Origin of the sequence: Sulfitobacter sabulilitoris (genome assembly GCF_005887615.1) — a bacterium.
Taxonomy (GTDB): Bacteria; Pseudomonadota; Alphaproteobacteria; order Rhodobacterales; family Rhodobacteraceae; genus Sulfitobacter_E; species Sulfitobacter_E sabulilitoris.
In genome coordinates, this window is sequence record NZ_VANS01000001.1 from 113911 (window position 1) to 229253 (window position 115343).

Below are 115343 nucleotides of genomic sequence, written 5' to 3' on the forward strand. Positions count from 1 at the left end.
TACGAACCGGTTTATGCTGCGCTCGAACTTGCCGCGCAGCCCGGCGAGGAGCGTCAGTCCGGCGATGCGATCCTGGAGGCGGAGCCGCCGAACTATGCCGACGTGATCGAAAAGGCGACCGCGGTTCTGGTGCAGAGCCACGATTTGCGCGCGGCGGTTCACCTGGCCCTGGCCGAGGTGAATGTGAACGGTTTTGCCGGTCTGGCCCGCGCCACGACATATATCCGCGGGTGCCTGGAACAGTATTGGGAAACCTGCCATCCGCAGCTTGATGAAGAGGATGACGACGACCCCACGATGCGCGTGAACGCGGTTTTGGGGCTGTCCGACGATGCGACGATCGTGCGCAGCTTGCGCCAGACGCCGCTGACGCAAAGCAATGCGTTCGGTCGCGTGTCGCTGCGCGATATCGATGTCGCCAACGGCGAGGCGACGGCCCGCGAGGGGGATGACCGGGTGTTGGATCAAAGCGCGATCGCCGCCGCGTTCAAGGACACGCCCGACGATGTGCTTCAGGGCATTTTTACCTCGGCGCAGACCGCGCTGGAGGACGTGAAGGCCATCGACGCGATCTTTAACGACAAGACGCCCGGTCAGGGCCCTGACCTCAGTCAGATCCAGAAAATGCTGCACCGCGCCGTCACCCGCCTGGCCGAGGAAACCGGAAGCGACGTAGAAGAGGCCGCGCCGTCGCAGGAGGAGCATGCCGAGGCCGGCGCGCCCGCGGTGGCGGCCGCCGTGCCCTCGGGCGCGATCAGCAGCCCGCGCGACGTGGAGGCGGCGCTGGACCGGATTCTCGCGTATTATGCCACCTACGAGCCGTCCAGCCCTTTGCCGATCATCCTCAAGCGGGCCAAGCGACTGGTGGGGGCCGATTTCATGACAATCATTAACGATATGGCGCCAAGCGGGATGGACAGTGTCAGGCTGGTTGGCGGTCTGACGGACGGCGCCGACGAATAACTTGAACCCGTATCCGGCCGGATACGGGTTTTTTTATGGGCCGGCTGCCGGTCTGAAACGATAGCAAAACGGAGAGAGTGATGTCGAGTTCACAGAAATTCATTGCGCGAAATCGCGCGCCGAGAGTGCAGATCGAATACGATGTCGAACTGTATGGTGCCGAAAAGAAGGTGCAATTGCCCTTCGTGATGGGCGTCATGTCCGACCTGGCGGGGAAATCCGAAGTGGCCCAGCCGGGCATCGCGGATCGCAAGTTCCTTGAGATCGATGTCGACAACTTTGACAGCCGCATGAAGGCGATGAAACCCCGCGCGGCGTTTTCGGTGCCCAATGCGCTGACCGGCGAGGGCAACATGTCCGTCGATCTGACCTTTGAGAGCATGGAGGATTTTTCGCCCGGTGCGATTGCCGCCAAGGTCGAGCCGCTGAAGAAGCTGTTGGATGCGCGCAACGAACTCAGCAACCTGATGACCTACATGGATGGCAAGCCGGGCGCCGAGGAACTGATCTCGGACGCGATGAACAACCCTGAATTGCTGAAATCCCTGGCCGCGACCCCTGCCGCCCAGGACGATGCGGAAACGGAGGAGTAAGCAATGGCCGAAGAAGCGAAAACCGCCGAAGCCGGTGCCGTCGAAACCCAGGAAGTGGATTTCTCCGCGCTGCTGAACAAAGAGTTCAAGCCGCGCACCGACACCGCGAAATCGGCCGTCGAATCCGCCGTCAAGACCCTGGCCCAGCAGGCTCTGGAAAACACCGGACTGATCTCCGACGATGTGCTCCATTCGATCGAGGCGATGGTCGCCGAGATTGACAAGAAGCTCAGCGAGCAGATCAACCTGATCATTCATAACGAGGAATATCAGCAACTCGAGAGCGCGTGGCGCGGACTGCACCACCTGGTGAACAATTCCGAAACCGACGAGATGCTGAAAATCCGGGTGATGAACATCTCCAAGAAGGATCTCGGCAAGACGCTGCGCAAATTCAAGGGCGCGGCCTGGGACCAGTCGCCGATCTTCAAGAAACTCTACGAGGAGGAATTCGGCCAGTTCGGCGGAGAGCCTTATGGCTGTCTGGTGGGCGATTACCACTTCAACCATTCGGCACCGGATGTCGAATTGCTGGGTGAAATGGCCAAGGTCGCCGCGGCGGCGCATGCGCCCTTCATCACCGGCGCGGATCCGTCGCTGATGCAGTTCGACAGCTGGCAGGAGCTGGCCAACCCGCGCGATCTGACCAAGATCGTGAACACCCCCGAATACGCCGCATGGAATTCGCTGCGCAATTCCGAGGACAGCAAATACCTTGGCCTGACGATGCCGCGGTTTCTGGGGCGGCAGCCCTATGGCGCGAATTCCAATCCGGTCGAGGAGTTCGCCTTTGAAGAGAATGTCGGAAATGCGGAATCGGAAAACTTCGCATGGGTCAACGCGGCCTACGGCATGGCCACGAACATCAACCGGTCGTTCAAGGAATTCGGTTGGTGCAGCCGGATCCGGGGTGTTGAATCGGGCGGTACGGTGGACAATCTGCCGACGCATACCTTCCCCACCGACGATGGCGGCGTGGACATGAAATGCCCGACCGAAATCGGCATTTCCGACCGGCGCGAGGCGGAATTGGCGAAGAACGGGCTGATGCCCCTCATTCACCGCAAGAACACCGATATGGCGGCCTTCATCGGGGCGCAGTCGCTGCACCGTCCGGCCGAATACGACGATGCCGATGCCACGGCGAACGCCAATCTGGCCGCGCGTCTGCCGTATCTCTTCGCGACCTGCCGTTTTGCGCATTACCTCAAATGCATGGTCCGCGACAAGATCGGCTCCTACAAGAGCCGCGATGACATGCAGCGATACCTGAAGAAGTGGATAGACCAGTACGTCGATTACTCCGCCGCCCATTCCAGCGAAGCCGAAAAGGCCCGCAAACCATTGGCGGCAGCGGATGTGATCATCGAGGAGGTCGAGGGAAACCCAGGTTATTACACGTCAAAATTTTTCCTCAGACCGCATTACCAGTTGGAGGGCCTGTCGGTCTCGCTCCGGCTCGTCTCGAAACTTCCGTCGGAAAAGACATAAAAATGGCCCGGCGCGCCCAAGTGCGCCGGGATTTTCAGGCCGAGAGGCGCCACGTCCAACTAACTTGAGAAAAAGGGAAATAAAATATGGCACTTGATATGTTCCTCATCATTGAGGGTGAGATTTCGGGCGAAACCCAGGACGATAAATATTCAAAGGAAGGCGGCATTGACGTTCTGGCCTGGTCCTGGGGGCTGAGCCAGGCGGGGTCGTTCCACGTCGGCGGCGGCGGTGGCGCCGGCAAAGCCAACTTCCAGGATATCTCGGTCACCAAATGGATCGACAAGTCGTCTCCCGTTCTCATGCTCTATACTGCGAACGGCGATCATTTCCCCTCTGCCAAGCTCGTTGTGCGCAAGGCCGGCAAGACCCCGCTGGAGTATCTGACCATCACGATGAAAAAGGTCATGATCACATCGGTCAGCACCGGCGGTTCGGGCGGTGAGGACAGGCTGACTGAAAACATCACTTTGAATTTCGCCGAGGTCAATATCGACTATATCGAACAGACCGCGGAAGGTGCGGAAGGCGATAAGCCGAGCTTCAAGTGGGACATCGCGAAAAACGTGCCCGCCTGATCGGACCCCAACCCTTGCAGGACGGCGCCACCCCGACCGGTGCCGTCCCGACCCTCGTGAACCGATCCGCTGTCCGGGAGAATTCGTTTGTCACAATCGCCACAAGAGCTGTTGAAATCCGGCGATCTTGCGGGTGCCCTTGGCGCGCTGCAGGCGCAGGTGCGGGCCGATGCCTCTGATCCCAAGCTGCGGATTTTCCTGTTTCAGCTCTTGTGCGTGCTGGGCGACTGGAACCGCGCGATCACGCAACTCAAGCTCAGCGCCGAGTTGGAACCGCTGGCGATCCCGATGGCGCAGACATACCGCGAAGCGATCATTTGCGAAGTGTACCGCGGCAAGGTGTTTGCCGGCGAAAAGGATCCGTTGATATTCGGCGAGCCGCTGGAATGGGTCGCGCTGATGATCGAGGCAAACCGGGCGCTCGCGCAGGGCAATGCCGCCCATGCCGCCGATCTGCGCGCGCGGGCCTTTGACCAAGTGCCCGATCAGGGTGGCGCGATCAACGGCGACCGGTTCGACTGGATCGCCGATGCCGACATGCGGCTTGGACCGCTTTTGGAAATTATCGTGAACGGTCGTTATTTCTGGATGCCGTTCAGCGCCATCGACACGTTGACGGCCGACCCGCCCGAGGACCTGCGCGATGCGGTCTGGACGGCGGCCAACCTCAAGCTGCGCAATGGCGGCGAATGCGTGGCCCTGATCCCGACCCGATATGTGGGCACCGACACCTCGCTCGATCACGCGGCGATGCTGTCGCGGACGACCACATGGGCGGATGCCGGCGCGGACACCCACGTCGGCACCGGACAGCGCCTGCTGACCACCGGCGATGCGGACGTGGCGATCATGGATCTGCGGTCGCTTCAGATGGATCCGGTGGCCGCCGATGGCTGACCGGACGATCACGGAACGCCTGCAACCGTCGCTGCTTGACCGGCTCACCGACCACGAGCCCGAGAAAAAGACCGAAGGCCGCGACAGCCGGGTGATCGACCTGAACCGGTTGCGCGACATCGTGCGGCGCGATCTGGCCTGGCTTTTGAACAGCAACAACCAGGATTCGATCCTCGATGCGCAGGCATATCCCTACGTGGCGACCTCGGTTCTGAATTACGGCGTCCGCGACACCGCGGGCGATTTCAGCACGGAAAACCGCGCGGAGACCATTCGCCGGTCGATCGAACAGGCCATCGCCCGGTTCGAGCCGCGGATCCGCGAAGGCACGCTCGAGGTGACGGCGCGCGAGAGCAAGGACAAAAGGCAGTCCGTCATAGACTTCGACATTCATGCGGAGATGTGGGCGCAGCCGCTGCCGATGGAGCTGTATCTGCGCAGCCAGGTCGACCTGACCACGGGCGAGTTGTCGCTGGACAGCAGGGCGTAGGCCGGGATGGATACGAGGCTCCTCAAGCATTACGAGGCCGAACTGGCCTACCTGCGCGAGATGGGGGCGGAGTTCGCCGAGTCCTTTCCCAAGATTGCATCGCGCCTTGGCATGGACGGGGTCGAAGTGCTCGACCCCTACGTGGAACGCCTGCTGGAAGGCAGCGCGTTTTTGTCGGCGCGCGTGCAGCTTGAACTGGAAATGCAGTATCCGGCGTTCACCAATCATCTGCTGGAAATCATCTATCCGCATTACCTTGGCCCGACGCCGTCGACGTTAATCGCCCAGCTTCACCCCGATATGACCAACGCGGGCCTGGTCGACGGATTTGTCCTGCCGCGCGAGACCACGCTGCGGTCGCGGCTTGTCGAGGGCGCGCAAAAGGGCTGCGTGTACCGCACCGCAGCCGACCTGACGCTGTGGCCGATTGAATTGACGGAGGCGGAGTACATCGACGGCCGGGGCGAGTTGGTGGCCGCAGGTGTCGCCGGCGAGGCCGAGGCCCGGGCCGCGATACGCCTGCGTCTCAAACGCCCCGGCGGCGCCCCGATCGGCGAACTGCCGCTGGATCGTCTGACGCTGTTCCTGGGCGGTCGCGGCGTGCGCGGCTGGCAGGTGCACCAGCTTTTGTGCACTGAGGCGACGGCGCTCGTGGCGCGATCCGTCGACCGGCGGGCCGACTGGACGCTGCGGCTGAAGGGGGGGGTGGTGCCGCGCGGCTTCGAACGCGACGAAGCGCTGCTGCCCACGCCGCGCCAAAGCTTTGACGGCTACCGGTTGTTGCAGGAATATTTCGCGATGCCCGAGCGGTTTCACTTCGTCGATCTGACCGGGCTGTCGGCGGGGCTGGCGCGCACGACCGGTGACGCGGTGGATCTCTATGTCCTGCTGCGCGACGGCTTGCCCGACATCGCTTCAGGGATCACGCCGGACGCCTTTTCGCTCAATTGCGTGCCGGCGATCAACCTGTTCGAAAAACGCAGCGACCGTGTGCATGTCACCACGCGCGAGGTCTCGCATCACGTCGTGCCGGACCGCACCAGCCCGCTCGATTTCGAAGTGTTCTCGGTCCTGTCGGTGCTGGGCATCAACGGCGAGGGACAGGACGATATCACCTTTCGCCCCTTCTATTCGGCCGACGATATGTCGCCTGCGGGCGACGGGCACGAATGCTATTACACCGTGACCCGCAAGATGCGTCAGCGCACCGAAAAAGAGCGCCTCAAGGGCGCGCGCACCAGCTATCTGGGATCTGAAGTGTACCTGACCCTCGTGGACCGCGAAGAAGCGCCTTACCCCGCCGACATGAACCAGTTGTCGGTGCGCGCGCTGGTGACGAACCGCGATCTGCCGATGCTGCTGCCCACCGGCGAGGCGGATCTGTTCCATCTGCCCGATGGCGGCCCGGTGCGGTCGATCACAACGCCGGTCAGCCAGACCCGCCCGCGGCCGACGCTGGCGCAAGGCGACGCGGCTTGGCGGCTGATCAGCCACCTGAGCCTGAATTACCTGTCCATCGCCGACAGCGACAACGGCGAAGGCGCGCAGGCGCTGCGCGAACTGGTCGGGCTTTACGCCCCCAAGGGCGACCGCGGCATCACGCTGCAATTGGAAGGCATCACATCGGTGTCGAGCCGGCCCATCGTGCGCCGGATGAGCGACGGCGTGCTCTCAACGGCGGTACGCGGGCTCGAAATCACGCTGGTCTTCGACGAAAGCTTCTTCGAGGGCACCAGCGTCTATCTGCTGGGGGCCGTGCTGGAACGGTTCTTTCGCAAATACGTCACGATCAACAGTTTCACCGAAACTGTCCTGAGAACGCAACAAAACGGAGAAATCGCGCGATGGCGACCAGAGACGGGCCTGGGTCGGATCATCTGACGCATTTCCAGCGCCTGATTGACGACCCGCAAAGCCATCATATCTTTCTTGCGCTGCGCATCATCGAGGCGCGGTTCGCCGAGATGCCGCGCCTTGGCCGGTCGCGTCGCCCGCGCGAGGATGCCGTGCGCCTGGGGCAAGAGGCCCGCATGGCGTTTTCGCCCACCACGATCGCGCAGTTCAAACCGCCGGGGGCGCAGCCGGGCAGGCTGACGAACCGTTTTTTCGGTTTTTTCGGGCCGCACGGGCCGCTGCCGATCCACCTGACCGAATATGCGCGCGAACGCCAGATCAATCACCGCGACCGGTCGTTCGTGGCCTTTGCCGACATGCTGACACACCGGATGATGTCGCTGCTCTATCGCGCCTGGGTCACCGGGCAGCCCGCGGTGGATTTCGACCGTGGCGCCGATACCGGATTCGAGCGGATCGTGGCGGCCTTTGCGGGGCATCGCGGGGTGGCGCTGCGCGACCGCGACGCGATGCCCGAACTGGCAAAGCGCCGGTACGCCGGACTGCTGGGCGCGGGGGTCAAGAACGCCGAAGGGCTGGTGGCGCTGATCGCGGGCTTTTTCGACGTGCGCGTGCGGTTGCAGGAATTCATCGGCACTTGGCTTGAGCTGGAACCCGACGACCAGTGGCAGCTCGGTGCCGGCGGGGCACTGGGCCAGACCACGAGCATCGGCAATCGCGTCTGGACCCGCAACGCCAAGTTCCGCCTGGTCATCGGACCGGTGTCGCTGGCCGAATACCAACGCCTTCTGCCGGGCCAGCCGTCGATGGACAGGCTGGCGGCGGTGGTGCGCAACTACGTGGGCGACGCGCTGGAGTACGACGTGAACATCGTGCTGCGTGCCGCCGAGGTGCCGCAGGCCGTTCTGGGGCAGGGCACCCGGCTGGGCCAGACCAGTTGGCTGGGCGCGCGGCGCGCGAAAAGCGATGCGAACGACCTGTATCTTGAACCGCAACAGACTTTGACAAGGGCGGCGTGACATGATCGCGCCACCGTCACCTGAGAGGATAATCCAATGACAGAGATCAGCCGCGTCGCTCTTTTCGGCAAGCTAAATTCGGTGGGGTACAAGGCCGTCGAAGGGGCCACGGTCTTTTGCAAGATGCGCGGCAACCCCTATGTCGAGATCGTGCATTGGCTGGCGCAGATCGTCCAATTGCCCGACAGCGATTTCAAACGCATCTGCGACCATTACAAGGTCGATCCCGCGCGGCTGGCGGCCGACATGACGGCGGCGCTCGATGCGCTGCCGCGCGGGGCCAGCACGATTTCCGATCTGTCGCAGCACCTCGAGGACGCGATGGAGCGCGCCTGGGTCTATGGCTCGTTGCTCTATTCCTCAAGCCAGGTGCGCACAGGGCACCTTGTGCTGGGGATGATGAAGACCAAGAATTTGCGCAACATCTTTCTGGGCATTTCGCGCGAATTCGCCCGTATCCTGCCGGACGATCTGGCGGATAATTTCAACGGCATCACCGATGGGTCGCCCGAGGAAAGCCTGGTGCCGCAGGATGGCTCCAGCACCGGCGGCGGGGCCGTTCCGGGCGAGGCGTCGGGCGCCATGTCGCCTGCGTCCATGGGCAAGGAAGAGGCGCTCAAGCAGTTTTGCACCGACATGACCCAGCAGGCCAAGGACGGCAAGATCGACCCGATCGTGGGCCGCGACGAGGAAATCCGCCAGATCGTCGATGTCCTGATGCGCCGCCGTCAGAACAATCCGATCCTCACCGGAGAGGCGGGCGTGGGCAAGACGGCGGTGGTCGAGGGCTTTGCCCTGCGCATCGCGCGGGGCGATGTGCCGCCCTCGTTGCAGGGCACCCGGCTGTTGGTGCTCGACGTCGGCCTGTTGCAGGCGGGCGCGTCGATGAAGGGCGAATTCGAGAACCGCCTGAAATCGGTGATCGAGGAGGTTCAGGCCTCGACCACGCCGATCATCATGTTCATCGACGAGACGCACACGCTGGTCGGGGCGGGCGGGGCCGCGGGCACCGGCGACGCGGCCAACCTGCTGAAGCCCGCGCTGGCGCGCGGCACCCTGCGCACCATCGGCGCGACCACCTGGGCCGAATACAAGAAACACATCGAAAAGGATCCCGCGCTGACCCGCCGCTTCCAGGTCGTCGCGGTAGAGGAGCCGAGCATATCCAAGGCCGTGATGATGATGCGCGGTATCGCGTCGATGCTGGAAAAACACCACAAGGTGCAGGTGCTGGACGAAGCGATCGAAGCGGCGGTGGAACTGTCGGCGCGCTATATCCCTGCGCGCCAGTTGCCCGACAAATCGGTGAGCGTTCTGGATACCACCTGCGCGCGCGTCGCCGTCAGCCAGCACGCCGTGCCCGCCGAGGTGGACGACGCGCGCAAGCGCATCGACGCGCTGACCACGGAGCTTGAGATCATCGCGCGTGACGAAACCGCGGGCTATGACGTGACCGAGCGGCGCAACGTGGTCACCGCGCTCAAGACCGCCGAGCAGGAGCGGCTGGCGGGGCTCGATGCGCGCTGGGAGGCCGAGAAGGCGGTGGTGAAGGATATCCTCGATCTGCGGGCCAGGCTGCGCGAGGGCGGGGCGCCCGTGGACAGCGAGAGCGACGCGGCTGCCGTCGGGGGCGATGCGGCCGTCGACGCGCCGCAAGGCGCCGCCGGCACCGAGGAGCGCGCCGATCTGATGGCGCAACTCAAGGCCAAGAACGAGGAGCTCCAGGCGTTGCAGGGCGAGAACGCGCTGATCCTGCCCATCGTGGATCAGCAGGCAGTCGCTTCCGTGATCGGCGACTGGACGGGTATTCCGGTGGGCCGCATGGTCCGCGACGAGCTCGAGACGGTCCTGAACCTGGAGACGCATCTGGCCAAGCGCGTCATCGGTCAGGATCATGCGATGCAGATGATCGCCAAGCGCATCCAGACCAGTCGCGCGGGCCTCGACAACCCCAACAAGCCGATCGGGGTGTTCTTGCTGGCGGGCACGTCGGGCGTCGGCAAGACCGAAACGGCCCTTGCGCTGGCGGAGGTTCTTTACGGCGGCGAACAGAACGTCATCACCATCAACATGAGCGAATACCAGGAGGCCCATACCGTCAGTTCGCTCAAGGGCGCGCCGCCGGGATACGTCGGCTATGGCGAGGGCGGCGTGCTGACCGAAGCGGTGCGGCGCAAACCCTATTCGGTCGTGCTGTTGGATGAGGTCGAAAAGGCCCACCCGGACGTGCACGAGGTGTTTTTTCAGGTCTTCGACAAGGGCGTGATGGAGGATGGCGAGGGCCGGGTGATCGACTTCAAGAACACGCTCATTCTGCTGACGTCGAACGCGGGGTCCGACCTGATCATGGATCTGTGCGCCGATCCCGACCTGATGCCGGACATCGACGGCATCACCAAGGCGATGCGCGATCCGCTGCTCAAGGTGTTCCCGGCGGCCTTGCTGGGGCGGATGGTCACCATTCCCTATTACCCGTTGTCACCCGACATGATCGGCAAGATCACCGAATTGCAGCTCGGCCGCATCCAGAAGCGGGTCAGCGAAAGCCACAAGGTGCCGTTCGAATACTCGCCCGGCGTCGTGCAGGAGATCGTCAACCGCTGCCAGGAGCTTGAATCCGGCGGCCGCATGATCGACGCTATCGTGACCAACACCATGCTGCCCGACATCTCTGCCGAGTTCCTGAACCGGATGATGGAAGGCAAGACGGTCAGCAGGGTCGCGATTGATGTCAAGGACAACGATTTCACGTATAGTTTTGACTGAGCGCACGATTGTGACGCGCGCAAAAGCGAAAAGAGGATGCCATGGCCACGACGTATGACTCCGCCATCGTACTCAAGGGCGAAAGAAACCCCAAGGGCGTCACGCTTTTGGCGGCGGCGATCGAAGGTGGGATCAACGACATACCCGTCGCGCATATCGAATTCGCGTCGCGTGACAAGAAGCTCGATCTGGGCAGTGTCGTCGGCACCAATGCCGGGTTTTCCTACACGGGCGCCAACGGCGCGGTGCAGCGGTTCTGGGGCACCTGCATCAGCGCCGAAACCAAGGGGGTCGTGGACGCCGAAGGGCGCTACGTCGCCGAATTGCGTCCCTGGCTGTGGTTCCTGACCCGCGCGCGCAACAACCGCATCTATCAGCAAAAGACGACCACTGACATCATCAAGGACATCCTGGGCGACTACGGCTTCAGCGGCGATCTTGAAATCAAGCATTCGAAATCCGATGTGGCGCGCGCGTATTGCACCCAATACCGCGAAACGGATTTCGATTTCATCAAACGCCTGCTGGAGGACGAGGGCTTTTATTTCTATTTCGCCTATTCCGATGGGAAAGCGAAGATGATCCTTGCCGATCAGGTCGATACGCATGACGCCAAGAGCGCGTTCGATACCATTCCATATCTCCCGGCAGAGGGGGGCGGCCATATCGAAAAGATCGACAGCTGGGGCGCGACGGAACGGGCGGTGACGGGATGCGTCACGCTGCGCGACTACGACTTTGAAAACCCTTCGGCCGAACTGACGGTCAATTCGACCGTCAAGAGCGGTGCGCACACACATAACGAATACGAGGTCTACAGCTACCCCGGGGGCTATACCTCCGCCGGCCACGGCGAGAGCAAGGCCGCCGCGCTCATCGAGGCGGAGGCGGCGGCGCACCAGACCTGGACCGCGACCGGCAACGTGCTGCACCTGACCCCCGGCCGCATCTTCGAACTGACGGACCATCCGCGCCACACCAAACCACAGGACAGCAGTTTCATGGTGACACGCATCCGCCAGTTTCTGCGCATCGAGACCCTGGAGGGCAAACCGGTCAATTCGGTGCTGGAACCGCTTTTCGGCGCGGGCATGGCAGAGGGCGAAACAACCGCCGTGTCGTTCGAGGCGGTGCTCAAGTCCAAGCCGTTCCGGATGCCTGCGCTGACGCCACGACCGCAAATCGCGGGTATCCAGACCGCCATGGTGACCGGCAAGGCCGGAGAGGACATCTGGGTCGACAAATATGGCCGCATCAAGGTTCAGTTTCACTGGGACCGCGCCGGCAAGAAGGACGAAAGAACGACCTGCTGGGTCCGCACGATGATGCCCTGGACCGGCAAGGGCTGGGGCATGGTGTCATGGCCGCGCATCGGCCAGGAGGTCGTCATTCAATTCGAGGAGGGCGACCCCGACCGCCCGCTCTGCGTGGGCATGTTGTACAATGCCGACACCATGCCACCCTACGAACTGCCCGCAAATGCCACTCGCAGCGGGATCAAGACCGAAAGCTCAAAGGGTGGCGGCGGCTACAACGAGCTGATGTTCGAGGACAAGAAAGGCAGTGAGCTGGTCCGCTTCGGGGCCGAAAAGGACTATGTCCAGACGGTGCAGAACGCGGCGCATGTGCGCGTGGGATATGGCCAGCAAGCCGACACCAAGGCCGCCGAAGCGCAGGACGAGCGCAGCATGATGCTCGAGGTCGAAAACCATCTCGACGAGATTGTCGAGAAGGGCAACCACAGTTTCGAGGTCAAGACGGGCAAGCAGGACATCAAGATCAAGACCGACAAGACCGAGGTGATCGAGGGCAAGTCCACGCTGACCGTCACCGACAACGTCACCGAGACGATCAAGCAGGGCAACGTGACCCGCACGGTGTCGCAGGGCAACCAGACGGTGACGGTCAAGGCGGGGAATTATTCGGTCAAGGCCTCGGCCGGCAAGATCACCATGGAGGCGGCGCAATCCATCACCCTGAAGGTGGGCGGCAACTCCATCGTGATCGATCAAAAGGGGGTGACGATCAAGGGAACGCTCGTCACGGTTCAGGCCAACGCAAAGCTGGAGGCGAAAGCGCCGATGACGCAGGTCAAGGGGGATGCGACGCTCATCCTCAAGGGCGGCATGACGATGATCAACTAGACGGGGGCGCAGACGATGACACAGCGGTTCGACGATCTCAGGAAGGTGCCCGACCAGCCGGCGGTGCGCCTGTTGGCGCTTGCCAATGCCAAGCTGATGGCCACGCTCGGCACGCCGGCCAGCGCCTCCGTCTCCGAGGTGATGACCGCGCTGGACGCGCAGGGTGCGTACGTCGATATGCTGCGGCTGATGTCGGTGGCCCTGCCGCCGCGCGAACGCACCTGGTGGGCCTGCCTTGCCGCGCGCGATCTGATCGGACCGGTGGACAAACTGCCACGCCCACTGGAATTGTCCGAGGATTGGGTGCGCAAGCCCAGCGACGCCACGCGCGCCGCGGCGCGGGACGCCATTGACCTTGCGGACATGGATGACGACACCGTGCTGTGCGCGACCTCCGTGATCTTTTGCGACGACACGCTGGGCCCCGGCGATCTGGCGCAATACGCGGCCCCGCCCGGGGCTGCTTCGGCGGCCGTGTTCGCGATGAATGTGACCGCGCTGGATCTGGGCGACGACGTGGCGCAGACCGCCGCTGTCCTGATCGACCGTGCGCTGGATATTGCGCGCGGCGGCAATGGCCAGTTGCCGCTGCCTGTCGCCACCCAAGCCGAGGAGACCGCCCCATGATGCCCTGTGCCCGTGTCGGAGACATGCATATCTGCCCGATGGTCACGCCGGCGGTGCCGCCGATTCCGCATGTCGGCGGACCGGTCATGCCGCCGGGCGTGCCGACCGTGCTTGTCGGGTCGCTGCCCGCGGCGCCGATGGGCAACATGGCAACCTGCGTCGGGCCGCCCGACGTTCTGGCCAAGGGCTCGGCGACCGTTCTGGTGGGCAAACGGCCCTGCGTGCGGATCGTGATTGACACCACCGCGCATGGCGGCATGGTGGCCCCGCCGGGATGCCCGACCGTGATCGTAGGTGGTTAAGTTTACGACATGAGTGTGATCCTGCATTTCCAATCGACCGGTGCCGTGCCGGGCAACGCCAAGCCATTTCGCATGCTTGGCGGATCGCTCACCATCGGGCGGTCGGATCAGAACGATATGGTCCTTCCGGATCCGGACAAGATGATTTCGGGACGCCATTGCGCGATCGAGGATCTGGACGGCAATGTCACGGTGATCGATTTCTCGACCAACGGCACATTTCTGAACTATGGCAAGATGCCGCTGGGCAAGACACCGACGCCGCTCAACGATGGCGACATCCTGTCGATCGGCGCCTACGAATTGCTGGTTGAAATCGCGCCCGTGCAGCAGGCGCCGCTGGCCGACCCGCTGCAAGACCTGCCCGTGCCCGGCAAGGCCGACGACATGGCCGACTTCCTCGATCCGCTGGACAGCGGCAGCGCCGGGATCGGCGGCGGCAGCGACGACGATTTCCTGGACGACCTGCTGGGCGGACCGACGGCCGGGCCCTCGGGGGTCAAGCGCGATCAGTTGGGCGACGACGGGTTGCTGCCGCCCCTGGGCGAGGAAGACGACGATGATTTCCTGCGCCCGGCGCGACCCGAGCCGGACCGTCCGGCGCAATCCTCGCATTCCTCGGCGTTGTCGGACATGATCCCGACCCCGGCGCCCGCAACCAGCACGATCCCTGACGACTGGGATCTGGACCTGCCGGCGGCAGGGCAGGGCGCCGACGACCAGGACGACGACCCCTTTGCCCAGCCGCAAGAGGCACCGCCCGTCGATCCGCCGATGCCGCAGACCGTGCCGCCACGCGCCGCCGGTATCACGCCGGACGGCCCGCAGCCCGCACCGGGCGGCCCGGACGCCGCGTCGCGCGCCTTTCTCGATGCTCTGGGCGCGGGCGATCTGAAGATTTTGGACGACGATCTGGTCGAGACGATGACGCGTCTGGGCGGTGTGTTGAACACGATGATCGGCGGTGTGCGCGAAATCCTGATGACGCGGCAATCGATCAAATCGGAATTCCGGATGCAGCAGACGGTGATTTCCGCCGGCGCCAACAACCCGTTGAAATTTTCGGTCAGTGTCGATCAGGCGATCGAGGCGATGACCCGTCCGGCGGTCAAGGGATACCTGCCCGCCGCCACCGCCGCCGAAGAGGCGCTGGATGACATCAAGGCCCACGAGGTCGCGATGATGACGGGAATGGAGGCCGCGCTGAAGGGCGTGCTGGCGCGGCTTGAGCCGCGGAAACTTGCCGAACGGATCGCTGCCGACAGCAGCTTGCGCTCGGTGCTCACCAACAAGAAGGCCCGCTACTGGGACGTCTTCGAGGCGCAATACGGCGAAATTTCAGATCAGGCCGAGAATGATTTTCACGACCTCTTCAGCAAGGAATTCTCCCGCGCCTACCAGGCCCAGTTGGACAGGCTCAAACCAAAATGATGGAAAGATCGAGGGGCGCATATGTCGTGGGATAGCAAGGTTCTGTGGACCGAAGGGCTGTTTTTGCAGCCTCACCATTTTCAGCAGGCCGACCGCTATACCGAAAGCCTGGTCGCGGGGCTGGCGCGGCGCATCGCCCCCTATGCCTGGGGCGTGTCGGCGCTGGACATCGACAGCGACGTGCTCAAGGTCGGGCAATTCGCGATCAAGGCCTGCACCGGGCTGACGCAGGATGGAACGGTGTTTCGCGTGCCCGACACCGAAGACCATCCGCCCGCCCTAGAGGTGCCATCGGACACCAAGGATTGCGTCGTCTACCTGAGCGTGCCGCAGCGCAGGCAGGGCGCCGCCGAAGCCGACCGGACCGGGGCCGAATTGTCGAACACGCGGTTCCGCATGGCCGAGATCGAGGTGACGGACACCGCGGGGTCGGGCAAGAAGGCGACGATGCTGACAGTGGGCAAGCTGCGGCTGCAATTCGCGCTGGATGTGGATGACCTGGCCGACAGGCTGGTCATCCCCATCGCCCGCATCATCGAGGTGCGCCCCGACCAGGAGGTCATCCTCGACACCGGCTTCATTCCCTCGTGCCTCGACATACGCGCGGCCGCGCCGCTGACCGGCTTCGTGCAGGAACTCGAAGGGCTGCTGGCGCACCGCATGACCGCGTTGTCGGGGCGCATGGCGCAAAGCGGATCGGCCAAGGGTGCGGCCGAGATCCAGGATTTTCTGCTCCTGCAGACGATCAACCGCCTGCTGCCCGTCGTGCGCCATGTCAACACCATGCAAAACGTGCACCCGGTGCAACTCTACCGTGATTGCGTCGCCCTGGCGGGGGAGTTGTCGACCTTCATGGCGCCGCAGAAACATCCGCCGGAATTTCCGCCCTACCAGCACCATGACCTGACCACGACCTTTGTCACCGTGATCCGGCTGTTGCGGCAATACCTGTCGTCGGTGCTGGAACAGACCGCCGTGTCGATCCCGCTGGAGCCGCGCAAATACGGTATCTCGGTGGGGGTGATCGCGGACCGCAAACTGATCAGCACGGCGGGCTTTGTCCTGGCCGTCAGCGCGGATGTGCCCGCCGAGAACCTGCGCAGGCATTTCGCCGGGCAGGCCAAGATCGGATCGGTCGAGGAAATCCGCCAACTGGTCAACTCGGCGCTGCCCGGCATCCCGATGCGGCCCCTGCCGGTGGCGCCGCGCCAGATCCCCTACAGCGCGAACGTGGTGTACTTCGAACTCGACAGCGACACGCCGATCTGGGGCAAGATGACGACCTCGGGCGGGATCGCGGTGCATGTGTCCGGCGAATATCCGGGCCTGACGATGGAGCTTTGGGCAATCCGGCACGGGTAGTAAGGTGGGACCATGACAATGTCAGACGATGATCCTTTTGCAGAGCCGAGCGACACCGATCGCACCGTGATCCGCCCCAATCCGGGCGGGCGCCGCCCTGCCGTCGCCGCCGCCGCGCCGGCCCCTGCCGCGCCCGCGCCGCAGACCCAGGAGCAGCCGCGGCAACCCGGCGCCGATGCCGCGTCTGGCGGGCCCGCGCTGACCGGTATGAACCCGCTCAACGCCGCGGCCGCGACGCTGTTCGCGCTGGTCAGCCGGATCCGCAACCGCGCGCAGCACCCCGACCCCGACGCCCTGCGCCGGTCCGTGGTGGCCGAGGTCCGCGCCTTCGAGGCCCGCGCCCTGCAAGAGCGCATCGATCCGGCGGCGATCAAGGTCGCACGCTACGCGATCTGCGCCACGCTGGACGATGTGGTGCTGAACACGCCCTGGGGCGGGGCATCGCAATGGGCGCAGCAGTCGATGGTGGCCACCTTTCACCGCGAGACCGTGGGCGGCGACCGGTTCTACGACCTGCTGGCGCGGCTGGAACAGGATCCGGGCCGCAACATAGACATGCTGGAATTCCTGTTCATGTGCCTGTCGCTCGGCTTCGAAGGTCGCCTGCGGGTGGAAGACGGCGGCGCCGACAAGCACGTCGAGATCCGTCGCGGCCTGGCGCGGATCATCCGCACGCAGCGCGGCGAGGCAGAGCGCACCCTGTCGCCGCATTGGATGGGCCTTGATATTCCGCATCGCGTCCTGTCGGCCTGGAAGCCCTTCTGGCTGTCGGTTGCGGCGGTTGCCGCCGTGCTGGGCGCGGGCTTCATGGTGCTGTCCTATCTGCTCAACGCGCAGTCGCAAAACCTGATCGGCCAGTTGTCCGTGCTTGACCCCGGCGGCATCGCCACGCTGGAACGGCGGGCGCCGCCCGTGGTCGTTCCGGCGGCACCCGCCGATGACGCGGCCCTGAAACGGGTGACGGAGTTCCTCCAGCCCGAGATCGACGAGGGGCTTGTCAAGGTCCTGCACGACGCGACCACGATCACCATCCGCATCGCCGGCAACGGCATGTTCCGCTCCGCCTCCGACGCATTGGTCCCCAGCTTCCAGGCCCCGCTGACGCGGGTTGCGGACGCCTTGAAGGACACCAGCGGCCCGATCATCATCGCGGGCCATTCGGATGCATCGCCGATCAATACCGCGCGGTTCAAATCCAACATGGAACTGTCGCTGGCCCGCGCCGAGACGGTACTGAAAACGGTTTCGGGCCGGTTTCCGGACATATCGCGACTGCAGGCCGAAGGGCGATCGGACCGCGAACCCATCGCCACCAACGACACCCGCGAAGGCCGCGCCGCCAACCGCCGCATCGAGATCGTGCTTATCAAGGAGCAGCAGTCATGAGTTTCCTGCGGTTTCTGGGCTCGGGCATCGGCATCACGCTGATCGTCTCGGCCATCCTGTCGGCCTGCCTGTGGTTCCTTGGCGGATACCTCGGCATTGGCGATGCGCATCCCTTCGATAGCGTCGTGGGGCGGCTGGTGGGGCTGGCCGTGCTGTGGATCGTGGCGCTTTTGATCATTCTGGTGCTGGTGCTGCGCGCGTCGAAGAAAGACGACGCGCTGACCGAAGACATGGTGACGATGGCCGAGCCCGTCGCGGTGGAGGACGAGGCCGTCACCGCCGAGTTGGGCGAGATGCGCGACAAGCTGAAGGCCGCGATGACGGGCCTGCGCCGCTCAAGGAAAGGGCGCGCGCATCTGTACCAACTGCCCTGGTACATCATGATCGGGCCCCCCGGCGCGGGCAAGACCACGGCCATCGTCAACTCCGGCCTGCAATTTCCGCTGTCCGACGAAGGCGAGGTCGCGGCCATCGGCGGGGTGGGCGGCACGCGCAACTGCGACTGGTGGTTCACCGACAACGCGGTTCTGGTGGATACCGCGGGCCGTTACACAACACAAGAAAGCGACGCCGAGGCCGACAATGCCGCCTGGCTGGGGTTTCTGGGGCTGCTGAAAAAGCACCGCAAGCGCCAACCGATCAACGGCGCGATCATCGCGATCAGCCTGTCGGATCTGTCGATGCAGGACGAGATCACCCAAAAGGGCCATGCCCAGGCGATCCGCCGCCGTCTGCACGAGTTGCGCGAAAGGCTGGGCGTGCATTTCCCGGTCTATATCCTCTTTACCAAGGCCGACCTCATCGCGGGCTTTGCCGAATATTTCGACGGGCTGGGCAAGCAGGAGCGCGAACAGGTCTGGGGCTTTACCCTGCCGCTGGCGAAAAAAGGCGCCAAGGCCGCACCGACAGAGGCGTTCGACGCGGAGTTCGATCTGCTGGTCGATCAACTCAATACCCTGTCGCTCGAGCGGATCCAGAACGAGGCCGACCCGCAACGCCGCAGCATGATCGCAAGTTTCCCCGCGCAGGTGGCCTCGGTGCGCGGCGTCGCGCGCGATTTTCTCGCGGCGCTGTTCCAGGACAACAAATACGAACACCGCCAGATGCTGCGCGGCGTCTATTTCACCTCCGGCACGCAGGAAGGCACGCCCATCGACCGTCTTATGATGGGCATGGCGCGCACCTTTGGCATCGGCCGGCAGGCTATCGGATCGGGGCGTGGCACGGGCCGGTCCTACTTTCTGACGCAGCTTTTCGACACCGTGATCTTTCGCGAGGCGGGACTGGTGTCGGCGGATGACCGGGTCGAGCGCCGCTACCGCTGGACCAAGCGCGCCTCGTTTGCCGCCGTCGCCGCCGCGGCGATCGGGATGGGTCTGCTGTGGGGCCGCAGTTACCTCGGCAATGCCGAGATGATCGCGACCACCCAGGCGCAGATTTCGACCTATCGCGAACAGGCCGCGCTGATCCCGCCCAGCCCGGTGGGCGACACCGACATGATCTCGATCCTGCCCGCGCTCAATACCCTGCGCGATCTGCCCAACAACCCGACGGGCGGCCCGGCGCCGCGCCCCGACGGTCTGGGTTGGGGGCTGTACCAGGGCCGCGTGATCGGCAACGAGGAACGCCTGACCTACCGGTCCGCGCTCAACACGCATTTCCTGCCGCGGCTGCTGCTCAGGCTTGAAAACCAGATGCAGGCCAGCATCAATGACCCCGATCTGCTGTATGAAACGCTCAAGGTCTATCTGACGCTGGGCCGGGTCGGGCCGCTCAATCCCGATCTGGTGAAAAAGTGGATGGCCGAGGACTGGGCCACCGCCTTTCCCGACATCGGGCGAGACCAGCAGCGCACCGATCTGGCCGGGCACCTTGATGTGTTGATGTCCGCCCCGATGCAGCCCATCGCGCTCAACAACGATCTGGTGGGCGCGGTGCAAAAGGTGCTGACCCAGATGCCGCAGTCGCAGCGGGTCTATAACGGGATCATCAATTCCCCGGTGGCCACCGCGCTGCCGGACTGGCGCCTGACCGATATCGGCGGCCCCGCCGTCGCACGCGCGTTCAGCCGGTCGTCGGGCAAACAGCTCAATGACGGGATCCCCGGCATCTATACCTACGCCGGCTTCAACGAAGTGTTCCTGGAAGAGGCGCTGACCGTCGCCGCGCGCCTGCAAAGCGAAAGTTGGGTGCTGGGCGAAGCGGGGCGCCAGGAACAGAGCGAAGCCGCCCTGATGACCATGAGCCGTGATGTGCTTGGGCTTTATTACGACGATTTCATCCTGCACTACGACCGCTTGCTGGGCGATATCGACATCATCCCGATGAACGATCTGCCCAACGCGGTCGAGGTCACCAATGTCCTGTCGGGCAGCACGTCGCCCATCGCGAACGTGCTGACGGCGGTGGCGCGCGAAACCAGGCTGACGGAGGAACCGGGCGGTGTCGATGCCGCGGCGGCGGCACCGGCCGGCACGCGGCTCTTTGCGCGCAAGCTATCGCCCAAAAGCCGGCTTTTCCTTCAGGCGATGATGCAGGTGCAGGCAAGCCAGAGCGGGCAGGAGCCCCCCGCGCCCGGTCAGCCGGTTGAGGATCATTTCGAATGGCTGCATCTGCTGACCGCGCAGAACGAAGGTCAGCCATCGGAACTCGATGCGCTGATCGACATCCTCAAGGACGTCTATCAGGATCTCAGCAACCTGAACTTCGCGGGCGGCGTCGGCAACCCGCAAGACAGCAGCACGGCCCTGCCGAGGTTTCAGGCGGCGGTGGGGCGGATCGAGGACGGCCCGCTCAAACGCTGGGCCTCGCAGATCACGGTGGGGTCCAAGGGCATCGCGACCGAGGGCACCCGCGCGGGCATCAACGCGCAATGGCAGCAATCCGTTCTGCCGTTATGCCAGCGTGTGACGACAAACACCTATCCCTTCAAGCGCCGCGCCAATGCCGATGCGGGCCTGGCGGAGTTTTCCGAACTGTTCCGCCCCGGCGGTCAGATGGATGCATTTTTCACCAGCAACCTGGGCAAATTCGTGGACACGTCGAAACGTCCCTGGACATTCAAACCCGGTGGCGGCACGGATCTGGGGATTTCACAGGCGGTGTTGGGTCAGTTCGAGAATGCCGCGCTGATCCGCGATGCCTTTTTTGCGGGCGGCCCGGTTCTGAACCTGTCGTTTCAGGTCACACCCGAGGCGCTGGACCCCAAGGCCAAGGGGATCCTGCTTGAGATCGACGGCCAGGCCGTCAGCTTTCAGCACCGCGACGGCACCCCGCGCCCCTTTGCGATCCGCTGGCCGGGGCCGGTGGGGGCGGCACGCGTCACCTTTACGCCCGAGCAGCGCAATTCCGAAAGCGTGATCCTGCGCAATGGCCCCTGGTCATGGTTTCGCATGCTGGACGCGGCCGAGGTGCGCAACACCAACGCGCCCGACCGCAAGCGCGTGATCTTCAACCTGGGGGGGCGCATCGCGATCTTCCAGATGCAGTCGGGCACCGCGATCAACCCCTTCACCCTCAGAGCTCTGGGGGAGTTCAGCTGCCCCAAGTCGTTCTGACCGTGACGGGGTTTTCCGCCTACGGCAAGATGCCGAGCACCGGGGATTTCCTGCGCATCGGCGCGCCGCCGTCCTTCGTCACGCCTTGGGACGCCTGGCTGCAATCGGTGCTGGGCACATGCCGGCAGGCGCTGGGGGCAGGGTGGCAGGACCTGTACCTGTCAGCCCCGATCTGGCGCTTCACGCTTGCGCCGCGGCTCGCGGGGCCCGCGCCGGTGCTCGGGGTCCTGATGCCATCGGTTGACCGCGTGGGGCGGATGTTTCCGCTGACGCTGTTCGCCAAGATCGCCGGCGATCCGGTCGCGGCACACCGGGCCGGGGCCGCAACCTTTGCCAGGCTGGAGGACATCGCGCTTGACGCGTTGGATGAGGGGGCCAGCCGCGACCGCCTTGCCACGGTGCTTAGGGCGGTCGATCCGCCCGCCTGTCCGTCCGCGGTGGTGCCACGAGGCTCCCTCGGGCGGCAGACCGCGAAGGGCCTGAGCCTGTGGTCGGCCCTGGTGGGCGACACGCTGCGGACACAGGCCTTTGAAGGTCTGCCACGGCCCGAGGACGCCATCGGCTTTTTCGATCTGTCGCAGCCCTTTCGCCCCTCGGCCATGCCGCTGGATCTGTCTGCATGACCCGGCTGCGGCACAACGCGACAACCCATGTGGGCCTTGTCCGCAAGGTCAACGAAGACAGTATTCTGGTGTTGCCGGATCAGCAGGTCTGGGTGGTCGCGGATGGCATGGGCGGGCATGCGGCAGGGGATTTCGCGTCGCAGACCGTGGTGGACAGCGTGGCCAGAATGCCGCTGACGGGCGATCCCGCGCAGCAGATGCAGGCGCTGCGACAGGCGATCGTGTCGGCGCATCAGGCGATCCTGCACGAGATCGCGGCGCGCGGCACCGGCACCATCGGCGCCGCCGTCGTTGCGCTGATGATTTCCGACTCGCATTTCGTGTGCTTCTGGGCGGGTGACAGCCGGCTTTACCGTCTGCGCGACGGCCGGATCGAGCTGTTGACCACTGACCATTCGGTCGTCGCCGGGCTGGTGGAGGCGGGCGAGATGACCTGGGACGAGGCCGAGCATCACCCGCAATCGAACGCCATTCTTCGCGCGGTGGGGGTGGGCGACGATCTGGAACTCGACAAGGTGCGCGGCCGGGTGGAACGGGGCGACCGTTTCTTGCTGTGCTCGGACGGGCTGAACAAATACGCGGGGTTCGACAGGTTGGCGCAGGTGCTGCGCGACGCGCCGATCGAAACGGTCACCGAAACGCTGCTGGGCATCGCGCTCGATGGGGGCGGGGCCGACAACATCTCGATCATCGTGGTCGATGCGGTCTGACCGCCGCGCGATCAGCGCGCGGCGGTGATCAGGATGCCGGTATCCAGCGAACGCACCCGGCCCGAATAATCCTCGAGCGCCGCGGCATAGCCGCCGGCGCTTTCGGTCGTTGGCCGCAGGCCGTCGAACATCTGGTCCTCGGCATTGATGACGACGATTTGCGTCTTGCCCAATGTGCTGTCATCGACCGTGAAGGCCAACTTGCTGCCATCGACCGCGTCCGACAGCGGGTGCGCCACGCGGATCGTGACAGGGCCTTCGCGCCCGGCGCGCAATGCATCGATGCGGTTGTCCTGCATCAGCAGGTTGGGCAAGAGGTGAAACACGTTGCCCGACACATCAAGCGCCGACACGAACAGGAACCCGCTGTTCACATCCGCCGGGATCACGACGTCGATCACCGGATTTTCGCCGACCAGGTAGCGCCCGGAGGGGTTGGATGCCCCGTCGCGGCCCATCCGAAAGTCGATGCCGAACCCGCCCGCGGGCGCATTGGGCAAAACCCCCGATATGAGGCAGAGCGTCGGGTTCAGGATGTCGACGTTCATCACCAGGTCGCGATTGCCGATCGCGGCGGTCAGCGCGTCGGACAACGCTATGCGCGTGGACGCCCCGGCGACCGCGCCAAGCACCAGCACCTGGCTGTCTTCGGCATAGCCGACGACCGGCGGATCGATCAGTTGCAGCGGGCCGCAATCGGAGTGCGCCTGAAGGATCGGCGCGAGGGTCGCGGCGGCCAGAATGGGCGGGCGGTAGGCGATATCGACGGTGCCCGTCAGGCCGGCGGGCATGCTGTCGCCCGACAAGGCCGCACTCAGCCGGGCCTGTTCGTCGGCGTCCGCGGTACTGCCGGTGACCTTGACGCGGCTGCCGTCCGCCAGCACGCGCCACTCCGGCAAGACCGACACCAGGCCCAGAAGCTGCACCATGTCCTCGCCCCAGGTGGCCGGGATGTCGCCGCTCGACAGGGTCAGATCGGCGGTGCCGCCAAGGTCTTCGCCAAGCGCCCGGAGGTCGTCGCGAACCGATTCCGACGGTACGTTGCCGAGGATCTGGACCGGTTGGTTTTCGGGCCGTGCGGCGATCAGCGTATAGGGGTCCGCCACGGGATAGCTGGGTGCCACCAGCGATCCGAATGCCCCCGAGAGGTATCCACCGGCCCCCAGGGCGGCAAGGCCGATCACCGCAACGATGCCGATCATCCCAGACCGACCGCCCCGCTTGGCGGGCTGAGCCGGGGCGCGCGGCGGGGCGGGCGCGGGTGGCGGCATGTCGGGGGCGGGGGCCCTTGCGGCGGCGGTGGCGCGTGGCACGATCACGGTCTTGTCGCTGTCGTCCCCGTCGCCGAAATCGATCTCCGCCGCATCCACGGCCGAGGCCGTGGGACTGTCGATTTCCGCCAGAACGTCTCGGGCCGTCTGCAACCGCTTTTCGCGGTCGGGATGGGTCATCTTGTCGATCAGCGATTTCAGCGGCTCGGGCACGCCTTCGGTATCGAGCGGCTGCGCCTTGCGGGTAATCACCTCCATCGGGTTGGTGCCGATATCGGGCGGCTTGCCCCGGAACGCCGCCAGCAGCAGTGCCCCGAGCGCATAGATATCGACCCGCGCGTCGGTCTGGCCGTTCAACTGCTCCGGTGCCGCATAGGCGTATTTCCCGGCGAATTCATTGCCCACGATCGTTTCCGCGCCGGGGTTGGTATCCTTTGCGATGCCGAAATCGATGATCACCGGATCGGCGGGCTTGCCGTGGCGCAGGATGATGTTGTCGGGCGACAGGTCGCGGTGCACGATATTCTTGCCATGCGCGGCCACCAGCCCTTCGGCCACGCGGCGCGCAATGATCATCAATGCGTCTGCGGGCAGGCCGCCCTCCTTGATCTTGGCGTCAAGGCCGGGCCCCTCGACGTAGTCCATCACCAGATAGACCAGCCCCGCATCGGTGCGCTGATTGTCATAGTAGCGCACCACCGCATCGTGGCGGATCTCGCGCATTTCCTCTTCGCGCGTCATCAGGGCCAGGAAGTCTTCGTTGCGCGAATATTCAAGCCTGAGCGCCTTGAGCGCCACCACCCGGCCCGAAATTTCGCTGCGCGCGCGGTACACTTCGGAGGTGCCGCCGCGGCCCAGAACCTGTTCGATCTTGTAGGTGTTGTTGAGCACGTCGCCGACCTGGAAGATGCCGCGCGTCTGGTCCGTGCTCATAGGGGTATCCTACGCTCGTTCGCCTGTGCCACCGGTCAGCCAAGCGCCTGGAATTCGACCCGGCGATTGACGTCCGCACGGGGGTTCTCGGCATCATAGGGGAACCGCTCGCCTACGCCCTGCGCCTCCATCCGGTCGGCGGGGAATCCGCAATCGCTGGTCAGAAAGCGTTTCACTTCCTCGGCGCGCAGCCTGGACAGGCGTTCGTTGTATTCCGCCGATCCGGACGCGTCCGTATGGCCGAGGATGCGCACCATCTGCACATCGGCGGCTTTGAGCGCGCTGCACAGCGACACCAGCTTGGGTTTTTGATCGTCCCGCAGCGCGGCGGAGTCGAAATCGAACGATATGTTGACGTTGACCTGCTCTTCCTTGGGGATGGCGGTGGCCATCTCCTCGACTGCGGCGCTGGTCTGGGTGGTGGCGGTGGTTTCGGTGCCGGCACTGGCAGCGGCATTGGCGCCTGGCGTCGCGATCACCAGCCCGCGTGTCTTCTGCTTCTTGAAATTCTGCGTCATCTCTTCGACGCTCTGGCCATCTGAGGTCTGCGCGATCCCGGGGCCTGCGACCATCGGTGACAGCACGACAGCCAGTGACAGAACGGCAATGGCCGCCACGATCTTGGCGCGATGTGTCATAGTAAATACCTTTATGAAAGTCAAAGTCCGTATGGCGAAATCCTACACCACATGTGCGGCAAATGTCACTGTATTTCGCCCCGTTCCGGGGGCTGGCACCGCGGGGTGGCAATCGGTGGCATCTTGAGTTGACAGGCGTTTGCGGCTGGCCCACGTTTTCAGGGATATTCCCAAAACCGATTGATCGGGGTCCTGAAAGTCTCATGCGTATCGTGCCCGTCATCCTCGTTGCCATCGGTCTTTTGACGATCCCGTTGATCTGGTTTGCGGCGCAATCGCTGATTGGTGAGCGCGACAGCTACGACCCGGGCGCGACCGGCGCCGCCATCGACAGCGGCGCGCGGATCGAAATCGAAGGGCTGCGCCAGCAGATCGAGGCCTTGCAGGGCCAGATCCAGGCCTTGCAGGAACAGATCCAGTCGCTTGCCACACGGCCGTCACCCGGGCCGCGGCAGGATGGCGGCGGCCTGCCGCTGGATCAGGGGTTCATCGCGGATGGCGAGAACGCAATTCTTGATGCCTATGCGCAGGTCGTCCTGATCGCCAACCGCCGCAAGGTGAATGCCGGCATCACCGTCGGGGGGCCGCGATTTCTCGAGCAGTTTCTGGGCCGGCCCCGCGAAAACCTGAGCAATACCTGCGAAGCGATGACCAACCCAAAGCTGAAGGATTTGCTGAAGGTCGCCGATGTGGGCCCCATCCGGGTGCAGATGCTGCAACCGGCCATCGACAGCCTGACCCGGGTGTTCGAAAAGGTGCGCGCCACCGATCCCGATCTCTACGCCCGCATCAACACCGCCGGGTCGCTTTGCGTGCGCCAGATCCGCGGCACCGTGGGGCGCACGTCGACGCATTCGTTCGGGCTGGCGGTCGATCTGAACATCGACGGGCACCTGGACACCCTCGGCGACGGCAAGACGCAACTGGGCCTGACCATCCTGGCGGATTTCTTCCGCGAGGAAGGCTGGGTATGGGGTGCCGGGTTCACCCGCGAGGATTCGATGCATTTCGAGGTCTCCCAGCAGATGCTCGAGGAATGGCGCAGGCAAGGCATCCTCTAGGTCCGATCCTCAGGGCGGCGGGGTGCGAGGCGTGCCGGCGGCGGCGTGTATCGTCCTGCCGCCGAGGCTGTCGCGGTAGGCGGTGATCTTGGCCTCGCCCGCGGTCACGCCGACGATGACCAGCGGCGCATCGGGGCTGGCATCGGCAAGCGTCGACAGGGTGCGCAGCGAATGGCACCGATAGGTGTTGCACGGGCTGGCCCGCCAGCCGCGCGGCAGCACGCACCCCTGCGCCGATTGAAACACGCAGGCGTCCTTGACCGATGTCGCGGGGAGCGCGTCGGCGTAGCGGTCGATCATCTCTTGCGGGCCAAGATCGGGATGCGCCCGCGCCTGGGTCTGGATTTCCTTGACCGACAGGAACGCCTTGGCCTTGCCGCCCAACTGACAGCAGTGGCCCTGGCAGGTGGCGCAACCCAGGGCTTCGACGGGTTGTGGCCTGTTCAGATCCGGCGCCGCGACCTCGCGATCCTCGTCGTCTGACGGCGGCTCTGCCTGCAGGGCGTCAAAGGCGGCATGCACGACGCCGTCCAGATGGGTCAGGAACTCCGCGCGCCGCTCGTCGGGCAGCGGGCGCACGGGGGTGGTCTGAAACGGAACCGACGCCATTCGCAGACTGTCGAGATCGGCGCCAAGGGTCCGCGCCGATTGCACGATCGCCTCGGGCCAGCCCCGAACGGCGGCGTCGATCCGGTCTTGACGTTCCGCCACCAGGGCAGCCTCGCGGGCGACGGCCGCGCGGACCGCGTGGCGCGACAGGCATGTCCGCGCGCCGCAATGGCCCGGATTGATCGACTGGTGAATGGTGATCTGCGCCCCGCAGACGGGGCAGGCGGGTGGCGTCGTTCCATAGTGGGGCAACTGCACGGCAAGATGATCCTTGGCTGTTTCGGGGGCGCATGGTCCGCGCCAAAGGGGGCCTGCATCGGCCCGACGACACCGCGCCGGCGACGGCCCGCGCCACTGCGCGCGGCTGCGCAGGCGGGGTATGCCCCCCTCTGCGCGCCCCGCAGGCTGTGGCGGTCGACCCTAGGCGGACGGGGTGGCGTCGACGCGGGTGCCGCCGTTCATGTACGATACCTCAGAAATGATCAGATACCCGGCCTTGGACTGCTGCACGTACAGATGAAAGCACGGCGATCCGCTGGCGGGGCGGGCGTCAAAATGCAGCTTGAAGCCGCCGCTGTCCTGATCCTCGACCTGATGCGTTCCCTGATCGATCGTGATGGTTTCGGCGCTGCCGATCATGTCGTTGAGCAACCCCTTGATCGTGCCGTCCGCGGAATTGTACTTGGGCACGGCGCGCTGTACCGCGTTGCGCACCGCGGTCTCATCGAAAAAGGTCAGAAACAACGCGCCGTCCTGACGCTTTTGATTGTTCTTGATAATGTAGTCGCGGTTTTTGATTTTTTTGTTTGACGGATTGGGCGGCAGAACCGGCACCGGTGCAATCTTTGGTGCGGCCCAGCCCGGCGAGAAAGTCATTGTCATGGCAGGCTCCTTGAAAAGCGACGTACCCCGAAATTGAGTACCTGCCAAAGCCTAGGACCTGAGGCGCGGCCGTGGCAAGAGTTTTGGCTGCCGCCGTGGCTTGGACGCGCTATTGAACCAGCACATCGTCGACGAACCCACCGTTTCGCCAGGTCTCCAGCGCGGCGGCGAAGCCCGGACCGGACAGCCCATCGACCGCGCTGGTGTAATAGCCCGCCGCGCCCAGCCTCGACTGGACCGCGGCAATCGTCTCGCGCGACCAGGTTGCGCCGGCTTCGGTCAGCTGTTGCACGATCTGTCCGCCATCCTCTGCCGCACCCCGCAGCAGCAGGACCGCCGCGGCATCCGGATCGCGGGGCACGCCGCGCCCCTCGTCCAGCAGGATCGCCGCCGCCAGATACCCACGGGCCTCGCCGATCCGGGTGGCCTGCCGGAAATACTCCAGCGCCTCGGCAGGGGTGCCGGCACTGCCATTCTGCGCCAGCACGCCGAGGTTGTAGGTCGCTATTGGCGATCCCTGATCGGCGGCGGATTTCAAGAGCGCGATCGCGCGCGGCTGGTCCCGCTCCAGCCCGACGCCCTCGAAGAGCGCCACCGCGAGGTTGATCATGCCATCCGCGCTGCCTGCTTGGGCCGCCTTTTCGTAAAGCCGAAGCGCCGCGAGCAGGTCGGGGGGCACACCCTGACCGGTTTCCGTGATCAGGCCCAGGCTGACCATGGCGCGCAGGTCGCCGCGCGCGGCGGAATCGCGGTATAGCCTGATCGCCTGTTGCTGGTCGCCCGCCGCTGCCGTGGCGCGCGCCAGAAGGGCGGTGTAATGCGGCAGGTTGGGGGACGCGGTGGCCGCCGACTGACAGGCCTGGATGGCCGCGATCGCATTTTGCGCGAGCTTTGCGAAAGCCACCCCCGCGGTCGAGGCCGTCGCGTCGCGCGGATGGGTCGCCAGCCGTTCGCACAGCCGGCCAGGATTGGCGTTGTCGGATGACGGCAAGGTCGCCAGCAACCGCCGCGCGTCGCCGGCGTACTGCCCCTCTGGATAGGTATCGAGGTAGAATTGCACCAGCGGGCGCATCCGGCTGCGGCGTGCAAGCTCCCACATGCGGTCGGCCTGTGACTGGTCCTGCGTCACGGCATACCCGCGCGACGCGCCTTGCCCCGGCGCCGGATCGCCCGTCACCGACGGATCGAGAAAGGCCATCACATCGCCCATATGCGCGCCGTTGGGATAGCGCTCGGCGTAAAGCTGCATCAGTTGCGGATCGCGCGCATTCACCGCGACCTGCCACAGGAGCGTTTCCGGCGACACGCTGGGCGGGCGCGGATCAAAGCGGAACTGCCGGGTGAGCGATGAATTCTCCCATGGAATCTGGCGGCCACCGGTGGCCGACAACACGTCCTTGCGCACTGAGATCATCAGGTCCGACACGTCCTGTCCGGGGGTGTAGATGTGGTTCAGCAGCGCCTCGGTGAAAAAGCTGTTCCGCCCCGCGCCGTCATAGGCCACGTTGTCGGGCTGCGTGGCAAAGGAGATCATGAAATCCGCCGCGTCACCGATCCGTGCCAGCCCCGCGCCGACGCGGGCCGCGCCTTGCTCCAGGGTGCCTTCGAAAGGATTGTTGCGGCAGGCATCGAGAAACACGAACTTGATGCCGGGTGCCGCCTCCATCTTGTCGAGGATCGATTGCAGCGGCACGGTCGCGCCGGTCACGTCGTCGATGCTCGCGATCCGCGCGTCCGTCGGAACGAGGTAGTTGGCGGAATCCACCTGAAACCCGTGACCGGCGTAATAGAACAACGCGACATCGGCGGTCCGCGCCGCCTCGGCAAAGCGCTGCGTCAGCGCGGTCATTTCGTCGTGAACGAGGTCAAGGCCGAGGAAGACCTCGAATTCCAACCCCTCCAGCGCAACGGAAATGTCGTAGGCGTCGTTGCCCGGATTATCGAGCGGGGTCACCAGTTCGTAGTCGGAATTGCCGATGATCAGCGCGACGCGCCGCTCGGCCAGTGCGGCCCCCGGCGACAGGCTCCACGCGACCATGGCCGAAAAGACCACCAGCAGGGCCCAGCGCATACTCTCCTCCGGTTACAGTTCGACCGCTCTCACCAGTTCAGTATCCACCGTATCGAAGACATTCACAATCCGCATCACGGTCTGCTGCTGCACGCGCGTCAACTCCGGATCGTCGGCCCGGATCAGCGTGATCGCCTTGCGGATCTCGGTCCGTGCCGTATCGATCGACGCCCGCGCCTCGGTCAGCGCATCGACCCGGATGGCGCGGCGCTCGGCGTCGGTGGTGGCGGTGGCCAGACGCGCTTGCGCCCGGGCCCCTGCGGCCGTGACCCCGCTGCGCGCGGTCCGGATGATCGCCGATACGTTCTCCATTCCGCTGGGCAGGTCGTTCACGATCTCATCCAGCGCGTTGGCGTAGGTATCGAGCGCTTCGGCCATGCAGGTCAGGTAGTTGCCGATGTCCGCGTCGGAAATTCCGCAGGATTTGATCGCGATTTCGGTATCGCCCGACAGGCTTTCGACGACGGCCAGCGTTTCCCTCGCCTTGTCCAGGCTTGCGCTGCCGCCCGATTGCGGCGCGGCATTGCTGGTCAGGGTTATGTTCAGGGCGTCCTTTGGATTGGGCAACGACGTCCCGAAGGGGGGCGGCGGCGTGCGTTCGGGGGGCGGGGGCGGTGCGGCCTCGCCGTTCGTGACGACGAACGTCCCGTCCACGTATGCGATGTCATAGTTGCCCAGCCCGGTTCCTTCGGCCTGGGCAATCGAAATCGCATAAGGGCTGTCCGCGGCGGGGGCGCTGTCGGCGGCGCCGTCGCTTGACAGAACGGCGGCATCGACGCTGTCGGCGTTCAGCAGCCCCTGCGTGGTGAATTCAGTCCCCGCAAAGCGGAACACGGTGCCTTCCGCCTTGCTCTGGTCGTTCGCGATCACCCGCAGCGACGCGGGTGTCACGCTCAGCGCGCCGGGCGCGATGGTCAGGGCATAGTTTTCCAGCCCGCTCCCGACCGCGCCGCTGCCGTCGATGGCATAGGGTGATCCGGACACCCCGGCCGCGCGGCCGGCGCCCGGGCTGGACAGGACCAGCGACGCGACGCTGTCGCCGTTGCGCAAGCCCGTGGTGGTGAACTCGGTGCCGTCAAACACCACCAGATCACCGTAGGTCTTGGTCCGGTCGTCGATCAGAACGCTCAGCGGCGCGGGGGTGACGGTGAACGCGCCGGGCGCATAGGCGATGGTGTAGTTGCCAAGCCCGGTGCCCGTGGCGGCGCTCGCGCCGATGGGATAGGGGCTGCCGGCGACGGTCGCGTTTGCCGGTGCAGCATCCGAGGCAAGGCTGACACTGTCCACGCTGTCGGAATTCAGCAAGCCCATGGTGATGAATTCGGTGCCCTCGAACACGAAGGCGGTGCCGTATTGCTTGCTCTGGTCCTGCGCGGTGATGCTCAGTGGTGCCGGCGTGACCGTCAGGTCGCCGGGGGCAAAGCTGACGGTGTAATTCTCCAGCCCGTTGCCGACGGGAGCGCCGCCGTCGATGGCATAGGGCGATCCGCTGACCGGTGCGGTGCCGGGTGCGCCGATGCTGGTCAACGTCACCGACGACAGGCTGTCGGAATTGACCAGACCGGTGACGGTGAATTCGCTGCCATCAAAGACGACTGCATCGCCATATTGCTTGCTCCGGTCATCGATCAGAACGCTCAGCGGCGCGGGCGTTACGGTAAAGGCGCCGGGGACATAGGTGATGTCGTAGTTCCCCAACCCAGTGCCGGTGGCCGCGCCCGCATCGATGGAATAGGGGCTGCCTGTCACCGTCGCACCGGCGGGTGCCGCTTCGGAGGTCAGGCTGACGCTGTCGACGCTGTCGCCCACCACCAGCCCGGCGGTCGTGAATTCCGTGTCGGCAAAGCCGAACGTGGTGCCATATCGCTTGGTCTGGTCATCTGCCGTCACCGTCAGCGGGGCCGGGGTGATATCGACCAGGGCGCTCAGATCGACGATGCGGAAATTCACGCCCTGCGTGCTTTGCAGGCTGGTCGTCTGGTAGGCAAAGCTCCGCAGGCCTGCGTCCGATCCATCGGCCAGCACGTCGTCGTTCAGCACGGCACGGTCCAGCGTGTCGTTGAGCGGACCAAAGCGGTAGTCGCCCACCCCGCCCGAGAAGGCGCCGGTGACGGGAAAGCCGGTCGCGGTGCCGTTGTAGACGAACGTCGTGTCGTCGGGCCGTGCAAAGATCACGGATGCGGTCGAATAGTTGACCGGGTAGAACGTGCTGTCGCCCGGCGCCCAGACCAGGTCGAAATCCCAGCCGAGCGGTGCCGCCCGGTCGATGAAGCCCTGCGTGGTCTGGAAATCCCCCGACAACAGCGGAGTGCCGCCGTCGCTGGTGGCCTGGCCGCTGGTCTGCGTGTCCCAGAATGAATTGGACACGGTGCCGGTGATCTCTGGAATGACGTTGATCCCGACCAGCCCGCCCGCATCCGCCAGCGAACAACAGCCCGCCGCAAGTGTCACCGCGCCTGTCGAATAGGTCCTGTCGATGGTCCCGGCATTGCCGCCGACCAGCCCGCCGATATGCACGGTGGTGGCGCTGGTCGCCGTGACGGGCGTGGTGGCGAATGCGTCGGTGATGGTTCCGATGTTCTGTCCGACCAGCCCGCCCGCATAGACCTCGAGGCCCTGATCGAACGCCACGTCGCCATCGCTGTCGCTGCGGGTGATCGTGCCGTTCAGGTCGTTGAGGCCGACCAGGCCGCCGATCGAATAGCTGCTGCCGCCGCTGGGCTCGGTCGCGGGTTCGATCGTGACCGATAGGCCGGCAATCGCGTAGCTGTCGCTGATGCTGCCTGCATTCACTGCCGCCAGACCGCCCGCATCGCCTTCGTAGCTGATGACCAGGCCCTGCGCCGAAACGCCGGAAATCGTGCCCTCGTTGCGGCCGGCAACGATCCCCGCCCTCGGCCCCTCGACGATCGCGTCGGTCAGGCTCAGGTCTTGCACCACGCCCGTGGGCGCGATGACGTCGATCAACGCCGCCGAACTGCTTGCGCCGCTGCCAAAGGACGACTGCCGCGAGCGCAACCCGTCGATCGCATGCCGATTGCCATCGAGCGTGCCGCTGAAACTGACGATCGGCGCGAAGCCGGTGAAGCCGATGAAATCAGGCCGCCAGGTGGCCGTGACGGAGGCGTCGATGGGGTTGGCCAGCGCGAAATTATCGGCCGCGTAGGAACCGGTGCCTATCCCTTGCAGCCCGTAGACATCGGTGATCCGGTAGGGCGCGCCTGCGCCGTCGCCGCCCAGCGCACGCAGGAAGCTCGCGCCCGAAAAGATCGTGAAATCGGCGGCGTTGAAGGCGGGCAGGGGCGTGCCAAGCTGTTGCCAGTCGCCGCTTTGCAGCGTGAAATCGGCGACATCGACGCTGCCTGCCGCCGAGGTCGTGATCGGCGCGCCGAACGCCGATAGCGCCAGACCGCCGATCGCCGCCGAGATCGGAGCGTTCAGTGCGATGCCGTTGTCGGCGCTCAGCGTCAGTACCGAAGCCGTGGTCCAGGTGAGGCCCGCCGAGACGGTGATATCGCCCGGATCAAGATCCGAACTGCTGGTGGTGATTTCAAAGTTGCCTATCTCGAGCTGGTTTTGCACGTCACTGAACAAAAGCTCGTTGGGCGCACCGCTCAGCGCGGCGACGACTTCGAAATCCGTCGGATCGAGCATCAGGCGCCCCCAATCGCCCGCCGTGGCGCGCAGGTCGGCGGACCCGGCGAAATACAGATGCCGCTTGCCCGAGACCTCGGCGAAGCCGCCGTTCCCGGAGTCAGCGCCGCCCCGGGCCGAAATCCGTCCGTCAAAGCGCGTCGTGTCGTCGGACCACACGATGATCCGGCCGCCATCGCCCGTGCGCGTCGCATCGCCCAGGATCGTCGTCGCGGCATCGACCGATACGCTCTGGGCGCGCGGCAGGCCCGCACCGCCCTGGTACGCGCCGCCGATGCGCACCGATCCGCCGCCCGCGTCGCCGGTGACGTCGATCGTGGCGCCCTGCAGGGCGATGTCATGGCCGGTGATCGTGACCGCGCCGCCGGTGGCCGGGCGCGCGGCCGGGCGCAGCGATGTGGCCGTGGCGATCCGGGCGGGCGCCTGGGCGCGAAGATGGCCCGTCACCTTGACCGATCCGCCGTCGCCGCCGCCCAGCGTGATGGCCCCGTTGCGCCCGCTGACGCTGCGCGCTTCGACAACACCTCCAAGGTTGATGGCGTTGCGCACCGCGCGGCGGGCGGTGGCCGCGATCATCTCGACCTGGCCGCCGTTGGCCTCGATGGTTCCGGAATTCTCGATCAGGGCCTCAAGGTCGGCGTCGTCGGTGTCGGATGGTATGGCGACCTGCAGGAACCCGTCGCCGCCAAGGTCGAGCGTCGCGCGTTCGCCCGCGCCAAGGCCCACCTTGCCCATCGGCACCCGGATCACGCCGGCATTGCTGACCTTGCCGCCCAGCAAGGCGGCATAGCCGCCGGGCACGATGTTGATCCGGCCCTGATTGGTCACCGCGGCGGATGCGCCGCCGCCTTCGAACACCGGCTGGCCCAGAATGAAATCCTCGTTCCGGATCGCGAGAGTGGACGCGACGAAGCCGCCCGCCTCGATGTGGCTCGTGGGACCGATGAAAATGCCGTTGGGGTTGACCACGAAGACCTGTCCGTTGGCGGTGAGCCGGCCGTGGATCTGGCTGGTGGTGCTGCCCGTCACCCGGTTGAGCAGGGCGGCATCGCGACCGGGCTGGCGGATATCGACCGCGCCGCCCTTGCCGATCGAAAAGCTGTCCCAGTTGACCACCGCGGTGCCGGTGCCCTGCGTGATGGTCATGGACCCCGCGCCGGGCCGGGCGATATCGACGGTGCCGTGCGCCACGGTGCCGCCGCCGGGCAATTCCTGCGCGGCCACACCCAGCGGAGTCAGCGCCGTGGTCATGCACAGCACGATCCGCGCCACACGCGCGCGGCTCCGGCCCGCGTCAGAACCGGAAGGAGCCAACGACGCTGAACCTGCTGGTGTCGGGTGCGTTGTCATCTCGGTGTCCTTTCCCGTATTCGATCCGCAGCGTTGCGGACGAGAATTGCGAGTTTTCAAGTGCGTTGAGTTCAAGCCCGATCCCGAAGGCCGAGGCCCCGACCTCGGAGCGTTCCGCCACGGTGGGCTGCTGCAATCGAACCTGTCCGTAGGCGGCAAAGACGTAAGGGCTGGCCAGCAGGCCGTAATCCGCGACCTTGACCTGCCGCGGCATCGACACCTCGCCGCGGACCACCCAGCCGCTGTCGCCCTTGAGCGTGCCGGCATCGAAGGCCGACAGTTCTTGCGATCCCGCGATGCCGAATTGTTCGCTGGTGACAAGCGGGTCGCCGAAGGACGTCTGGACACGTCCGGCCAGCGACAGGTTGAACTGGTCGGTCAACATGCGCCGCAACCGCGCCGAGGCGACCATCTTGGTGAACTCCGCATCCGCGCCTTGGCGCGACAGGGGCGTGCCGCCGGCCGCATCCGCGGCGGTGCGCGCGCCCAGGATATCCAACCCCCGCGACAGCACGGACCCGGCTTCGATCACCGTGCCGTTCTCGGTCTGCCAGAAGCCATCCGCCGCGAGCCGCAGGACGCTGGTTTCATCGCGGTAGATCGGCGTGCGGCCCGTGGCGGTGACCAGGTCCTGCGCGTCGCTCTGGCTGTCGAGGGTCACCTGGCCCGAAATGTTGCGGTTGCGCGAACGGACGAAGGGATAGAACAGACGCACCGAGTACCGCTCGAACGCGCTGCTGGTCGGGGCGGCGGCCGTCTCGGGGGTGGAGCGGCTGTCGGTCGCTTCGACGTTCAGCGTCAGACCGTCATCGCCAAGCGGAACCACCGCGCCCAGAGACAGGGTGCGCAGGCGCGGATCGCCCGAGAACACGCCGCCCAGCCCGTCGCTGCCATCGCCCGTCGGCGCGCCGGAAAACCGTCCGTAGAATGTCTCGCCCAGGGCGAAGGGGCTGTTCAGCTCGAAGCCCGCGCTGACCGTGCCCGAACCCAGCTCGTCCGAGACCGCGTTGTCAAACGCCAAAAACCCCGTCACGGGGCGGAATTCGGGTTGCAGCACAAGCGAGGTGGCTCCCGGTGTCGCCCCCGCCGCCAAGGCCGATCCCAGCGCCACGCCATAGGTGTCGCCCGCCAGTAGCAACTGGCGTTCTATATCGGTCAGCTTGACGCTGCGCCGCCCGACCAAGGGATCGGTCAGGCGGGTCAGCCGGTCGCGCACCTGCGGCGGTGCTGCGCTGGCATCGACGGTTTCGACAAAGCCGTCCACCACCACGATCCGCAGGGTGCCGCCGTCGCGCAGGTTCTGCGCGGGCAAGATCACGCGGGCCAGAACGAAACCGGCCTGCGCATAGGCGGTTTCCAGATCCGATGCGGCGTTGAAAATCTCGGCGACGGTGATGGTCTGGCCGGTCAGCCGATCGCGCGTGGCGGCGTTGACCGCGGCCATCTGCGGCAATGCCCCCTCGAGTTCCAGACCCGACAGGCTGATCAAAAGGTTTTCGGCCCCGGGGGGCGGTTTGGTGCCCCGTTCGCCCGAAAACACCACCGCACCGTTCAACCGCTGTTTGCGGGGGGCGAAACTTTCCGGGGTCAGGTCGCTGGCGGTCGGGGTCGCGGTCTGCGCGGCAAGCGGGTGCATCTGCCCGATCAGCAGCGTCAGCGACAACACCGGCAACGCGCCGAGCCGCAGCGCAACCTTCGCGCCGGCGGACAACCGCCACGGACGGCTGTCGGCACGACGCGGCGCATCACAAAAATCAACCATTGAGAAACCCCAAATAACTTTCGGAACGTGCAGAATGAAAAATTGGTAATATTTGCATCAGTTGAGCCTTTTATTGACGTTAAGGCAATCACGAACTGAAAGTTTCCGGCAATTCACGCGGTTCGGGCGCAGTCTGGCTGCGCCGGCGGTCGGTTATGCGGGGTGTCCGGCCATGTTCGGCGGGTTGGCGGCGCGGGCGTCAGTCCGGGGTCTCTGCCGGGGCGGTATCCGCGACGAAGACCTGCGTGCCCCACTCTGCGCAGCGCGCCGTCAGGGGGGCGGGCAGGGGCCGATCGGTAAAGACCGCGTCCACATCCGCCAGGGACGCGATGCGCGCGGGCGCGCTGCGCTGAAACTTGGAATGATCGGCCGCCAGGAAGGTGGCGCGCGATTGGGCGATGATGGTCTGGCTGACGCCGACTTCCTGAATGTCGAAATCCAGCAGGTCGCCGTCGGCGTCCATCGCCGAACAGCCGATCACCGCCAGGTCGAATTTGAACCGCCGGATCGTATCGGTCGTCAGCGACCCGATCAGCCCGCCGTCGGACCGGCGCAGGCTTCCGCCCGTCACGATCACCTGGCATTCGGGATTGCCGGCCAGGATGTTGGCCACGTTCATGTTGTTGGTCACAACCATCAGGTCGCGATGATGCAGCAACTCGGTCGCAACGGCCTCCGTGCTGGTGCCGATATTGAGAAACAGCGCGCAGCCGTCGGGAATGTGCCGTGCGCAGGTGCGCGCGATGTCGATCTTGGACCCTTCGTTCAGCCGCCTGCGGTCCTCGTAGCCGATGTTGGTCGTGCCCGAGGGCAGCACCGCCCCGCCATGCACACGGTCCAGCCGCCCGGCCTCGGCCAGTTCCGTCAGGTCGCGGCGAATGGTCTGCAAGGTGACGCCGAAATGATCCGCCAATCCCTCGACGGTGACTTTACCCTTGCGGCGGGCGATCTCGACGATCTCTGGGTGGCGAAAGGTATGCGACATGGGCGGTCCTCTTGTCAGGTCAGCTTACGCGCGATCGGTGGCAAAGTTCAACGATATGTTCGTTTCTGCGCGATTATGTGGGATTCCCGCTCGATCCGGGGCAATCGGGTCTGTCTCGCTGCCGATTCGGCGTGGAAATCCCGCATGGCGTGTGGGAAGCTCTGCGCACTCCGCCTTGATAATATGGGCGACACGTCGAAATTTCCAATTCCGAAAGAAAACGAAAGCAAGTCTTTTCTTTAACGCCGCGTTAATCTAAGCATGAAGCGCAGAGTCGAACATTGGTGGGGGAGGCCGAATGTCAGCGAAGCGCATGTCACCAGACACATTCGACCTGTTCGTCATCGGGGGCGGCATCAACGGCTGTGGCATCGCGCGCGATGCGGCGGGCCGGGGCATGCGGGTGGCGCTGGCGGAAATGAACGACCTGGCCTCCGCGACCTCCTCGGCCTCGACCAAGCTTTTCCACGGCGGTCTGCGCTATCTCGAGTATTTCGAGATCCGCCTGGTGCGCGAGGCGTTGATCGAGCGGGAGACGCTGCTGCGCGCCATGCCGCACATCAGTTGGCCGATGCGGTTCGTGTTGCCCTATCACCGCGACATGCGGTTCGAAAGCGATACGCCGACCTCCAAGCTGCTCAACACGGTGATGCCCTGGATGAAGGGGCGGCGCCCCGCCTGGCTGATCCGGCTGGGCCTGTTTCTTTACGACACGCTGGGGGGCCGCAAGATCCTGCCGCCCACGACAACGCTGGACCTGCGCGGCAGCCCCGAGGGCGCGCCGCTGGAGGACAGGTTCGAGACCGCCTACGAGTATTCCGACTGCTGGATCGAGGATTCGCGGCTTGTGGTGCTGAACGCCTGCGATGCCGAAGCGCGCGGCGCCCGGATCATGACCCGCACCAAGGTGCAAAGCGCCGAACGGGTGGACGGTGCGTGGCAGGTGACCGTCAAGGACCGCGACAGCGGCGAGACGCGCATGTTCCGCGCCCGGATGCTGGTGAATGCAGGCGGGCCCTGGGTCGGCGACATCATCCAGCAAAAGGTGCGCATCAACAGCCGCGAAGGCGTGCGCCTGGTGCGCGGCAGCCACATCGTGACCAGGCGGCTCTTTGATCACGACAAATGCTATTTCTTTCAGGGCACGGATGGGCGGATCATCTTTGCCATCCCCTACGAGACCGATTTCACCCTGATCGGCACCACCGACAACGAACACGCCGACCCGGACGAAAAACCCGTCTGCACGCCCGCCGAACGCGCGTATCTGGTCGATTTCGCGAACCAGTATTTCAAGCACGACATCACCACCGACGACATCGTGTGGACCTATTCGGGGGTGCGCCCGCTTTATGACGATGGCGTCAGCAGCGCCACGGCGGCGACGCGCGACTATACCCTCAAGGTGGACGACGCGGGCGGCGCGCCGATCCTGAACGTCTTTGGCGGCAAGATCACCACCTACCGGCGGCTGGCCGAAAGCGCGTTGGTCAAGATCGGTCCCTATTTCCCGGGCACGCCGGGGGCCTGGACGGCCGGGGTCGCGCTGCCGGGGGGCGATTTTCCGGTCGACGGGGTCGATGCGCTGATCGCCGCGGTGCGGGCCGAATATGCATTTCTCGATGCCGCATGGGCGCGGCGCCTGATCCGCGCCTATGGCACCGAGACCCGGCAGGTGCTGGGCGACGCCACGACGCGCGACGCGCTGGGCGAGGATTTCGGCGCGACGCTGACCGCCCGAGAGGTCGCGTGGCTGATGGATCGTGAATACGCCCGCGAGGCGCAGGACGTGATCTGGCGCCGCAGCAAGCTTGGCTTGCGGCTCGACGACAGGCAGATCGCGCGGCTTGAGGCCTGGATGCGCGACCGGCGTGCCGGGCACGACGCCGACGCCGCGGAATGAGAAAGGGAAGCAGATGTCACTGAAGTTGAAAGGCGTGTCCAAGGTGGTGGGGGCGCAGACCCACATCCACCCCACGGACCTCGAGCTGCAAAAGGGCACGATGAACGTGCTGCTGGGGCCGACCTCCTCGGGCAAGACGTCGCTGATGCGGCTGATGGCGGGGCTGGATGCGCCGACGAAGGGGCGGATCGAATGGCAGGGCACGGACGTCACGGGCATGCGCGTTCAGGATCGCCGGGTCGCGATGGTCTATCAGCAGTTCATCAACTACCCGTCGATGACCGTCTATGACAACATCGCCTCGCCGATGAAGCTGATGGGGGTCGGACGCGACGAGATCGACGCGCGGGTGCGCGAAACCGCCGACCTGATGCAGCTTGGTCCGATGTTGGACCGCAAGCCGCTGGAGCTGTCGGGCGGGCAACAGCAACGCTGCGCGCTGGCGCGGGCGCTGGTCAAGAACGCCGGGCTGGTGCTGCTGGACGAACCGCTGGCGAACCTCGACTACAAGCTGCGCGAGGAATTGCGCGCCGAGATACCGAAGATTTTCGAAAAGTCCGGCGCGATTTTCGTCTATGCCACGACCGAACCCGAAGAGGCGCTGCTGCTGGGTGGCAATACCGCGACCCTGTGGGAGGGGCGGGTGACGCAATTCGGCCTGACGCCGCAGGTCTACCGCAAGCCGGTGGACGCGACGACCGCGCGGGTGTTTTCCGATCCGCCGATGAACTTTCTGCCGGTCGTCAAATCCGGCGGCACGATTTCGTTCGGCGAAGGTCAGACCGCGCGCACGCCTGCCGCGGTGCAGGGCCAGCCAGACGGCGAATACACCGCCGGGTTCCGGCCCAATCACATCGAGCTGCACCCCCATGTCGCCGGCGCGCTTGAGTTCGAGACCCGCCTGAGCGTCACCGAGATCACCGGGTCGGAGACCTTTGTGCACCTCGACCACGGGACGGAGCGGTGGGTGGGGCTGGTGCACGGGGTGCAAGACCTCAGACCCGGCCAGCCGCTGACGGTCTATCTGGATCCCGCGCATGTCTATGTCTTTGCGACGGATGGCCGGCTCGTGGCCCCGGCCCCCTATGCGGAGGCCGCGTGATGGCCAAGATCACCCTCGACAACCTTGCGCATTCCTACCTGCCGAACCCGGCCGGAGAGGACGATTTTGCCCTGAAGGAGTTGAACCACGACTGGCGCGATGGCGAAGCCTATGCGCTGCTCGGGGCGTCGGGCTGCGGCAAGTCCACGCTGCTCAATATCATCTCGGGGCTGCTGCACCCCAGCCAGGGGCGTATCCTGTTCGACGACAAGGACGTGACCCACTGGCCCACGGCCGACCGCAACATCGCGCAGGTGTTCCAGTTTCCGGTCGTCTATGACACCATGACCGTTGCCGACAATCTTGCCTTTCCGCTGCGCAACCGCGGCGCCGATGCGTCCTATGTGGCGCAGCGCGTGCAACAGATCGCGGCGATGATCGGGATGGAGGACCAGCTGCGCCGCAAGGCGCGCGGGCTGACGGCGGATGCCAAGCAAAAGATCAGCCTCGGGCGTGGCATGGTGCGCGAGGACGTGAACGCGCTTTTGTTCGACGAACCGCTGACCGTGATCGACCCGCACATGAAATGGGAACTCAGGACGCAGTTGAAATCGCTGCACCACGAGTTCGGCCACACGATGATCTATGTCACCCACGACCAGACAGAGGCGCTGACCTTTGCCGACAAGGTGGTGGTGATGTACGATGGCCGCGTGGTCCAGATCGGCACGCCGCAGGAGTTGTTCGAGCGACCCGCGCATACCTTCGTGGGGTATTTCATCGGCTCTCCGGGCATGAACCTGTTCGATGCCGATGTCTTGGGCCGCAGCGCCCGCGTGGGCGGGGTCGAGGTGGACCTTGGCGCGGCCTATGCGCCGCAGGGCGGCAAGATCCAGGTCGGCGTGCGCCCCGAATTCATCCGGCTGGCCGCCGACGGCAACGGCGTGCCCGCGCGCATCACCCGGGTCGAGGACGTCGGACGCCACAAGATCGTGCGCCTTGACGTCGCCGGCCGGGAGGTCAGCGCCATCGCATCCGAAAACGCGGGCCTGTCCGACGACGTCACCGCCATCACATTCGATCCGACCGGCATCAACGTCTATGCCGACGACTGGCGCGTCAGCGCCCAAGGGGAGGCCGCGCCATGAACAAGACCGTCAATCAAAAGGCATGGTTCCTCGTGCTGCCGGTGCTGGTGCTGGTGGCCTTTTCCGCCGTCATCCCGCTGATGACCGTGGTCAACTACTCGGTGCAGGACACCTTCGGCAACAACCAGTTCTTCTGGGCCGGGCTGGAGTGGTTCGAGGACATGCTGGCCAGCGACCGCATGTGGAACGCGCTGGGCCGCCAGTTGATGTTCTCGGCGATCATCCTCGCGATCGAGGTGCCGCTGGGCATCTTCGTGGCGCTCAACATGCCCAAGAAGGGCTTCTGGGCCAGTGTCTGCCTGGTGCTGATGTCGCTGCCGCTGCTGATCCCGTGGAACGTGGTGGGCACCATCTGGCAGATCTTTGGCCGCGTCGATATCGGGCTGCTGGGCTACACGCTCGACAAGCTGGGAATTTCCTACAACTACACGCAGGACCTGGTGGCGGCCTGGATCACCGTGATCGTGATGGATGTCTGGCACTGGACCTCGCTGGTGGCGCTTCTGGCCTATGCCGGGCTGCAATCGATCCCCGATGCCTACTACCAGGCGGCCAAGATCGATCAGGCCAGCCGCTGGAAGGTGTTTCGCTTCATCGAGTTGCCAAAGATGGCGGGCGTTCTGATGATCGCGATCCTGCTGCGCTTCATGGACAGCTTCATGATCTATACCGAACCCTTCGTCGTGACGGGCGGCGGGCCGGGCAACGCCACCACCTTCCTGTCGATCGACCTGGTCAAGATGGCGCTGGGGCAGTTCGACCTGGGCCCCGCCGCGGCGTTCTCGATCATGTATTTCCTGGTGATCCTGCTGATTTCATGGGTGTTCTACACCGTGATGACCAACCTCGACAAAAGGGATGGCCTGTAATGACCGACACGACCGCAAAAGCCCCCGGTGCGGGCACCATCCCCGGCAAGGTCACCGAAACCCAGGCCCGCGCCGTGCCGCGCCGCCGGTTCCGGCCCAATGGCTCGGCCGTCGTGATGGCGATCTACCTGCTGTTTCTGCTGCTGCCGATCTACTGGCTCATCAACATGAGCCTCAAGACCAACATCGAGATCCTCGGCGACTTCTCGCTCTGGCCGCGCGATCTGACCCTGGCCAACTACGCCAAGATCCTGACCGACCCGTCGTGGTACATGGGCTATGTCAATTCGCTGATCTACGTTGTGATGAACACGGTGATCAGCCTCGCCGTGGCGCTGCCCGCCGCCTATGCGTTCTCGCGCTACACGTTTCTGGGCGACAAGCACCTTTTCTTCTGGCTGCTGACCAACCGGATGGCGCCGCCCGCCGTCTTTGCGCTGCCGTTCTTTCAGCTTTATTCGTCCGTCGGGCTGTTCGACACGCATATCGCCGTGGCGCTGGCGCATTGCCTGTTCAACGTGCCGCTGGCGGTCTGGATCCTCGAGGGGTTCATGCGCGGCGTCCCCAAGGAGATCGACGAGACGGCCTATATCGACGGCTACGGCTTCGGGCGCTTTTTCATCCGCATCTTCATGCCGCTGATCGCCAGCGGCATAGGGGTCGCCGCGTTCTTCTGCTTCATGTTCTCCTGGGTGGAACTGCTGCTCAGCCGCACGCTCACCTCCGTCGATGCCAAACCCATCGCCGCGACGATGACGCGCACGGTCTCGGCGTCGGGCCTCGACTGGGGCGTGCTGGCCGCCGCCGGGGTGCTGACCATCGTGCCGGGGGCGCTGGTGATCTATTTCGTCCGCAACTACATCGCCAAGGGCTTTGCCCTCGGCCGGGTCTGAGGAAAGGAACGCCGCTATGTCTTGGATGGCCTGGACCACACCGACCGCGATCTTCTTTGCCGTCATCGCGGCCCTGCTGGTCACCTTCACGGTGCTGGCGGTCAAATTCCCCGAGACGCCCCGCGTGGGCATCCTGCGGATCGAAACAACCCGTGGTGATCGTCTGTTCATCACGCTTTTGGGCTCAGCCTTCATCAACCTGATCTGGCTGGGTTTCGAGGTGGGCCCGCAGCCCTATGCGCTGCTGGCTTGCCTTGTCTATGCCGCGGCGGTCTTTCGCTGGGTCTAGACGCATGAAACGGCGCGTTCGGGCAACGACCCGGGCCGCCTCATTACACTCAAATCATTGTCTAGGGAGGACAACATGAGACTATCAAGAATGAAATCGACCACGGCGCTGGCCGCGACGCTGGGCCTGCTGGCGGGTCCGGTCTTTGCCGATATGGACGCCGCGCGCGCGTTCCTCGACGAGACGATCCAACGCTCCGCGCTGAGCCGCGCGGACCAGGAAGCGGAGATGCAGTTCTTTGTCGATGCGGCGCAGCCCTTTGCCGGCATGGACATCCGCGTGGTGTCGGAAACGATCACCACCCATGAATACGAAGCCAACGTGCTGGCGCCCGCCTTTACCGCGATCACCGGCATCAACATCACCCACGACCTGATCGGCGAAGGCGACGTGGTCGAAAAGCTTCAGACCCAGATGCAGTCGGGCGAGAACATCTATGACGCCTATATCAACGACAGCGACCTGATCGGCACGCACTGGCGCTACAAGCAGGCGCGCAACCTGACCGACTGGATGGCGGGCGAGGGCGCGGATGTCACCAACCCCAACATCAATCTCGACGATTTCATCGGGCTTGAATTCACCACCGGCCCCGATGGCAAGCTCTACCAGCTGCCCGACCAGCAGTTCGCCAACCTCTACTGGTTCCGCTACGACTGGTTCACCGATCCCGCGCTGATGGCGGAATTCAAGGAGGCCTACGGCTACGACCTCGGCGTTCCGGTCAACTGGTCGGCCTACGAGGACATCGCGGAGTTCTTCACCGGCAAGACCATCGACGGCGTCGAGGTCTATGGCAACATGGACTATGGCAAGAAGGACCCCTCGCTTGGCTGGCGCTACACCGATGCGTGGATGTCGATGGCGGGCATGGGCGACGTGGGTGAACCCAACGGCCTGCCGGTCGATGAATGGGGCATCCGGGTGAACGAGAACTCGCAGCCCGTCGGCTCTTGCGTCGAGCGGGGCGGCGCCACCAACGACGCGGCGGCCGTCTATGCCGTGACCAAGGCGATCGAGTGGCTGGACAAGTATTCGCCCCCCGCCGCCGCCGGCATGACCTTTGGCGAGGCCGGCCCGGTTCCGGCGCAGGGCGCGATTGCCCAGCAGATGTTCTGGTACACCGCCTTCACCGCCGACATGGTCAACGATGCGGCCACCGCCGTCCTGTACGAGGACGGCACACCCAAGTGGCGCATGGCGCCCAGCCCGCACGGCGCCTACTGGAAGGATGGCCAGAAGGTCGGCTACCAGGACGCAGGAAGCTGGACGCTGATGGAGAGCACCCCGGTGGACCGCGCCAAGGCCGCATGGCTGTATGCGCAGTTCGTGACCTCGATGACGGTCGACGTGGAGAAATCCCACGCCGGGCTGACCTTCATCCGCGAGAGCACGATCAACCACGACAGCTTTACCGAGCGCGCGCCCAAGCTGGGCGGCCTGGTGGAATTCTACCGCTCGCCCGCACGGGTGCAGTGGTCGCCCACCGGCACGAACGTGCCCGACTATCCCAAGCTGGCGCAGTTGTGGTGGCAGAACATCGGCGATGCGATGTCCGGTGCCAAGACCGCGCAGGAAGCCCTGGACAGCCTCTGTGCAGAGCAGGAAAAAGTGCTTGAGCGTCTGGAGCGCGCAGGCGTGCAGGGCGATCTGGGCCCGGTGATGAACGAGCCGCAGGACGCGTCCTACTGGCTCGAGCAGCCCGGCTCCCCGGTGGCCAAGCTCGACAACGAGGACCCGACGCCCGAGACGATCAGCTATGACGAGCTGATCAAGTCCTGGCAGTAAGGCACCGATCGGTTGGGGCTCCGGACACCGGGGCCCCGACCACTTTCATCCTGTGCGCCGCCGGGCCCGGGCTGACCGAACGACGATTTCAAACCAAAGCGGGGCCGCCATGACCCATATCCTTGCCATTGACCAGGGCACCACCTCCTCGCGGGCCATCATCTTTGACGCCGCGATGGACGTGACCGCCACCGCGCAGGAAGAATTCCCGCAGCATTTCCCCAACAGCGGCTGGGTCGAACATGATCCGGCGGACCTGTGGTCCACCACCGCCGCGACCTGCCGGGCGGCCATCGAACGGGCCGGGCTTGGCCCCGCGGATATCGCCGCCATCGGCATCACCAACCAGCGCGAAACCACGCTGGTGTGGGACCGCGACACCGGCCAGCCGATTTACAACGCGATCGTCTGGCAGGACCGGCGGACCGCCGATTACTGCCGCACCCTGCGCGACGCCGGCCATGCGCAGACGATTTCCGCCAAGACCGGTCTGCTGGCAGACCCGTATTTCTCCGGCACCAAGCTGAAATGGATCCTCGACCATGTCGAGGGCGCGCGCGACCGCGCGGCGCGGGGCGAGCTGCTGTTCGGCACCGTGGACAGCTGGCTGATCTGGAAGCTGACGGGCGGCACGGTACATGCCACCGATGCCACGAATGCCGCGCGCACCATGCTGTATGACATTCACAAGGGCCGGTGGAGCAGCACGATCTGCGATCTGCTGGGCGTGCCCATGGCGATGCTGCCGCAGGTGCACGACTGCGCCGCCGATTTCGGCACCACGCGCGCCGATCTGTTCGGCCGCCCGATACCGATCCTCGGTGTGGCGGGCGATCAGCAGGCGGCCACCATCGGGCAGGCATGCTTCAAGCCGGGAATGCTGAAGTCGACCTATGGCACCGGGTGCTTTGCGCTGCTGAACACCGGCGCGACCCCGGTGACATCGCACAACCGGCTGCTCACGACCATCGCCTATCAGCTTGAAGGTGCGCCCACCTATGCGCTCGAGGGGTCGATCTTTGTGGCGGGCGCGGTGGTGCAATGGCTGCGCGACGGGCTGAAGATCATTCGCGACGCGCACGAGACGCAGCCGCTGGCCGAGGCCGCCGACCCCAATCAGACGGTCGTGCTGGTGCCCGCCTTCACCGGGCTTGGCGCGCCCTATTGGAACGCCGAATGCCGCGGCGCGGTGTTCGGGCTCACGCGCAATTCCGGGCCGGCGGAATTCGCCCGCGCGGCGCTGGAAAGCGTGGGCTACCAGACCCGCGACCTGCTCGATGCGATGCACGCCGACTGGCAATCCGACGGCGCCGCCCCCACATTGAGGGTGGACGGCGGCATGAGCGCGTCCGACTGGGCGATGCAGTTCCTGGCCGACATCATCGACGCCCCGGTGGACCGGCCCCGCACGCTCGAGACGACGGCGCTGGGGGCGGCATGGCTGGCCGGGCAGCGCGCCGGAATCTATCCCGACCAGGACGGCTTTGCCCGCGCCTGGGCGCTGGAGCGGACGTTCCAGCCAGAGATGTCGGCCGCGGTGCGCGACCGGAAATACGCGGACTGGAGCCGGGCCGTGACCGCCACGCTGTCCTTCTGAGGACGCAAGACAAGGACACGACAGATGCACCCTTTCAGCTTCGAGACGGCCGGGCGGATCCTCTTCGGGCGCGGTGTGCTGCGCGACGCCCACGTGCAGGTGGCCGAATTCGGATCGCGTATCCTGCTGGTGCGCGGCGGGTCGGTGCCCCAGGCCGACACGCTGGCCAGCGAACTGACCGGATTTGGCTGCAAGCTGCGCCAGCACCGCAGCATCGGCGAGCCGACGGTCGGCGCGGTAGAGGCGGCCGTGTCGGCGGGGCGCGCCCATGACGCGACCGCGGTGGTGGCCATCGGTGGCGGATCGGTCATCGATCTGGGCAAGGCCGCCGCGGCGCTGATCCCCGGACCCGGCGACGTGATGGACCACCTCGAAGGGGTGGGGGGCGGCATCCCGCTGGAACAGTCGCCGCTGCCCTTTGTCGCCATTCCCAGCACCGCGGGCACCGGCGCCGAAGTGACCAAGAACGCGGTGATCGGTGTGCCGGAGGCCGGGCGCAAGGTCAGCCTGCGCGATGCGCGGATGCTGGCCAACCTCGCCATCGTGGATCCCGGCCTGACGGACGGGGCGCCGCGGGATCTGACCCTTGCCGCCGGGCTGGATGCGATCACGCAACTGATCGAGCCGTACCTGTCGTCGCGCGCGACGCCGATGACCGACGCCCTGTGCCAGCAGGCGACCCCGATGGGACTGGCGGCGCTGATGCGGCTGATGGAGGGCGAGGATGCCGGCGCGCGCGACCGGATGGCCTATGCCAGCCTGATGGGCGGGCTGGCGCTGGCCAATGCGGGCCTGGGGGCGGTGCACGGTCTGGCGGGGGTCATCGGCGGGCGGTTCGACGCGCCGCACGGCGCGCTGTGCGGTCGTCTGCTGCCGCCTGTGCTGACCGAAAACCGCCGCGCCCTGGCGCTCGCGGGGCTGGATCTGGGTCGCCTCGACCGGGTAGATGCCTGGCTTGCCGATGCCTTGGGCGTGACGCGGGACACCGCGGTCGATGCGCTGGCGCAACGCCTGGACGACCTTGGTCTGCCGCGCCTTGGCGGCTGGCTGGGCGACGATCCCGATCTCGATGCCGTGGCGCGCGATGCCGCCGGCTCGTCGTCGATGAAGGCCAACCCGGTCGCCTTGCCGCCCGATGCGCTGGCCCGCATTCTGGACGCAGCCCTTTAGGGGTCAGCCGGCCTTGCGCGCGATGGCCGCGTCGAACTGGGCCTGCTGGCTTTGGCCCCAGGCGGCCACGGAATAGCGTCTGACCACGGCGCGCAGGGCGGCCATGCGGGTGCGGCGTTCGTCTTCGGGCATGGCCAGCGCCTGCAACAGCGCCTGATCCATCGATCGATGCGAAAAGGGGTTGGTGATCACGGCAGAGTTCAGCTCCACCGCCGCGCCCGCGAATTCCGACAGCACCAGAACGCCGTCGCCGTCGGTGCGCGCGGCCACGTATTCCTTGCACACCAGGTTCATCCCATCGACCAGCGGCGTGATCCATGCCACGTCGGCCGCAAGGTAGTACTTGATCAGGTCGTCAAAGGGGATCGCGCGCGAGATCAGGGCGACCGGCTGCCATTCCAGCGTGCCGAACCGCCCGTTGATGCGCCCAGCGGCTTCCTCGATGCCGGTCTGGGTGCGGGCATAGGCCGACATGTTGCGATCGGCGCTGACCGAGACATGCATCAACCGGATCGTGCCGCGCAGATCGGGGGTGTCGGTCAGCAGGCGCTCGAAGCTTTCAAGCTGATCCAACCCGCCCTTGGTGTAATCGGTGCGCCCCACCGACAGCACCAGCCGCACATCGCCCAGGTCCGCGCGAATTGCCTGCGCATCGGCGCGCACCCTTGAATCGTTGGCGCGGCTTTCGATGAAGTCGGTCGCCACGCCGACGCTTGAGGCGCTGATCGCCACATACCGGCCATCGAATTCGATCAGCGTGGGTGTGCTGCGTTCGCTCAGCGCGGTGCCGTCGGACACCAGTTCCGGGTCCACGGCCTCGCGGGCGACCGGCGTGACGTCGAACAGGCTTTGCGCGACGGACAGGAAATTCGCGGCGTAGCGCGGGATATGAAAACCGACGATATCGCAGGCCAGCAGACTTTCCACGATCTCGCGCCGCCATGGCAGCACGTTGAACATGTCCGCCGCCGGAAACGGCGTGTGATGGAAAAACGATATGGTCACGTCCGACCGCAATTGCCGCAGGTATCCCGGCACCAGCCACAGGTTGTAGTCATGGATCCAGACCCGCGCGCCCTTGGCCGCCTCGCGGGCCGCCGCCTCGGCAAAGGCCCAGTTCACCTCGCGGAAGGTGGGCCAGTCCACGGGATCGTAGTTGAACTTTTCCTTGAAGCTGTGAAGGATCGGCCAGAACGCCTCCTTGCTGGAGACATGATAGAAGCTGCGGACCTGATCCATCGTCAGCGGCAGGCGCGACACCGAATATCGGCCATGCGCGTCGTTGATCTCGACCACGCGATCGAACCCTGGGTCGGCCGGGTCCTCGGCCAGTTTCCATGCGATCCACGATGCACGGTCGGCGGTGCCGAAAAAGCTCTTCAGCGTCGGGACGATGCCGTTGGGGCTCTTGTTCTCGCGAAAAACGGTTTTGCCGTTTTCCTCGACCTCTTCATAGGGTTGACGGTGATAGACGATGACAAGGTCGGACGGCATGGCTCAGATCCTCGTGGCATGGGGGTGAAGGTCGAAATGGGCGATCGCCTCGGTGATGCCGGCGGCGCCGATGCCGCGCGCGTGGTAGACCGAGGCCGTGCCGGCCAGCGCCTCGACCAGCGGCTGCTCGGCCCCGCCCACGGCGACGGCGGGCGTGCCCGCCACCAGCATCGACAGGTCATTGAGCGTGTCGCCTGCCGCCAGGACACGGTGCTCGGCCACATTCAGATGCGCCATCAGGCGGCGCAGGGACGGGCCCTTGCTGACGCCCTGCGGCAGCACGTCGAAATATCGGTTGTCCGAGATCAGAACGTCGAATCCGGCGTCGCGCACCCGCTCGACCGTGCCATCCTCCAGCACATCGGGATCGAGGTCATAGCTGACGCGGTGGCGAAACGCTGTCTTCTGAAGTCGAAGGCCCGGCACGTCATCGAGCATCGCACGCACCCGGTCGCCGCTGTCCTGCCAGACCTCGGCAATCGCGGCTTCCAGCGCGGCAATGGGGGCGATGGACCGGTCCGGCGTGACATGCGCGATCGTGGTGCCCACGTCGCCGATCACGTAATCGGGCCAGGGCACGTCGCCGCCATCGCACAGCGCGCCGATGAACTGCGGATCGCGCCCGGTGACAAAGATCAATCCGACGCTGGCGCGATGCCGGCGGATCCAGTCGTAGAGATCGGCGCGCGCCGCATCGTCGCCGCCCAGAAACGTACCATCCAGATCGGTGGCAAGGACGAAAGTGGCGTCATCGATTGCGGGCGGGGTCATGGCGCGTATGTGGCCCTTGCCGGTTTCATCGTCTGTGCGGATCGTGTCATTGCATCCTCCGGTGTCGTGTGCGGCAGCCGCGCGGATCAGGGCTGCCCCATCCATTGACCTAACGGGTTCCTGCGTCGCTTCAAGGCCGGCGGCGCCGCAAGCGCGAGGCCTCGGCGGTCGTTCAACGGGGTGATTGGAAATTGCGCAGGTCTGCCAAATTTATGTGCAGACATGAGCGCGGCCCTGTCATGGAGGCCTGTGGGCCTTCGGCGTTTGAGCTTCGCCGGTCTTTGGAGGTTTGGCGTAAGTCTATGGTTGCAAACCGGAAAAGCTGCGTGAGCCCGGTGACGGTCGAGACCGGTCATGCCGTCGGGGCGCGCGGTCACAAGGAGCGGTCAGCCGCACGGGTTTTCGCCGGTGGTTTTGACAGTCGGCCAGGTGTTCCTACATTCAAACCCACTGTTTCAATTGCGTTAACAAGGACCGTCTCATGTCACACAGCCCCATCCGAACCGCGATCTTCCCCGTTGCGGGGATGGGCACACGGTTCCTGCCTGCGACCAAGGCGGTCCCCAAGGAACTTTTGCCGGTGCTCGACACTCCGCTGATCCAGTTTGCAATCGACGAGGCGGTGCAGGCGGGTATCGAGCGGCTGATCTTTGTCAGCCACCCGTCGAAACCGGCGATCCAACAGCACGTCCGCGACGATGCGGACCTCAGGGCGACCCTGCGCGCCCGCGGCAAGGATCGCATGTCGGACCGGCTTGCGGAGGATGCGATCGACACCGACGACCATGATCTGCGGTTTGTCATGCAGGACGAACCGCTGGGACTGGGCCATGCGATTGCCTGCGCGCGCGGCGATGTGCTGCCCGGTCCGGTGGCCGTGCTGTTGCCCGACGACCTGATCCTGGGCGAACCGGGCTGCCTGTCGCAGATGATCGATGCCTACGCCGACTGCCGGGCCGGGCATATGGTCGCGACGATGGATGTCGCGCGCGATGAGGTGTCGAGCTACGGCATTCTCAGGGTCGCATCGCGCGACGGTCGCTTTGCCCATGCCGATGGCATCGTCGAGAAGCCGGAGCCCGCAGACGCGCCCTCGACCACGGCGGTGGTCGGGCGCTATGTGCTGGACCCCGCGATCTTTGACGCGCTCGCGCATCAGACGCCGGGCGCGGGCGGAGAGATCCAACTGACCGACGCCATCGCGCAGGGCATCGCGGATATCGGGCTGGCGGGCTTTCGGTTTGCGGGCACGCGGTTCGACTGCGGCTCGAAACGCGGCATGCTGGCCGCGCAACTCTACAATGCCGCGCAGGATCCGCAGTTTGACGGCGTGATCGCGGATTTTCTGGCCACGTTGCGCCCCGCGGGGGCCGCTTGATCGCGGCGGGCTTTCACCGCCGCACGACAGGCGGTACACCGAAGGACGACGTTTCCAGCCCCCTTGCCCCAGGACCAGCACGATGACCAAACCAGACCTCCCCGTGACCGGCGCGCCCGTGACCGACGCGGGCGATTGGTGGCGCGGGGCCGTGATCTACCAGATCTATCCGCGTAGTTTTCAGGACAGCAACGGCGACGGCATCGGCGATTTGCGCGGTATCGTGGAGCGGATGGATTACATCGCCGCACTGGGGGTCGATGCGATCTGGGTTTCGCCGTTCTTCACCTCGCCGATGAAGGATTTCGGCTATGACGTCAGCGATTATTGCGATGTCGATCCGATGTTCGGCACGCTGGCCGATTTCGACGCGGTCCTGGCGGCCGCCCACGCGCGCGGGATCAAGGTGATGGTCGATCTGGTGCTGTCGCATACCTCGGATCAGCACCCCTGGTTCATCCAGAGCCGCGCCAGCCGCGACAACCCGCGCGCCGATTGGTACGTCTGGGCCGATCCGCGCCCCGATGGCACGGCGCCCAACAACTGGCTGTCCATCTTTGGCGGCACCGCCTGGCACTGGGACGCGCGGCGCGAACAGTATTACCTGCACAATTTCCTGACCTCGCAGCCCGATCTGAATTTCCACAACGAAGAGGTGCAGATCGCGCTGTTGCAGGTCACGCGTTTTTGGCTGGATCGCGGCGTTGACGGCTTTCGCCTCGATACGATCAATTTCTACTACGCCGATCGCGATCTGCGCGACAACCCCGCCCTGCCGGCCGAAGCCCGCAACGCCAAACTGGCGCCCTCGGTGAACCCGTATAATTACCAGGATCACATCCATTCCAAGAACCGCCCGGAAACATTAGGTTTTCTGCGCCGATTCCGCGCGCTGCTGGATGAATACCCCGCGGCCGCCGCCGTGGGCGAGGTGGGCGATGCGCAGCGCGGGTTGCGGTTGCTGGGCGACTACACCTCCGGCAGCGACATGGTGCATATGTGCTATGCCTTCGAGTTCCTGGCGCAGGAGCCGCTGAGTGCGACGCGCGTGGCCGAAGTGTTCGACGAATTGGGCCGGGTGGCGCGGCGCGGCTGGCCCGCGTGGGCGTTTTCCAACCACGATGTGACCCGCCACGCAAGCCGCTGGTCGCTGACGCCCGCCGCGCAGCGTCTCTATGCGACATTGCTGATGTGCCTGCCGGGCACCGCCTGCCTCTATCAGGGAGAGGAGCTGGGCCTGCCCGAAGCGGATGTCGCATTCGAGGATATTCAGGATCCCTACGGGGTCGAATTCTGGCCGGAGTACAAGGGCCGCGACGGGTGCCGCACGCCGATGGTCTGGGAGGGCGAGGATTACAACGGCGGCTTTACCGATGGCCACCCGTGGCTGCCGGTCAGCCACGATCACCTCAACCGCTCCGTATCGATGCAGGAGGCCGAGCCGGGGGCGATCCTGCACCATTATCGCCGCGCCATCGCGTTCCGACGGGCGCACCCGGCCCTGCGCAAGGGCGATCATGACGGGGTCTTTGCCTATGGCGATGTGCTGCATTTCACCCGGACACATCAGGGCGAGACGCTGTTTTGCGCCTTCAACCTGTCGGATACGCCGTCGGTCCACGGCTTGCCCGCGGGCAGGTGGGACACCATCGGCCAGGATATCGGCTGCGCCAACCCCAGCCCCGATGGGCGCCTGCACCTCGGGCCGTGGCAGGCCTGCATCGCCATCAAGCGCTAGGCGTTTCCCGCTCCAGCAGGGATTTGGCCATCATCATGTGGATGCCCTTGCAGCCGTTGACGGTCTGCGTCACCCGCAGGTCGCCTGCAAGACTGCACAGCATATAGGCGTCTTCCCGGCTTAGCCCGGTGCGCGCGACGATCAGCGCGATCATGTCGCGCAGCGCCATCTCGACGCAGCGATCCAGATCGGGGTCCATGCCCATCGTGATCACATGCGCGGGCGTTTCCGCCTGCGGATAGTCAAGCGCGAGATCGCGGCGCAGGCTGAGACGGAAGCGCCCGCGCAGCGCCGTTTCGATCGCGGTCACGCAGACCTCGCCGTCGCCCTGCGCGCCATGCCCGTCGCCGCATGAAAACAGCGCCCCCGCCACATGCACCGGAAGATACAGCGTGCTGCCCGCCACCAGTTCCTTGTTGTCGATGTTGCCGCCGTGGCTGCGCGGTTCGATGGTGGAGATGCGGCCCCAGCCGGGCGGCGGGGCCACGCCCATCACCCCGAAGAACGGCGCCAGCGGCAGTTCAAGCCCCCAGGGCATCGTCGCCACACCGCGCGCGGCATCCAACGGCAGGATCACGCGGCGGCGGGTGTCGAAATCATAGGGCAGGGTGCCCGCCAGCGGGCGGATCATGTTATAGCCCCAGTCCTGCTTCAGCGCGATGTCGAGAATATCGATCTGCAGCACGTCGCCCGGCTCCGCTCCCTCGACGGCGACGGGACCGGTCAGAATATGCCCAGGCATCGCCGGCACCCCCGCGGCGTGGATCTCAAGCAGTTCGGGCGGGATGTGAAATCCGTCGCCGGGCATCATGTCGGGGCCGCCCGACACGGTTTCGATCACGATCTCGTCGCCGGACCGCACCGTGCGCACGGGAGACATGGACGCATCGAAATATCCCCAATGGCAGGTCTCGGGCGAGGCAAGAAGCGGTGTGTCGGACATTCGGGCGATCTCTTTCTGTCAGGCGTGGGCGGGGGATCAGCCGTCAGACAACGGATGATCGGCAAGTTCGGCGCGCAGGGCCGAAAACCGGGTGGTGAGGTGATCGCGCATGGCGCTGCGCGCGGCATCCGCGCTGCGCGCTTCGATGGCGTCGATCAGCGTGGCGTGTTCGTTGGCCGATACCTCGCGCGACGCGCGCGACCGGGCGCGGGCGCGCATCGCGACCCACTCGGGGTTGGCGCGGATTTCGTCCAGCAGCGCAAAGGCGGTCATCAGCGGCTTGTTGCGCGCGCAGCGGGCGATCATGCGGTGCAGGGCGCCGTCCCAGATCTCGATGCTTTGCGGGTCGGCGGCCTGTTCCAGCCGGTCCGCGATGACTCGCATCCGCGCCACTTCCTCGGGCAGGCTGCGCTGCGCACAGAGCGCGGCCAGCTCGGGTTCGATGCACAGGCGCGCTTCCATCACCTGCAGGGCGTTGGTTTCTCCGGTGATCTGGGCGGCCAGCGCACCGGTGGGGTCGCTCGGCTGCCCCGCAAAGGTGCCCTTGCCCTGCCGCCGCCAGACCAGGCCCTCGGCCTCGAGCTGGTCGAGCGCGCGGCGCACGAACCGGCGGCCGACGTGGAACCGTTCGGATAATTCACGTTCGGTCGGCAGTCGTCCGTCGGGGCCCAGTTCGGCGCCGCCAAGCAGCGACAGGACCTGTTCACGCACACGGGCCGTGGGGTCGGCTGGTTCAATGATCGACAAAAGACAACTCCCTCGAATATGCGCTCAGCCTAACGCCCCTTTTCGTCGCGGACCACGGTCTTGCGTCCTGCGCGGGCGCACAGTGGCTTGGCGCAGGCGCGCCGTGGTCCGCGTCCTCGCTATTCCTCGTCGCCGGAGGCCGCATCCACGGCATGCGACGCGCTCGCGCGTCCTTCCGCGCGGCGCTGCGCCTCGGCCATCGCGATGTCGCGGTCGATCCCCTCGCGTGTGGGATAGCCCGAAAACCGCTCGGCCGTGGGCATGCCCTTGGCGAAATGCACATAGCGTTCGTTCGCGACCTCCCACAGGCGGGCGAGTTCCGCCAGCGGGTCGGCGTGATCGTCGGCGCGAAGATCCAGCCAGGCGTGCTCCTGCCCGGTGTGGATGATCAGCCCCGCGGCCTGCTTGCCGCGCTTGTCACCGCCCATCGCCTCTCCGGCCTGCATCGCGGTGATCAGCCGTTCGGGAAAGGGCAGGGACATATGTTCGGCATAGGCAAAGGCCGTGGCCTGCAAGACCTGCGGCCCGGCCAGCATGTTGCCCGCCACCGAATGATCGCCAAAGGTCATATGGCCCGCGTAATCGACGCAATCGGCGCCGGTGTGGGCGGCAAAGTTGCCAGCGGCGTCCATCATGTGACACTGGCGGATGGCGTGACCCTCGTCGCGGGCGGCCAGATCGGCGATCACGTCCCTGGCGGCCTCGCCCGCCTCAAGCCGGGCGCGCCCTTCGGTGCCCCAGATCGGGTTGCAGAAGGCCTGGCTTGCGACCGCGCTTTTGGCCCCCACAAAGGGCACCACGGCGCCGCAGGCGAAAAAGCGGCTGGCCACGATCAGGCCGATGGCCCCGGTCTTGTCGTCGCGGGCGATCAGGGAATATGTCATCTCAGCGCCCCACCGCATAGGCCTGCATCAGGCGCGGGGTGGCCGCCGCCTGCAAAGCGCCGTCGGGGTGGCGCATGGCGGCGGTCAGCCGGCCCACGGTCCATTGATCCGCCACGGTCACGATATGGCCGCGATCCCGCAGATCCCGCACCACCTCCTCGCCAAAGCCCGCCTCCAGCATCATCTCGCCGGTCTTGACCTCGCGCGGATAGAACGACCCCTGAAAGTGCATCGAATGAAAAAGCGGCGCATCCATGCCCTGTTGCAGGTCCAGTCCGTGATGCACGAAGCGCAGGAACCAGATCAGGTTCCACTGGTCCTGCTGATCGCCGCCGGGCGTGCCAAAGACAAGCTGCGCGCCGTCCTTTTCCGCATAGCTGGGCGTCAGCGTGGTGCGCGGGCGACGGCCCGGCGCCAGCGAGGTGGGCAGCCCGTCTTCGAGCCAGAACATCTGCGCCCGCGAATTGAGCGGAAAGCCGAGGCCGGGGATCACCGGGTTGCTTTGCAGCCAGCCGCCCGACGGCGTCGCCGCCACCATGTTGCCCCAGCGGTCGATCACGTCCAGATGCACGGTATCGCCGCGCTTTTCCGTCAGATGCGCCATCGTGGGTTCCTGCGGGGCGGCGTTGCGCGCCCCGAAATCGCGCGCCGCGCGCGCGACATAGGCGTCGGCCAGATGCTCGAAGCCAGGCACCCGGCCCGGTCGCTGCTCCTGCGACGCGGCGGCGCCGATCAGGGCGAACCGCTCGGTGCCGTAGGCGTCGCTCAGCAAATGATCCATCGGGATTTCGCTGTGGGCGGGATCGCCGTAATAGGCCTCGCGGTCGGCATAGGCCAGTTTCATCGCCTCGATCACCACGTGCACAAAGTCGGCGCCCAGCGGGTCCATCGCGGCCAGATCGGCGTTTTTCAGGATCGACAGCGCCTGCAGCATCACCGGCCCCTGGCTCCAGGCGTGGGTCTTGTGGACCGTCCAGCCGTGATATTCCAACGTCAGCGTCGGCTCGTAGGTCGCACTCCAGCCCGCCATGTCGTCGCGGCTCAGCACGCCGCTGTGCTTTTCCTCGGACACGTCCATCACATGCGCGTCCGCAAGGTAGTTGGCAATCGCATCGGCGACAAAGCCTTCGCGCCATTCGGCGCGGGCGGCGTCGATCTGGGCCACGCGATCGTCGCTTGCGGCTTCGCCCGTCAGCACCAGCCGTTCGTAGGTATCGGCCAGATCGGGGTTCTTGAAATTCGAGTGGGGCGCGGGGGCCGCGCCACCGGGCGTCCAGACGGCGGCGGAACTGGGCCATTCGCGCGCGAAGTAATCGGCCAGACCCGCGATCGTGTTGGCCACGCGCGGCAGGATCGGATGACCGTCGCGGGCATAGTCGATCGCGGGTTGCATCGCATCGCGCAGGCCGATGGTGCCATGATCGCGCAGCATCAGCATCCAGCCGTCAAAGGCGCCGGGAATCACCGTCGCCAACAGGCCCGACCCGGGGATCAGTTTCAGCCCCTGATCGGTGTAATGCGCGATCGTGGCACCGGCGGGGGCGGGCCCTTGCGCACACAGCACCTCGGTCTTGCCGGTGGTCACGGAATGAAAGATCGCGGGCATGTCGCCCGCCGGGCCGTTCAGATGCGGTTCGACGACTTGCAGCGTCAGGGCGGTGGCGACCGCGGCGTCAAAGGCGTTGCCACCCTTTTCCAGCACGCCGAAGCCCACGGCGGAGGCGATCCAATGGGTCGAGGTGGCGACCCCGAAGGAGCCGCGGATTTCGGGGCGGGTGGTGAAGTCGGACATTGATGTCTCCGTTGTTATTCAGTGTTCGCGCGGGTCCAGCGCATCGCGCAGTCCGTCGCCCAGAAGGTTGAAGCCCAGCACGACCAGAAAGATCGAGATCCCGGGCCACATGGCCATCCAGGGGGCTTGGTTGAGAAAGTTCTTCGCGGTGTTGAGCATCGATCCCCAACTTGGCGCGGGGGGTTGTTGGCCCAGGCCCAGGAACGACAGCGACGCCTCGGCGATGATGGCGGTGGCGATGGTCAGCGTGGCCTGCACCAGGATGGGCGGCAGCACGTTGGGAAAGATGTAGCGCGACAGGATCCGGTGCGTCGGCAGGCCGATGGCGCGGGCGCTGTCGACGTAATCCTCGGATTTGATGTTGATGACCTGGCCGCGCGTCAGCCGCACGAAAAGCGGCGTGGCCGAGATGCCGATGGCGATCATCGCGTTGGTCAGCGACGGCCCCAGGAACGCCGCCAGCGCAATGGCGAGGATCAGGAAGGGCGCGGCAAGCAGCGCTTCGGTGCAGCGCGAGATCACGGCATCCGTCCAGCCGCCGAAATAGCCCGCGACGATGCCCAGCGGCACGCCCGCCAGCACCGCGATGCCCACTGACACGACACCGGCCAGCAGCGAGGCCTGCGCCCCCCAGATCATCCGCGACAGCACATCGCGGCCGATCTCGTCGGTGCCGAAGGGATGCGCGAAGCTGGGCGCCTTGCGCACGGCCCCCCAATCGGTCGCCGCCGGATCAGGAATGGGCAGGATCGGCGCCAGCAGGGCGATGGCGATGAAGAACACCACCAGAACCCCGCCCAGCATGGCGCTGCGGTGGGTGCGGAATTTCTTCCATACGCGGTTTTCGGGGGCTTTCGCGGTTATGGGATCGGCGGTGGCGGTCATGTTATTGCCCTCTCAGGCGCGGGTTCAGCAGGACGTAGAGCACATCCGCGATCAGGTTCATGAAGATGAAGCCGATGGCGGTGATCAGCACGATCCCCTGCACGACGGCGTAGTCGCGGTTGAACACGGCATCGACGACCAGCTTGCCGAAGCCGGGGATGGTAAAGATCTGTTCGGTCAGCACCGCACCGGCGACCAGTTCGCCGAACAGCAGCGCCGTCAGGGTCACGATCGGCGTCAGCGCATTGCGAAACGCGTGTTTGAGCACGACGCGCCGTTCGGTCAGGCCCTTGGCGCGCGCGGTTCGCACGTAGTCCGATTTCAGTACGCCCAGCATTGCCGATCGCGTGTGGCGCATCAGGGTGGCGGCCAGCGCCGTGCCCAGCACGAAGGCCGGCATCAGCATGGTGGTAATGGATTTGCCGAAGTCTTCGGACAGCGGCACATAGCCCGAGGCGGGCAGCAACTGCCATTTCACCGACACCAGCAGGATCAGCATGATCCCCAGCCAGAAGTTCGGGATCGACAGGCCCGACAGCGCCACGACATTGGCGACGTAATCGGTCACGGTGCCCTTCTTGACGGCCGACAGGATGCCCGCGGGAATGCCGATCACCAGCGCGAAGATCATCGACATCACGGCCAGTTGGATCGTGACGGGCAGCTTTTGCCCGATCAGCTCAAGCACCGGCTGATTGGTGCGCAGGGAAATGCCGAGATCGCCCCGCATCGCATTGGTGATCCAGGTGAAATACTGCACCGGGATGGGATCGTTCAGGCGGTATTTCTCGCGCAGGAACTCCAGCACTTCGGGGTCGCGTTCCTCGCCCGCCATGGCCAGCACCGGATCGCCCGGCAACAGTTTTTGCAGCGCGAAGACAAAGACCGAGATCAGGATGATTGTCGGCACGGCGATCAGCAATCGGCGCAGGATGAAGGATAACATGGCTCAGGGCTTTCCGGATGGGTCAGGGTGGCCGCGCCCCGGCCGGGGGCGCGACCGGTGGTCGTCACTGCTCGAGGGTGACGCCTTCGAGACGGATCATGCCGTCGGGGTAGGGGGTGAAGCCCGCGATATCCGCGTCCAGCGCCCAGATCCATGTCTGGTGGTAGAGGTACACGATGGGCATATCCACGGCGAGGATGTCGCGCGCGGCATCGTATTTCGCCTTGCGCTCCGCCGTGTCGTTCGATGTCCGCGCGGCGTTCAGCAATTCGTCCACCTGCGGGTTGGAATACTTGCTGTCGTTGATGCCGCCATCGGTGGTCATGAACTGGTGGATGTTGCCATCGGGATCGACACGCCCCGACCAACCGATCTGGCTGGCCTGGTAATCACCGGCCGACTGATCCGCCAGCAGCGTCGCGAATTCCTTGGAGGTGATGGTGATGTTGATCCCCGCCTCGGCGGCCATCGCCTGCACGACCTGCATCAGTTGCAGCGGCACGGTGGTGTTGGGCACCTGAACCTCAAGGTCGATCCCGTCGGGAAAGCCCGCCTCGGCCAGCAAGGCCTTGGCCTTGTCCACGTCGCGCGCGGGCACGGGGTGGTCGGTGTCGTACCACGGAGAGTTGGGCGGGAAGGGCTGGTTGCCGGGGGCGAATGCACCTTCGAACACGACCTGGTTGATCGCCTCGCGGTCGATGGCCAGGCTCAGCGCCTGGCGCAGACGGGCGTCGTTGCCCCAGGGGTTGTCGCCCTTTTCGCCGTTGGCGATGTTGATCGTGATGCCCTGGTAGCCAAGCGACACGGCGCTTTGAACGTCGATGCCGTCATCGGCGCGCGCCTGTGCGAGGTCGGTGGCGGCCAGGCGCTCGAGGATATGGATGTCGCCCGATTGCAGGTTCGCCAGACGCACCGTGGTGTCGGGAATGGGCAGGAAGGTCACGCTGTCGAAGTTGATCGCGTCGGCGTTCCAATAGTCGGCAAAGCGGTTCAGCACGATACGGTCCTGCGCCACGCGCTCGCCAAAGCTGAAGGGGCCGGAGCAGACGGGGTTGAGGCCGAAATCGGCGCCTGCGGCCGCGGCGGCGGTGGGCGAGACCATCATGCCCGCGCGGTCGGCAAGCTGCGCCAGCAGCGTGGCGTCGGGGCCCTTGAGGTTGAGCTTGATCTCGTAGTCGCCCAGCACCTCTGTGCCGGTGATCGAGCTCAGCTCGGACTTGCGCCGGCTTTCTTCAAGGGTTTGGCTGCGGTCGATGTTGGCGGCCACGGCCTCGGCGTTGAAGGGCGTGCCGTCGTGAAACACCACGCCTTCGCGCAGTTGCAGCGTCACCGACGCGCCGTCCTCGGCCCATGTCCAGCCGGTGGCAAGCTGCGGAATGATCTCGAGTTCGGGCGTGATGTCGACCAGCTTGTCGCACAGCGAGGCATAGACGATACGCCCGACGAAGGTGCGCGACTGGTCCGGGTCGAGCACGTCGGCATCCGATTGCAGCGCGATGCGCAGATCCTGCGCAAAGGCCGCCGGTGCGGCGATCCCCAGCGCCGTGGCGCCCAGCAGGGCGGCGGTGAGGGTTGATTTCAGGTGAAGCATTGTCAGTCCTCTCTGTCAGTCTTTGGTGGGTGTTGGTGAAGTGGCGGCAGCGGTCTTGTACGTGAGCGGCGCCCCATCCGCCGCGGCGCGGTAAAGCGCGAAACGGGAGGCCGACCCGGATGACCGGGGTTTGGCTGTTCTTTCTGGCACGGCCTGCGCCGCCGCGATCGCACGCCAGTGATGGCAGGCGACCGCGTGCTCGTCGGCGTCGTCCTCGAGGCGCGGCACATCGGTGCGGCAGTTGTCCTGGGCAAAGGGGCAGCGGGTATGGAACCGGCAGCCCGGCGGCGGCGCGGAGGGGCTTGGCATCTCGCCCAGAACGGTCTGTTCGCGCGGGGTCTCGGAATGGCGCGGCTCGGGGATCGCATCGAGCAGCGCGCGGGTATAGGGATGGCGCGGGGATTCAAAAACCTCATCCGCGGTGCCGCTCTCGACGATCTGTCCCAGGTACATCACCGCGACGCGGTCGCTCATGTGGCGGATCACGGCCAGGTCATGCGCGATGATGACCAGCGTCAGGTCCAGATCGCGGCCCAGATCGCTCAGCAGGTTGATGACCTGCGCCTGCACCGACACATCCAGCGCCGAAACAGGCTCGTCCCCGATGATCAGCTTGGGGCCGGACGCCAGCGCGCGGGCGATGCCGATCCGCTGGCGTTGACCGCCGGAGAACTCGTGCGGATAGCGATCCGCGTGCTCCGGCTTGAGGCCGACCTGTTCGAGCAGGCCCGCCACACGGTCGCGGCGCTGCGCGCGGGTGAGGTCTGGCGCGTGAACCTCCAGCGGCTCGCCCACCAGCTTGCCCACCGTGAGCCGCGGGTTGAGCGATGAAAACGGATCCTGAAAGATGAACTGCATGTCGCGCCGCAGATCGGTGAGCGCCTTGCCGTCGACGCCCGAAATGTCTCGCCCGTCAAACACGACCTCGCCGCGCGTGGGGGTCAGCAGGCGCATCAGCAGACGCGCCAGCGTGGATTTCCCGCAGCCGCTTTCGCCGACGATGGCAAAGGTTTCGCCGCGTTTGATCGTGAGGTCGATTCCATCGACCGCACGCACCACCGTCGGGTTTTGCAGCAGCCCGCCGCCGACATTGAAATGACGCACAAGACCGTGCGCGGCCAGGATCGTGTCGTTGCTCATGCCACCACCGAAATATTGCTGTCGAGCGGCGCATAATGGCATGCGACCTCGTGATCCGCGCCCATGTCGCGCATCGCTGGGACGGTGTTGCAGTCCTGCGTGGCAAAGGGGCAGCGGCTTTGGAACCGGCAACCTTGCGGCATGTCGGCAATGGATGGCACCGTGCCCGGCACCGTCGTCAGCCGGGTGCGCGGGCCCGTCAGCTTGGGGACGGAGCTCATCAATCCGATCGTATAGGGGTGCTGCGGGTCGTCGAACACTTGCGACACGGGGCCACGTTCGACGATCTGGCCGCCGTACATCACCGCGACGGTGGTCGCGAGTTCGGCAACGACCCCCAGATCATGCGTGATCATGACGGTGCCCATGTTGCGGCGCGCCTGCAGGTCGCGGATCAGGTCGAGGATCTGCGCCTGGATCGTCACGTCCAGCGCCGTTGTCGGTTCATCCGCGATCAGCAGCGCCGGGTCGTTCACCAGCGCCATAGCGATCATCACCCGCTGGCGCATACCACCGGACAATTGGTGCGGGTATTCGCGCAACCGCTGGCGCGGCGCGGGGATGCCGACCTGTTCAAGCATGTCGCCGGCACGCTGCATCGCCTCGGCCTTGGTGCAATCGGTGTGCTGCATGACGGCTTCGGCGATCTGGTCGCCGATGCGGAACGCCGGGTTCAGCGATGTCATCGGCTCCTGAAAGATCATCGCCATGCGGTCGCCACGCAGCCGTGCCGGCAAGACTTGCCGCGTCAGGTCATAGGAGGTCTGCTCGAAAACCATTGAACCACTGGGGATTTCGGCCGCATCGGGCGGCAGAAGCCCCATCAGGGCCATCGCGGTCACGCTTTTGCCGCAACCCGATTCGCCGACGATGCACAGGATTTCGCCGGCGCTGACCCTCAGGTCGATGCCGCTGACAACATCGCGTGACTGGCCCCGGAACCGCAGGCTGAAATTCCGCACCTCAAGCAACGGCGTCGTCGCGGGCGCATCCGGTTCGGCGGGGCTGCGATGGGCGTCAATATTGGACAATACGAACTCGCTTTGCGAAAGGTGAACCAATTAGGCATTGGTTTGGAGTGTCCGGATGCCGTTTGTCAATTCTTATATCCATCCATCTGCAAATATATTCGCACCGACCGGCCGGATCCGGCTTGACCGCTCAATATTTGTGCGCCCGCCCGCGCAGGCGGAAAACCGCCGCCCGGATCAGGGCGGGGCGGACCAGACCGGCCGGAACGGTGGTCACAAGGTCGGGAACCGGCAAAACCTTGTTTGCGATCCGCTGGTCATTCCCGTTTAATGGCCCATGTGAGTAATCAGGACCGTGGCGCAGGCAATCGCGTGATGCGCGGAGCGTAAGAAAGTGGCAGGGGCAGGATGACAGGACGGATGCGGTGCAGATTGGTGGCCACTGGCGCAGGCATGGCCCGCACCGCGATGGTCGTGCTGTTCGGACTTGGCGCGCAGGCGGCGCTGGCCGCCGACGTCTCGATCGAGGGCGCCCTGACCGAGGAACTGCGCGAGGCGCTGACCGGCGGGTCGCTGCTGGTCGAGCAATCCAAGGCGGAGGCGGCCCCCAGCCCGCAGGAGCTTGTCTCGTCGGCGCAGGCGGATTACCAGCGGCTGCTGGCCGTTCTGTATGATCGCGGCTATTTCGGCGGCGTGATCACGATCAAGCTGGATGGGCGCGAAGCGGCGCAGGTGCCGCCGGTGTCGCCGCCGCAAAACGTGCAGCGGGCGGTCATCAGCGTCGATCCCGGCCCGCAGTTCCGGTTCGGCCAGGCCCGGATTGCCCCGGTCGCGCCGGGCACCGAATTGCCCGAAGAGTTCGCATCCGGTCAGACCGCCAGCCTGGGCGCGATGCGCGACGCCACAAGCGCGGGCATCGACGGGTGGCGCGACGCGGGCCACGCCAAGGCCCGGCTGGCGCGCCAGGACATCATCGCCCGCCATCCCGACCGGACGATCAACGCCGATCTGACCCTCGCGCCGGGGCCGCGGCTGCGGTTCGGCCCGCTGACGGTGCAGGGCAACACGGATGTGCGCACCGACCGCATCATTGAAATTGCGGGCCTGCCCTCAGGGCAGACCTATTCGCCGCAAGAGCTGGAGCGCGCGGCGACCCGGCTGCGGCGCACGGGCACCTTCCGTTCGGTGGCGATGATCGAGGCCGAGACTGCCGGCCCCGACCAGACCTTGCCGATCACCGTCCAGCTGACCGAACAGCCGCCGCGCCGCTTTGGCTTTGGCGCTGAACTGTCGTCGCTCGAAGGATTGACGCTCAGCACCTTCTGGCTGCACCGCAACCTGTTGGGCGGGGCCGAACGCCTGCGCATCGAGGGCGAGATCAAGGGCATCGGCGGCGAAAGCGGCGGCGAGGATTACCGCCTCGCGGCCCGGTTCGAACGTCCTGCGACGTTCAACGAGGATACGAACTTCTATACCCTGGCCGAGATCGAGCAGCTTGACGAGGTCGCGTTTTTTTCGCGGCAGGCCACCATCGAGGCGGGGATCGAGCGCATCGCATCCGACAACCGCCGCTATCGGTTCGGCCTGGGCCTGCGCCGCGGGCAGACCCGCGATGCCTTCGGAGAGAACACCTACACGCTGTTCCTGGTGCCGCTGGGCGTCACGTTCGATTACCGCGACCGCGCCCTGAACGCGACGTCGGGCTATTATGCGAACGCCGAAATCACGCCTTTCCTGGCCATCGACGGTGCGGCCAACGGGGTGCGCAGCTATGCCGATCTGCGGGCGTACCGGACCTTTGGCGACACCCGGCCCATCACCCTTGCTGTGCGCGGGCAGTTGGGGTCGGTCGCCGGGCCGGGCCTGTCGTCCGCGCCGGCCGATTTCCTGTTCTATTCGGGCGGTGGCGGCACCGTGCGCGGGCAACCCTACCAGGCTCTCGGCGTCGATCTGGGGGGCGGCAACATCGTGGGCGGGCGGTCCTTTGTCGGGCTCTCGGCCGAGGTGCGGGTCAAGACCACGGGCGCGCTGGGGTTCGTGGGCTTTGTCGACGCGGGCTATATCGGATCAGGGGAATTTCCCGACGGGTCCGGCGATTGGCACAGCGGCGCCGGGGTCGGCATCCGCTACGACACCGGCATCGGCCCGATCCGCCTGGACGTGGCGGTGCCCACGTCCGGCCCCGAGGCCGACAGCAACTTTCAGGTCTACATCGGAATAGGACAGGCGTTTTGAAACAGTTCGTATTGCGGATCTTTCTGGCGCTTTCGCTGAGCTGCGCCGCGTTCGGTGCCCGGGCGCAGGACGACGACCGCGGTTTCCTCGCGGGGCTGATCGAAGGCGCCTTGGGCGGCGAGGGCCGTGAGGTGCGCATCGAAGGGTTCGCCGGCGCGCTCAGTTCGGAGGCGTCCTTCGACCGGATGACGATCGCCGACGCGGATGGCATTTGGCTGACCCTGACCGGCGCGCGGCTGGTGTGGAACCGCAGTGCGCTGTTGCGCGGGCGGCTCGAGGTCGAGCGGCTGAGCGCCGAGGCGCTGGAATTGCCGCGCCTGCCAAAGCCGATCGAGGAGGAGGATCTGCCCCCCGCCGAAGCCACCGGCTTTGCCCTGCCGACATTGCCGGACCTGCCGGTGTCGGTGAATGTCCAGGCCTTCGAAGTGGCCCGTATCGCGCTGGGTGCGCCGATCTTGGGCGAGGAGACCGTGTTGACCCTGTCGGCCAACGCGCGGCTCGATGACGTGGGCGCCAATGTCGATCTGCGCGCCACGCGGACGGATGCGAAACAGGGCCAATTCGCGATCACCGCCAATCTGGACCGCGACACCCGGGTGCTGGACCTGCTGCTGAACCTGACCGAGGAGGACGACGGCATCGCGGCGCGGCTGCTGGATCTGCCCGACCGTCCGTCCGTCGACCTGACGGTCGAGGGACAGGGCCCGCTTACGGATTTCGCCAGCGATGTCGTGCTGTCCACCGCAGGACAGGAGCGCCTGACTGGCCAGATTACGCTGCTTTCGGTCGCCCCGGAAAAGCCGACCGAAACCCCTGATCAGCGGATCCAGGCCGACATCGGCGGCGACATCACAGCCGTGATCGCACCGCAGTACCGCGACTTTTTCGGTGAGAACGTGCAATTGCGCGTCGATGCGCTGATTGCGGGGGACGGCGCGATCAACCTCAGCGACCTGAGCATGACGGCCCGCGCCGCGCAATTGTCCGGTCAGGTCCGGCTCAATCAGGAGAAATGGCCGACCTTCATCGACATCAGCGGCACGATCGCCAACCCCGGCGGGGAGCCGGTGTTGCTGCCCGGCACCGATGGCACGACCTTTGTCGACGAAGTGGCGCTTGCGGTGACCTACGCCGCCGCCGATGGCGAGGCCTTCGAGGGCAGCTTCGATATCCGCAACCTGACCCGGCCCGAAGTGACGATTGCATCCACGCGGCTTGAGATGGACGGCACATTGCAGGGGAACCTGGGATCGGTCGGGCAACTGCTGGCCGATGTGGCCTTCGAGGCCACCGGCGTGGCATTGACCGATCCGTCGGCAGCGCAGGCGCTGGGAGATGCGGTGACGGGCACGGCCAACGTGAACTACATCGAAGGCCAGCCCGTCCGGATCAGCGATCTTGACCTGAGCGGCGCGGATTACGGCTTGACCGGCCGCGCGGTGATCGGCGCGGTCGAAGAGGGCTTGCCGACCCGCCTGACCATGGCGCTAAGCGCGCAGGACCTGTCGCGCTTTGCGGGGCTTGCCGGGCAGGACATCGAGGGCGCGACCCGGATCACCCTGTCGGGCACCATCGCGCCGCTGGCGGGAACATTCGATCTGAGCCTCGATGGCACGACGCAGGATCTGGCGGTGGGCATTCGCGAGGCGGACGCGCTTCTGACGGGGGAAACCCGGCTGGCCCTGGCCGCGCGCCGGACCGAGGATGGCACATTCGTCGAAGACCTGACGCTGATCAACGCCGCGCTTGATGTGGCGGCGGATGCACAGCTGCGCACCGACAACAGCTTTGTGAGAGCGACCGCGCGCCTGGTGGATGTGGGGCTGGTGATGCCGCAATATACCGGCCCGCTGTCGTTCGAGGGCACGGCGTCGCAGGACACGCGCGGCTGGACCGTGGATGCCGATCTGGATGGCCCCTATGATATCGCGCTGGCGCTGCAGGGGCTGGCGACCGGGCCCGCGGCGGACCTCGCCTTTGACCTGCGCGTGCCGCAGGTCAAGCCGCTGGTGCCACAGGTCGAAGGCCCGCTGACCGCGCAGGGCCGCGCCTTCCGGTCGTCCGCTGGCTGGAATGTCGATCTGTCCGCGACCGGACCTTATAGCGCGCAGGTCGCTCTGAAAGGTCTGGCCACGGGCGGCGCGGCGGACCTCGCCTTCGATCTCAGCCTGCCCGACGTGAATCCGCTGGTGCCGCAGGTGCGCGGAGCGTTAACCGCACAAGGCCGCGCGTTTCAATCGCCCGAAGGCTGGAATGTCGATCTGGCTGCCACTGGCCCTTACAGCGCGCAGGTCGCTCTGAAAGGTCTGGCCACGGGGGCCGATGCCGATCTGCAGTTCACGGCATCCGTGCCGAACGTGCAGCCGCTCGTGCCCGGCGTCTCTGGCCCGCTGTCGACCGAAGGGCGCGCCTTTCAAAGCCCCGAGGGCTGGCGCGTGGATGTCACCGCGCAGGGGCCATATGCCTCGCGCGTGGCGGCTCGGGGGCTTGCGACCGGGCCCGATGCGACGCTTGATTTCAGCGCGTCGATGCCCGATGTCGGCGCCCTGGTGCCGCGGATCCGCGGGCCTTTGGCGATCGAAGGCGGTGCCGCCAAATCGCCGGCGGGATGGCGCATCGACACGTCGATGCAGGGCCCCTCGGGAACGCAGGCAGCCGTTGCGGGGCTGGTGGCGCTGGATGGCAACCTGGACCTGCGGATCAACGGCAGCGCGCCGCTGGGCCTGTCCGCGCCATTTCTGGCGCCGCGCAACCTGCAGGGGCAGGCGCGGTTCGATCTGTCGGTGAACGGCCCGCCGGCGCTGTCCTCCGTCACCGGGCAGATCAGCACCGGCAACGCCAGCTTTTCCGCACCGAACCTGCGGGTGGGGCTTACCGGGCTGCAGACGACCGTCACGCTGGAACAGTCGCGCGCCCGCATCGACGCGCGCGCCAGCGTGGTGTCGGGCGGGCAGGTGCGCGTCGGTGGCACGGTCGGGTTGGGGGGCGGCTTGCCGGCCGATCTCGACATCGCGCTGCAACAGGTGGTGCTGCTCGATCCCCGGTTGTACCGGTCCATCATCGACGGATCGCTTGATCTGAACGGTCCGCTGACCGGGGGCGCACGCATCGCGGGGCGGATCACCGTCGGCGAAACCGTCGTCACGGTGCCGTCCTCCGGCCTGACGAGCATCGGCGACATTCCCGACATCGTCCACGTCGGCGCCCCGCCGGAGGTGACGGCGACGCGGCGCCGGGCGGGGGTGCTGACCGATCCGGGCGCCGGCAGCGACACCGCCTCTGGCGGCGGTGCCGGGTTCGCGCTCGACATCGAGGTCGACGCGCCCAACCGCATCTTCGTGCGCGGGCGGGGTGTCGATGCGGAACTGGGCGGCAGCCTGCGCCTGACGGGCAATACCGCGCAGATCATCTCGGCCGGTCGGTTCGAACTGCTGCGCGGACGTATCGACATCCTGGGCCAGCGCTTTGACCTTGTTGAGGGATCGGTGCAGTTCCAGGGCGGGCTGACGCCTTTCATCCGCTTCGTCAGCGCAACCGAAACCGCCGCGGGCACCGTGCGCGTGATCTTGCAAGGCCCGGCGGACAGCCCCACGGTAACCTTTGAATCGACGCCCGAAGCGCCGCAGGACGAAGTGCTGGCGCAACTTTTGTTCGGGCGCGACATTTCGCAGATTTCCGCCTTTCAGGCCCTGCAACTGGCCAATGCGGTGGCGACGCTGGCGGGGCGCGGCGGTGCCGGGTTGATCGGCAACCTGCGCGAAGGCTTCGGGTTGGACGATCTGGACATCACCACGACGGACGACGGTGCCACAGCGGTGCGCGCGGGCAAGTATATCTCGGAGAACATCTATACCGACGTCACCGCCGCGTCCGATGGAACGGCCGACGTGTCGCTGAACCTTGACCTGACGAAATCTATCACCGCCAAGGGCACCGTCAAATCCGACGGCAATACCGGCATCGGCCTGTTTTTCGAAAAGGACTATTGAACCGGCGCCCGCGCGGATCAGTCGCTTTCGACGAATTGTCCGTAACGGCCCTGATCGAACAGCAGCCCGGGGCGGTCATCCCTGGACAGGGCCACGTGGCGCACGCGGCCAAGGATCAGCGAATGATCGCCCGCCGGGTGGACCGCATGCGTGTCGCAATGAAAGACCGCGACGCATCCCGCCAGCGCGGGGGCCTTGCCGGGCCCGTTTTCCCATTCGAACGCGTCAAAGCCGTGGCCGCGCTTGGCGAAATGGGCGGCCATCCGCATCTGGTCCATGCCCAGCACGTGGATGCAAAAACTGCGCGCCTGCACAAAGGCGTCATGCCGCCGCGACGAGATCGCGGGCGACCACATTACCAACGGCGGATCGAGCGAGATCGACGCAAAGGAATTGGCGGTCATGCCCACGGGACCGTCTTCGCCATGCGCGGTCACAACGGTCACACCGGTGCCATACCGCCCGAAGGCGCGGCGCAAATCCAGCGCCGTGTCGGCGGTGGGGGTAAAGAAATGGACCGGGCTGCTCATGGACAAGAGCGGTGCCACGAGGGGCCAGAATTGTCCAGAGGTCGGCGGGCTTTTGCCGTCTTCCGAACTCGGCTTGGAACGAATTGTCGCGGCTCGTGTTCTCTCTCCACAAGCGCATCAGCGCAAATAAAGGAGAGACAAAATGAGCATGTTCAACACCCCCCGCGCCCTGACCCTGAGCGCCGCCGCCCTGCTGGCTGTCGGCACACTGAACGGTGCGGCGCACGCGTCGGACAGCGAGACCGTGGACCACTTCGAGATCGGCGCGCTGAACTGTGACGTGAGCGATGGCACAGGCTATATCTTTGGCTCGACCCGCGAGCTGACCTGCACCTTCAACCCCGTGCAGGAGGGGCTTGAGGACGAAACATATGTCGGTACGATCCAGCGCTACGGCGTGGACATCGGCAAGACCCAGAATGGCGTCATGAACTGGCTGGTGCTGGCCCCGACCGAGCGGGAATGGTCCGAGGGCGGACTGAACGGCAGCTACAAGGGCGTCTCGGCCGAGGCGACCGTCGGCGTGGGCCTTGGGGCCAACGTGATGGTGGGCGGCGATGAGAACACGCTGTCGCTGCAGCCCATCAGCCTGAATACCCAGACCGGCGTGAATTTCGCCGTGGGCGTGGGCGAGATCGAGTTGCAGCGCGTCGAAGGCTGAGACCGGGGAACTTCTCCGGCCAACTGAAAAGCAAAGGGGGGCGCATGATCACATGCGCCCCCTTTTTCCTGTCCGAGGTGCCGCCAAAGGGCCGCGATCGATCGTTACGCGCGGTTCATCCGGTTCTCGATCAGATCGTCGACCACCGCCGGTTCGGCCAATGTCGAGGTATCCCCCAGCGCGCCGTAATCGTTTTCGGCGATCTTGCGCAGGATGCGGCGCATGATCTTGCCGGACCGGGTTTTCGGCAGACCCGGCGCCCATTGGATCAGGTCCGGGCTGGCGATTGGACCGATTTCCTCGCGGACCCACTGGCGCAGCTCCTTGCGCAGCTCCTCGCTCGGTTCCTGTCCACCCATAAGCGTGACATAGCAGTAAATGCCTTGCCCCTTGACCTCATGCGGGTAGCCGACCACGGCGGCCTCGGCCACCTTGGGGTGTGCGACCAGCGCGCTTTCGACCTCGGCTGTGCCCATGCGGTGCCCGCTGACGTTGATCACGTCATCGACGCGGCCTGTGATCCAGTAATCGCCATCCGCGTCGCGGCGGCATCCGTCGCCCGAGAAATAGTATCCCTTGTAGTCGCTGAAATAGGTCTTTTCGAACCGCTCGTGATCGCCCCAGACAGAGCGCATCTGCCCCGGCCAGCTATCGGCGATGCACAGAACGCCCTCGGCGGGGTTGCCCTCGATCACCTCTCCGGTGGTGGGTTCCAGGATCACGGGATTGATTCCGAAAAAGGGTTTCATCGCCGCCCCCGGTTTCGTCGCGTGGGCACCGGGCAGGGGGGTCAGCAGGTGCCCGCCGGTTTCCGTCTGCCACCAGGTGTCCACGATCGGGCAGCGCCCGCCGCCCACCACGTCATTGTACCAGTTCCACGCTTCGGGGTTGATCGGCTCGCCCACCGTTCCCAGCACCTTGAGCGATGACAGATCGCATTTAGACACGAATTCGTTGCCCTTGCCCATCAGCGCGCGGATCGCGGTGGGGGCGGTGTAGAACTGGTTGACCTTGTGCTTTTCGCAAACCTGCCAGAAGCGGCTGGCATCCGGATAGGTCGGCACCCCTTCGAACATCAAGGTGGTCGCACCGTTGGCCAGCGGACCATAGACGATATAGCTGTGTCCGGTGACCCAGCCCACATCGGCCGTGCACCAGTAGATGTCGCCGTCATGATAGTCGAAGGTGACCTCGTGGGTCATCGCGGCATAGACCAGGTAGCCGCCGGTGCTGTGCACCACGCCCTTGGGCTGTCCGGTGGAGCCGGAGGTATAGAGGATGAAGAGCGGATCCTCGGCGGCCATCTCCTCGGGCGGGCAATCGGCGTCGGCCTTGGCCTCGAGCTCGTGAAACCAATGATCGCGCCCTTCGGTCATCGCGATGTCGCCGCCGGTGCGACGCACCACCAGCATCTTGGTGTCGGTGTCGCACTTGGCAAGCGCCTTGTCGGCGTTGGTCTTGAGCGGCGTCGCCTTGCCGCCGCGCGGAGCTTCGTCGGCGGTGATGACGACGCGTGCATCGCTGCCGGTCACCCGCGCGGCCAGCGCATCAGGCGAAAACCCCGCAAAGACGATCGAATGAATGGCCCCGATCCGGGCACAGGCCAGCATGGCATAGGCGGCCTCGGGGATCATCGGCATGTAGATCACAACCCGGTCGCCCTTGGTCACGCCCATCCCCTTGAGGATGTTGGCCATGCGGCAGGTGTGACCGTGCAGTTCGGTGTAGGTGATGTGTTTGGCGTCGTCCTCGGGGCTGTCGGGTTCCCAGATGATCGCCGTCTGGTCGCCACGCGTCGCCAGGTGCCGGTCGATGCAGTTGGCAGAGGCGTTCAGCGTGCCGTCGGCGAACCAGTTGATCTTGACGTTGCCAAGGGTGAAATCCACGTCCTTTACCTGGCTGTAGGGCTTGATCCAATCGACCCGCTTGCCCTCTTCCCGCCAGAACCCCTCCGGATCCGCGATGGAGGCCGCGTACATCGTCTCGTACTGCTCTGCGGTCACATGCGCATTGGCCACGACCTCGGGCGAGGGCGGATGGGGGTGTGTTGGGTGATGTGGATTGGACATGGATGGGCTCCTCCCTCAAGGCAATTCGACGTCTGTCAACGCACGGAAAAGTCGCGCAACGCTGCGCCTCGGGGCTTTGCCGCCCTGACTTCTCCCTCGGACATATAATAACGCTGTTTGAAAAGAAGGGAATAACCTACGGGAAAGTAAGGGTTTCGTTGTAAATGATTTTCCCAAAATGCCACCGATCTGTAAATCTTGGGCCAGCCTTGCGAAATTCGCCCCTGTTTTCCGCCGATTGAATGTCAACGCCGCGGCACGGTCCTTCGGCGACGGTGCGGTCGCCGCCCGAAAGGACGTTCCCCGCGGGCGTCGGCGCATCATTAGACCATAGTACGACATTTCGGGCGGGACCTGCAAAATGTCATGGCGCCTGCGGGAATCACAGCAGCCCGCGTTCGGTCAATACCTTGCGCGCGGCGCGAAAGCACTCCACGCCCTGCGGCACGCCGCAATAGATCGCGACCGCATGGACGGCCGCGCGGATTTCCTCGGTGGTGCAGCCGTTGTTCAGCGCACCGTGACAGTGCAGTTCCCACTCGTGCATCTTGCCGAGCGCGCCCAGCATCGCGAGGTTCATCAGGCTGCGCGTCTTGGGCGGGATCGCCTCGTCGCCCCAGCCGAAACCCCAGCACCACGCCGTCATGGCCTCCTGGAAGGGGCGGTTGAAATCGTCGGCGGCGTCCAGGCTGGCCTCGACATACTCCGCCCCCAGGGTCGCCTTGCGCTGCATCAGCCCCTTTTGGAACAGGTCCTCGTCGAACAGGTCGGTCATGCGGTGTCCTTTCGTGCGCTGTCCGCCACGCTAGGGCCGCGTGGCACCGCGATCAAGCGGGCGTTGCACCGGTGCACCGCGCTGCCGCCATCGGCGCGCACATCTCGGGGGTTGGCACCGGACGGCAGCTTGGATACGTTGCGTCAAGCGCGCCCGGATCCAGCGGCGTGCAACAAGGGAGAATGACATGAACACCTATCTGTCCGGCGCCGCCATCGGCGCCCTGAGCCTCGCATTCGTGACCGAGGCGGCCGCAACCGAATGGAACGCCTCCGTCTGGGGCAAACGCCGCGCCTTCACCGAGCACGTCGAGAAGATCGCCGAGCTGGTATCGGAAAAGACCGGCGGCGAATTCACCATCAACGTCAGCTACGGCGGTCTGAGCAAGAACACCGAGAACCTTGACGGCATTTCCATTGGCGCCTTCGAGATGGCGCAGTTCTGCGCGGGCTACCATGCCGACAAGAACCCGTCGATCACGGTTCTGGAACTGCCCTTCATCGGTGTGAACACGCTTGAAGAAGAAGTTGCCGTCAGCCACGCGGTCTATGATCACCCCGCCGTGCAGGCCGATCTGGCGCGCTGGAACGCCAGGCTGCTGATGACCTCGCCCATGCCGCAATACAACCTGGTCGGCACCGGCGAGCCGCGCGACGAGCTGGCCGAATTCGAAGGCATGCGCGTGCGTGCCACCGGCGGTCTGGGTGCCGCCTTTGAAACCGTGGGCGCCGTGCCGACGTCGGTCACCGCGACGGAAGCCTACAACGCGATGGAATCGGGGGTCGTCGATACCGTCGCCTTCGCTCAGCACGCCCACCTCAGCTATGGCACGATCAACAAGGCCGACTGGTGGACTGCCAACCTGAACCCCGGCACGGTGAACTGCCCCGTCGTGGTCAATACCGATGCCTACGACGCCCTGTCAGATGCCGAGCGCGAGGCGCTCGACAGCTCCGTGGACGAGGCGATCGAGCATTACCTCGCCAACTACGCGGAACTGCTCAAGCGCTGGGATACCATCCTTGAGGAGAAGGGCGTCGAGAAGGTCATGTTCAGTGACGAGACACTGGCGGAGTTCCGGGCCAAGGCCGCCGATCCGGCGCGCGCGGCATGGATCACCGACATGGAAGCCAAGGGCATTCCGGGCCAAGAGCTTTATGACCTGGTCATGAGCACGCTCGAAGCCAAGCGCGCCTCCAACTAAACGCGCACGTCGTTGGCGGACCCCGGAGCGTATCGCCCCGGGGTCCGCCGGCGGTCCCCCCTCACACTTTCACCCTCAAAGGAGTTGCCCCATGGCCGGATCCTCCGCCGTGCTGGAAGATGGCAGCCTGCTCAGTCGCCTCGACCGCGGCTTGCTGCGTGTTGAACGGGTCTTTGCCCTGGTCTCGGGTCTCGCGGTCTTTTCGCTGATGTTTCTTGCGGCCTATTCGGTGACGGGGCGCAAGTTTTTCGCCTCTCCCATGCCGGGATACGTCGACTGGATCGAGGCGGCGATGCCGCTGATCGCCTTCATGGGCGTCTCCTACACGCAACGCAGCGGCGGCCATGTCCGCATGGACATCCTGATCGGCAAGCTTCGGGGCCGCGCCCTCTGGGCGGCTGAAACCCTCTCGGTCGTGCTGATCCTTTTGCTGATGATCGCACTGGTCTGGGGATCCTGGGCGCACTTCCAGCGCAGCTTCGATTTCGCCGCGCCGCTGTGGAGCCGTGACAGCTCCATCGACATCGGGCTGCCGATCTGGCCTGCGAAACTGATGGCGCCGCTGGCGTTCTCGGTCCTGTGCCTGCGGCTGGTGCTGCAGATCTGGGGCTATGGCCGGGCGCTGGTGCTGGGCCTCGACAACCCGGTCGCCGTGCCCATGGTGCAGGACGCGGCGGCACAAGCAATGGCGGAAGCCGAACATCTGGACGGGCGGGACTGACTATGGAACCCATTGATATCGGCCTTTGGGTCTCCGGCGGCATGCTCGTCATGGTGGTGCTTGGAATGCGCGTGGCCTTTGCCGCGGCGATGGCGGGGCTCGTGGGCCTGATCTGGATCTTCTGGGCCAAGAAGGGCATGCAGTGGTCCGAACTGGACTGGGCGCTGACGGTCGCGATCAAGACGGCGGGGCAGGTGCCCCACTCCAAGGTCGCAAGCCAGACGCTCAGCCTCATCCCGACCTTCATCCTCATCGGCTTCCTGGCCTATTACGCCGGCCTGACGCGGGCTCTCTTCGAGGCGGCGAAACGGTGGATCGCCTGGGTGCCGGGGGGGCTCGCGGTCTCCACGGTCTTTGCCACGGCGGGCTTTGCTGCGGTGTCGGGCGCCTCCGTGGCCACGGCGGCGGTCTTTGCCCGCATCGCCATCCCCGAGATGCTGAAAATCGGCTACAACAAGCAGTTCGCGGCCGGCGTCGTCGCGGCGGGGGGAACGCTGGCCTCGCTCATCCCGCCCTCGGCGATCCTCGTGATCTATGCCATCATCGTCGAACAGGACGTCGGCAAACTGCTGCTCGCGGGTTTCATTCCCGGCGCGTTTTCGGCCTTCATCTACGCGGTGCTGATCGTGGGCATCGCGGTGATCTTCAAATCCGTGGGCCCGCCGGTCACCGGCTTCACCTGGCGTGAACGCTTCGCCTCGCTGCCCGCGGCGCTGCCTATCCTGGCGGTCGTGGTGATCATCATCTTCTTCGTCTACAACCCCTTCGGCGACGCCTGGGGCACCCCGACCGAAGGTGGCGCGGTGGGCGCGTTCATCGTGTTCCTGATGGCGCTGTTTCGCGGCATGCGGTGGGCCGAACTCAAGGACGCCCTGCTGGAAACCGCCAAGCTCACGGTGATGATCTTCACCATCATCTGGGGCGTGCTGGTCTATGTGCGCTTCCTGGGCTTCGCCGACCTGCCGGGCGCGTTTTCCGATTGGATCACCTCGATCGAGGCATCGCCGATGCTGATCCTGGTGTGCATCCTGCTGGCCTATGCCGTCCTCGGCATGTTCATGGATGCCATCGGCATGCTGCTCCTGACCCTGCCGGTGGTCTACCCGGCGGTCATGGCGCTCAACGGCGGCGAATACGTGACGGCCGCCGACAGCGCCTTCGGCATGGATGGCACCAGCTGCGCGATCTGGTTCGGGATCCTGGTGGTCAAGATGGCGGAATTCTGCCTCATCACACCCCCCATCGGCCTAAATTGTTTCGTGGTCGCCGGCGTGCGCGACGATATCAGCGTGCAGGATGTGTTCCGCGGCGTGATGCCCTTCTTCATCGCCGATGGCGTCACCATCGCGCTGCTGGTGGCCTTCCCCGCCATCGTGCTCTACCTGCCCAGTCTCGCGGGCTGATATCCAGCAAAATGGGGGCGTGCGCTGCTCGACGTGATGCGCGCGCCCCCTGTCTTCAGGCTTCTTTGGGTTCAAAATACTCCCGCCGGAGGCTCCGGCGCCAGCAACCCGCGCCACCGGCCTGGCCGCTGGGCGCACCGGCCTGTCACATCGCGTCGGTGCGCGGCGCGCCGCGGCTCAGGCCGGGCGCAGCCCCAGGATCTCGCGCGCCTGCGCCACGGTCGCCACCGGGCGGTCGTACCTGGCGCAGATCTCCGCCGTCCGGCCCACAAGCGCCGCGTTCGAGGGCGCCAGCGTCTCGCGGTCCCAGCGGATGTTGTCCTCCAGCCCGGTGCGCGCATGCCCGCCCGCGGCCACGGCCCAGTCGTTGACCACGGCCTGGCCCGCGCCGACGCCCGCCGCACACCACGGCGCGCCGGGAAACAGCCGTTCGACCGTCTCGACGTAGAAATCGAACACGTGGCGATCCACCGGCATCGCGTTCTTCACCCCCATCACGAACTGCACATAGGGCGTATGCTTGATCTTGCCCTCGCGGTGCAGCCGTGCGGCCTGCAGGATATGGCTCAGATCGAAGGCTTCGATTTCGGGTTTCACGTCGTATTTGATCATCTCGGAGGCCAGCCAGTCGATCAGCTCGGGCGGGTTTTCATAGACCCGTGTGGGAAAGTTGTTCGACCCCACCGAAAGCGACGCCATGTCGGGGCGCAGCGGCAGCATCCCGCCGCGCGCCTGACCCGCGCCCGACCGCCCGCCGGTGGACAGTTGGATGATCATGCCGGGGCAGTGTTTCTCCACGCCTTCCTTCAGCGCCGCGAACCTGTCGGGATCGGACGTGGGCTTGCCCTCGTCGTCGCGCACATGGGCGTGACAGATTGTGGCGCCGGCCTCGAATGCGGCCTGCGTGCTCTCGATCTGTTCGGGGATCGTGACCGGCACCGCAGGGTTGTCGGCCTTGGTCGGCACGGATCCGGTGATCGCGACGCAGATGATGCAGGGGTGTGTCATGGCGGTGGCCTTTCAGATGTCCAGAAACACGGTTTCATCGGGTCCCTGAAGATAAATGTCAAAGCGGTAGGCCTCCGCACCATCCCGGCGCGCGATCAGCGTGGCCACCCGCGCGCGATGCTCGATCCGCGCCAGCAGCGGATCGGCGTCGTTGGCCGCGGCCTCGTCGGGAAAGTACATCCGGGTCTGCAGACCGGTGTTGATGCCGCGCGCCACGATCCAGAAGGTGATGTGCGGCGCCTGCATCCGGCCGTCGGCGGTGGGCACCGCGCCGGGCATGACCGTCTCAAAGCGGAACTCGCCCGTGTCCATGTCGCCCGCGCTGCGGCCCCAGCCGGTGAAATTCGGATCCGCGTCGCCGCGCGTTTCCTGCGCCGAGCGAAACAACCCGTCGCCATCGGCCTGCCAGATCTCCACCATCGCGTCGCGCAGGACCTGCCCCATGCCGTCATGCACGGCACCGGTCACGGTGATCTCGCGGCCCTTCACGGGGCCGGTCTTCATCGTCGCGCCGGGATCGGCCCGGTACACGCTGGTGATCCCGGTCACATTCGGCGTGCAGCCGATGTGCACATAGGGCCCTGCGGTCTGGCTCGGTGTTTCCTTCAACGTCATCACAGCCCCTCCATCCGGTTTTCGAACAGGGTCTGGCGGCGTCCGCGCAGCACGATGTCGAAGGAATAGGCGCGCGCGTCCATCGGCAGGCTGCGGTCCATGTCCAGCGGCGCGATCAGGCGTCTGACGGCCTCGGGATCGGCGATTGCGCCCACGATGGGGCAGCGCCATATCAGGGGATCGCCCTCGAAATACATCTGCGTGATCAGCCGCTGGGCAAAGCCCGCCCCGAACACGCTGAAATGGATATGCGCGGGCCGCCAGTCGTTCACCCCGTTGGGCCAGGGATAGGGGCCGGGCTGCACGGTGCGGAATTCGTACCGCCCCTCGGCATCGGTGATCACCCGCCCGCAGCCGCCGAAATCGGGATCCAGCGGGGCAAGGTAGCCTTCCTTCTTGTGGCGATACCGGCCGCCGGCGTTGGCCTGCCATACCTCCAGCAGGGCGCCGGGCACGGGGCGGCCCGATTGGTCGATCACGCGGCCCTGCACCACGATGCGCGGGCCGATCGCCGACCGGCCGTCGGCGGCGAAGTTATGGATCAGGTCGTGGTCCAGCGGGCCCAGCATGTCATGGCCGAAGACCGGGCCGGTTTCCTCTCCGGGGCCGGAGGGAAAGGACAGGAGCGCGGCCTGCGGGCTGCGCTTGACGCTGGTCTTGTAGGCCGGGTGCAGGGCGGCGGGGTGTTGGCCTGCGTCGCGCGCGATATATCCCGCAAGCCGGGGCGTGTCAGCCATTGTCACCCTCCATCTCCATCTTGGTCCAGGTCTTCTTGGCCAGCTTGATCGCGTGATTTGCTCGCGGCACCCCGGCATAGACCGCCACGTGCATGAACGCCTGGATGACGTCCTCTTGGCTGGCGCCGGTATTGGCGCAGGCGCGGATGTGCATCGGGATTTCCTCGAAATTGCCGGTGGCGGCCAGCAGCGCCAGCGTCAGCATGGACCGCTCGCGCAGCGGGATCGCGTCATCGGCCCACAGCGTGCCCCAGGCGCCTTCGGTGATCATCTGCTGAAAGGGCGCATCCAGAGGTGTCTTGCCCGCCTCGGCGCGGTCCACATGCGCGTCCCCCAGCACGGCGCGCCGGATTTGCATGCCCTTGCTGTGGCGGTCTGCGGTCTGGCTCATCTGTCGGTGTCTCCCAATGCGGCGGGTGCGTTCAATACGGCAAGCCCACGTAATTTTCCGCCATCGCCTGCTGTGCGGCGGCGTTGCTGCGCAGAAATGCCAGTTCCGCCTGCTGCATCCGCAGATCAAAGGGGCTTTGATCCGGATAGCGGTGCATCAGCGACGAGAACCACCAACTGAACCGTTCTGCCTTCCAGACGCGGGCCAGCGCGCGGTCAGAATAGCTGTCTATGCCTTCCGAATTGCCGGTCTCGTAGAACTGGCGCAGCCCGGTGTAAAGATAATGCACATCCGATGCCGCGGTATTCAAGCCCTTGGCGCCGGTCGGCGGTACGATATGTGCCGCATCGCCGCACAGGAACAACCGCCCCCAGCGCATCGGTTCGGTGACGAAGGACCGCAGGGGGGCGATGGATTTCTCGATCGAGGGGCCGGTGACGAGCTGCTCGGCCCGATCGCGCGGGATGCGCCGCTTGAGTTCCTGCCAGAATGCCTCGTCGGTCCAGTCCTTGGGGCGGTCGGACATCGAGCACTGGATGTAGTACCGGCTGAGGTTGTCGTTGCGCATCGAACACAGGGCGAAACCACGTTCGGAATTGGCATAGATCAACTCGTGGCTGACGGGCGGCGTCTCGGACAGGATGCCAAGCCAGCCGAAGGGATAGACCTTTTCGTATTCGGTCCGCAGGTCCAGCGGAATGGTCTGGCGGCTGACGCCGTGAAAGCCGTCGCACCCCGCGACGAAATCGCAGTCGATGCGCCGGGCGTCGCCGCCGACCTCGTAGGTGACACTGGGCGTGTCGGTGTCCGCCCCATGAATCGCCACGTTCTCGACGTTGAATTCGATCACGCCATCGGCGGCCTCGCGCGCGGCATAAAGGTCGCGGGTCACTTCGGTCTGGCCATAGACCATCACGGGTGTGCCCGTCAGCTTGGCGAAATCGATGCGGAACGTTTCATCGCCGTAGGAAATCAGCGTGCCGTCATGGCGTAGCCCTTCGGCCTTCATGCGGGCATCGACGCCGGCCTCGGCCATCAGCCCCAGCAACCCCTGCTCCAGCACGCCCGCGCGGATGCGCCCCAGCACGTAATCCTTTGTCTTGCGCTCGAGCACGATGCTGTCGATGCCGCGCACGTGCAGCAACTGCGATAACAAAAGCCCCGATGGACCACCACCGACTATGACCACCTGAGTTTGCATCCCGTCACCTTTCACTGGCCTCGGTTGATCATTGTATGATCTTTAGTGGCAAGTAAAATGCGATATTTGCAAAATACATACCAAACGGGATAAGTCATGATCGACCGGCGGATCAAACTGCGTCATGTGGAGACATTCGTGGAGATCGCCCGCCGCGGCAGCCTCAAGGAGGCCGCGCGGGCGCTGAACCTGACGCAACCGGCGGTGTCGCGCACCCTCAAGGAACTTGAGCAGGCGCTTGGGACGACCCTGATGGCGCGCAACCGGGGTGGCGTGTCGCTGACACCGCAGGGCGAGGTGTTTCGCCAGCATGGCGATATCGCGCTGGCCGCGCTGGGGCAGGCGGTGCGCATGGCCGATCAATCGTCGGCGCAGAGCGGCAGCATCGCGGTGGGGGCCCTGCCAAGCGTGGCGGCCCACGTGCTGCCCCGCGCGTTGATGACGCTGGCGGCCCGCGCGCCGGGCACGCAGGTGCGCGTGACCGATGGGCCGCATGGCTATCTGGTTGAGCAGTTGCGCACCGGCGAGTTGGATATCGTCGTGGGTCGTCTGGGCGCGCCCGACACCATGCGCGGGCTGAGTTTCACCCAGCTTTATACCGAACACGTCGTGATCGCCGCCGCCGCGGGGCATCCGCTGGCGGGGTGTTCGCACCTGGCGGACCTGGCGGCGCATCCGATCATCTACCCCTCTGAGGACGCGGCGATCCGGCCGCTGGTGGACCGCCAGTTTCTGGCCGCGGGCATCAGCACGCTGCCCAACCGCACCGAGGCGATCAGCCACGCCTTCGGCCGGTCCATGACGCTCGAGACGGGAACGCTGTGGCTGATTTCGCAGGGGGTCGTGGCCAATGACGTGGCGGCGGGGCACCTTATCGTCTTGCCGGTGGACATGTCGCTGACCGCCGGGCCGGTGGGCATCATGACCCGCGCCGAAGAGGACGCGAGCCCGATCATGCGGCTGCTCCGCAGTGCGCTGTTCCGCGCCGTGGACGGTCTGAACCTCGGCTAGGCCGGCATCGGTCCCGCGGCTCAGGCTTCGGTGGTGCGGGCGGAGTCGGCCCTGTCGTCGGATTTCGACAGGAAATTCCCGACGGTGTGCAGTTGCTCGAAATTCTCGCACACGACTTTGAACACCACCAGGAACGGCACCGCGATCAGCGCCCCCGCGATGCCCCAGAGCCAGCCCCAGAACACCACCGTCAGAAACACCGCCACGGTGTTCAGTTCAAGACGCCGGCCCACGAGATAGGGCGTGACAAGCTGCCCTTCGATCCCGGTCATGACCTGGTAACCCAGCGGGGCAAGTAGGGCAAAGGACAGGCTGTCGAACGCGGTGATCGCATATGCGCCCACCATGATCGTGCCGACAAAGCCGCCGACATAGGGCAGGAAGTTCAGCAAGAACGCCGCAACGCCCCAGATGTATCCGCTCTCCAGTCCCAGCAGGGTCAGATAACTGCCGATGGCAAGCCCCAGTCCCGCGTTGATCAGCGTGATGGTCAGCAGATAGCGCGACACCCGTCGTTCCACATCATAAACGGCCGACAGTGCGCGCTTCTTGCCCGACATCGTCGGGATGGCCTTGACCAGCTTGACGTAGAACATATCGCCCGACGCCAGCAGGAACAGCGCCAGAACCAGCGTCACGGCGATCGTGGCGCCGACATTCGTGACCGTGTCCATCGCGTTGTCGATCAGGCTGGGTTGCTTGATCACCACCTCCTGCACCCGCGACGTGGCGCTTTCGCCGATCTTCTCGACCTGTTCCGATGCCTCGCGCACGGTCTCGACGGTCTGGACGACCCCGCGCAGCTTGCGCTGGATCTCGCGGCCCATCGCCGGCGCCTCATTCGCCCAGCTTGCAACCGTTCCGGCGGAAAACACGACGACCAACGTCACCGAAAGCGCGGTCGCCCCGATCAGCAGTATGGCAGAGACCGCGTGGGGAATGCCGATCCGGTTCAAGCCGCGCGACACCGGGCTGAGCGTCAGCGCCACCAGAAATCCGAGCAAGACCGGCAGCAGCATGTCCTTGGCGAAATACGCGGTGGAAAAAAGCCCCAGCAGAACAAGAATTTGCAAGGCGCGCCGAATTCCGGCCAAGTGTTCCATTCGGTCCCCTCAAGGCCGATCCGTCCGGCCTGACTGGGGTAAACGCAATCCTGCGACCAAAAGTTCCACCCGGCGGCCTAGAAATCATGGCCGCCGGATGGATCATGCGCCGCGGTTGCCTGCCGCGTCCGCTTGGGCCGGCCCCGAGCTTTCGAGGGTCTTGAGGATCGGGCAATCGGGGCGCTGGTCGCCGGCGCAGTCGCGCACCAGCGTGGCCAGCGTATCGCGCATCTCCTGAAGGTCGGCGATCTTGGTCTCGATCCGGGTCAGGTGGTCCTTGGCGATGGCGCGCACATCCGCGCTGGCGCGATCCTGGTCCTCCCACAGCGCCAGCAGGGTGCGGCAGTCCTCGATGGTGAAACCCAACGCGCGGGCGCGGCCCAGAAAGGCAAGCTTGTGCATGTCGCCCAGATCGAAGGCGCGGTAGCCATTGGTGTCGCGCTGCGGTGTGATCAGGCCGATATCCTCGTAATAGCGGATCGTCTTGGGCGGCAGGCCGCAGCGTTTGCTCACGTCTCCGATGTTCATCGCGATACTCCTAGTGCGCGTGCGCGGGGCGGTGATGCCCGGCCCGCGCCGGGGGCGCGGGCGGCGTGCGCGGGGCGGCGCCCGCCGGTTTGATCCAGCGCAGCCGAAGGGCATTCGACAGCACGAAGATGCTGGACAGGGCCATCGCGCCGGCGGCCAGCGCGGGCGACAGCAGCAGCCCCGACAGCGGATAGAATACGCCCGCCGCCACCGGGATCAGCAGCGCGTTGTAGCCGAAGGCCCAAAACAGGTTCTGGCGGATGTTGCGCATCGTGGCCTTGCTGACGTGCAGTGCATTGACCACCCCCCGCAGATCGCCTGACATCAGCACCACGTCGGCGGCCTCGATCGCGACGTCGGTGCCGGTTCCGATGGCGATGCCCACATCGGCGCTGGCCAGCGCGGGCGCATCGTTGATCCCGTCGCCGACGAACGCCACCCGGACGCCGCCTTCTTTCAGGCGGGCGATGACATCGACCTTGCCGTCGGGCAGGACCTCTGCCCGGACGGTGTCGATGCCCAGTTCCCGCGCGATGGCCTCTGCCGTGGCCCGGTTGTCGCCGGTGATCATCGCCACCTTCAGGCCGAGGTCATGCAAGGCGGCGATCGCCTGTGGCGTGCCCGGCTTGATCGGGTCGGCCACGGCGATCACGGCGGCCAGCCGCCCGTCGATGGCGGCGAAAAGCGGCGTCTTGCCTTGCGTTCCGAATGCGGCGGCGGTCGGGGCCAGATCGCCAAGGTCGATCCCCTCGCGCGTCATAAGCCGGTCCGCGCCGACCAGGACCTGCCGCCCGTCGACGGTCGCGATCACGCCATAGCCGGTGATCGCGTCGAAGTTCTCGGGCGCGGCGGGCGCCAGGCCGTCGGCTTCGGCCTTTCGGACGATGGCCTGCGCGATCGGATGCTCGGAACTGGCCTCGACCGAGGCCACGAGCCGCAGCACCTCGGCCGCGTCGAAGCCGTTGGCCGTCTGCATGTCGGTCAGTTCGGGGCGGCCCTGGGTCAGCGTGCCCGTCTTGTCGAGCGCGACGGTGCGCACGCCGTGAAGCGATTGCAATGCGTCGCCTTGCCGGAACAGCACCCCAAGTTCGGCGGCGCGCCCCGTGCCCACCATGATCGACGTCGGCGTGGCAAGACCCATCGCGCAGGGGCAGGCGATGATCAGCACCGCGACCCCCGCCACCAACGCAAAGCTGAGCGCGGGATCGGGGCCAAAGACCAGCCAGGCCACGACCGTCACCCCGGCCACGGCCATCACGGCGGGCACGAACCACAGGGTGATGCGGTTCACCAGGTCCTGGATGGGCAGCCGCGCGCTCTGTGCCTCTTCGACCATGCGGATGATCTGCGACAGCATCGTGTCGTCGCCCACCTTGGTGGCCCGCACCACCAGCGCGCCGGTGCCGTTGATCGTGCCGCCCACGACCTCTGCGCCATCCGCCTTTTCGACCGGCACGGGTTCGCCGGTGATCATGCTTTCATCGACATAGGACGCGCCCTTGATCACCGCGCCGTCGGTGGCGATCTTTTCGCCCGGACGGATATGCAGGATGTCGCCGGTCACGATGTCCTCGACCGGAACATCTACGACCGCGCCGTCACGCTCCACCCGCGCGGTTTTCGCGCGCAGGCCCAGCAGCTTGGTGATGGCGGCGCCGGTGCGGCCCTTGGCGCGCGCCTCCAGATACCGGCCCAGCAGGATCAGCGTGACGATCACCGCCGCCGCCTCGAAATACACCACCCGTGTGCCCTGCGGCAGCACCCCCGGCGCAAACGTCGCCACCACCGAAAACCCCCATGCCGCCGAGGTGCCAAGCGCCACCAGCGAATTCATGTCGGGCGCGCCCTTGACCAAGGCGGGCCATCCCTTGAGGAAGAACTGCCGCCCCGGCCAGGCCAGGACGATCGTGGTAAGGACAAACTGGATCAGCCAGCTGGCCTGCGTGCCGATGCTGCGCACGATCAGATGGTGCAGGTCGGGAATGACATGAGCGCCCATTTCCATCACGAAAACAGGCAGCGTCAGCAGCGCCGCGATCAGCGTCATGCGGCCCAGGTGCGTCCGCTCGGCGGCCTTGCGGTCTTCGGCCGGGGCGGCGGCACTGCCGGGCTGGTCGGCGGAGGCCGCGGGATAGCCCGCCTCGGTGCTGGCCGCGATCACCGCCGCCAGCGACGTGACCTCCGGCAGAAAGCTGACCGTGGCCTCCTCTGCCGGCAGGTTGACCGTCGCCGTCACGACGCCGGGATGCGCCAGCAACGCGCGCTCCACCCGCCCGACGCACGAGCCGCAGGACATATTCTCGATGGCCAGGCGGTGCTGTTGCGTGACCGCAGGATAGCCCGCATCGGCGAGTGCCGCGACCAGGGCGGCCGGTGTGGCGGGATCGTGGAAAACCACCCGTGCCGTTTCCGAGGCGAGGTTGGCATGGGCGTTGACAACGCCATCCACGGCGGTCAGCGCCGCCTCCACGCGCGCCACGCAAGACGCGCAGGTCATGCCATCAATGGCAAGGGTCAGTGAGATGTCGCGGGTCATCGTATCGTCCTCTGATCGTGGGGCGGATCGTCTTCCATGACCCTATATGGGGCTTCCATCAACTGGAAGGTCAAGAGCGCCCTCACATTCGCGCGACCGGGGCCGCCGAAATGCCGGTCACTCGGGGTCTTTCGGTCTCAGGGGCGCGCGGCTCAGGTGATTTCCTTGCGCGGTCATCTTGCCGGCAAGGCGCAGGAACTCCCGCGCCTCGGGGGCGGACAGACCGGCGAGGATGTCGCCCTGCATCTCTGCCACGACCGGCGCCAATCGCTCCAGCAGCGCCGCACCGGCGGGCGTCAGCGACACCGCCCGCGCGCGCCTGTCGCGCGGGCTGATGACCCGGCTGACCAGTTTCTTGGCCTCGAGCCGGTCGATGACGCCACCGATCGTGGCACGGTCATAGGCGATCAGCCCGGCCACACCGGCCTGATCGATCCCCGGATTGGCCTTGATCGCGTTCAGGGCCGCGAACTGCACCGAGGTCAGATCGACGCCCTGCGCCTTCATCCGGGTCTGAAAAACCGAGGTTGAAATCTGGTGCAACCGCCGGATCAGATGTCCGGCCATGCCGTAGATGTCGGGGGAAGGGGTCATGTTGCCTGTCCTTGTCCGTGTGTCGCCTGCGCGCCGCAACCAGCGCGGCGCCGGGCCGCCCTGTCATATCGTTGGCTGTAAGTATACATACCATATTGACCGGTGCAAAATATATGTATACTTACTTGTTGCCTGATCAGACAGGGCGCCGCATCCGGGGGGGAGAGGACAATGACAGATCATCCGATACTGGTCGCAGGTGGCGGGATCGGCGGTTTGGCGACCGCCGCGGGCCTTGCGCAGAAGGGGCTGCGATCCGTCGTCGTGGAACAGGCGTCGGACCTGCGCGAGATCGGCGCGGGCATCCAGATCGGTCCGAACGCGTTTCACTGTTTCGACACCCTCGGCGTGGGCCAGACGATGCGCAGGGGGGCCGTCTATATCGACGCGCTGCGCCTGATGGACGCCCGGTCCGGCGAGGAAATCACCCGGATCCCGCTGGGCGAGGATTTTCGCGCCTATTTCGGCAACCCCTATGCGGTCATCCACCGTGCCGATTTGCACAGGGTCCTGCTGGATGCCTGCATCGCATCGCCGCTGGTCGAGATCCGCACCGCGCACCGCGTGACCGGATACAGCCAGGAGGGCACGAAGACGCGCCTGCATATCGACGGCCAGCACGACATCACAGGTGCCGCGGTGATCGGGGCGGAAGGGTTGCATTCGCCCATCCGCAGCCAGATGATCGGCGACGGGCCGCCCCGGATTTCGGGCCACACGACCTATCGGTCGGTCATTCCGGCCGACCAGATGCCGCAGGACCTGCGCTGGAACGCGGCGACGCTCTGGGCGGGTCCGAAGTGTCATATCGTGCATTATCCCCTGAAGGGCGGCAAGATGTACAACCTCGTGGTGACCTATCACCGCGATCTGCAGGAGGCGGTGGCCGGACGCCCGGTCAGCCGCGACGAAGTCATGCAGGGCTTCGAGCACATCGCGCCGCGCGCGCAGAAGATCATCGAACATGGCGACAACTGGAAGATGTGGGTGCTGTGCGACCGCGACCCGATATCGAACTGGGTCGATGGCCGTGTGGCGCTGCTTGGCGACAGCGCGCACCCGATGTTGCAGTATTTCGCCCAGGGCGCCTGTATGGCGATGGAGGACGCCGTGTGCCTGTCGCATTGCTTTGCCGAAGGCGGCCCGGTCGAGGATGTGCTGCTGCGCTATCAGCAGAAGCGGCTGGTGCGCACGGCCCGCGTGCAGATGAACAGCCGTCTTATCGGCGACTACATCTACCATCCCGACGACGCCAAGGCCGCCGTGCGCGATCACGTGATGAAGGGCATGTCGCCCGAGGACTGGTGCCGTCAGTTGAATTGGCTCTACGGCTCCAACGGGCTGGAGAACTGACGGGGTCGAGGCACCAAGGCCCAAGGACCGCTGCGTTGGGGCATGGCCACTTGCGGGGCTTTCGGCACGGCCGACGGCTGGCGGGTCGGCGGGAATTTTCGTCAGCGCGCGCGCAGGATTACGGTAAGCGTGCCAGCACGGTTTATTTAGCGTGCCAGCACGGTTTTATTTAGCGTGCCAGCACGGTTTGTTTAGCGTGCCAGCACGGTTTGTTTAGCGTGCCAGCACGGTTTGTTTAGCGTGCCAGCACGACATCCGACCTGAGATCCAGCCCCTCCACCACCGCATCCACCAGATAGCCCGCGACATCCGCGCGGGGCACAAGGCCATTGCGCCACTGCGATGGATCGCGCAGCACGCGCACCCGGCCCGAGGCCGCGCCGTTGGTCAGGATCACGGGCCGCACGATCGTCCAGTCCAGATCGCTCGCCATGATCATCTCCTCCTGACGGTCCTTGTCGGCATAGGGCTTGCCGAGGATCGCGCGGTGGCCCAGGCGCTCGACGCGGCTCATGGCCTGCGCGCTGCGCCCCGCGCCGAACCCCGTCACCGCCACCAGCCGTTCGATCTGCGCGCGCGTCATCGCGTCCAGCAGCACGCGGGTGGTCTCGGAAAACAGCGTCTCCTCCTCCCACAGCATCGACAGGCGTTCGCGGATGCCAAGCGCATAGATCACCGCCGCAGCACCACGCAGGGCGCGGTCCACGTCCTTCGGGTTGCGCGCATCGCCGGGGCAGAGCTCAAGGCCGGTCGCGGGGTCCATGCTGTCCGCGCCGCGGGCAAAGGCGCGCACCGCGAGGCCGCGCGACAGCGCGTCCGTGACGGCCAGCGCGCCGATGCCCGACGTGGCCCCCATGATGACGATGGGCGCACTCATCGCGGCGCCCTGCCGTCGGGCGCGCGCGCAGCGGTCTGCGGGGCGAAAAAGCGATCTGTGGTGGTCATCGATGCCGGTCCTGTCGTTCTTGGTTGCACTCGAATGACCAACATAGGGCGCCGCGCGCGCGTGTCGCTTGGAAACCGGCGGTATCGGCATGATCCGGGTCCGACCGTCCGGCGCTGCGGACCGCGACCTTGGCCTTGCACCTTTGGCGCGCTATGTGATTGGCGGACTTGCAAAACCACAGGATCGGACGCCCGCCATGCCCCATATCGCCATTATCGGAGCCGGCCTGTCCGGCCTGCTGCTCGCGCACCGGCTGAGCGATCATGCGCAGGTCACGGTGATCGAGAAATCGCGCGGCGTGGGTGGGCGCATGTCCACCCGCCGCGCCGATGCCTACCGCTTCGATCACGGGGCGCAGTACATGACGGCCCGCGGCGCCGAGTTCCGGGCGTTTCTGGACAGCCACCTGGAGGCCGGCCATGTCGCGCGCTGGTCGCCCAGGCTGATCTCCTTGCCCGATGACGGGGCAGGGGCGGCACGGTCGTGGACCGCCCCGCGCTATGTGGCGCAGCCCGGTATGAACAGCCTGTGCAAGGCGATGGCGGAGGGCCACGCGATCCGTCTGGGGATCGAGGTCGCGACGGTGACGCGCAAAGGCGAGGCTTGGGCGCTTGGCGATACGTCGGGCGATGCCATCGGCACCTTCGACTGGGTGCTCAGCACCGCCCCCTCGGTGCAGACGCAACGCCTGCTGCCGCAAGGCTTTTCGGGTCAGGGCGCGCTGGCGGCGGCGCGGATGATGGGCTGCTACAGCCTGATGATCGGCCTTGCCCGTCCGCTGGATTTGACCTGGGACGCGGCCGAGGTGCGCGATGCGCCGCTGGCATGGATCGCGGTGAATTCCGCCAAGCCGGGGCGCGAGGGGCCGCAATCGATCCTGTGCCAGACGTCGAACGCCTGGGCCCAAGACAATCTGGACCGCGATCAGGCGCAGGTGCGCGCCGAGGTGCTGGAGTGCTTCGAGCAGGTGACCGGGCTTGCGGTCGGCACCCCTCAGTACCTCGCTCTACACCGCTGGCGCTATGCGAGCGTGGCGCGCGACGCGGGCCAGCCCTATCTGCTGGACGCGGCGGCGGGGTTGGCGGCCTGCGGCGACTGGTGCGGCGCCGGCAAGGTCGAGGCGGCCTTTGACAGCGCATCGGGGCTGGCGCGGGCGATCGCGGATCATATCGGCTGACCGGTCCCGAGGTCCGCCGCGGCGGTCGGTGTTTTACAAAACCTTCATTTGCCGGCTCGCCCTGTTTCACCTATCCGTGAAATATGGAATTTGACCTGACCGAGAGACTGTCCGCCCTGAGCCACCCGCAGCGCATGGGGATTTTCCGGCTCTTGATGCGGCGCTGCCCCGATGCCCTGCCCGCGGGGGAAATCGCCGCCGCACTGAACCTCAAGCCCAGCACCGCGTCGGTGTACCTGTCGGCCTTGACGCGCGCCGGTCTGATCACCCAAAGGCCCGATGCGACCCGTCTTTTGTATGCCGTGAACCTCGACACCGCGCGCGCGGTCGTGTCCGACCTCTTCGCCGGGTGCTGCAACGGGCGTGCCGATCTTTGCCCGCCGGGGCTCGCCGATCCTTTGACGCCGATGGCGCCGATGGCCGATGGACAGAAATACAATGTCCTGTTCGTGTGCACCGGCAACTCCGCCCGGTCGATCTTTGCCGAAACGCTTGTGCGCGATCTTGCGGGCGACCGGTTCATCCCGTTCTCGGCCGGGATCCGCCCGCAGTCCCGGCTGAACCCCTATGCGGTCGAACTGTTGCAGGCCACGGGCCACGACACTGCCCCCTTGCGGCCCAAGGCCATCGCGGCGTTCCGGGCGGGTGACGCGCCGGAGATGGATTTCGTCCTGACCGTCTGCGACCGCGCCGCAAACGCGCCGTGCCCGCCCTGGCCGGGACGACCCGTGTCGGGCCACTGGGGTGTGCCCGACCCGGTCAAGACACAAGGCACCGAAGCGGACAGGCGCCTGGCCTTCGATCACGCCTATGGCGCGCTGCGCAACCGGATCGGCGCCTTCGCGGCCCTGTCGCCTGAGCGTCTCGACCGTGCCTCCCTTCAACGGCGGATCGACGAGATCGGCAAAATGCCCTGCGCAGAGGAAACCTGACCCCATGACAACCTACGCCATCAACGGCCTTGGCCGCATCGGAAAGCTGGCCCTGCGCCCGCTGTTGGAGCGCGGCGCGAAGATCGCTTTCGTCAACGATGCCCTGGGCGACCCGGCGATGCATGCGCATTTGCTGGAATTCGATTCCGTGCACGGCCGCTGGCCCGCGACCTTCGCCAGCGACGACACGTCGATCACCATCGACGGCACCCGGATTCCGGTGACGGCCACCCGCAACCTGGGCGACCTGCCGCTTGCCGGCGTCGATGTGATGATCGACTGCACCGGCGCCTTCAAGACCGAGGCCAAGCTGGCCCCCTATTTCGAGGCCGGCGTGAACAAGGTCGTTGTCTCGGCCCCGGTCAAGGATGGGCCGACCGCCAATATCGTCTACGGCGTGAACCACGACAGCTATGATCCGCAGGCGCACCGGATCTTGACGGCGGCCAGTTGCACGACCAATTGCCTTGCCCCGGTGGTCAAGGTGCTGATGGAGGGGATCGGCATCCGCCACGGGTCGATCACCACGATCCACGACGTGACCAACACCCAGACCATCGTGGACCGGCCCGCCGCAGATCTGCGCCGCGCGCGGTCCGCGCTGACCAACCTCATTCCCACGACGACAGGCTCGGCTACGGCGATCACGCTGATCTATCCCGAACTGGCCGGCAAGCTGAACGGCCATGCCGTGCGTGTGCCGCTGCTGAACGCCTCGATCACCGATTGCGTGTTCGAAATGGCGCGCGACACGACCGTGGAGGAGGTCAACGCACTCTTCAGAGCGGCGGCGGAGGCCGGGCCACTCAGGGGTATCCTCGGCTATGAGGAGCGCCCGCTGGTGTCATCCGATTACACCAACGATCCGCGCAGCGGCATCGTCGATGCGCTGTCCACGATGGTGGTCAACGGCACCCAGCTCAAGGTCTATGCGTGGTACGACAATGAAATGGGCTATGCCCACCGGCTGATCGACGTGGCGATGATGGCGGGCGGGCGCCTGTGACACGGCCCGCCGGCTTTGCCGCCTATGCCACCGTGACGGCGGCCTATTGGGCGTTCATGCTGACCGATGGCGCGTTGCGGATGCTGGTGCTGCTGCATTTTCACACGCTGGGGTTTTCGCCGGTGCAACTGGCCTATCTGTTCGTGCTCTATGAAATCGCGGGCGTGGTCACCAACCTGTCGGCGGGGTGGATCGCTGCGCGTTTCGGTCTCAGCTTCACGCTCTATGCCGGGCTGGGGTTGCAGGTGGCGGCGCTGATCGCGCTGGCGCAGCTTGACCCCGGCTGGGGTATGACCGCGTCGGTGGTGTTCGTGATGCTGGTGCAGGGCGTGTCGGGCGTGGCCAAGGATCTGGCCAAGATGAGCTCCAAAAGCGCGGTCAAGCTGCTGGCCCCGGCGCAGGCGGGTGGCCTCTTTCGATGGGTGGCGCTGCTGACCGGCTCCAAGAACGCGGTCAAGGGGGCTGGCTTTCTGCTGGGCGCGGTGGCGCTGGGGGCGGTGGGGTTCGTGCCCTCGGTGCTGGCGATGGCCGGGATCCTGGCGGTGATCCTGGTGGCGACGATGCTGGGCATGCCGCCCGGCCTGCCGATGGGCCGCAAGGATGCCAAGGTCTCCGAAGTGTTGTCGGGCAACAGCAACATCAACTGGCTCAGCCTGGCACGCATGTTCCTGTTCGGCGCGCGCGACGTGTGGTTTGTCGTGGGCATCCCGGTCTATTTCTACGCGGTGCTGTCGGATGGCTCTCAGGCGGGCAACCGCGCGGCCTTTTTCACCATCGGCAGCTTCATGGCGGGCTGGACGATCCTCTATGGCTTTGTCCAGGGCTATGCGCCCCGGTTGCTGCGCGCGTCCGGCCGCAGCCGTTCCGACCTGCTGGGGCAGGCGGTGCTGTGGGTCGCGGCGCTCGGCGCGGTGCCGTTTGCCCTGGCCCTTGCGCTGTGGATCGCGGGCACGCCATCGCCAGCGTTGACGGGCGCGATCATCGCCGGATTGCTGGTCTTCGGGGCGATATTCGCCGTCAATTCGTCGCTGCATTCCTATCTCATCCTGTCATTCACCGACGCGCGGCGGGTCACGATGGATGTGGGCTTCTACTACATGGCCAATGCCGCGGGCCGCCTGCTGGGCACGCTGCTTTCGGGGCTGAGCTACCAGCTTGGCGGACTGGCGCTGTGCCTGTGCGTCGCCGGGATCATGGTGCTGGGCAGTTTTCTCGGCATTCGCAAGGTCGCGTGACGGGCGCGCGTTCTTGACCGGTGTCATCCGCGCCGCCGTGTGGCGCGCGCCGGTCGTCAGTCCTGCGTACTGACCGCTTCGAAACCCGAGATCACATCCATCAGTTCGCGGGTGATCGTTTCCTGCCGCTTGCGACGATAGGCCGACGTCAGATCATCGCGCCGCTCCTGTATGTTGCGCTCGGCGGTCTGCATCGCGGCAAGCCGGGTGGCGTGTTCGCTGGCCAAAGCCTCGGCAAGGGCGCGATAAATCAGCACGAAAAGCCGTTGCTGGACCAACCAGGACACCAGCGCGGCCGGCGCCATGCGATAGCAGGGCAATCCGCGCCCCGGCCACGGCCTGTGCATCACCTCGTGCAAGGTACCGGCGGCAAGCGGCAGCAGCTTGCGTTCCACCGGAACGGCGCGCGCCGGACCGTCGCGGCGGTTGTGCACCAGGCGCACGGTCGAGATGTCGGTCTCGCGGGTCCAGCGATCGATGGCGACGATCACCCGCTGCACCACCGGGGTCAGCCCGCCGACGCCGCCGGGCAGGGCCAGCAGGGTGTCGGGTGCGTGGCCCGAAGACGTCAGCCGCGCCGCGGCGCGCGCCCCGATCACCGCCAAAAGGCCGCCGCCCCGCGCGGCGTGGTGCCCGCCGGCGCGGCCCAGGCGGTCCAATGCGAACCGCGTGATCGTCTCGTTGTAGCGCCCGCACAGGCCACGGTCGGATCCGATCACGATCAGCGCCGCGCCGCCGCCGTCGTCCGCCGCATGATGCGGCAGCGCAAGGCCCTGTGCGCGGCGATCGTGCAGCACGGCCATCAGCCCCATTTCGATCGTGCCCTCGTAATCGGCAAGCGCGGCTTCGGCCTGTTCGTACTGGCGGATGCTGGCCGCCGACAACGATTTCATCGTGCGCACGATCGACTGGATGTCGCGGGTGGTCCGCAGCGCGTCCGTCAGCCCCTCAAGCGTCTCCATCCGCGCGCCCCCCGGTCCGCTGGTCCAGCGCCTGCCGCATCGTGTCCAGCAGAAGGTCGCGATCGTCGCCGGACAGGGGCTTGCCCGTCTCGATGTCGGCGCACAGGTCGGGCAGGCTGTCCCTCGCGGCCTGCTGCGCGGTGGCCTCCGCGCTGGCCACATCCTCGGGGTCCAGATCGTCGAACAGCCCGGCCGTCGCCGCCAGCAGCCCGGCGATCTGGTCCGGCACCGGCAGCAGGTCGTGTTCGCCCTGTCGCAGAACCGCGCGCACCCGCTGCCCGCGGGCCAGCTTCCGGCGGGTTTCGTCGTCAAGTTGCGTGCCGAACCGCGCAAAGCTCTCCAGTTCCTCGAATTGCGAATACATCAGCCTGAGGCTGCCGGCGACGCTGCGAAAGGCGGGCAATTGCGCCTTGCCGCCCACGCGGCTGACCGACGTGCCGATGTCGATCGCCGGCAGGTGGCCCTTTTCGAACAGATCGGGCGACAGGTAGATCTGGCCATCGGTGATCGAGATCAGGTTGGTGGGGATGAAGGCCGAGATGTTCTGTGCCTGCGTTTCGACGATCGGCAGGGCGGTGATCGACCCGCCGCCATGTTCGTCGCGCAACCGCGTCGCGCGTTCCAGCAGGCGCGAGTGGATATAGAAGATATCGCCCGGATAGGCCTCGCGGCCCGGCGGGCGGCGCAGCAGCAGCGACAATTCGCGGTAGGCCCGCGCGTGGCGGGTCAAATCGTCGTAGACGATCAGCGCATCGCGGCCCTGGGCCATGAAATGTTCCGCCATCGTGGTCGCGGCATAGGGGGCGATGAATTGCAGTCCCGGCGCGTCGTCGCCGCCCGCCACGACCATGATCGTGCGCGCCATCGCGCCGCTGTCGCGCAGGCTCTTGAGGACGCGGGCAACGGCGGACGCGCGTTGACCGATCGCGCAGTAGATTGAAATGACGCCACTGTCGCGCTGGTTCAGGATCGCCTCGACGGCGATTGTGGTTTTCCCGGTTTGCCGGTCGCCGAGGATCAGTTCGCGCTGCCCCCGGCCCACGGGGATCGCGGCGTCCACCGCCTTGATGCCGGTCTGCAGCGGGACACTGACGGGCGCGCGGTGCATGATGGGCGGGGCAGGCCGTTCCACCGGGTGCCTGTCGGCGGCGTCGATCCGGCCGCCGCCGTCGATGGGACGCCCCAGGCCATCGACGATCCGGCCCAAAAAGGCGTCTCCGACCGGGACATCGACCACGCGACCGGTCCGACGCACCGGATCGCCGGGCCGCAGGCGGTCGGTGTCGCCCAGCACGATGACCCCGATCCGGCCCGGCCGCAGGTTCGATGCGATGCCCATCACGTCATCGGCAAAGCGCACGAGTTCGTCGGCGTGCAGATCGGTGAACCCCGCGACCTGCGCCACGCCGCTCGCGACCGACAGGATCCGCGCGATTTCGCCCGTCTCGACCGATGGCGCGATCTGCGTCAGCGCCGTGTCGAGCGGGGCGAAAAGGTCGTGCGTGAGGTCGTGTATCGATGTCATACCGGTTCGTGTTCCCTATCCTGCGGTGCCGCGCGGTCGGGGGTGTGCGCGCTGGTCTCGAGCACCTCGTCCAGCGTGGTGTCGAGCCGCCTGAGATATGTCTCCGCCGTCCAGTCGATCGTCTGCTCGGCGATGGTCATGCGGACGCCCATGAGAATATCCGCCGCGACGCCGTATTCGATGTCTATCCGTGCCGACAGGATCTGGTGCAGCGCCCGCGTGACCCGCGCCTTGGCCGACGGATCCAGCGCGAGGCCGGTTTCGATGCGCGCCGGCGCGTGGGCGTGGCGGGCGGCGCGGATCAGCGTGTCGCGCGTTTCCTCGTCGAGGTCGTGCAACCGGCGCAGGAAGGTTTCGGCGATACGGTTCGACAGATCGCTTTGCGCATAATCGGCCAGGATGCGCCGGGTGATCTCGACGACGCGGTGTCCGGCCTCCTTGCGCAGCGCGCGGGCGAATTCCTCGCGTTCCTGAAGCAGGTGATCGTGCCAGGCGGTGCGTTTTTGCTGGATCTCGGCCCGCAGGTCGTTCTCCAGCGTCTCGCGCAGGGATGCGGCATGCTGGCGCGCGTCGTCGAGGATCTGCTCTTTCGATGCGTCGAGCGCGTCTTTCTGATCCTGCAACGCCCGCGCATCCTCCTCCGCCTCGGCGCGGGCGGCCCTGGCCTCCGACAACCGCTGTTCGATCCGCGCCTCCCGGCGTTGCATCGCCTGCGTGATGGGTCGGTACAAGAACCGTTGCAGCAGCCAGACAAGCGCAAGGAAATTGACGATTTGCGCGGCGACGGTCAGCCAGTCGATCTGCACTGGTCAGCCTCCTGCGGGTTGGGTCACCAGATCGGTGAAGGGATTGGCGAAGATGAGGATCATCGCGACCACGAAGCAATAGATCGCGGTTGATTCGATCATCGCGAGGCTGACGAACAGCGTGCGGGTGATGGTGGCCGAGGCATCGGGCTGCTGCGCCAGTGCCTGAAGCGCCTGCGAGGCCGCGCGCCCCTCGGCCAGGGCCGGGCCGATCGATCCTATCGCGATGGTCAGCCCGGCGGTCAGGATCGAAACCGCGGCAATCAGGGTGTCAGCGTCCATGTCAGTCTCCTTGAGGTGTGCGGGATGCGGTGTCGGCGTCGCGGTCGCGCCCGTGCTTCTGCCGGCTGGCCGACGCGATGTAGACCATCGCCAGAACGGCGAAGATATAGGCCTGCACAAGGCCGGTGATCAGCCCGAGCAGTTGCATGACGACGGGAAAGAAGAACGGCGCGATGCTGATCAGGATGCCGACGATGACGGTGCCGCTCATCACGTTGCCATACAACCGAACGGCCAGCGCCACGGTGCGCGAGGCCTCGGCGATGATGTTGAACGGCAGCATCAGCGGCGTCGGTGAGACGTAGGATTTCAAATAGCTGGCCAGTCCGCGCCGCGCGATGGAAAAGATCGGCACGGCGATCAGCACGCAGATCGCAAGCGCCGCGGTCGTCGACAGCGATCCTGTCGGCGGTTGATAGCCCGGCACGACGCTCAGCAGGTTGCAGGTTGCCACGAAGAGAAACAGCGTTCCGATGAACGGCAGGTAGCGGGCCGGATCCTCGGTTCCGACCTCGTCGATCTGGTCGCGGATCATGGTCACGATGACCTCCAGCATGACCTGCCAGCGCGACACGGTTTCGCCTTCGCTCAGCCGGGCGGTGATCGCCCGCGACCCCAGCACCAGCAGCGCCATCACCAGCCATGTGAAGGCGACCGTGGCGGTCAGCCGCCAGCCTTGCCAGTCGTAGAGGACCCATGCGTCGGGGCTTATGTTCATGTCGGCCCCCCGTGCCCGGCGCGGCCAAGGACGCGCGTGGCGACGATCCGCAAGGCGGTGAAGCCGGTCAGCGCGGACAGCAGGGCGCCCGGCCCGGCCCCCGATGCCAGCGCCGCCCCGAGCGCCCCCAGAACGACGATCGCACGCACCGCCGCAAGCGCGGCAAAGCCCGCGACGGGCCGGGGCCGCGCCAGCGCGCGCACCGACGCCCAGAGCAAGGCCACGTAGACCGCGCCGAGGGCCGATCCGATCAGCGCGGCGGCCAGTGAATATGCGATCTGACCGGTCATGCCACACCATCCCTGCGGTTCAGGCGGCCCACCATCAGCGGCCCCAGAATGCAGGTGCCGATGCTGGCCAGAACCGCGGCGGAATACAGCATCGGCGGAACCGCCCACTCCCCCAGGGCGAGGCCGTGCAGCATCAGGATCAGGTAGATCTCGGCGCGTGGGATCATGCTGGCGCCGATCAGCAGTCCGGTCGCCCTGTCCGTGAGGATCCAGGTCGCCATGCCCGCGCCAAGCAGCTTGCCCGCCACCAGCGCCGCAAACAGCGCCAGCGCCAGGGCCGCCGCCGCCTGGATGTCGTCGAGACGGACCGACAGGCCGATGGAGACGAAAAAGAAGGGCCCGAACACGGCGAGGAAATACGCAAAGGCGAGGTCGATCTGCCGCTCCGCCGGATCGCGGCTGAAGGCGAGGCCCGCGAACAGCGCGCCGATGGCGAACGACAGGCCAAGCGCTTCGGCCAGCGCCGCGATGACAAAGACCGTTCCGGTGGCAAAGACGAATGGCCCGATGCGCCGGTCGAGCCGCGAGAAGGCGGCGGTCAGGCGCCGCTCGGCGAGCCGCGAAAACGCGTAGCACGCCAGGCAAAAGCCGATGATCCGCGCCAGTTGCAGACCGCCGGCCCATGCCACCTCGCCGACCAGATCGCCTTGGGTGCCGTCGTGCAGCGCCGGCAGAACCGCCACGACCACGCCCAGCACGACAACCGCCGACAGATCGTCAAGCTCGGCCACATCGAGCAGCAGCGCGCCGTCCTCGGTATCGAGCCTGCCGGCGTCTTCCCAGGCCGCGACCCCGACGCCGACGCTTGTCGCGCTCGCGGCGATACCGGCCACAAGGGCGGGGATCAGGCCCAGGCCGGGCCAGGCCAGGATCAGCATGAAGACAAGCATCGCGGGCACCAGCATGTCGGGCACCCAGATCATGGCGGCCCGGCGAAGCTGCCGGGCAAGCTGGTCCAGATCGCTTTCCAGCCCGACCCGGAACAGCAATGCGACGATGCCGAATTGCGCCAGTATGACGATCTCTTCTTGAAGCCGCGGGGTCAGGACACCGGTTTCGGCGTCGAGCACCGACAATGCGACCCCCAGAAGGATGAAGCCCACCATGCCCGGCAGCGACAGGCGACCCAGAAAGGCCCGCAACGGCGCCGACAACAGCGTCACCAGCCCCAGAAAGACCATCAGCATCGGCAGGGAGGATGCAACATCAGTCATCCCGGCTCTCCCGTTGGATCCAGTACCAGGCGTTCAGGCATCCCAGCACGACGCCGGCGAGGATCAGGATCAGCGTCCACGACGTCTCTCCCGGCCAGCGCCAGTCGATCCAATGACCAAGCGCGGCGCCCAGCACGATGGGCACCGCGACCGCCCATCCGACCATTCCGAACATCGCCAGCCCGTACCACGCGCTGTCGTGACGCCGCTTTTTCGCGGCCTCCATGCGGCGGGTCTTTTGCACGATGGTGTCCGTCTCGTCGGTCTCGTCGGTGTCGCGCCCGGTCATCGTCCCGCAAGCTCCAGATCACGAAAGCGGCGCATCATGCTCGCCTCTATGCGCGCCAGCGCCGAACGCGCCTCGCGCTCCGCCTCGTCCTGACGGCGGAATTCGGTATCGACGCGGGTGCGCAGCTCCGCCAGGTGATCGCCCGTCAGCGCGCCGCGCACCGCGACCGTCACCTCCTGCGCGCATTTCACCAGCGTGCCCGAATTGACCGCCACGTACCGCTCCACCCCATCGGGGGTTTCATAGACCAGCACGCCGGGCACCAGTTGCGTGACGAAATCGATGTGATGCGGCAGCATCCCGAAATGTCCGTCCGGCGCTTCGGCCCGAATCCGCCGGACCGACCGGTCGACGCATGTGCCCGAGGGGGTGATGACCCTAAGCCGCATTGCCCTGCGCCTCTTGCCTGTCCAGGTCGTCCACGGTGCCGATCATGTAGAACCGGCCCTCGTCGAGTGCCGCGAACTCTCCCGACAGGATGCGCTCGCAACTGCGCAGCGTGTCCTCGAGCGGCACGAAGCAGCCCGCCGTTCCGGTCATCTCGGCGGTGGAGAAGAACGGCTGCGTGAGAAAGCGTTCAAGCTGACGGGCCTGGCGGACGGTCGCGCGGTCCTTTTCCGACAACTCCTCGAACCCGAGCATCGCGATGATGTCCTTGAGGTCGTCATATTCGGCCAGGGTGTTGCGCACGGCGCGGGCCACCCGGAAGTGCCGTGTGCTGACCGTGCCCGGCGTCAGCATCTTGGAGAAGGACTTGAGCGGGTCGATGGCGGGATAAAGCCCCTCCGACGCCCGTTTGCGCGACAACACGAGCGAGGCCGAAAGATGTGCGAAGGTGTGGGTGGCCGCGGGGTCGGTGAAATCGTCGGCGGGCACGTAAACCGCCTGGATCGAGGTCATGGAGCCGCGCTCGGTCGAGCAGATCCGCTCTTCGAGATCGGCAAGCTCGGTGCCCAGCGTGGGTTGGTAGCCGACACGCGACGGGATCCGCCCCAAAAGCCCCGACACTTCGGCCCCGGCCTGAACGAAGCGAAAGATGTTGTCGATCAGCACCAGAACGTCGCGGCGCCTGTCGTCACGAAAGAATTCGGCCATGGTCAGCGCGGCATGACCCACCCGGAACCGCACGCCGGGGCTTTCGTTCATCTGCCCGAACACCATCACGGTGTTGTCGGCCACGCCCGCCTCGCGCATCTCGCGGTACAACTCCTCCGCCTCGCGGCAGCGCTCGCCGATACCGCAAAACAGGCTCACGCCTTCGTATTCCGCCACCATGTTGTGAATCATCTCGGTGATCAGCACGGTCTTGCCCACGCCGGCCCCACCGAACAGGCCCGCCTTGCCGCCGCGTTCCAGCGGGCTCAGCAGGTCGATGGCCTTGATCCCGGTCTCGAACACGGTGCCCTCCAGCCGCCTGCGGCTCAGCGGGACGGGATCGTGCAGGATCGGCCTGCGCCGTACCCCGTCGAGCTGCGGACCGCCGTCGATCGTGTCGCCGAACAGGTTGAACATCCGGCCCAGGGTGGCATCGCCCACTGGCACGGTGATGGGGCCGTGGGTGTTGCGGACGGCCAGACCCAGGCGCAGATCCGGCGTGGGGTTCATCACCAGCCCGCGCGCGATGTGGTCCTCGGGCAGGCTGGCGACCTCGATCGTGATTTCCGGCTGCGTCACCGTCACCAGCCGCGTCGAGATCGAGGGCAGGGCATCCTCGAACCTGACATCCGCGATGCCCCCCTCGATCGAGACGATATGCCCGATATCCGCGCCGCTCCGTGCCATGGCGATCCCTCCAGCGTTCAACTGTGACGTGATTTCGGCGGCCGGCTCTTGATCGACATCACAAGGCGATGCGCGTCTCGCCTGCTGCGCCCGCCGCGGGCCGCCAGGGCGTTTAACCCCGATCAATGCGCCCGGGCGCGCGACCCGCCACCATTCCAAACATCAAGTCCCCGAAACCCCTCACGCAGAGAGAGCGCCATGACCGGCAAGGCGGGCCCCACGGACAGCACGGAGCCAGACCCCCGGTCGCGATTTCCGACGGCTTATACCATTCTGTTTTTGCTGATAATTTTCGTCGCCGCATTGACCTGGATCATACCGGCGGGACAATATGACCGTGTGCTGAACGCCGATGTCGGGTGCGAGGTCGCCGTTCCGGGCACCTTTCGCGGCGTGGAGGCGACCCCCCAGCGGCCCGCCGATGTGCTGCTTGCGCCCATCGCCGGGTTCTACGATCCCGACAGCTACAAGGCCAACGCCATCGACGTGGCGCTGTTCGTGCTGTTTCTGGGCGGGTTTCTGGGCGTGGTGAACGCCACCGGGTCCATAGACGCGGGTATTGGCGCCGCGATGCGGTCGATGGCGGGGCACGAGATCTGGATGATCCCGATCCTGATGACGCTGTTCGCGCTGGGCGGCACGACCTATGGCATGGCCGAGGAAACGCTGGCCTTCTATGCCGTTCTGTTGCCGGTGGTGCTGCGCGCGGGCTGCGACGCGGTCACCGGCGTCGCCGTCATCCTGATCGGCGCGGGCATCGGTGTTCTGGGCTCGACCATCAACCCCTTTGCCACGATCATCGCCTCCAACGCGGCCTCCATCGCATTTACCGTCGGCATGGCCTTGCGGCTGGGGCTGCTGATCGGCGGGCTGGCGATCTGCATCGCTTACGTGACGCTTTATGCCCGGCGGGTAAAGGCGGACAACGCCCGGTCGGTTGTCAGCGGACAATGGGCCGCGCACAGGCGGCACTTGCTGGAGGATGATGACGAGGACGGGGACGGCGGCAGGGCTTTGCGCGGGCTGACCGGCGCGCAAAAGACGATCCTGGTCGTCTTCGCCGCCACCTTTGCGGTGATGATCTGGGGCGTCTCGAGCCAGGGCTGGTGGATGGCCCGCATGGGCGCGTTGTTCCTGGCGGCGGCGATCGCGGTCGGATTGATCGGGCGGCTTGGCGAAAAGCGCCTGACCGACGCCTTTGTGCACGGCGCGCGCGATCTTCTGGGCGTGGCGCTGGTGATCGGGCTGGCGCGCGGCATCGTCGTGATCATGGAAAACGGCCTGATCGCCGACACGATCCTGAATGCCTCGGCGCAAATCCTGGGCGATGTCTCGGATGCCGCGTTCATTGTCACGATTTTCGCGATCGAGGCGGGGATGAGCTTTCTCGTGCCGTCCTCGTCGGGGCTGGCCGTGCTGACCATGCCGATCCTGGCACCCCTGGCCGATTTCGCGGGCGTGGGCCGCGATCTGGTGGTCACCGCCTACCAGTCGGCGAACGGTCTGGTGAACCTGGTCAATCCGACCTTTGCGGTGGTGATCGGTGGGCTGACCATCGGGCGAGTGCCCTATGACCGCTGGATCGTGTTCATCTGGCCGCTGCTGGCGATCCTGACCGGGTTCATCATTGGAGCATTGGGGCTTGCGGCGTGGTTCGGCACCGGGGGGGCGGCATGACTGATCTCGATCTGGGGGTCCATTCGGAAACCGGGCGGCTGCGGCAGGTGATCGTGTGCAGGCCCGGTCTTGCGCATCGGCGGCTGACACCGGCGAATTGCGATAGCCTGTTGTTCGACGACGTCTTCTGGGTCAAGCAGGCCCGCCGCGACCACGATGCCTTTGCGCAGGTCATGCGCGCGGAAGGGGTGGAGGTGTTGGACACGGGCGTGTTGCTGGCGCAGGTCCTCGATATTCCCGAGGCGCGCCGCTGGCTGCTGGACCGGCGCATCACGCCGCGCGACATCGGCGTGGGCCTGCTGGCGGAGTTGCGCGCGTGGCTCGACGAGCTGACCGGCGCCGCGCTGTCGGAGCGTCTGATCGGCGGCCTGACCGTGAACGATCTGCCGTTCGAGCCGTCGGGCATGTTCGGATCCTACCTGGGGCCGTTGGGCTTTGTGCTGCAGCCCTTGCCCAATTTCCTGTTCACCCGCGACAACAGCGCGTGGATCTACAGCGGTGTCACGCTCAACCCGATGTTCTGGCAGGCGCGCCGGCCAGAGACGCTGCTGACGGCGGCGATCTACCGGTTCCATCCGCGGTTCGCGGGGCGGGCCGACGTGCTCTGGGGCGATCCGGAGCGGGATATGGGGCTGGCCACGGTCGAGGGGGGCGACATCATGCCCCTGGGCGGCGGCCTTGTCCTGATCGGCATGGGAGAGCGCACGTCGCCGCAGGGCGTGGGGCTTCTGGCCGAGGCGCTGTTCGACCAGGGGCGCGCGACCCGCGTGCTGGCCTGCCAGCTTCCGCGGGAGCGATCGGCCATGCATCTCGACACGGTGTTCACCTTTTGCGGCGGCCCCGTCGTCACCAGCTTTACCGAGGTGGCGGCGGGGATGCGCGTCTATGACCTGCACCCCGGCGAGGGGCGCGCGCCGCTCGACATCCGCCGCATCGACCGCCCGCTGTTCGAAGTCCTGGCCAAGGCGCTGGGGGTCCGGAAACTGGACGTGGTGGCCACTGGCGGCGACGACCCGTTCGAGGAATCCCGCGAGCAATGGAACGACGGCAACAACGTGCTGGCGCTCAGGCCCGGCGTGGTCGTCGGGTACGACCGCAACGACGACACCAACGCCGCCCTGCGCGCCCACGGCATCGAGGTGCTGGAAGTGCCGGGCGCGGAGCTTGGCCGGGGCAGGGGCGGCAGCCGGTGCATGTCGTGCCCGACGATCCGCGACGCGTCCTGAACCGCCTTTGGAAAGGAAGACACGATGGCCTACAACCTCAAGAACCGGCATTTCCTGAGCCTGCGCGATTTCCGGCCAGAGGAAATCGGCTTTCTTCTGACGCTGGCCGCCGATCTGAAGGCCGCGAAATACGCCGGGACAGAGCAGCCGGTGCTGACCGGCAAGGACATCGCGCTGATCTTCGAGAAGGACAGCACACGCACCCGCGCGGGGTTCGAGGTGGCGGCGCATGACCAGGGTGCGCATGTGACCTATCTGGGCCCGTCGGGCAGCCACCTGGGCCGCAAGGAGACCGTCCGCGACACCGCGCGCGTGCTGGGCCGGATGTTCGACGGGATCGAATACCGCGGCTTTGGCCAGACCGTCGTCGAGGAACTGGCGGAACATGCGCGCGTGCCGGTGTGGAACGGGCTGACCGATGAATTTCACCCCACGCAGGTGCTTGCCGATTTCCTGACAATGCGCGAACACGCCGAAAAGCCGCTGCGCGAGATCGCATTCACCTTCATGGGGGACGTGGGCAACAACATGGGCGACAGCCTTTTGATCGGGGGGGCCAAGCTGGGCATGGATGTGCGGCTGTGCGGTCCGCGCGATTGCTGGCCCGAAACCATCGTGGAGGCGGAGGCGCGCAGCATCGCGTCCCACACCGGCGCGCGCATCACGATCAGCGAAAGCATCGAAGACGCGACCTTGGGCGTTGATTTCATCTATACCGACGTCTGGCTGTCGATGGGCGAGCCCGAGGAGGACTGGGCCGCGCGGATCAAGCTGCTCAAGCCTTATCAGGTCACCGCCGACATCATGGCCGACACCGGCAATCCGCGCACCCGATTCATGCATTGCCTGCCCGCCTTTCACACCGCCGAAACCGAAATCGGGGCCCGGATACAACGCGACTTTGGCCTGTCCGCGATGGAGGTGACGGACGAGGTGTTCGAAAGCGATGCCTCGATCGTCTTCGACCAGGCCGAGAACCGGCTGCACGCGATCAAGGCGGTGCTGGTCGCATCGCTGGGGCCGTAAGCGATGCTGGTGGTCGCGGCCCTGGGTGGAAATGCGCTGCTGCGCCGCGGGCAGGCCCTGACGGCGGACAACCAACGCCGCAACGCGCGCCTGGCCGCCGGTGCGCTGGCCCGAATCGTGCGCGCGGGTCATGACCTCGTGATCACCCACGGCAACGGCCCGCAGGTCGGGCTGCTTGCGCTCCAGGCGCTGTCGCATGGCCCCGAAGAGGTCTACCCGCTGGATGTCATGGGCGCGGAGACCGAGGGCATGATCGGCTACCTGATCGAACAGGAGCTGGAAAACGCGCTGGGTCATGACCGAACGGTGGCGACCCTGCTGACGCAGGTCCGTGTGGACCCCGGCGACCCGGCGTTCGCAACCCCGACAAAATTCGTGGGCCCGGTCTATGACCGCGAAAGGGCCGAGGCGCTGGCCGGCCGCCACGGTTGGAGCATCGCGCGCGATGGCGACCACTGGCGGCGCGTGGTTCCCTCGCCTGCGCCGTTGGACATTCCCGATCTCAAGGTGATCCGCCAGCTTTTGGTGCATGGCACGATCGTGATCTGCGCCGGGGGCGGCGGCATTCCGGTGGTGGCGCGGCCCGGCGGCGCGTTGACGGGCATCGAGGCGGTGATCGACAAGGACGCCGCCAGCGCGCTCTTGGCCGATATGCTCGGGGCGGACGGTATGTTGCTGCTGACGGATGTCGACGGCGTCGAACGTGATTTCGGCACCGACCGCGCGACCCGGATCGAGGCGATGACACCCGACGAGGCCGCCGCGCTGGACCTGCCCCAAGGGTCGATGGGCCCCAAGGTCGCGGCCGCCTGTCAATTCGCGCGTGTGGAGGGTCGGTGGGCGGGCATCGGCAGGCTCGAAAGCGCCTTCGACGTGTTGCAGGGGCATGCGGGCACGCGGATTTCGATGACGCCGGCGACCCCGCGGCGCGGCTAGGCGCGTCGCGGCATCGGCATGATCGCGGGGCGTGCGGCGCCCCCCCGCAGCCTGCCGCCCGCGCTTATGGCATCGCCACGATCTGGTCCGCGAGCGTGGCCGGGTCGATCCCGGCGATGGTCGACAGGCTGTCCATGTCGAGGATCGCGATGTCCATGTGATCGCGTACGCGAATGACGCCCTGCCGGCTGAGGCGCTGCATCGTGCGGCAGACATGGACCGACGAAAGCCCCGCGAAATCGCCCATGTGCACCTGCGTCAGCGGAAGGTGGAATGCGCCATCGCTCACCTCTCCGATCGCGTCGAGGCGCACGTAGAGTTCGATCAGCGCATATGCGATGCGGGTCTCGGCGCGGCCCTTGCCCAACCGCAGCATCCGCTCGGACCAGCGCGATTGCACCCCCGCCCTGCACCGCGCGTCAAGGGCGCGCAGGTCGTCGAACTTGTCCAGCAGGCGATGCCACACCGTCACCGGCATGACAGAGACTATGGCCGGGCTCACCGCCTCGATCTGGACCGCGACCGTGGCGTTGTCCGCCGAAGTCGGGTTCAGGAAGTCGCCGGGCAGGGCGAAATCGATGATCTGTTTCTGTCCGTCGCGTGTCAGCTTGGACACGGCCAGCCAGCCCGACAGGACAACGAAGGCGGTCCGCAATTCCTCGCCGTCGAGCGCGATGATCGCCCCGGCGCGGTATCGCCTTACCCACGAGGACAGAACCTTGCCCGGACGCGACCCCCGGTCGCCGTCGCGGCGCGGTCGGGGCCGGGCGCGCGCGTGCGGCGGCGTTTGCAAATGGCTCCCTGTCATCTGAGCATCCCCAATCTGGACAAGCGCGCGGCATGATGCCGAAGGGCCAGTGACGCGGCTGCCATTCGATTTCGGCGCGGTATCATCTTGCGGCCCGACACGCCCGTCGTGACACCCCTGATCGGCGGGTCTGCGCGTCGGGGGCATCGGGCAGGCAATGACCGGCCCGCCCCTCTGGATAGGGCATGGGTGACGACGCGTCCTGACGCAAATCAAGCCGACCGGGGGGATCGATGCCAAATTCGGCCAGCCGGCGCGCGACACTGACGAAAGTCAAGTGGGCCGGCCCCGTCCGCCGCATACTGCCACATCGGACCGATCCCGCGCGGCGCCCGACGAAACGCGGCAGACCGCGGCGGACACCGGCCACCAAACCACTTTGCACCCCGAGAAGGAAACGGAATTATGGATGACAAGGACGCCTACCGACAGAAACTCCAGACCCGGCTGGAGACCCTCAGGGCCGAGATCGACAAGCTGGAGGCCAAGGCCGAACACGTCGGCGCAGAGGCCCGCGAGGCCCTCAGGACGGAAGCGAAAGAACTGCGCGCCAAGCAAGACGAGGCCCGCAAGAAGCTGGAAGCGTTCCGCAAGGCGCAGGGCGACGCGTGGAAAGACCTGAAATCCGGGCTGGACGCCGCGTGGGACGATCTGTCCCGGGCCGTGCGCCGCGCCGCCGACCGCTTTGGCTGAGCCTGCGGCCGGCGTGCCGCGCTTACCGAAAAATCCCCGGCAGGAGAGAACGGCATGGGACGCGAAGCCAACAGCATTGAAAATCTGCAGACCGCACTGGCGATGGAGATGTCGGCGATCAACCAGTATCTGTTGCATGCGCATGTCCTGGACGACTGGGGGCTTGACGTGCTCGCCGCGAGGATGCGCGCCGAGATGACCGAAGAACTGGGACACGCGGGGCGCTTCATCGACCGCATCCTGTTTCTGGGCGGGGATCCCGTCGTCGCGGCATCGGACAGGCCCCGGCGGGCGGCCTCGCTGGACGAGATGTTCAGCGCCGATCTGGCCGACGAGAAAAACGCCATCGCAGTCTATACCGAGGCCGCAAGGCTGGCCGGGGAGAGCCGCGATATCGGCACGCGCATCCTGTTCGAGATCATCGTTCAGGAGGAGGAAGGGCATATGGACTGGCTGCAGCGTCAGCGCAATCTGCTTGCCCGTCTGGGCGAGCCGACCTTCATGGCGCAGAACATGAGCGATGTCACGACGGGCGGCTGAGCATCGCGCCGCGGCACCGTACCGGTGACACCAAGGGAGAAGGGCAGGATCATGGCTGAATTCAGGGTGGAAGGCGACCGCCGCGGCGGGCTGCGGGGGCTGCGGGTCTGGCTCTGGGTGTCGGGCGTCGCCTCGCTTGCGCTGGGGGTCGCGGCCTTGCTCTTTCCCTTTGCGGCGACACTGGCGGTCGAACTGCTGTTCGGTGCGGTGCTGGCCGCATCGGGGGTGGTGCAGGTTCTGCGGGCGCTGTCCACGGGGGCGTCCGGCAACCGGCTCTTTGACCTACTGTTCGGCGGTGTGGCGCTGCTGGCGGGGCTGGTGCTGTTGTTCTTTCCGCTGCAGGGCGCGGTCACGCTGACCATCGTCCTGGCCGTGTTCTTCATCCTTGGCGGTCTGTTCAAATTGTTCTCTGCCTGGTGGCTGCGGCCCGCGTGGATGTCGCGGCACGGGTTTCCGGTCATCGACGGCTGGTGGTGGTTCGCGCTCTCGGGGGCGTTGTCGTGTCTTCTGGGTCTTGTGCTGCTTCTGGGGCTGCCATCCACTGCGACCTGGGCGTTGGGCCTGATGGTCGGGATCGACCTTCTGGTCCTCGGGGCCGCTGAAATCGGCTTTGCCCGGTCGGTGGGGCGCCTCGAACGCCGCTATTGAGGGCGCGGGCATTCCCCCGTCCCTGGCGCGGGCGGGCAGTTGATCTGCATCAAGGTCGCCGCACCGGGGGCGCGTGATCCTCCACCCCAGACTGCCTGCATCACTTCCGCCCCGCACCCCGCAGGGCGGCAACAGGAGAGCCCGTGCCGATGGATACGCCCGACACCGCCTTTGCCATGCCGGTCCGGGCAGTGACGAAGGCCCTGGTCAGCGATCCCGAAAGCGGGCTTGACCAGGCCGAAATCGCGCGGCGGCGCGCGGCCTTCGGGGCCAACCGCCTGCTGCGGCAGAAACGCAAGAGCGCCATCGCGATCCTTGCGCATCAGTTCCAGAGCATCATCGTCTGGCTGTTGGCGGCGGCTGCGCTGATGTCCTTTTCGTTTGGCGATTTCGCCGAAGGGGTCGCAATTGTCGTCGTGCTCGCGCTCAACGGGGCGATCGGGTTCTTCACCGAACTCAAGGCGGCCCGGTCGATGGAGGCGCTCAGGCGCATCGCACAGGTGCGCACGCGGGTGCGACGGGGCGGCCAGGTACACGAGATCGATGCCCAGGACCTGGTGCCGGGCGACGTGGTGATCCTGGAGGCGGGCGATGTCGTCACGGCGGACCTGCGGCTGTTGGATGCCTCGAACCTGCAAGCCGACGAATCCGTCCTGACCGGCGAATCCGCGCCGGTGCTCAAGTCGGCCGACGCGGTGTCGGGATCGGCGGTGCTTGGCGACCGGACCAGCATGGCGTTCAAGGGCACCGCGATCACCGAAGGCACGGGCGAGGGGATGGTCGTGGCCACCGGCATGCAGACCGAACTTGGCCGGATCAGCGATCTTGCCCAGAGCGCCGAACCCGAGGTCGCGCCGCTTGAGCGCCGGCTCGACCGGCTGGGCCACCGCCTTGTCTGGCTGACGCTTGGCCTTGCCTCCTTGACGATCGGGGCCGGGATCCTGCGCGGACAGGACATCGCGGCGATGATCCAGACCGGCGTCGCGCTTGCCGTGGCGGCGGTGCCCGAAGGCCTGCCCGTGGTGGCGACGCTCAGCCTGGCGCGCGGCATGTGGCGCATGAGCCAGCGCAACGCCCTGATCACCCGGTTGTCCTCGGTCGAGACGCTGGGCGCGACGACGGTGATCCTGACGGACAAGACGGGCACGCTGACCGAAAACCGCATGACGGTCGTGCGCTATATCCTGCAGGACGCCGAGGTCGAGGTCGAGGCCGGCCCATCCGGGCGCGGGTCGGGTTTCATCACGCCGCAGGGCCCGCTCGATCCCGCCCGTGATGACCGGCTCGCGGCGGCCCTGCGGATCGGGGCGCTGTGCAACAACGCCCAGCTGGGCGAAGGCGGCGCACAGGACGCGCCGTCCGGCGACCCGATGGAGGTGGCGCTGCTGGCCGCGGCGCGCGACGCCGGGATGACGCGCGCGGATCTGCTGGACCGATATCGACAAGTCGCAAAGCATGCCTTTGACCCGGCTCGCAAGATGATGGCCACGGTGCACGACGACGGGGGCGCGCATGTCCATGCGGTCAAGGGCGCGCCCGAAGCCGTGATCGACGTCTGCGACCGCGTGCTGGGGCCGCAGGGGCCGCAGCCGCTCGATGCGCAGGGCCGCGCGGACTGGCACGAGCGCAGCGGCCGCGCGGCCCGCGAAGGGCTGCGGCTTCTGGCGCTGGCCATGAAGGAGGAGGCCGACGCCGATGCCGACCCCTATACGGGCCTGACCCTGGTCGGTCTGGTCTGCCTGCTGGACCCGGTGCGCGCGGATGTGCCCAAGGCGATCGGCGAAAGCCTGACGGCGGGGGTGCGCGTGATCATGCTGACCGGCGATCATGCCGACACCGCCGAGACGATCGCGCGCAGGGCAGGGCTTGGCGGCGACGATCTTGTCGTGGTCGAGGGGCGGGATCTGGGCAGGATCGCCGGCGAGGACACCAGCCCCGAGGACCGCGCGCGCGCCCTGTCCGCGGATGTGTTCGCGCGGGTCGCCCCGGAAACCAAGCTCGACCTGGTGACGCTGTTTCAGACCGAAGGTCATGTGGTCGCGATGACGGGTGACGGCGTCAACGACGCCCCGGCCCTCAAGAAAGCCGATATCGGCATTGCGATGGGCCGCCGTGGCACGCAGGTCGCCCAGGAGGCGGCGCATATGGTGCTGCGCGATGACGCCTTCGGCACCATCATCGCGGCGATGCGGCAGGGGCGGGTGATCTTCGACAACATCCGCAAATTCGTGGTCTACCTGATGTCGTGCAATGTCAGCGAGGTTCTGGTCGTCGGGCTGGCCGTGGGCGCAGGGCTGCCCGCGCCGCTGCTGCCGCTGCAAATCCTGTTTCTGAACCTCGTCACGGATGTGTTTCCCGCCTTCGCGCTGGGACTTGGGCAGGGGGACGGCACGGTCATGCACAAACCGCCCCGCGCCCGTGACGAGGCCATCGTGAACCGTCCCCGCTGGATCCTGATCGGATGTCTTGGCGTGGCGATCACCGTCGCCACCCTCGGGGCCTATGCGCTTGCGCTCTTCTGGCTTGGACTGGACACTGGCACGGCGGTGACGGTGGCTTTCGTCACGCTGGCGCTTGCGCAGCTTTGGAACGTGTTCAACGTGCGCGACCCCGATGCCAGCCCCTTCGTCAACGAGGTCACGCGCAACCCGCATGTCTGGGGCGCGATCGCGCTGTGCCTCGGTCTGGTCGGGCTGGCGCTCTGGGTGCCGTCGCTGGCCGCCTTGCTGGGTCTGCCGGCCCCCGGCTGGCAGGGGCTGGCGCTGGCCGTCGCGGCCAGTTTCGTGCCGCTGGTTCTTGGTCAGGCGTGGCTGGCGGTCGCGCCGGGCGATGACCCGGACAGCCCGCGACCGCGTGAGCCCGAGTGACGGTGCGGCACCGCCCGCCCGCCCGGGCGGTCCGGCGCGCCGGTTCACCGCTCGGGCGGTGGCGGGCCAAGCGTTTGGCGAATGCGGATATCGGTCTTCAGCTCGACATTGTCGGGTCGGCCCTGACCGGTCAGGATCTGCACCAGCATACCGGCGGCGCGGCGGCCCATTTCGCGGTGCGGCACGTGCACGGTCGTCAATGGCGGCTCTGCCAGCATCGCCAGTTCGATGTCGTCGAACCCGGTGATCGATACGTCCTGCGGAACCCGAAGCCCCATTTCCTTTGCGGCCCTGAGCGCGCCGACCGCCAACACGTCGTTGCCGCACAGCACCACGGTCGGCGGGGTGGCCGAGGTCATGATCTCGCGAAACGCCGCCTCTCCGGTTTCAATGCCGTATTGGGTTTCCACGAGGCTGAGGTCGGTATCGCGAAGCCCGGCCTCGCGCATGGCGCGCCGCACGCCGGCGACCCGGTCGCGGGCACGGTCATTCGTCGCGCCCGGCGCCGAGATGAAGCCAAGTCTGCGGTGTCCCTTGCCGATGGCCAGCCGCGCAAGCCCCGCCATCGCCGTCACGTTGTCGAACCCGATGGACATCTGCGGCGCGTCCGCATGATAGGCCCAGGCCACCAGAACCGGCAGGTTGCGTGCGGTCAGCATGTCATAGACGGCCCGGTTGCGATGATACCCGATCAGCAACAGGGCATCGGCGCCGCGCGCCGCAAGCGTCCTGATCTGCTCTTCCTCAAGGTCTTCGCGGTACGCGGAACTGGCGATCAGCAGCGTGAATCCGTGACGGCCCAATTCTTCCTGAAACGCCTGTATGCCGCGGGCAAAGATGGAATTGTCCATCGTGGGAATGACCGCGCCGATCGTCTTGGTGCGTTTCGCGGCCAGCGCGCGAGCGCTGAAGTTCGGCGCATAGCCCAGGTCCTGCACCGCCTTCAGCACACGCTTGCGGGTTTCGCCAACCACCTGGTCGGGCGAATTCAGACAGCGCGACACGGTCGCCGTCGAGACGTTGGCGTGCCGGGCCACGTCGGCCAGGGTCGGCACGGCCGATCCGGTCTTGGGTGTCTTGATCCGCACGGCGTTCCCGCATTTGTTTCGAACAGGATGAGGCGCCAATATACGAATTCGATGCGGATACCAGCAAGAGGGTAATGTAAACGCTTGCACGAAAACGTGTAAGCGCTTACATTTATCTCGAATCGCTTGGGAGAGGCGATAGGGAGGGACCGAAAATGGCATTTTTCATTGCTTTGATCCTGGTGGCTGTATTCACTGCCAACGTCGCGGTCGGTGCTGCCAGCAACGCACCGTTGCTTGGAAACGTCGCAGAGATGTTGTTGCTTTTCGCTGCGTCCATTTCCTTTGTAGTCGGTATCTTGAAACGCGAAGCGCGCGCGAAAGCTGACAAGAAGATCAACCACTGATGTGTTTCTATGGGAGGAAGCCAAATGAATGACAATCGCAAGGATCTGGAATCGGCCGAGCGCCGCAATTTCCTGAAGCTGGTGGGCACGGGCGGGTTCACCACCGCCATGGTCGCCGGTGCGGCCGGGCTGCTGTGGTCCGACGAGGCCGTGGCCCAGACCGCCGCCGAGGAACGCGACCGCGAAGCTGCGGCCGATCACACCATGACGCTTGCCACGGCCTATGTCCTGAGCGCCGATCGCAGCTATCCGATCATGCAGCTCGACCTCAAGGAAAACATCCAGAACATGACCAACGGCAAGGTCTATGTGCGTCTGGCCCCCGGCGGTCAGCTTGGTGCGGGCGGTGCGCTGGCGCAGGCGGTCCAGGGCGGCACGATCCAGTGCGCGCAGCACTCGCTGTCGAACTTCGCGCCCTTCGCAAGTGTCGTCGACCTGATCAACCTGCCGTATTTCTGCGGCTCGAACCAGCGGTTCACCAACCTGACCAGCTCCGACGCGTGGAAGTCGGAGGTCAATCCGAAAATCGCGGCATCCGGTTTCAAGGCGCTGTTCTATATCGTCATCGACCCGCGGGTCGTGGCCGTGCGCCAGGGTGGCAATGCGATCATCACGCCCGGTGACATGGCCGGGGTCAAATTCCGGGTTCCGGGGTCGGCGATGTTGCAGCAATACTACCGAATGGTCGGCGCCAACCCGACACCCGTCGCATGGGGCGAGACACCTTCGGCGATCCGCCAGGGCGTGGCCGATGCGCTCGATCCGTCGGTGGGCGCGCTGCATGTCTTCGGCTTCGGCGAAATCCTCAGCCATGTGACCTTTACCCAGGCGGTGCCGGACAGCCAGGTCTATTCGATCAACCTCGAATGGTTCGAAAGCCTGCCGACCGACGTGCAGGAAGGCATCGAATTCGCCGGCGAGATCACCCAGGCGCAGAACCTTGCCAAGGTGCCGGCGGCACGGGCCTATGCGATGTCCGAGCTGACCAAGAACGGCGTCGAATTCCATACGCTGACCGATGATCAGCTTGGCGAATGGAAGGCCGCGGGCGGCTACCAGCTTAGCGAATGGGATCAGTTCAAGATGGAGCTTGCGGGCGACATGGACACCTTTGCCAAGCTCGAAGAGGCGGCAGGCACGATGGGCCGCCACTACGTCCACGACGCATAAGATCACAGCGACCGGCGCTGCACACGGGCGGCGCCGGTCAACCCCGAGTTTTCCAAGCACGGCGCAGTTTTACGCGCGCGGGTGACGCTTGTCGCGCACCCTGACGGAGGGCCGCATGTCAAAAATCATTAAATCCCTGGACAACAACGGCGAACGGTGGCTGCTGCTTGTCTTTTACGTGATGCTGGTGGGCACGATGTTCATCGAGGTCATCCGGCGCGAGGTGTTTTCCTATTCCTCGATCTGGGGCGAAGAGATCGTCCGCTATTCCTTTATCTACCTGGCGTGGATCGGCGCCGCCGCGGCGGTCAAGGAGCGCGGCCACATCCGCATCGACGTGATCATGAATTACGTGCCCATGACCCTCAAGACGCTGCTGTATATCCTTGGCGATGTCGTGATGTTCATCGTGGCGCTGATCGCGCTTTACTGGTCGTTCGAGGCGGTGGCGGTGTCGTGGAAGTTCGGGTCGGTCACCCACGGGTTGCGCATCAGCCAGGT

At 66.0% G+C, this 115343-nt stretch carries 97 protein-coding genes (2 of these 97 only partly in view); 53 read left to right on the forward strand and 44 right to left on the reverse strand.

Going from position 1 to position 115343, the window contains the following annotated elements:
• The 18 genes from tssA to FDT80_RS00615 all read left to right on the forward strand — a co-directional run.
• Window positions 1-963 carry the 3' portion of a type VI secretion system protein TssA gene (gene tssA / locus FDT80_RS00530; protein ID WP_138660299.1) on the forward strand. It extends 57 nt beyond the left edge of the window, so only the last 963 of its 1020 coding nucleotides appear in the window; the start codon falls outside the window, past its left edge; the stop codon is at window positions 961-963.
• A gap of 77 nt (window positions 964-1040) precedes the next feature.
• Window positions 1041-1556 (forward strand): type VI secretion system contractile sheath small subunit, encoded by a 516-nt coding sequence (gene tssB / locus FDT80_RS00535; protein ID WP_138660300.1) that lies wholly within the window; start codon window positions 1041-1043, stop codon window positions 1554-1556.
• Between the two features lie 3 nt (window positions 1557-1559).
• Complete coding sequence (gene tssC, locus FDT80_RS00540) at window positions 1560-3047, forward strand: type VI secretion system contractile sheath large subunit (protein ID WP_138660301.1); 1488 nt, start codon at window positions 1560-1562, stop codon at window positions 3045-3047.
• 86 nt (window positions 3048-3133) lie between these two features.
• On the forward strand, window positions 3134-3625 hold the full coding sequence (locus tag FDT80_RS00545; RefSeq protein ID WP_138660302.1) for an Hcp family type VI secretion system effector: 492 nt from the start codon (window positions 3134-3136) through the stop codon (window positions 3623-3625).
• 87 nt (window positions 3626-3712) lie between these two features.
• Window positions 3713-4522 (forward strand): type VI secretion system accessory protein TagJ, encoded by an 810-nt coding sequence (locus FDT80_RS00550; RefSeq protein ID WP_138660303.1) that lies wholly within the window; start codon window positions 3713-3715, stop codon window positions 4520-4522.
• Entirely contained in the window at window positions 4515-5012 is a 498-nt protein-coding gene (tssE, locus tag FDT80_RS00555) for a type VI secretion system baseplate subunit TssE (protein WP_138660304.1), read from the forward strand. The genes FDT80_RS00550 and tssE overlap by 8 nt, the downstream gene beginning before the upstream one ends.
• 6 nt (window positions 5013-5018) lie before the next feature.
• The gene (gene tssF / locus FDT80_RS00560) at window positions 5019-6893 is read left to right on the forward strand and encodes a type VI secretion system baseplate subunit TssF (RefSeq protein WP_138660305.1); all 1875 of its coding nucleotides are present in this window, start codon (window positions 5019-5021) and stop codon (window positions 6891-6893) included.
• Window positions 6857-7885 (forward strand): type VI secretion system baseplate subunit TssG, encoded by a 1029-nt coding sequence (tssG, locus tag FDT80_RS00565; protein ID WP_138660306.1) that lies wholly within the window; start codon window positions 6857-6859, stop codon window positions 7883-7885. The genes tssF and tssG overlap by 37 nt, the downstream gene beginning before the upstream one ends.
• A 36-nt stretch (window positions 7886-7921) precedes the next feature.
• Window positions 7922-10651 (forward strand): type VI secretion system ATPase TssH, encoded by a 2730-nt coding sequence (gene tssH, locus FDT80_RS00570; protein ID WP_138660307.1) that lies wholly within the window; start codon window positions 7922-7924, stop codon window positions 10649-10651.
• 41 nt (window positions 10652-10692) lie between these two features.
• A complete protein-coding gene (locus FDT80_RS00575; RefSeq protein ID WP_138660308.1) occupies window positions 10693-12795 on the forward strand; it encodes a type VI secretion system Vgr family protein in 2103 nt (700 codons plus the stop codon).
• Between the two features lie 15 nt (window positions 12796-12810).
• Window positions 12811-13422, forward strand: coding sequence for a DUF6931 family protein (locus FDT80_RS00580; RefSeq protein WP_138660309.1), 612 nt, complete (start codon window positions 12811-12813; stop codon window positions 13420-13422).
• Window positions 13419-13724 (forward strand): PAAR domain-containing protein, encoded by a 306-nt coding sequence (locus FDT80_RS00585; RefSeq protein ID WP_138660310.1) that lies wholly within the window; start codon window positions 13419-13421, stop codon window positions 13722-13724. The genes FDT80_RS00580 and FDT80_RS00585 overlap by 4 nt, the downstream gene beginning before the upstream one ends.
• A 9-nt stretch (window positions 13725-13733) precedes the next feature.
• Window positions 13734-15155, forward strand: coding sequence for a type VI secretion system-associated FHA domain protein TagH (tagH, locus tag FDT80_RS00590; protein WP_138660311.1), 1422 nt, complete (start codon window positions 13734-13736; stop codon window positions 15153-15155).
• Window positions 15156-15176: 21 nt separating this feature from the next.
• On the forward strand, window positions 15177-16517 hold the full coding sequence (tssK, locus tag FDT80_RS00595) for a type VI secretion system baseplate subunit TssK (protein ID WP_138660312.1): 1341 nt from the start codon (window positions 15177-15179) through the stop codon (window positions 16515-16517).
• 12 nt (window positions 16518-16529) lie between these two features.
• A complete protein-coding gene (gene icmH, locus FDT80_RS00600) occupies window positions 16530-17903 on the forward strand; it encodes a type IVB secretion system protein IcmH/DotU (protein ID WP_342777626.1) in 1374 nt (457 codons plus the stop codon).
• Window positions 17900-21460: a type VI secretion system membrane subunit TssM gene (gene tssM, locus FDT80_RS00605; protein ID WP_138660313.1), complete on the forward strand. Its 3561-nt coding sequence runs from the start codon at window positions 17900-17902 to the stop codon at window positions 21458-21460. Before icmH ends, tssM begins: the two co-directional genes overlap by 4 nt.
• Window positions 21461-21462: 2 nt before the next feature.
• Window positions 21463-22083, forward strand: a complete 621-nt coding sequence (tagF, locus tag FDT80_RS00610; RefSeq protein ID WP_138660314.1) for a type VI secretion system-associated protein TagF — start codon at window positions 21463-21465, stop codon at window positions 22081-22083.
• Window positions 22080-22793: a PP2C family protein-serine/threonine phosphatase gene (locus tag FDT80_RS00615; protein ID WP_138660315.1), complete on the forward strand. Its 714-nt coding sequence runs from the start codon at window positions 22080-22082 to the stop codon at window positions 22791-22793. Before tagF ends, FDT80_RS00615 begins: the two co-directional genes overlap by 4 nt.
• A gap of 11 nt (window positions 22794-22804) precedes the next feature.
• On the opposite strand, the gene FDT80_RS00620 is transcribed toward FDT80_RS00615, so the two are convergent.
• Window positions 22805-24997, reverse strand: a complete 2193-nt coding sequence (locus FDT80_RS00620; RefSeq protein WP_138660316.1) for a serine/threonine-protein kinase — start codon at window positions 24995-24997, stop codon at window positions 22805-22807.
• Between the two features lie 35 nt (window positions 24998-25032).
• Window positions 25033-25635 carry an OmpA family protein gene (locus FDT80_RS00625; protein ID WP_138660317.1) on the reverse strand — a complete coding sequence of 201 codons (603 nt, stop codon included), beginning with the start codon at window positions 25633-25635 and terminating at the stop codon, window positions 25033-25035.
• 203 nt (window positions 25636-25838) lie between these two features.
• On the opposite strand from FDT80_RS00625, the gene FDT80_RS00630 reads away from it, so the two are divergent.
• Window positions 25839-26696, forward strand: coding sequence for a M15 family metallopeptidase (locus FDT80_RS00630; RefSeq protein WP_138660318.1), 858 nt, complete (start codon window positions 25839-25841; stop codon window positions 26694-26696).
• A gap of 9 nt (window positions 26697-26705) precedes the next feature.
• Here FDT80_RS00630 and FDT80_RS00635 read toward each other — a convergent pair whose 3' ends face one another.
• From FDT80_RS00635 to FDT80_RS00660, 6 genes are all read right to left on the reverse strand, one after another.
• On the reverse strand, window positions 26706-27563 hold the full coding sequence (locus tag FDT80_RS00635) for a hypothetical protein (protein WP_138660319.1): 858 nt from the start codon (window positions 27561-27563) through the stop codon (window positions 26706-26708).
• 162 nt (window positions 27564-27725) lie between these two features.
• On the reverse strand, window positions 27726-28187 hold the full coding sequence (locus FDT80_RS00640) for a hypothetical protein (RefSeq protein WP_138660320.1): 462 nt from the start codon (window positions 28185-28187) through the stop codon (window positions 27726-27728).
• A 109-nt stretch (window positions 28188-28296) separates the two neighbouring features.
• Entirely contained in the window at window positions 28297-30258 is a 1962-nt protein-coding gene (locus FDT80_RS00645; RefSeq protein WP_246039772.1) for a caspase family protein, read from the reverse strand.
• Between the two features lie 12 nt (window positions 30259-30270).
• Window positions 30271-35262 (reverse strand): MBG domain-containing protein, encoded by a 4992-nt coding sequence (locus FDT80_RS00650; protein WP_246039774.1) that lies wholly within the window; start codon window positions 35260-35262, stop codon window positions 30271-30273.
• Window positions 35207-37024, reverse strand: coding sequence for a ShlB/FhaC/HecB family hemolysin secretion/activation protein (locus FDT80_RS00655; protein WP_246039776.1), 1818 nt, complete (start codon window positions 37022-37024; stop codon window positions 35207-35209). Before FDT80_RS00655 ends, FDT80_RS00650 begins: the two co-directional genes overlap by 56 nt.
• Before the next feature lie 199 nt (window positions 37025-37223).
• A complete protein-coding gene (locus tag FDT80_RS00660; protein WP_138660321.1) occupies window positions 37224-38009 on the reverse strand; it encodes a DeoR/GlpR family DNA-binding transcription regulator in 786 nt (261 codons plus the stop codon).
• 313 nt (window positions 38010-38322) lie between these two features.
• Here FDT80_RS00660 and glpD point away from each other — a divergent pair, with 313 nt between their 5' ends.
• The 9 genes from glpD to FDT80_RS00705 all read left to right on the forward strand — a co-directional run bounded on the left by glpD (window position 38323) and on the right by FDT80_RS00705 (window position 48708).
• The gene (glpD, locus tag FDT80_RS00665; RefSeq protein ID WP_138660322.1) at window positions 38323-39912 is read left to right on the forward strand and encodes a glycerol-3-phosphate dehydrogenase; all 1590 of its coding nucleotides are present in this window, start codon (window positions 38323-38325) and stop codon (window positions 39910-39912) included.
• Between the two features lie 13 nt (window positions 39913-39925).
• Window positions 39926-41014, forward strand: coding sequence for an ABC transporter ATP-binding protein (locus FDT80_RS00670; protein WP_138660323.1), 1089 nt, complete (start codon window positions 39926-39928; stop codon window positions 41012-41014).
• Window positions 41014-42102, forward strand: coding sequence for an ABC transporter ATP-binding protein (locus FDT80_RS00675; RefSeq protein WP_138660324.1), 1089 nt, complete (start codon window positions 41014-41016; stop codon window positions 42100-42102). Before FDT80_RS00670 ends, FDT80_RS00675 begins: the two co-directional genes overlap by 1 nt.
• Window positions 42099-42971 (forward strand): carbohydrate ABC transporter permease, encoded by an 873-nt coding sequence (locus tag FDT80_RS00680; protein WP_138660325.1) that lies wholly within the window; start codon window positions 42099-42101, stop codon window positions 42969-42971. The genes FDT80_RS00675 and FDT80_RS00680 overlap by 4 nt, the downstream gene beginning before the upstream one ends.
• Window positions 42971-43864 (forward strand): carbohydrate ABC transporter permease, encoded by an 894-nt coding sequence (locus tag FDT80_RS00685; RefSeq protein ID WP_170311753.1) that lies wholly within the window; start codon window positions 42971-42973, stop codon window positions 43862-43864. Before FDT80_RS00680 ends, FDT80_RS00685 begins: the two co-directional genes overlap by 1 nt.
• Window positions 43865-43880: 16 nt before the next feature.
• The gene (locus FDT80_RS00690) at window positions 43881-44153 is read left to right on the forward strand and encodes a DUF2160 domain-containing protein (protein ID WP_138660326.1); all 273 of its coding nucleotides are present in this window, start codon (window positions 43881-43883) and stop codon (window positions 44151-44153) included.
• A gap of 90 nt (window positions 44154-44243) precedes the next feature.
• Window positions 44244-45941: an ABC transporter substrate-binding protein gene (locus FDT80_RS00695; RefSeq protein WP_138661730.1), complete on the forward strand. Its 1698-nt coding sequence runs from the start codon at window positions 44244-44246 to the stop codon at window positions 45939-45941.
• A gap of 109 nt (window positions 45942-46050) precedes the next feature.
• Window positions 46051-47538: a glycerol kinase GlpK gene (gene glpK, locus FDT80_RS00700; RefSeq protein WP_138660327.1), complete on the forward strand. Its 1488-nt coding sequence runs from the start codon at window positions 46051-46053 to the stop codon at window positions 47536-47538.
• A 24-nt stretch (window positions 47539-47562) separates the two neighbouring features.
• The gene (locus FDT80_RS00705; protein WP_138660328.1) at window positions 47563-48708 is read left to right on the forward strand and encodes an iron-containing alcohol dehydrogenase; all 1146 of its coding nucleotides are present in this window, start codon (window positions 47563-47565) and stop codon (window positions 48706-48708) included.
• Between the two features lie 3 nt (window positions 48709-48711).
• Here the strand turns inward: FDT80_RS00705 and ggpS are convergent, their stop codons facing one another.
• Window positions 48712-50202: a glucosylglycerol-phosphate synthase gene (ggpS, locus tag FDT80_RS00710; RefSeq protein WP_138660329.1), complete on the reverse strand. Its 1491-nt coding sequence runs from the start codon at window positions 50200-50202 to the stop codon at window positions 48712-48714.
• A 3-nt stretch (window positions 50203-50205) separates the two neighbouring features.
• Window positions 50206-50973: an HAD-IIB family hydrolase gene (locus tag FDT80_RS00715; RefSeq protein ID WP_138660330.1), complete on the reverse strand. Its 768-nt coding sequence runs from the start codon at window positions 50971-50973 to the stop codon at window positions 50206-50208.
• A 481-nt stretch (window positions 50974-51454) separates the two neighbouring features.
• Here FDT80_RS00715 and FDT80_RS00720 point away from each other — a divergent pair, with 481 nt between their 5' ends.
• A complete protein-coding gene (locus FDT80_RS00720; protein ID WP_138660331.1) occupies window positions 51455-52351 on the forward strand; it encodes a UTP--glucose-1-phosphate uridylyltransferase in 897 nt (298 codons plus the stop codon).
• Between the two features lie 82 nt (window positions 52352-52433).
• The gene (locus tag FDT80_RS00725) at window positions 52434-54089 is read left to right on the forward strand and encodes an alpha-amylase family glycosyl hydrolase (protein ID WP_138660332.1); all 1656 of its coding nucleotides are present in this window, start codon (window positions 52434-52436) and stop codon (window positions 54087-54089) included.
• Here FDT80_RS00725 and FDT80_RS00730 read toward each other — a convergent pair.
• The 9 genes from FDT80_RS00730 to FDT80_RS00770 form a co-directional block, all read right to left on the reverse strand.
• A complete protein-coding gene (locus FDT80_RS00730; RefSeq protein ID WP_138660333.1) occupies window positions 54079-55032 on the reverse strand; it encodes an acetamidase/formamidase family protein in 954 nt (317 codons plus the stop codon). The genes FDT80_RS00725 and FDT80_RS00730 overlap by 11 nt on opposite strands.
• Window positions 55033-55068: 36 nt before the next feature.
• Window positions 55069-55779, reverse strand: coding sequence for a FadR/GntR family transcriptional regulator (locus tag FDT80_RS00735; RefSeq protein ID WP_138660334.1), 711 nt, complete (start codon window positions 55777-55779; stop codon window positions 55069-55071).
• 119 nt (window positions 55780-55898) lie between these two features.
• Window positions 55899-56663 (reverse strand): DUF1028 domain-containing protein, encoded by a 765-nt coding sequence (locus FDT80_RS00740; RefSeq protein ID WP_138660335.1) that lies wholly within the window; start codon window positions 56661-56663, stop codon window positions 55899-55901.
• Window position 56664: 1 nt separating this feature from the next.
• Window positions 56665-58455, reverse strand: coding sequence for a gamma-glutamyltransferase family protein (locus tag FDT80_RS00745; RefSeq protein WP_138660336.1), 1791 nt, complete (start codon window positions 58453-58455; stop codon window positions 56665-56667).
• An 18-nt stretch (window positions 58456-58473) separates the two neighbouring features.
• Complete coding sequence (locus FDT80_RS00750) at window positions 58474-59340, reverse strand: ABC transporter permease (RefSeq protein ID WP_138660337.1); 867 nt, start codon at window positions 59338-59340, stop codon at window positions 58474-58476.
• A 1-nt stretch (window position 59341) separates the two neighbouring features.
• On the reverse strand, window positions 59342-60286 hold the full coding sequence (locus FDT80_RS00755; RefSeq protein WP_138660338.1) for an ABC transporter permease: 945 nt from the start codon (window positions 60284-60286) through the stop codon (window positions 59342-59344).
• 64 nt (window positions 60287-60350) lie between these two features.
• The gene (locus FDT80_RS00760) at window positions 60351-61877 is read right to left on the reverse strand and encodes an ABC transporter substrate-binding protein (RefSeq protein WP_138660339.1); all 1527 of its coding nucleotides are present in this window, start codon (window positions 61875-61877) and stop codon (window positions 60351-60353) included.
• 15 nt (window positions 61878-61892) lie between these two features.
• Window positions 61893-63017 carry an ABC transporter ATP-binding protein gene (locus FDT80_RS00765; protein WP_138660340.1) on the reverse strand — a complete coding sequence of 375 codons (1125 nt, stop codon included), beginning with the start codon at window positions 63015-63017 and terminating at the stop codon, window positions 61893-61895.
• A complete protein-coding gene (locus FDT80_RS00770) occupies window positions 63014-64048 on the reverse strand; it encodes an ABC transporter ATP-binding protein (RefSeq protein WP_246039779.1) in 1035 nt (344 codons plus the stop codon). The genes FDT80_RS00765 and FDT80_RS00770 overlap by 4 nt, the downstream gene beginning before the upstream one ends.
• Window positions 64049-64441: 393 nt before the next feature.
• Between FDT80_RS00770 and FDT80_RS00775 the strand changes: the two genes are divergently transcribed.
• Together FDT80_RS00775 and FDT80_RS00780 are read left to right on the forward strand one after the other, a co-directional pair.
• Entirely contained in the window at window positions 64442-66223 is a 1782-nt protein-coding gene (locus FDT80_RS00775; protein ID WP_246039781.1) for an autotransporter assembly complex protein TamA, read from the forward strand.
• Window positions 66220-70212 carry a translocation/assembly module TamB domain-containing protein gene (locus tag FDT80_RS00780; RefSeq protein WP_246039782.1) on the forward strand — a complete coding sequence of 1331 codons (3993 nt, stop codon included), beginning with the start codon at window positions 66220-66222 and terminating at the stop codon, window positions 70210-70212. Before FDT80_RS00775 ends, FDT80_RS00780 begins: the two co-directional genes overlap by 4 nt.
• Before the next feature lie 17 nt (window positions 70213-70229).
• On the opposite strand, the gene FDT80_RS00785 is transcribed toward FDT80_RS00780, so the two are convergent.
• The gene (locus tag FDT80_RS00785) at window positions 70230-70742 is read right to left on the reverse strand and encodes a flavin reductase family protein (RefSeq protein ID WP_138661734.1); all 513 of its coding nucleotides are present in this window, start codon (window positions 70740-70742) and stop codon (window positions 70230-70232) included.
• 142 nt (window positions 70743-70884) lie between these two features.
• Between FDT80_RS00785 and FDT80_RS00790 the strand changes: the two genes are divergently transcribed.
• On the forward strand, window positions 70885-71403 hold the full coding sequence (locus tag FDT80_RS00790; protein ID WP_246039783.1) for a DUF992 domain-containing protein: 519 nt from the start codon (window positions 70885-70887) through the stop codon (window positions 71401-71403).
• A gap of 104 nt (window positions 71404-71507) precedes the next feature.
• Here FDT80_RS00790 and acs read toward each other — a convergent pair whose 3' ends face one another.
• Both acs and FDT80_RS00800 read right to left on the reverse strand, forming a co-directional pair.
• A complete protein-coding gene (gene acs / locus FDT80_RS00795; RefSeq protein WP_138660341.1) occupies window positions 71508-73472 on the reverse strand; it encodes an acetate--CoA ligase in 1965 nt (654 codons plus the stop codon).
• Window positions 73473-73854: 382 nt separating this feature from the next.
• Window positions 73855-74247 carry a carboxymuconolactone decarboxylase family protein gene (locus FDT80_RS00800; protein ID WP_138660342.1) on the reverse strand — a complete coding sequence of 131 codons (393 nt, stop codon included), beginning with the start codon at window positions 74245-74247 and terminating at the stop codon, window positions 73855-73857.
• A 187-nt stretch (window positions 74248-74434) separates the two neighbouring features.
• Here FDT80_RS00800 and dctP point away from each other — a divergent pair, with 187 nt between their 5' ends.
• The 3 genes from dctP to FDT80_RS00815 all read left to right on the forward strand — a co-directional run bounded on the left by dctP (window position 74435) and on the right by FDT80_RS00815 (window position 77575).
• Window positions 74435-75451, forward strand: a complete 1017-nt coding sequence (dctP, locus tag FDT80_RS00805; RefSeq protein WP_138660343.1) for a TRAP transporter substrate-binding protein DctP — start codon at window positions 74435-74437, stop codon at window positions 75449-75451.
• Window positions 75452-75542: 91 nt separating this feature from the next.
• On the forward strand, window positions 75543-76172 hold the full coding sequence (locus tag FDT80_RS00810) for a TRAP transporter small permease subunit (protein ID WP_138660344.1): 630 nt from the start codon (window positions 75543-75545) through the stop codon (window positions 76170-76172).
• Window positions 76173-76174: 2 nt separating this feature from the next.
• On the forward strand, window positions 76175-77575 hold the full coding sequence (locus tag FDT80_RS00815; protein ID WP_138660345.1) for a TRAP transporter large permease: 1401 nt from the start codon (window positions 76175-76177) through the stop codon (window positions 77573-77575).
• Between the two features lie 177 nt (window positions 77576-77752).
• On the opposite strand, the gene FDT80_RS00820 is transcribed toward FDT80_RS00815, so the two are convergent.
• The 5 genes from FDT80_RS00820 to pobA are packed head-to-tail and all read right to left on the reverse strand — an operon-like array spanning window position 77753 to window position 81527.
• On the reverse strand, window positions 77753-78583 hold the full coding sequence (locus FDT80_RS00820; RefSeq protein ID WP_138660346.1) for a 3-oxoadipate:acetyl-CoA acetyltransferase: 831 nt from the start codon (window positions 78581-78583) through the stop codon (window positions 77753-77755).
• A gap of 12 nt (window positions 78584-78595) precedes the next feature.
• Window positions 78596-79198 (reverse strand): protocatechuate 3,4-dioxygenase subunit alpha, encoded by a 603-nt coding sequence (pcaG, locus tag FDT80_RS00825; protein WP_138660347.1) that lies wholly within the window; start codon window positions 79196-79198, stop codon window positions 78596-78598.
• On the reverse strand, window positions 79198-79935 hold the full coding sequence (gene pcaH, locus FDT80_RS00830) for a protocatechuate 3,4-dioxygenase subunit beta (RefSeq protein ID WP_138660348.1): 738 nt from the start codon (window positions 79933-79935) through the stop codon (window positions 79198-79200). The genes pcaG and pcaH overlap by 1 nt, the downstream gene beginning before the upstream one ends.
• Complete coding sequence (pcaC, locus tag FDT80_RS00835) at window positions 79928-80326, reverse strand: 4-carboxymuconolactone decarboxylase (RefSeq protein ID WP_138660349.1); 399 nt, start codon at window positions 80324-80326, stop codon at window positions 79928-79930. Before pcaC ends, pcaH begins: the two co-directional genes overlap by 8 nt.
• Before the next feature lie 31 nt (window positions 80327-80357).
• A complete protein-coding gene (gene pobA, locus FDT80_RS00840; protein ID WP_138660350.1) occupies window positions 80358-81527 on the reverse strand; it encodes a 4-hydroxybenzoate 3-monooxygenase in 1170 nt (389 codons plus the stop codon).
• A 96-nt stretch (window positions 81528-81623) separates the two neighbouring features.
• Between pobA and pcaQ the strand changes: the two genes are divergently transcribed.
• Window positions 81624-82538: a pca operon transcription factor PcaQ gene (gene pcaQ, locus FDT80_RS00845; protein ID WP_138660351.1), complete on the forward strand. Its 915-nt coding sequence runs from the start codon at window positions 81624-81626 to the stop codon at window positions 82536-82538.
• Window positions 82539-82558: 20 nt separating this feature from the next.
• On the opposite strand, the gene FDT80_RS00850 is transcribed toward pcaQ, so the two are convergent.
• The 4 genes from FDT80_RS00850 to FDT80_RS00865 form a co-directional block, all read right to left on the reverse strand.
• On the reverse strand, window positions 82559-83641 hold the full coding sequence (locus FDT80_RS00850) for an AI-2E family transporter (protein ID WP_138660352.1): 1083 nt from the start codon (window positions 83639-83641) through the stop codon (window positions 82559-82561).
• Window positions 83642-83743: 102 nt separating this feature from the next.
• Complete coding sequence (gene cueR / locus FDT80_RS00855; protein WP_138660353.1) at window positions 83744-84169, reverse strand: Cu(I)-responsive transcriptional regulator; 426 nt, start codon at window positions 84167-84169, stop codon at window positions 83744-83746.
• Window positions 84170-84179: 10 nt separating this feature from the next.
• The gene (locus tag FDT80_RS00860) at window positions 84180-86705 is read right to left on the reverse strand and encodes a heavy metal translocating P-type ATPase (protein WP_138660354.1); all 2526 of its coding nucleotides are present in this window, start codon (window positions 86703-86705) and stop codon (window positions 84180-84182) included.
• Window positions 86706-86822: 117 nt separating this feature from the next.
• Window positions 86823-87299 (reverse strand): MarR family winged helix-turn-helix transcriptional regulator, encoded by a 477-nt coding sequence (locus FDT80_RS00865; protein WP_246039785.1) that lies wholly within the window; start codon window positions 87297-87299, stop codon window positions 86823-86825.
• Window positions 87300-87470: 171 nt separating this feature from the next.
• Between FDT80_RS00865 and FDT80_RS00870 the strand changes: the two genes are divergently transcribed.
• The gene (locus tag FDT80_RS00870; protein WP_138660355.1) at window positions 87471-88652 is read left to right on the forward strand and encodes a 3-hydroxybenzoate 6-monooxygenase; all 1182 of its coding nucleotides are present in this window, start codon (window positions 87471-87473) and stop codon (window positions 88650-88652) included.
• Window positions 88653-88887: 235 nt separating this feature from the next.
• Here FDT80_RS00870 and FDT80_RS00875 read toward each other — a convergent pair whose 3' ends face one another.
• Complete coding sequence (locus tag FDT80_RS00875; RefSeq protein WP_138660356.1) at window positions 88888-89529, reverse strand: NAD(P)-dependent oxidoreductase; 642 nt, start codon at window positions 89527-89529, stop codon at window positions 88888-88890.
• A gap of 265 nt (window positions 89530-89794) precedes the next feature.
• Here FDT80_RS00875 and FDT80_RS00880 point away from each other — a divergent pair, with 265 nt between their 5' ends.
• From FDT80_RS00880 to arsJ, 4 genes are all read left to right on the forward strand, one after another.
• Window positions 89795-90775: an NAD(P)/FAD-dependent oxidoreductase gene (locus tag FDT80_RS00880; RefSeq protein ID WP_138660357.1), complete on the forward strand. Its 981-nt coding sequence runs from the start codon at window positions 89795-89797 to the stop codon at window positions 90773-90775.
• Window positions 90776-90858: 83 nt separating this feature from the next.
• Complete coding sequence (locus FDT80_RS00885; RefSeq protein WP_138660358.1) at window positions 90859-91707, forward strand: arsenate reductase/protein-tyrosine-phosphatase family protein; 849 nt, start codon at window positions 90859-90861, stop codon at window positions 91705-91707.
• Window positions 91708-91711: 4 nt separating this feature from the next.
• Window positions 91712-92713: an ArsJ-associated glyceraldehyde-3-phosphate dehydrogenase gene (locus FDT80_RS00890; RefSeq protein WP_138660359.1), complete on the forward strand. Its 1002-nt coding sequence runs from the start codon at window positions 91712-91714 to the stop codon at window positions 92711-92713.
• Window positions 92710-93948, forward strand: coding sequence for an organoarsenical effux MFS transporter ArsJ (gene arsJ / locus FDT80_RS00895; RefSeq protein ID WP_138660360.1), 1239 nt, complete (start codon window positions 92710-92712; stop codon window positions 93946-93948). The genes FDT80_RS00890 and arsJ overlap by 4 nt, the downstream gene beginning before the upstream one ends.
• A 56-nt stretch (window positions 93949-94004) precedes the next feature.
• On the opposite strand, the gene FDT80_RS00900 is transcribed toward arsJ, so the two are convergent.
• From FDT80_RS00900 to atpD, 10 genes are read right to left on the reverse strand one after another with little or no spacing between them, the layout of a single operon-like run.
• On the reverse strand, window positions 94005-94910 hold the full coding sequence (locus tag FDT80_RS00900; protein WP_138660361.1) for a F0F1 ATP synthase subunit gamma: 906 nt from the start codon (window positions 94908-94910) through the stop codon (window positions 94005-94007).
• Window positions 94897-96435: an alternate F1F0 ATPase, F1 subunit alpha gene (locus FDT80_RS00905; protein WP_138660362.1), complete on the reverse strand. Its 1539-nt coding sequence runs from the start codon at window positions 96433-96435 to the stop codon at window positions 94897-94899. Before FDT80_RS00905 ends, FDT80_RS00900 begins: the two co-directional genes overlap by 14 nt.
• Window positions 96432-97241 (reverse strand): F0F1 ATP synthase subunit delta, encoded by an 810-nt coding sequence (locus FDT80_RS00910; protein WP_138660363.1) that lies wholly within the window; start codon window positions 97239-97241, stop codon window positions 96432-96434. Before FDT80_RS00910 ends, FDT80_RS00905 begins: the two co-directional genes overlap by 4 nt.
• 3 nt (window positions 97242-97244) lie before the next feature.
• Complete coding sequence (locus FDT80_RS00915) at window positions 97245-97523, reverse strand: F0F1 ATP synthase subunit C (protein WP_138660364.1); 279 nt, start codon at window positions 97521-97523, stop codon at window positions 97245-97247.
• A 1-nt stretch (window position 97524) separates the two neighbouring features.
• Window positions 97525-98241 carry a F0F1 ATP synthase subunit A gene (locus FDT80_RS00920; RefSeq protein ID WP_138660365.1) on the reverse strand — a complete coding sequence of 239 codons (717 nt, stop codon included), beginning with the start codon at window positions 98239-98241 and terminating at the stop codon, window positions 97525-97527.
• Window positions 98238-98531 (reverse strand): N-ATPase subunit AtpR, encoded by a 294-nt coding sequence (locus FDT80_RS00925; protein WP_138660366.1) that lies wholly within the window; start codon window positions 98529-98531, stop codon window positions 98238-98240. The genes FDT80_RS00920 and FDT80_RS00925 overlap by 4 nt, the downstream gene beginning before the upstream one ends.
• Window positions 98528-99745 (reverse strand): cation:proton antiporter, encoded by a 1218-nt coding sequence (locus FDT80_RS00930; protein ID WP_138660367.1) that lies wholly within the window; start codon window positions 99743-99745, stop codon window positions 98528-98530. The genes FDT80_RS00925 and FDT80_RS00930 overlap by 4 nt, the downstream gene beginning before the upstream one ends.
• On the reverse strand, window positions 99738-100034 hold the full coding sequence (locus FDT80_RS00935; RefSeq protein WP_138660368.1) for an AtpZ/AtpI family protein: 297 nt from the start codon (window positions 100032-100034) through the stop codon (window positions 99738-99740). The genes FDT80_RS00930 and FDT80_RS00935 overlap by 8 nt, the downstream gene beginning before the upstream one ends.
• Window positions 100031-100423 (reverse strand): F0F1 ATP synthase subunit epsilon, encoded by a 393-nt coding sequence (locus FDT80_RS00940; RefSeq protein ID WP_138660369.1) that lies wholly within the window; start codon window positions 100421-100423, stop codon window positions 100031-100033. The genes FDT80_RS00935 and FDT80_RS00940 overlap by 4 nt, the downstream gene beginning before the upstream one ends.
• On the reverse strand, window positions 100413-101816 hold the full coding sequence (gene atpD / locus FDT80_RS00945; protein WP_138660370.1) for a F0F1 ATP synthase subunit beta: 1404 nt from the start codon (window positions 101814-101816) through the stop codon (window positions 100413-100415). The genes FDT80_RS00940 and atpD overlap by 11 nt, the downstream gene beginning before the upstream one ends.
• 198 nt (window positions 101817-102014) lie before the next feature.
• Here atpD and FDT80_RS00950 point away from each other — a divergent pair, with 198 nt between their 5' ends.
• From FDT80_RS00950 to arcC, 4 genes are read left to right on the forward strand one after another with little or no spacing between them, the layout of a single operon-like run.
• Window positions 102015-103493 (forward strand): YfcC family protein, encoded by a 1479-nt coding sequence (locus FDT80_RS00950; RefSeq protein WP_138660371.1) that lies wholly within the window; start codon window positions 102015-102017, stop codon window positions 103491-103493.
• A complete protein-coding gene (locus FDT80_RS00955) occupies window positions 103490-104719 on the forward strand; it encodes an arginine deiminase (protein WP_138660372.1) in 1230 nt (409 codons plus the stop codon). The genes FDT80_RS00950 and FDT80_RS00955 overlap by 4 nt, the downstream gene beginning before the upstream one ends.
• Window positions 104720-104743: 24 nt before the next feature.
• On the forward strand, window positions 104744-105745 hold the full coding sequence (gene argF / locus FDT80_RS00960; protein ID WP_138660373.1) for an ornithine carbamoyltransferase: 1002 nt from the start codon (window positions 104744-104746) through the stop codon (window positions 105743-105745).
• Window positions 105746-105748: 3 nt separating this feature from the next.
• The gene (gene arcC, locus FDT80_RS00965; RefSeq protein WP_138660374.1) at window positions 105749-106681 is read left to right on the forward strand and encodes a carbamate kinase; all 933 of its coding nucleotides are present in this window, start codon (window positions 105749-105751) and stop codon (window positions 106679-106681) included.
• 64 nt (window positions 106682-106745) lie between these two features.
• Here arcC and FDT80_RS00970 read toward each other — a convergent pair whose 3' ends face one another.
• Window positions 106746-107489: a Crp/Fnr family transcriptional regulator gene (locus tag FDT80_RS00970; protein WP_170311755.1), complete on the reverse strand. Its 744-nt coding sequence runs from the start codon at window positions 107487-107489 to the stop codon at window positions 106746-106748.
• 405 nt (window positions 107490-107894) lie between these two features.
• Here FDT80_RS00970 and FDT80_RS00975 point away from each other — a divergent pair, with 405 nt between their 5' ends.
• The 4 genes from FDT80_RS00975 (at window position 107895) to FDT80_RS00990 (ending at window position 112237) form a co-directional block, all read left to right on the forward strand.
• Entirely contained in the window at window positions 107895-108182 is a 288-nt protein-coding gene (locus FDT80_RS00975; protein WP_138660376.1) for a sll1863 family stress response protein, read from the forward strand.
• Window positions 108183-108236: 54 nt separating this feature from the next.
• Entirely contained in the window at window positions 108237-108722 is a 486-nt protein-coding gene (locus FDT80_RS00980) for a bacterioferritin (protein WP_138660377.1), read from the forward strand.
• Window positions 108723-108773: 51 nt separating this feature from the next.
• Window positions 108774-109370, forward strand: coding sequence for an HdeD family acid-resistance protein (locus FDT80_RS00985; RefSeq protein ID WP_138660378.1), 597 nt, complete (start codon window positions 108774-108776; stop codon window positions 109368-109370).
• Window positions 109371-109519: 149 nt separating this feature from the next.
• Window positions 109520-112237 carry a cation-translocating P-type ATPase gene (locus FDT80_RS00990; protein ID WP_138660379.1) on the forward strand — a complete coding sequence of 906 codons (2718 nt, stop codon included), beginning with the start codon at window positions 109520-109522 and terminating at the stop codon, window positions 112235-112237.
• 44 nt (window positions 112238-112281) lie between these two features.
• On the opposite strand, the gene FDT80_RS00995 is transcribed toward FDT80_RS00990, so the two are convergent.
• Window positions 112282-113325: a LacI family DNA-binding transcriptional regulator gene (locus tag FDT80_RS00995; RefSeq protein WP_246039787.1), complete on the reverse strand. Its 1044-nt coding sequence runs from the start codon at window positions 113323-113325 to the stop codon at window positions 112282-112284.
• Window positions 113326-113480: 155 nt separating this feature from the next.
• Here FDT80_RS00995 and FDT80_RS01000 point away from each other — a divergent pair, with 155 nt between their 5' ends.
• The 3 genes from FDT80_RS01000 to FDT80_RS01010 form a co-directional block, all read left to right on the forward strand.
• Window positions 113481-113672, forward strand: a complete 192-nt coding sequence (locus FDT80_RS01000) for a hypothetical protein (protein WP_138660381.1) — start codon at window positions 113481-113483, stop codon at window positions 113670-113672.
• A gap of 24 nt (window positions 113673-113696) precedes the next feature.
• Entirely contained in the window at window positions 113697-114842 is a 1146-nt protein-coding gene (locus FDT80_RS01005; RefSeq protein WP_138660382.1) for a TRAP transporter substrate-binding protein, read from the forward strand.
• A 115-nt stretch (window positions 114843-114957) separates the two neighbouring features.
• On the forward strand, window positions 114958-115343 hold the 5' portion of the coding sequence (locus FDT80_RS01010; RefSeq protein WP_138660383.1) for a TRAP transporter small permease. Its footprint extends 130 nt past the window's final position; only the first 386 of its 516 coding nucleotides appear in the window; its start codon is at window positions 114958-114960; its stop codon lies beyond the right edge, outside the window.

What these genes read in the sequence shown, in the direction of transcription:
- tssC (WP_138660301.1), top strand. Translation starts at nt 1,560, where the DNA reads ATGGCCGAAGAAGCGAAAACCGCCGAAGCCGGTGCCGTCGAAACCCAG.
- FDT80_RS00545 (WP_138660302.1), top strand. Translation starts at nt 3,134, where the DNA reads ATGGCACTTGATATGTTCCTCATCATTGAGGGTGAGATTTCGGGCGAA.
- tssE (WP_138660304.1), top strand. Translation starts at nt 4,515, where the DNA reads ATGGCTGACCGGACGATCACGGAACGCCTGCAACCGTCGCTGCTTGAC.
- tssF (WP_138660305.1), top strand. Translation starts at nt 5,019, where the DNA reads ATGGATACGAGGCTCCTCAAGCATTACGAGGCCGAACTGGCCTACCTG.
- tssG (WP_138660306.1), top strand. Translation starts at nt 6,857, where the DNA reads ATGGCGACCAGAGACGGGCCTGGGTCGGATCATCTGACGCATTTCCAG.
- tssH (WP_138660307.1), top strand. Translation starts at nt 7,922, where the DNA reads ATGACAGAGATCAGCCGCGTCGCTCTTTTCGGCAAGCTAAATTCGGTG.
- FDT80_RS00575 (WP_138660308.1), top strand. Translation starts at nt 10,693, where the DNA reads ATGGCCACGACGTATGACTCCGCCATCGTACTCAAGGGCGAAAGAAAC.
- FDT80_RS00580 (WP_138660309.1), top strand. Translation starts at nt 12,811, where the DNA reads ATGACACAGCGGTTCGACGATCTCAGGAAGGTGCCCGACCAGCCGGCG.
- FDT80_RS00585 (WP_138660310.1), top strand. Translation starts at nt 13,419, where the DNA reads ATGATGCCCTGTGCCCGTGTCGGAGACATGCATATCTGCCCGATGGTC.
- tagH (WP_138660311.1), top strand. Translation starts at nt 13,734, where the DNA reads ATGAGTGTGATCCTGCATTTCCAATCGACCGGTGCCGTGCCGGGCAAC.
- tssK (WP_138660312.1), top strand. Translation starts at nt 15,177, where the DNA reads ATGTCGTGGGATAGCAAGGTTCTGTGGACCGAAGGGCTGTTTTTGCAG.
- icmH (WP_342777626.1), top strand. Translation starts at nt 16,530, where the DNA reads ATGACAATGTCAGACGATGATCCTTTTGCAGAGCCGAGCGACACCGAT.
- tssM (WP_138660313.1), top strand. Translation starts at nt 17,900, where the DNA reads ATGAGTTTCCTGCGGTTTCTGGGCTCGGGCATCGGCATCACGCTGATC.
- FDT80_RS00615 (WP_138660315.1), top strand. Translation starts at nt 22,080, where the DNA reads ATGACCCGGCTGCGGCACAACGCGACAACCCATGTGGGCCTTGTCCGC.
- FDT80_RS00620 (WP_138660316.1), bottom strand. Translation starts at nt 24,997, where the DNA reads ATGAGCACGGACCAGACGCGCGGCATCTTCCAGGTCGGCGACGTGCTC.
- FDT80_RS00625 (WP_138660317.1), bottom strand. Translation starts at nt 25,635, where the DNA reads ATGACACATCGCGCCAAGATCGTGGCGGCCATTGCCGTTCTGTCACTG.
- FDT80_RS00630 (WP_138660318.1), top strand. Translation starts at nt 25,839, where the DNA reads ATGCGTATCGTGCCCGTCATCCTCGTTGCCATCGGTCTTTTGACGATC.
- FDT80_RS00640 (WP_138660320.1), bottom strand. Translation starts at nt 28,187, where the DNA reads ATGACAATGACTTTCTCGCCGGGCTGGGCCGCACCAAAGATTGCACCG.
- FDT80_RS00645 (WP_246039772.1), bottom strand. Translation starts at nt 30,258, where the DNA reads ATGCGCTGGGCCCTGCTGGTGGTCTTTTCGGCCATGGTCGCGTGGAGC.
- FDT80_RS00650 (WP_246039774.1), bottom strand. Translation starts at nt 35,262, where the DNA reads ATGACAACGCACCCGACACCAGCAGGTTCAGCGTCGTTGGCTCCTTCC.
- FDT80_RS00655 (WP_246039776.1), bottom strand. Translation starts at nt 37,024, where the DNA reads ATGGTTGATTTTTGTGATGCGCCGCGTCGTGCCGACAGCCGTCCGTGG.
- FDT80_RS00660 (WP_138660321.1), bottom strand. Translation starts at nt 38,009, where the DNA reads ATGTCGCATACCTTTCGCCACCCAGAGATCGTCGAGATCGCCCGCCGC.
- glpD (WP_138660322.1), top strand. Translation starts at nt 38,323, where the DNA reads ATGTCACCAGACACATTCGACCTGTTCGTCATCGGGGGCGGCATCAAC.
- FDT80_RS00670 (WP_138660323.1), top strand. Translation starts at nt 39,926, where the DNA reads ATGTCACTGAAGTTGAAAGGCGTGTCCAAGGTGGTGGGGGCGCAGACC.
- FDT80_RS00675 (WP_138660324.1), top strand. Translation starts at nt 41,014, where the DNA reads ATGGCCAAGATCACCCTCGACAACCTTGCGCATTCCTACCTGCCGAAC.
- FDT80_RS00680 (WP_138660325.1), top strand. Translation starts at nt 42,099, where the DNA reads ATGAACAAGACCGTCAATCAAAAGGCATGGTTCCTCGTGCTGCCGGTG.
- FDT80_RS00685 (WP_170311753.1), top strand. Translation starts at nt 42,971, where the DNA reads ATGACCGACACGACCGCAAAAGCCCCCGGTGCGGGCACCATCCCCGGC.
- FDT80_RS00690 (WP_138660326.1), top strand. Translation starts at nt 43,881, where the DNA reads ATGTCTTGGATGGCCTGGACCACACCGACCGCGATCTTCTTTGCCGTC.
- FDT80_RS00695 (WP_138661730.1), top strand. Translation starts at nt 44,244, where the DNA reads ATGAAATCGACCACGGCGCTGGCCGCGACGCTGGGCCTGCTGGCGGGT.
- glpK (WP_138660327.1), top strand. Translation starts at nt 46,051, where the DNA reads ATGACCCATATCCTTGCCATTGACCAGGGCACCACCTCCTCGCGGGCC.
- FDT80_RS00705 (WP_138660328.1), top strand. Translation starts at nt 47,563, where the DNA reads ATGCACCCTTTCAGCTTCGAGACGGCCGGGCGGATCCTCTTCGGGCGC.
- ggpS (WP_138660329.1), bottom strand. Translation starts at nt 50,202, where the DNA reads ATGCCGTCCGACCTTGTCATCGTCTATCACCGTCAACCCTATGAAGAG.
- FDT80_RS00715 (WP_138660330.1), bottom strand. Translation starts at nt 50,973, where the DNA reads ATGACCCCGCCCGCAATCGATGACGCCACTTTCGTCCTTGCCACCGAT.
- FDT80_RS00720 (WP_138660331.1), top strand. Translation starts at nt 51,455, where the DNA reads ATGTCACACAGCCCCATCCGAACCGCGATCTTCCCCGTTGCGGGGATG.
- FDT80_RS00725 (WP_138660332.1), top strand. Translation starts at nt 52,434, where the DNA reads ATGACCAAACCAGACCTCCCCGTGACCGGCGCGCCCGTGACCGACGCG.
- FDT80_RS00730 (WP_138660333.1), bottom strand. Translation starts at nt 55,032, where the DNA reads ATGTCCGACACACCGCTTCTTGCCTCGCCCGAGACCTGCCATTGGGGA.
- FDT80_RS00740 (WP_138660335.1), bottom strand. Translation starts at nt 56,663, where the DNA reads ATGACATATTCCCTGATCGCCCGCGACGACAAGACCGGGGCCATCGGC.
- FDT80_RS00745 (WP_138660336.1), bottom strand. Translation starts at nt 58,455, where the DNA reads ATGTCCGACTTCACCACCCGCCCCGAAATCCGCGGCTCCTTCGGGGTC.
- FDT80_RS00750 (WP_138660337.1), bottom strand. Translation starts at nt 59,340, where the DNA reads ATGACCGCCACCGCCGATCCCATAACCGCGAAAGCCCCCGAAAACCGC.
- FDT80_RS00755 (WP_138660338.1), bottom strand. Translation starts at nt 60,286, where the DNA reads ATGTTATCCTTCATCCTGCGCCGATTGCTGATCGCCGTGCCGACAATC.
- FDT80_RS00760 (WP_138660339.1), bottom strand. Translation starts at nt 61,877, where the DNA reads ATGCTTCACCTGAAATCAACCCTCACCGCCGCCCTGCTGGGCGCCACG.
- FDT80_RS00765 (WP_138660340.1), bottom strand. Translation starts at nt 63,017, where the DNA reads ATGAGCAACGACACGATCCTGGCCGCGCACGGTCTTGTGCGTCATTTC.
- FDT80_RS00775 (WP_246039781.1), top strand. Translation starts at nt 64,442, where the DNA reads ATGGCCCGCACCGCGATGGTCGTGCTGTTCGGACTTGGCGCGCAGGCG.
- FDT80_RS00785 (WP_138661734.1), bottom strand. Translation starts at nt 70,742, where the DNA reads ATGAGCAGCCCGGTCCATTTCTTTACCCCCACCGCCGACACGGCGCTG.
- FDT80_RS00790 (WP_246039783.1), top strand. Translation starts at nt 70,885, where the DNA reads ATGAGCATGTTCAACACCCCCCGCGCCCTGACCCTGAGCGCCGCCGCC.
- acs (WP_138660341.1), bottom strand. Translation starts at nt 73,472, where the DNA reads ATGTCCAATCCACATCACCCAACACACCCCCATCCGCCCTCGCCCGAG.
- FDT80_RS00800 (WP_138660342.1), bottom strand. Translation starts at nt 74,247, where the DNA reads ATGACCGACCTGTTCGACGAGGACCTGTTCCAAAAGGGGCTGATGCAG.
- dctP (WP_138660343.1), top strand. Translation starts at nt 74,435, where the DNA reads ATGAACACCTATCTGTCCGGCGCCGCCATCGGCGCCCTGAGCCTCGCA.
- FDT80_RS00810 (WP_138660344.1), top strand. Translation starts at nt 75,543, where the DNA reads ATGGCCGGATCCTCCGCCGTGCTGGAAGATGGCAGCCTGCTCAGTCGC.
- FDT80_RS00815 (WP_138660345.1), top strand. Translation starts at nt 76,175, where the DNA reads ATGGAACCCATTGATATCGGCCTTTGGGTCTCCGGCGGCATGCTCGTC.
- FDT80_RS00820 (WP_138660346.1), bottom strand. Translation starts at nt 78,583, where the DNA reads ATGACACACCCCTGCATCATCTGCGTCGCGATCACCGGATCCGTGCCG.
- pcaG (WP_138660347.1), bottom strand. Translation starts at nt 79,198, where the DNA reads ATGACGTTGAAGGAAACACCGAGCCAGACCGCAGGGCCCTATGTGCAC.
- pcaH (WP_138660348.1), bottom strand. Translation starts at nt 79,935, where the DNA reads ATGGCTGACACGCCCCGGCTTGCGGGATATATCGCGCGCGACGCAGGC.
- pcaC (WP_138660349.1), bottom strand. Translation starts at nt 80,326, where the DNA reads ATGAGCCAGACCGCAGACCGCCACAGCAAGGGCATGCAAATCCGGCGC.
- pobA (WP_138660350.1), bottom strand. Translation starts at nt 81,527, where the DNA reads ATGCAAACTCAGGTGGTCATAGTCGGTGGTGGTCCATCGGGGCTTTTG.
- pcaQ (WP_138660351.1), top strand. Translation starts at nt 81,624, where the DNA reads ATGATCGACCGGCGGATCAAACTGCGTCATGTGGAGACATTCGTGGAG.
- FDT80_RS00850 (WP_138660352.1), bottom strand. Translation starts at nt 83,641, where the DNA reads ATGGAACACTTGGCCGGAATTCGGCGCGCCTTGCAAATTCTTGTTCTG.
- cueR (WP_138660353.1), bottom strand. Translation starts at nt 84,169, where the DNA reads ATGAACATCGGAGACGTGAGCAAACGCTGCGGCCTGCCGCCCAAGACG.
- FDT80_RS00860 (WP_138660354.1), bottom strand. Translation starts at nt 86,705, where the DNA reads ATGACCCGCGACATCTCACTGACCCTTGCCATTGATGGCATGACCTGC.
- FDT80_RS00865 (WP_246039785.1), bottom strand. Translation starts at nt 87,299, where the DNA reads ATGACCCCTTCCCCCGACATCTACGGCATGGCCGGACATCTGATCCGG.
- FDT80_RS00870 (WP_138660355.1), top strand. Translation starts at nt 87,471, where the DNA reads ATGACAGATCATCCGATACTGGTCGCAGGTGGCGGGATCGGCGGTTTG.
- FDT80_RS00875 (WP_138660356.1), bottom strand. Translation starts at nt 89,529, where the DNA reads ATGAGTGCGCCCATCGTCATCATGGGGGCCACGTCGGGCATCGGCGCG.
- FDT80_RS00880 (WP_138660357.1), top strand. Translation starts at nt 89,795, where the DNA reads ATGCCCCATATCGCCATTATCGGAGCCGGCCTGTCCGGCCTGCTGCTC.
- FDT80_RS00885 (WP_138660358.1), top strand. Translation starts at nt 90,859, where the DNA reads ATGGAATTTGACCTGACCGAGAGACTGTCCGCCCTGAGCCACCCGCAG.
- FDT80_RS00890 (WP_138660359.1), top strand. Translation starts at nt 91,712, where the DNA reads ATGACAACCTACGCCATCAACGGCCTTGGCCGCATCGGAAAGCTGGCC.
- FDT80_RS00900 (WP_138660361.1), bottom strand. Translation starts at nt 94,910, where the DNA reads ATGGAGACGCTTGAGGGGCTGACGGACGCGCTGCGGACCACCCGCGAC.
- FDT80_RS00905 (WP_138660362.1), bottom strand. Translation starts at nt 96,435, where the DNA reads ATGACATCGATACACGACCTCACGCACGACCTTTTCGCCCCGCTCGAC.
- FDT80_RS00915 (WP_138660364.1), bottom strand. Translation starts at nt 97,523, where the DNA reads ATGGACGCTGACACCCTGATTGCCGCGGTTTCGATCCTGACCGCCGGG.
- FDT80_RS00920 (WP_138660365.1), bottom strand. Translation starts at nt 98,241, where the DNA reads ATGAACATAAGCCCCGACGCATGGGTCCTCTACGACTGGCAAGGCTGG.
- FDT80_RS00925 (WP_138660366.1), bottom strand. Translation starts at nt 98,531, where the DNA reads ATGACCGGTCAGATCGCATATTCACTGGCCGCCGCGCTGATCGGATCG.
- FDT80_RS00930 (WP_138660367.1), bottom strand. Translation starts at nt 99,745, where the DNA reads ATGACTGATGTTGCATCCTCCCTGCCGATGCTGATGGTCTTTCTGGGG.
- FDT80_RS00935 (WP_138660368.1), bottom strand. Translation starts at nt 100,034, where the DNA reads ATGACCGGGCGCGACACCGACGAGACCGACGAGACGGACACCATCGTG.
- FDT80_RS00940 (WP_138660369.1), bottom strand. Translation starts at nt 100,423, where the DNA reads ATGCGGCTTAGGGTCATCACCCCCTCGGGCACATGCGTCGACCGGTCG.
- atpD (WP_138660370.1), bottom strand. Translation starts at nt 101,816, where the DNA reads ATGGCACGGAGCGGCGCGGATATCGGGCATATCGTCTCGATCGAGGGG.
- FDT80_RS00950 (WP_138660371.1), top strand. Translation starts at nt 102,015, where the DNA reads ATGACCGGCAAGGCGGGCCCCACGGACAGCACGGAGCCAGACCCCCGG.
- FDT80_RS00955 (WP_138660372.1), top strand. Translation starts at nt 103,490, where the DNA reads ATGACTGATCTCGATCTGGGGGTCCATTCGGAAACCGGGCGGCTGCGG.
- argF (WP_138660373.1), top strand. Translation starts at nt 104,744, where the DNA reads ATGGCCTACAACCTCAAGAACCGGCATTTCCTGAGCCTGCGCGATTTC.
- arcC (WP_138660374.1), top strand. Translation starts at nt 105,749, where the DNA reads ATGCTGGTGGTCGCGGCCCTGGGTGGAAATGCGCTGCTGCGCCGCGGG.
- FDT80_RS00970 (WP_170311755.1), bottom strand. Translation starts at nt 107,489, where the DNA reads ATGACAGGGAGCCATTTGCAAACGCCGCCGCACGCGCGCGCCCGGCCC.
- FDT80_RS00975 (WP_138660376.1), top strand. Translation starts at nt 107,895, where the DNA reads ATGGATGACAAGGACGCCTACCGACAGAAACTCCAGACCCGGCTGGAG.
- FDT80_RS00980 (WP_138660377.1), top strand. Translation starts at nt 108,237, where the DNA reads ATGGGACGCGAAGCCAACAGCATTGAAAATCTGCAGACCGCACTGGCG.
- FDT80_RS00985 (WP_138660378.1), top strand. Translation starts at nt 108,774, where the DNA reads ATGGCTGAATTCAGGGTGGAAGGCGACCGCCGCGGCGGGCTGCGGGGG.
- FDT80_RS00990 (WP_138660379.1), top strand. Translation starts at nt 109,520, where the DNA reads ATGGATACGCCCGACACCGCCTTTGCCATGCCGGTCCGGGCAGTGACG.
- FDT80_RS01000 (WP_138660381.1), top strand. Translation starts at nt 113,481, where the DNA reads ATGGCATTTTTCATTGCTTTGATCCTGGTGGCTGTATTCACTGCCAAC.
- FDT80_RS01005 (WP_138660382.1), top strand. Translation starts at nt 113,697, where the DNA reads ATGAATGACAATCGCAAGGATCTGGAATCGGCCGAGCGCCGCAATTTC.